Origin of the sequence: Glaciecola petra, from assembly GCF_031846345.1 — a bacterium.
GTDB classification, from domain to species: Bacteria; Pseudomonadota; Gammaproteobacteria; order Enterobacterales; family Alteromonadaceae; genus Glaciecola; species Glaciecola petra.
In genome coordinates this window covers 1,614,803-1,730,145 of record NZ_JAVRHX010000001.1, presented here as the reverse complement: position 1 = coordinate 1,730,145, position 115,343 = coordinate 1,614,803, and the positions used below count along the sequence as shown (strand labels likewise).

The following is a 115,343-nucleotide window of genomic DNA, read 5'->3' as shown; positions in this document are numbered from 1 at the left end:
TGGGATGATGTCTTTAATGGACAAAATGCCAGGTATGGGGGGAATGAGTGCCAAAATTAAAGATCAAGCTAACGACAAGCAGTTTAATCAAATGGAAGCCATCATTAACTCAATGACACCCGGAGAACGCAAACGGCCAGATGTAATAAAAGGATCACGTAAAAGACGCATTGCTGCTGGTTCAGGCACACAGATTCAAGATGTTAATCGATTACTAAAACAATTCACTCAAATGCAAAAAATGATGAAAAAAATGGGTGGCGGTAAAATGAAAAACATGATGCGTGGAATGGGCGGCATGGCTGGAATGGGCGGCATGGGCGGTATGCCAAGCAAAGGTGGTATGCCGGGTGGACTCCCTCCGGGAATGGGTGGGTTTAGGAAAAAATAGCCTGGAGTTTGGCGACTAAAATATTTTTTGCTAAGGGTTTAGCGATGTAATCGTTCATGCCAGCTTTAATACACTTTTCTCTATCGCCCACCATGGCATTTGCGGTAAGTGCAATAATAGGAATATTTTTAAACCTGTCTAAGGCAGGTGAAGTTCTTATTACTTGTGTGGTTTCATAGCCATCCATACGGGGCATTTGGCAATCCATTAATATCATGTCGAATTTATTTGACTCGCTGTTGGTCATGGTTTCAATCGCCTCTAAGCCATCTTCTGCAACGGAGAATTCTAGACCCAATTGTTCGAGCATGTTAGTGACAATGACTTGGTTTATTTCATTGTCTTCGACTACTAATACATGTTTATTTTTAAACACATCATCTGTGCTTTGCCCTTGAACTTGTTGACTTATTGTAAGCGGATTTTTGTGTTCCTTTGCGACCTTAAATGGCAAATGCAGCGTAAAAGTAGAGCCAACTCCTTCCTCACTATATGCAGATATTTTACCACCCATGAGCATTGCCAGATCATTTGAAATAGCTAGTCCTAAACCGGTACCTTCAGAACTTTTTGAAGATCCAGCATCTACTTGTTCAAAAGGGCTAAATAGAATATCCAGTTTATCTGTTTGAATACCTTTGCCAGTATCTACCACTGAGCATATGAAAGTTGCAATGTCATCTTTTTCTAATCTCAATTTAGCTCGTATTGTGATCCCACCTTTTTGAGTAAACTTAAGGGCGTTACTTAGCAGATTATATAGAATTTGTTTGAGCCTAACCTCATCACCAATTACGATCGAGTCGTCTAATCCATCGCTTGCATAATCCAAGAAGAGGCTTTTTTCTTTGGCTTGCAAGGTATAACTATCAATCATATCCAGTAGGGTTTTTTGTAACGCTATGGGGCTATTATGTATTTGAATTTTACCCGCTTCTATTTTTGAGAAATCGAGAATATCGCTGATTATTTTTAATAAGTGTTGACTAGTATTCTTTGCCATATGAATATATTTCAACTGCTTATCATTTTTATTTCCAGCGTTTTCTATATTTTCAGCGAGCATATCAAGTAAGCCTAAAATACCAGATATGGGAGTACGTATTTCATGACTCATATTAGCTAGAAACACACTTTTTTGAGTATCTGCAGATTTTGCTTTATCTGCCATCTTTTTCGCTAAATTGGCATTCTCTTGTGCTTGGTTCTTGGCTTTTTCTAAGGCTTGTTTTGTGCGTTCAGACTCTGATAGATCAAGGTTGACACCTGTTGCTTTAACTGGATTTCCTTGTTCGTCATAAACGGCTGAAGCCATGCCCAACACATGCTTTACTTCACCTGAAGAAGTAACGATACGAAATGTATGGTTGAAAAAATCACGTGATTCAATTGAATCAAAAAAAGCTTTTTCTGCGACTTCTATATCGTCAGGATGAACAGCGCTTCGCCAATCTTCGAAGCTACTATTAAATTGCTCGGGTTGCTTATCAAATATTTCTAAAAGACGCTTATCCCAAACGAGGTTGTCTTGCTCGAAGTCATAATCCCACACACCAATTTTTGCCGCTTCAAGTGACAAAATGATACGACGCTCTAGGGTACGTAAAGAAGCTTCTTCTTCTTTTTGTTGTGTGAGATCCTTAAAGGTACCGAAGTTCCGCACAACGCGGCCATTCTTAGTTTCAGAAAAACCATGCGCTATGACCGTTAAGTTCCTCCCTTTGTTTGTCACAAAAGAAAGTTCAAGTTCATATGGTTTCCCCGTTTCTTCGAGCTCCTTTAGAGCATCGGTTAATATGGGAATAGACTCTGGAGCATAAAATTTTAAACCATCTTCAATGCGGGGTTTAAAGGTATGCTTGTCTGTTTCGTGTATTTGGTGAATTTTGTCAGACCAATACAAAATACCGGTATCCAGATCAATCTCCCAATACCCTGTATCTGTAACTTCTTCAATGGCTAAAATTGCCGACTTAATTCGTTTCTGTTCAGAAACATCCTCACCCATAAGACAAATGCTGTTGTCTTGTTGAGAGCGAATGCATTGCCATTTACACCAAAAATAACTGCCGTCAGTTTTTCTAAAACGATGCGTGTACTCCTTACTACAGGTACTATCCGACGATTCGTCATCAACAAGTAGAATAGATAACACTTCTTCTGTATCGTCTGGGTGAAAATAGTCAATAAAGTTACTATTAATAATTTGTGATTTTTTGAAACCACTTAATGAGCAAGTAAATTTATTACAATGTACAATGTTACCTGTAGCAGAGCAACGCATATACAAGTAAGAAAGTTCTTCAAAAAATTCGCTTGTCAGCAACATATTAATTTCGTCGTGGTCTTCGTTGTCTTAACTATCGGCAAACTTTATAAATTTATAAGCGTTAAATCTCTGCAGAGAATGATTTTTTTAACCGCTAAGTGCAAAGCAATTTTTGGCTTTGATCTATGCCGATAATTAAGCCTTTAGCATTAAAATTCAACGCTAACATTTGCCCTTCAGATAAACCTAAACGCTCTTCTGTATTCTCTGGGACAAGAATATTTAATACTTCTTTTGATATATTTACTAATTCGTCATCACAAGTGATTAACTGCAATATATTATCATTGTTTTGAGTATTTGATAAAACACGAACAATTGTCTGATGATGTATATCCAAGTTTATTTTATTTTTCACATATTCTGCATATGCTCGATTGTAAGATACTCTATTACTTTCATTTATGCCTGCAAGTGCAAGATTTTCTGATTCCATCACATGTAATTGAACTGTTTGATAGTCAATAATGTTGCTTGGGTTATTTGCAAGAGCCGCTTTTCTGTCGAGTATTTGAAAACCAATGACATATACAGCAATGACTAATGCAGAACAAAGTGTTGCTACTTGAACATATGGACCCAAATCCACATGCCACCACGCCTTTTTAGGTACTGTTGCAGCGTCTAGCATGTGTGCTTTAATCTCAACAGGAGACGGATGTTGTCGTTTGCGCTGTTGATATTTTGCACTTAATTGATCGTCGCTTATTTTATCACTCATCATTGGCCTCCAGCGATCGTTTTAAGTTTTTTTTTGCGTACCTTATGCGGGTTTTAACGGTTTCTTGATTGCAAGACGTTATTGTTGCTATTTCATTTAAACTAAAACCATCTTGTTGTAAGCAAAAAGCCTCTCTTTGGTTAAAACTTAAGCTCATTAAAGCGCGGTCAAAATCTTGGCCAAAAAAGTGTTGCTGATTTGTTTGCTCTGAATGTAAAGCGGCATTTTGAGTCTCTGCACTGGCGGCTTCAACCAAGGTTGCGCTATTTGAATCTGACAGGCTTTGCAGTCTATTGGTTTTTCTGAATTCGTCAATAAGGGCATTACGAGCAACTTTAAACAACCAGGACTTCAAGTTACCTGTGGCGTTGCACTTTTCTGGATGTTCAATTAATAATAACCATGTTTTTTGAGCGATGTCTTTGGCATCATCTGCATCACTTAAGGTTAACAAAAAGTGATACAGATCATTGGCATAGGCATTGTAAATAGTACTCATAGCTTGTTTGTTTTTGCTATAAATATATTGCGCCAAGGCTTCTTCTGGATTTATGTTCGAATCAAAAAACGACTGTAAAAAAGCGAGCATTTTGTGCCTAATTGTCCAAGCTAAAGTCTAGTCTAACTTGTAAGCCAGACATTGCAACTGCTCTACCATCAACTATTTTGGGTTGATAGCGCCATCTGCTTAATGCTCTTTTGGCAGCGTTGTTAAATGTTCGTTTAGGTTCGGCATCAATTATTTCTATATCGATAACTTGCCCAGACGGTGACACACCAAATGACAGCGAGACATAGCCTTCTATACCGTTTCTGGCAGCATCACTAGGATACTGTGGGTTTGTTCTGACCATTGGTCTTGGTTGTGTATCAATATTAGCTAAGCTAATGTCCATTCCCTTACTCAAATTTATTGTGGGAGTGCTAACGTAGTTTGTAAAAACAGTCTTGGCTGCAGGCTCATCTTCAATTAACGGGACAACTTTAGGTTGCTCTAAAATTTCAGGCGGTGGCTTCGGCCTGTTCTGCTCAACCGTTATTGTTTCTTCAATATCCAGTATAGAGTCTATAAATACTGGCTCCGGTATCGACTTAGTCATTACAATATCTTGCTTTATCATGGTATGCATGCCTGCAAACAATAAAAATGTTACACCTGCGCCAGCTAAAATAATTAGTGGCAAGCGTAAAACATTGGGTTTAGCATTTTGTTGATTAATATAATTCATGGTTTTCTCCACTCTAGTCAACCTGTACAACAAGTATATTCGTTGCACTCAATAAAAAGACGTACGAGCGAATAAAAAGGGGTGAAATAAAAAATAAAAAACTAGCTTCTAGTAATAAACCTGCCCTAGTGGCTCACCCTTCCAATAAATAATACTTAAATTCTAACTGAGAGCCTTTATTTGCTTGCTTTATCGTCCACAATACGTATAATTCGCGCACTCTTTTTTCCAGTAGCGGGAAGAGGGGTATGTTAACGGTAACGCTACAACGAGTTTGAGGCATATATGGTTACTATTCGTTTACAGCGTGGTGGTGCAAAAAAGCGCCCCTTTTATCAAGTGGTTGTTGCTGACAGCCGTCGTGCACGTAATGGCAAATTTATTGAAAACATTGGCTTTTTCAATCCAACTGCACAAGGTCAAGCTGAAAAGCTTCGTTTAGACCTTGAGCGTGTTGAGTATTGGGTTGGTCAAGGTGCAGGTTTGTCTGATCGCGTATCGCGCTTGGTAAAAGATGCAAAAGCTGCTGCTTAAGCAGTGGTTTTTGTAAGTTGGAGTAAAGATGAGCTTAGCGTCTGACAAGTTGACTATTGGCAAAATCGGGGCACCTTACGGTGTCAAGGGTTGGGTTAAAATCAACAGCTTTACTCAAGCTAAAGATAATATTTTTGAGTATTCACCGTGGCAGCTAAATAGCATTCATGGTGATGCTAAAAACATTAAAGTTGACCAGTGGCGTACTCATAACAATAGCTTGGTTGCTAAATTAGAAGGTATTGAGAGTCGCGACGACGCAGAAGAGATTAAAAACGCAGAAATTAGTATTGATGCGTCTTTATTGCCAGAGTTAGACAACGATTTTTATTGGAAGGATCTAATAGGCATGCAGGTATTAACCGATAAAGGTTATGACATGGGTGTTGTTAAAGAGTTGTTTGAAACAGGCGCTAACGACGTGATGCTAGTTAAAGCAAAAATCAATGACGCGTTTGGTCAAAAAGAAAGATTATTACCGTTTTTACATGACTCTGTTGTGTTGAACGTTGATAAAGATGGAAATACCATCACGGTAGATTGGGACCCGGCTTTTTAATGCCAGTTACCTCTGAGGCAAAACAACGATTTAGTGTCGTGACATTGTTTCCCGAAATGTTTGAGCGTTTTATTACGCAGGGCGTTATCGGTAGGGCGGTTAAAAAAGGCTTAATCGAAGTGGCTTTGTATAATCCTCGTGATTATACCCACGACAAACATCGTACGGTTGATGATAGACCATACGGCGGTGGCCCAGGTATGCTGATGATGATACAACCATTAGCAGACGCTATTGCTGACGCCAAAAAGGCTTCAGCGAAAAATGTACAGGTGGTTTACTTAACACCACAGGGACGCAAACTAGATTTTGAAGGCGTACAAAACTTGAGTCAGTTTACTGATTTGGTTTTGATAGCAGGGCGCTACGAAGGCATTGACGAACGTTTAATCGAGAGCTTAGTAGATCAAGAATGGTCTATAGGCGATTACGTACTAAGTGGTGGAGAGTTGCCGGCAATGGTATTAATGGACGCAGTTTCTCGATTAATACCAGAAGTGTTAGGTCATAATCAATCTGCGGTAGACGATTCGTTTACCAACGGTTTGTTAGAATGTCCGCACTATACAAGGCCTGAAAATTATCTAGGGAAGCGAGTTCCGGCAGTGTTGTTAAGTGGCGATCATGAAAAAATTAGGCAGTGGCGACAAATTGAGTCGGTCAAACGAACTCAACGAAAACGCCCTGATTTATTAAAGAAACTAGCTCTGACTGAGGAGCAACAAGCAATTTTAGCGGATCTTAATAAAGACGAGTAGGCAAAGCTTGTTGTGGCAAATGACAGTTATTTCTAGGAAGTGAGGATACGATGGCTAAAGTCAATCAAGATATCATCAAAAAAATTGAGGAAGCACAACTCAAGACCGATCTCCCCGAGTTCGGCCCTGGTGATACAGTAATAGTGCGTGTTAAAGTAAAAGAAGGTGACAAAGAGCGCTTGCAGGCATACGAAGGTGTATGTATCGCTAAGCGTAACCGCGGTTTACACTCTGCTTTTACAGTTCGTAAGATTTCAAGCGGAGAAGGTGTAGAGCGTGTGTTCCAAACTCATAGCCCTGCTATAGACTCAATTGAAGTGAAGCGCCGCGGTGCGGTACGCAGAGCTAAATTGTATTATCTACGTGAGCGTTCAGGTAAATCTGCACGTATCAAAGAAAAACTTAACTAATTCTAATTTACCGTTACTGTTAACATTAAAAACCCGCTTTTACAGCGGGTTTTTTAATGCCTTAAACTGATAGCCCTCAAGCCCTCAAGCCAGAGGTAGCCCTACCCAATATTAAGGACGCTGTGCGCCATCCATGGCCGCTCAGAAAATGCCATCCATGGCATTTTATGCCTTAATATTGGGTAGGGCTACCTCTGGCTTAAGGGCTACCTCTGGCTTGAGGCTTTTCGTGTGACTTTACGTTTACTTGCTTGCCACTATGTTTTTGCCAGCTGCTTTTGCTCTTTCCAGAGCTTGTGTCGACCACTCCATCATCAAGTCTAAAGAGTCGCCCAAGTCGCGGGAGTACGACACTCCCACGCTAGCGGTTACGCTCACAAAAGAACTGTCCACGGTAATGCTGTGAGCTTGGATTGCCGCTCGGCAATCCTCTGCTGTGTTTTCAGCTTCTTCTTTTTCGATACCTGTCATAATAATAACAAATTGTTGACCTGCCCAACGAACCACCAAATCTTGAGGGCGAACATTTTCAGAAATACATTGTGCAAGCGATTTAATAATTTCATCTCCGGCATGGTGTCCGTGTGTATCATTGACCTTTTTAAGGTGATCTAGGTCGAGCAATAATATGGCTGTTTGCCTATTTTCACGTCGAGAGCGAGTAAAATATAAGCTCGCATACTGTCTATTAGAGAGGTTTGTTAGCGGGTCATAATTAAATTTTCTGCTCATTTTGTTAATATAAAAGCTTACCAAGCTATATACGATTTTATATAAAAAGAACAAACTAAGCATGCCTATGCCAGCATACACGGCAAACAATTGGTTGACTTCTTGCTGTCTAGCACTTAGTGGCGTGAGTAAATATAAAGACCAATTGAGTGATTCAATACTTAATTCTGATACTAACAAGTCCCCATCTTCACCAGCAACCACTATGCTAGGTTCTATCTTGTTTTGTGTTTTAGAAGTGAATTCCTCATACCAACTAAGGTCTGATATATCTTTGATGCCAATAGTGCCATCACTGCGTTCTGAGTTGGTTGGGAGCAAATCAGACCGTGAGGACAATACTATTTCATCTCGGTTATTGACGAAAATAAATTCGTGGCCGTATTGTGACTTATATTGTTCAAACGATTTTATAAAATCATTCAGAGACTTACCTACACCGACAAAGCCTATAAAATTGCCATCTTCATCATACTGTCTAACATCAATATATAGATGCACATCTTCTCGTTTACCTAAAACAGCTTGAATTTCTGACTCGTTTTCTTCTTTAAGTGCAAAATACCAAATGACTTGACCTTCAATCAGGTCAAATACTCGACCATCTGAATTATATTGCTTCCTTGATTTTTCATGAGCGACATAAAACTCTAATTCAAATAATTCGTTATATTCTTTTAATTGAGCAACTAAGGGAGCTTCTTCAGGCTCTTCGACATTAAAGTATTCTTTATATACGCCAATTTTGTCTAGTGTTTTTGCGATGTGCAATGGTTCAACTAATTCACTTTCAATCAAACCAAAGATTGGTGATACTGACTGTTGTTGCTGCTGGCTTTGCGAACCAGCCAAGTCTTTTATTGCAAAATAACCAGCAATACAAATAATAATAAATAGAACTGCAACTAACAGTGTGCTAATCCGTTTATTCACGACAACTTCCTTATTTCACTTGGTTTACGTATTAAGTGCATTAGGGCGAACTTATTCTTATCAATATTGCTAGTGCAATGTTACATTCTCAATCCGAGACATTATCAATTTTACAATTTTTTAGCAATCTACCAGTCCAATAAATATACAATTTAAGCTCTTCAAGTTTAAAACGAGCCATAAACATAGAAAATTATAAAGAAACTATCACAATGCGCTAACTTTGCTAGATTTCGTTAATTCTCTGCTATATCCTTATAAGCCTTTTTAGTCATTAAAAATGAGAACTTAGCAGTGAAAAATAACCTTTTATTGGGCTTTTGCTTATTAACACTATCTCTTAGCGTAAGTCATATAGTTAAAGCCACCGTCGTTGAAGTCCGCACTGTCGTTGGTGATTTTCAAGTTAATCTTTTTGACGATGTCACACCGCAGACCGTAAATAACTTTTTAGACTATGTTAATTCTGGGGCTTATGCTAATAATGTTGTACACAGAAGCGTACCTGGCTTTGTGGTTCAAATGGGCGGTTTTACATATAATAACGCTTTTCCTCTGGACGAAGTGGCAACTGGTGCACCCGTTGTCAATGAACCTGAATTGTCAAACCTTCGTGGTACCATAGCCATGGCTAAACTGAGCGGCAACCCTGACAGTGCGACCTCTCAATTTTTTGTTAACCTTGAAAATAATGCCACAGTATTAGATCCACAAAACGGTGGCTTTTCAGTTTTTGGCCAAGTATTAGGTAATGGTATGGAAGTAGTTGACGCTATCGCCAACTTGTCACGATTTAATTTTGGTGGTGCCTTAGCCGAATTACCTCTGCGCGATTATTCAACTACCGATGCAACTAATAATGTTGTCCCTAATGATGACAACTTTGTCATTATTACGGATATTGTTGTGATAGATGCGACTCGTGTAACGAACTCAGATTTAAATCCTGCTAGCAATACCCTTATCGATAGCAGTTCAGAGCAACCCACAAATCCTGATGGTGGTGATAGTTCAGGCGGTGGTTCTATTAACATTGTATTGTTAATTGGATTAGCCCTGATTATTCGTTTACGATACTTGCGCAAAACTAACTGATAGGCAGAGGAGGCGTACTGCATGCCGGCAGATTGTTTTACGTCTGACTTACAGACTCTATCACAGGCAAAAGCACATATTGAAAAACTGCTTCCTAAAGCGGTAGACGTCGAAATTATTCGTTTTGACCAAGCAATGGGGAGAGTATTAGCTCACAACATTGCCTCACCCATTAATGTGCCCGCCTTCGATAATTCAGCAATGGATGGTTATGCGTTCAGGTATCAAGATATCGATACAACTGAACAATTTAAAGTGATTGGCAAGAGTCTTGCTGGTTCACCTTTCATTGGTCAAGTGAATATCGGCGAATGTGTGCGGATAACAACTGGGGCTGCCATACCTGATGACTGCGATTGTGTTCAAATGCAAGAAAATACCAAAAATGAAAATAATCATTTGGTATTGCTTAAAAAACCTAAGCTTGGGCAGGCTATTCGATTGGCGGGAGAAGACATTGCTAAAAACAAGGTCATACTCCATAAGGGTAGGCTTATTAAAGCATCAGATATTGGCTTGATTGCTTCATTAGGGCTATCTGAAATCAGCGTATATAAGCCTTTAACAGTGGCTATATTCTCTACCGGCGATGAATTGTTAACACCGGGCGAAGCTCATCAAACAGCTGCGGTTTACGACAGTAATAGGCCCGCAATCAAGGCCCTACTTGAAAAAATGCAATATAATGTTATTGATCTTGGTAAAGTAGCTGACAACAAACAATGTATAAGGGATGTTTTGTTAGAAGCCGATAGGCTTGCAGATTGCGTGATCACATCGGGTGGCGTGTCAGTTGGAGAGGCTGATTTTGTAAAAGAAATCGTTAACGATATCGGCCACGTTGATTTTTGGAAAATAGCCATTAAGCCGGGTAAACCGTTGGCGTTTGGACGGTTAGTAAACAGTATTTTTATCGGGCTTCCGGGTAATCCAGTTTCTGCTTTTGTCACCTTTCATAAAATTGCTGCGGATGCTTTACGCAAAATGTCGGGTGCGGTCATTAACCAACCTATACTTATCCCTGCTAAAGCCGCACAGGCGATACGTAAACGCCCTGGACGCACAGACTTTCAAAGGGGATGTTATTACATCGAAGATGGCAATTTGTTGGTTAGGCTCGAAAAAGCCCAGGGTTCGGGGGTGTTTTCTAGTTTTTATTCAAGTAATTGCTTTGTTGTATTAGAACAAGAGCGGGGCGATGTGGCAGTTGGCGAAAACGTGATGATAGAACCCTTTGATGCGTTGTTGCAGTAAGTCGACCCAGTACAATCGACGCTTTAGGCTGAGCGCTCGTTACCAGTATTATTGGGTATTGTTAAGCTTACTTTATTGCTCATTAACATCTACTGTCTTTGCACAAGACAAACAAATAACAGTCGCTGTAGCCAGTAATTTCAGATATGCCTTAGAAGCATTATTGGCAGAACGCCCGAAAGAACAAATATGGCGTGCTGAGGATATTAAAATAGTAACTGGCTCGAGTGGACTTTTATATGCACAAATAATAAAAGGCGCGCCATTTGATGTCTTTATGTCAGCTGACACGCACAGGCCGCGTTTACTCGAGCAGGCAAACTTAACGCTAATGAGGCATACTTATGCATATGGGCAACTTGTGTTGTGGCGTTCAGAACCGCTATTGCCTCAAACTAAAGATATGGCTTTTAGTATCGATGTTTTAGACAGGCTTATTGGTAGTGAAGAAGGAAAAATTGCCATCGCCAAACCGGATCTTGCACCATATGGGTTGGCTGCCTACGAGATATTAACCCAAAGCGAATTATTTTCTACAGCAGAAAAGCGCTTAGTGTTTGGCACAAACGTAACTCAGGCATTTCAATTTGTCGATTCTGGTAATGCTCAATTTGGTATCTTGTCTAAATCATTGTTAGTGCAAGCAAGTAACTTACTAAAGGGCGATAAATACAAAGTGTACTATAGTATTCCACAGGTCTACTATAAACCTATTGAGCAGCAATTGGTGGTACTTGAACGTTCAAAAAATAAAGATGTTGTGCGGTCTTTTGTACAATTTTTGTTAAGTCCAAGTGTTCAAATGAAATTGCAAAAGTACGGATATAAGCATAATAAAAACATCAATAGTATACAGACGGGTAAATAGTTTTGGGTGAATTAAGCAATCATTGGCAAGCCATTTGGCTGACATTGCAATTAGCATTATTTACCGTGTTAATTTTGTTACTCTTGGGTTTGCCACTTGCTTGGTGGTTGTCAAATTACCAGGGGCGTTTCAAATCATTTTTCGAAGCCTTAATTGCTTTGCCTTTAGTACTCCCTCCAACCGTGTTAGGTTTTTATCTATTAACCGCTTTTTCACCAGATACCTTTCTGGGTGGTTTATGGGTGAGTATTGTTGGCAACCAGTTCGTATTTAGTTTTGCAGGCATATTGTTTGGGTCTGTTATATATTCACTGCCGTTTGTAGTGCAACCCTTAGTAGCCGCTTTTTCGCAAACAGCTAAGCAAGTGATTGTTACTGCAAGTACCTTGGGTATAAGGCCAATAAAAAGCTTTTTTTATATTATATTGCCAATGACAAAAAATAGTATTATTGCGGCAGCTACTCTTGGCTTTGCACACACATTAGGCGAATTTGGCTTAGTGCTGATGATTGGTGGAAATATACCTGGGAGTACACAAGTCGTCTCTATCGCTCTGTTTAATCATGTAGAAAGTTTACAATATGACGCTGCTCACCAGTTAGCCTTAATCCTATTGGCTACAAGCGTAATAAGTTTAACCTTATTGTATAGATTTAATCGACATACCAAGAGTGTAGGTGTGGGAGTATGAGCAAATTAACAATAAACTTAAAACATACACTCGCGCGACAAAATCGAGATCCCTTGCATATTGCGTTTAACTATTCACTTGATACACAGAAAGAGATTCTTGGTATATATGGTCCTTCTGGTACAGGCAAAAGTAGCATATTAAAAGCCGTTTCAGGGCAATTGTCAGGGACAAGTGGGACACTAACTTGGCAAAATGAACATTGTATTTATGACAATGCCTATGAAAATCCCTGCGTATATTTAGGTAGTGAAACCGTTTTATTTGAACATTTAGATGTATTCGCCAATTTAGAACTGATTACAACAAAAAGCCTCAGTGCTAAAAACGCCGTATTGTCACTTCAGGACGTGGTGGAATTATGTGATTTACAAGATATTCTCAGCCAAAAAACACAGCATCTTTCGGGAGGTGAAAGACAACGTGTTTGTTTTGCTCGTGCATTATTAAGTGGCAAACCTATTTTGCTACTAGACGAAGCGTTTTCTGCCCTTGACTGGCAAAAACGTGCTGAAATGCTCGATATCGTGAAACACTTGCATGCAAATTATGCCTTAGCATTTATATGTGTGAGTCATTCATTAAAAGAGCTCTCAATATCTTGTACACAAATCGCCTATATAAACGAAGGCACAATAATCAAACAAGGTGATGCCGCTGTTATGCAAGACTATCTGTTAAATACTCTGCATGCCAATGAGAGCTATTTTTCGTCTTTTAAAGCCGTGTTTAGTCATGTAGAAGAAGATGATCATTTGCTTGTTTGGGAACTCCCCGTTGTAGACAGTCCCAATTGGGTAAATACCCATGGTGCATCGCCCGAAAAAAAACAATATGTATATCAAAAAATGAATGAAAAGGCACCACGCAAGCTAACTAAAGAACAAGTGTTTGTGGTTGACGCTCATGTATTGATGCTATCGCAAGGTGTTTTAGAAAGTACGAGTGTCTTGAATTGCTTAAAAGGCTATGTAATACGCATAAAAAAAGAAGAGCAGGCGGTGCTGGTGAACGTCAATGTCAATGGTCAAGTGTTTGCAGCAAGTATTTCCTATAAGTCTTTTAACCTAATGGAAATTAGCTTAGAACAGTGTATTTATGTTTGTTTTAAAGCTTTATAAAATGTGAACATTGATATTTAATTTTGATGTAATATTGCAATATTAAGCAGTTCTCGCATAATCATGTATATCGAAAGTAATTTGTGTAAGTATTTTTGTTCTAGCAAAAAGTCAATATACTGTTCAGCAAGCAATAATAATAACAAAATGGAGTAATCTCTATGCAGCAGGCCAAATCCACTTGGGTAACCCGAGCACTCGATAAAGTCGAAGTTGTGGGGAATAAATTACCTGACCCTGCAATCATATTCTTTTTCTGCTTAGTCGTTGTATGGACTTTGTCAGCAATAATGTCGCAATTCACATGGGATACTATCAATCCGGCAACAGGCGAAGCGATAGTTATTCAAAACTTGTTAACTGGCGATTCACTCGCTGATTTTTTATCAAGAATGGTGAAGATATTTACTGGCTTTGCGCCACTAGGTGTTGTCTTAGTCGCGATGCTAGGCGTGGGAGTTGCAGAACATTCAGGCTTTATTAGTGCCAGCTTAAAGCGCATGTTAGATGTTACGCCAAAAGCCCTGCTCACACCAATGGTAGTATTGGTTGCGATCATCAGTCATACCGCAACCGATGCAGGTTATGTGTTGGTCATCCCTCTTGCAGGCGTGATATTTTATGCCATGGGCCGACATCCTTTAGCAGGCATTGCAGCTGCCTTTGCTGGTGTAAGCGGAGGTTTTTGCGCTAACTTTATTCCATCTGCCATAGACCCATTATTACAAAGCTTTACGCAAACAGCGGCACAAATAGTAGACCCGGCAATACAAATCAATCCTTTGAACAACTGGTTTTTTAATTCAGCGTCTTCACTCTTAATTGTGAGTATCGGCTGGTATTTGACTGACAAAGTAGTTGAGCCTCGATTGCAAAATGTTGAAGTAGACGGCAATCCCGATGACATTCCAAAGTTTGATGAGTTAGACGCCAAACAAACCAAGGCACTGAGGGTGTCAGGTGTTGTAATGCTATTAGGTATCATTGCCTTGATCGCTATATTAGTACCAGAAGATAGTCCAATGCGTGATGCTGCTGGGGAGTTAACCAGCTTCAAAGCACCCGTTATGCAATCAATTGTGCCGATAATATTTCTATTATTTTTACTGCCTGGGGTTGTATACGGCTATATGTCGGGGGTGTATAAAAGCACGAAAGACATGATTAATAGCATGACCAAAGCCATGCAAGGCATGAGTTACTATATAGTACTGGCTTTCTTTTGTGCTTTATTTATTGATGCTTTTGGTAAGTCGCAACTTGGCGCTTTAATGGCTATAGAAGGAGCTGAGTTACTCAAGTCTTTGGGTTTGCCAGCGATGATCACCATTGTTGGTATTATTTTCTTAACGGCCTTTGTGAATTTGTTTATTGGGTCATCTTCGGCAAAATGGGCGCTTTTGGGCCCAATATTTGTGCCCATGTTAATGCAATTAAATATTTCGCCAGATCTTACTCAAATTGCTTATCGTATAGGCGATTCGTCGAGTAATATTATTACCCCATTGATGCCTTATTTTCCTTTAGTGGTGCTCTATTGCCAGCGTTACGTAAAAAATACTGGGATAGGAACATTACTTTCCATCATGCTTCCCTATAGCATCACAATACTAATAGCATGGACTATATTCTTGTTAATTTATTGGACGCTAGGATTCCCATTAGGTGTGAATGCAAGTTATGTATACCCAGCAGGGTAATCATAAAGCGGGCATGGATGCCCTAAAGCGCCCTTAAATAGCTCAGGGGCTTACCTCCAAATGATGCTAATTAGCTTTTTAGCTAGCATATGTCATATTAGTCAGTATTTTGCTTGCTCAATACCTGCAAGTTTGTTACAACGTGTACAGAGCCTGAGCATAAGCAAATAGGCCGCGTAAGAGATCCGCTACATCGACAGAAATCATTTACTTTTAAGTAAAAGATAAGCTTAAAAGTAGAACGCAAAACATAATAAAAATAAGGTTTCTCTATTCACCATTAAATTCGTCAGTCAATTGGCAGATTCGTCTGTGTTTGGCTGTCAAAAATAACATTTGAAGATTAACACAACATGCAAAAAGATAGCGTAAATGACCTCCACGTCACTTCCGAAAAAGTATTAGTTACACCACAACAATTAGCCGAAGAAATGCCGGTGTCTGATAAAGCGCTTGCTTACGTGCAATCAGCTCGCAATATTATTTCTGATATCATTCAACGTAAGGACCACCGCTTACTAGTGGTATGTGGGCCTTGTTCTATACATGATGTTGAAGCCGCAAAAGAATATGCCAAGCGCTTAAAAGAACTACATGAGTTAAATAAAGACACTTTGTATATTGTCATGCGTGTTTATTTTGAAAAGCCACGCACAACAACAGGTTGGAAAGGTCTTATCAACGATCCTCATATTGATGATTCATTTGATATTGAGGCTGGGCTACGCAAAGCACGAGAGCTGCTTAATTATTTGGCAGAACTAGAAATACCGGTCGCTACTGAGGCACTTGATCCAATAAGCCCCCAGTATTTGGCTGAATTCTTTAGTTGGGCTGCTATAGGTGCTCGTACATCTGAATCGCAAACTCATCGAGAAATGGCGAGTGGTTTGTCTATGCCCGTAGGGTTTAAAAATGGCACCGATGGTAGCTTAAATATCGCGATTAATGCTTTGCAGTCAGCTGCCTCTGGTCATCGTTTTATGGGTATTAATAGAGCTGGTCAAGTGAGCATTATTAAAACCGAAGGTAACCCCGATGGTCATATTATTTTACGCGGCGGCAAACAACCTAATTACGATTCAGTTTGTGTAGCCGATTGCGAAGACTCACTAACAAATCATGGTGTAAGCGCATCGCTTGTAGTGGATTGCAGTCATGCTAACAGTGCTAAAGACTATAGACGTCAGCCATTAGTGGCGCAAAACGTTGTCAATCAAATTCTAGAAGGTAATCAGTCAATCATTGGCATTATGCTAGAGAGCCATTTAAACCCCGGCAATCAGAGCTCAAACGGCAAGTCTTTAGAAGAAATGGACTATGGCGTGTCAATTACCGACGGTTGCATTAGTTGGGAAGATACCGACAAACTAATCCATGAAACACGTGATAAATTGATTACTGTTTTGCCGATGCGTTTGCAGAAAAGAAATACTGATTAATCGAGCCAATCAAGATATGCAGAACAAATCACCCGAGCAAGCACTGAACGAATATCGCGAAAAAATTGATGAGCTAGATCAAGAGTTAGTGAAAATATTAGCGGCTCGGCAAAAAATAACGGCAAAAGTTGGCGCAGTAAAACGTGCTAATAGTCAGGCGATTTATGTGCCTGAGCGAGAAGCGAGTATGATTGCTTCTCGCCGAGCGCAAGCCGAAGCCTTAGATTTATCGGGTGATTTGGTTGAAGATGTTCTGCGTAGAATGATGCGAGATTCTTATTATTCGCAACATGCCAATTATTCGAAAATCAATGCCAATATTCATAAAGTTGTGGTGGTTGGTGGAGAAGGTGCACTAGGAAAATTGCTAGTAAATTTATTTGCAAATTCTGATTACCATACCTTGTCGTTAGACAAAGACGCTTGGGCAAAAAGAGCTTCTATTTTAGCGGATGCTGATTTGGTCATAATGGCAGTGCCAATTAACCTTACCAATGACTTAATTAAACAATTGCCAAGTTTACCTGATAATTGTGTATTGGCTGATGTAACCAGTATTAAAAAAGAACCTTTAGAGGCAATGCTTAACGTGCATGCAGGTCCTGTAGTGGGATTACACCCCATGTTTGGACCCGATGCTCCTGGTATGATCAAACAAGTGGTTGTTGTATGCGAAGGGCGATATCCTGATAAATATCAATGGCTTATCGAACAAATGACTGTGTGGGGAGCGCAAATATACCAAACCAATGCCGACAAGCACGATAATGCTATGGCGTTTATTCAAGTAATGCGACATTTCAATACTTTTGTGTATGGGCAACACTTAGCACAAGAAAACCCAGAACTATCAGAATTAATTGCATTTAGTTCGCCAATTTATCGTTTAGAATTTGCTATGGTTGGGCGACTTTTTGCTCAAGCTCCTGCACTGTATGCCGATATTATTTTCAATAATCGAGCGAATGTCGATTTATTGGAGAGATTTCATCTTAGATTTGGTGAAGCCCTTAACCTGCTTAAACATAATGAAAAGTCGAGTTTTATTGAGGCTTTTGAAGATGTTCAAGCTTGGTTTGGTGACTATGCAAAAACCTGTCTAAAAGATAGTAAGCAAATGTTGCTCAAAGCTGATGATGGGCAACTGTTACGAAATAAATAACGTCGCTTGCTAAGCACTTCAATATTCTACTTCGCTTTTAAATTAACTCCTACTTTTAAAGGTGAAGCCATTGTCCCTGCGTTCTCGTTTATTGTCGGCTCTTTTAAGTCTTCCTACCATTGCTATTATATTGATGGGTGCTGCTTTATTTGTATCACTAAATAATTCTTTGAGTTCATCCTTGACCGAAGAAGCACAAAGTAAACTCTCAGGAAAGTTGGTGAATGTAAGCAATTCTCTTTCAAGCTACTTCACCGTAGTAGAAAATCAATTGTTGAACCAAGCAAATAATTCGCGCTGGGTAAAAGCGGCGATTGATTTTGAAAATGCTTTTAACGATTATGCCACGCAGCGAGGCGCAATCAATACAGGTGAATTATCAAGTTTAGAGAGTTACTATAAAAATGATTTTGCTTCACTCTATTCTCAACGAAACGGTGAACCTGTTTCTAATATAAATACACTGATAGAGCCTCTCAACCAAAACAGTAAGGCGCTTCAGTACGATTTTATTGCGGGATCAGACTACGAAATAGGCAGCAAAGATGGTTTATCTAATTTAAACAATGGCTCAGACTATGCAAGATTGCATAATCAGTTTCACCCAGACGCACGCCAATTCTTAAAAGATTTCGGTTATTACGATATATTTCTAGTTGAGCCTGCTAGTGGCTATATTACCTATAGTGTGTTTAAGGAACTAGACTACGCAACCAGCCTGAAGTCTGGACCCTACGCAAACTCTGGTATTGGTATTGCTTTTAAAAAAGCATTGGCAAACAATGCTAAAGGTACAATTAGTTATAGCGAATTATCACCTTATTTACCTTCATACAATGCCATGGCAGGATTTATATCTACTCCAATTTATAATGGCGAACAATTAGTCAGTGTGCTTATCTTTCAAATTCCTCTTGATCGTGTCAACAATATCATGACGCATAATCAAGATTGGGAGAACAACGGATATGGTCAATCAGGTGAAACCTATTTAGTCAATGGCAACAAAAAGTTGGTAACCGAGAGCCGGTTTTATTTGGAGGATGCGAACAGTTTCACAGAAAGTCTTAGAAGCTATCGCCCAGAACAAACGCAAAAAGTTGATATGGCAGGCACAACGGTAGGCTTGCTTGAAGTTAATACCTTGTCGGTGCAAAACGCCTTAAACGGAAACTCAGGTTTTGAAAGTATTGTGGATTACCGCGGCGTAGATGTTTTTTCTGCATACGGTGAATTTGCCCTAGGCGATACCTCTTATGCTTTGTTAGCTGAGATTGATGCACAAGAGGCATTATTATTGGTGTCAGAGACAAAAAGTGCCCTCGTATGGGTATTGATTGGTGTAGGTGCAGTGGTATTAGCTGTGTCGCTTGTAGTGGCATTTGCATTGGTACTCAAATTTACAAGGCCATTAAATCAAGTGGGTGCAATGTGTGAAGATTTATCTACTGGTGATGCTGATCTGACAATTCGATTGGAAAAATGTGGTATTACTGAAATCGACAAACTTGTAATAGCGTTTAACGGTTTTATTGAGCAAGTTCACGATATTTTTGCCAACATACGTGACGATTCTACATCGCTAGCCTCAACCTCTGAAGAACTAATGGCGGTGACACAGTCTACTACCGCGAATGCGACAGAGCAGCGCAGTGAAACTAGCCGAGTCAACGATTCAATTAGCGAACTCGCGACTTCTATCGACAATATTGCAGTTACTGTAAGTGAAAATCAAACCAAAAGCCAAACGGTTAATGAAGGCTTGCAAGAACATTTTGATAACACTAAGTTAGCGACACAAAAACTAACAAACTTAGTCGACCTAATCAAAACTACGGGTACCACTATTAGTGGCTTGCGCGATGAGGTGAACAACGTCACTGTATTCTTAGATGATATAAATAGTATCGCTGATCAAACAAACCTATTGGCCTTAAATGCTGCTATAGAAGCGGCGCGAGCAGGTGATGCAGGACGCGGATTCTCGGTTGTTGCTGATGAAGTAAGAGCATTGGCGAATCGGAGTCAAGAAACGACCGGAAAAATCAGTCAAATTATAGATGTAATGACGGGTGCTTCAGACCGCAGTGCAGAGGTTATGAATAACGCAGTAAGTGCCGCAGACGAGGGCATAGACATGGTTTCTCTAATTACCGAGGCACTTGAGAGTGTGGCCAATGTGTTAGATGAAAATGCCCGCTTAGGCGCAGTGGTTGCTGAGGTGACTCAAAGCCAATCACACACTTCAAAAACCGTCACAGGCAGTATTGAAAATATTCGACGCATGGCTCACGACGCTGAAACAGGCGCAGAGCAATCAAGTCAAGCGGCCACAGAATTGGCTAGAATAGCCGCTCATAGCATGGAAATGATTAATCGTTTTAAAGTCTAGCCATTACAAGCTAAGCCAGGCTCATTCTTTTTGAGCCTCGGTTAGCGCTTGTGACGCGGCGATTCTGGTAGGCGAGATTTCTTCTACAGGGTAACAACCAAGCACTTTAAAATAGCGCGTCATGCCTCTAAGCGTTTCAAATGCCAATTGCATTGGACCGTCTTCAATATTACCCAACATATCTACATAAAACATCTCTTCCCAAGGGTTGCCATTTATTGGCCTAGACTCTAATTTTGTCATGTTGATATTATTATTTTTGAGCACCGTGAGTGCGTCACACAGAGCACCGGGAGATTGCACAGTGGACATAATCACCGTTGTTTTTGCGGGTACTTGTAGCGGTACCTTTATTGATTGACTGGCTACGACTATAAAACGGCTATGATTTTCTTTCTGATTGGCCAAATCAGACTTAATTGCTTTGAGTCCATACAAATGCCCACTTTCTGCAGACCCAATTGCAGCGGCATTAGGTGCAGATAACTCACCCACTTTGACCATAGCATCGGCTGTACTATCACAAGTTTTAACTTCGATATTTCCTAGGCCTGCCAAAAAGTGGCTACATTGAGCAAACACTTGTGGGTGGGTATACACTGTTTTTATATCTTCTAGTCTAACGCCTTCATGCACTAAAAGACTATGTTCAATAGGGTGTGTTAACTCTCCAACAATATTTAAACGAGTATGCTGCAGTTGGTCGAAAACTTCATTAATACTACCAGAGCTTGTGTTTTCGATTGGTAAAACTGCAAAGTCTGCTTCATTTTTTTCTACTTTATCAATGATTTGAGCAAAACTATTACAGCCAATTTCAACTAAATCACCGGGTCTACGGGAAAAGTATTTTTGGGTAGCTAGATAACTGTAAGACCCTTTCTTTCCTAAAAAAGCGACTCGGTTAATTTGTAGGCGTGAGTCAGGGTTCGCCCATTCATGCAATAATGACTGTTGCTGCAGCACAGAATCTTCAATGATCACTTGAAACAACTTTGTTATAAAGTGTGGATCAAGCCCACATTCTTGTCCTTGTTTTATCAAACGCAGGAGTAACTGTTCCTCGCGGGATTTATCACGCACCGATATCTGATGTTTAACTTTTGTTTCTGCCACTTTGGCAGTAAGTGTTTGTCTTTTTGCGATAAGGCTAAGCAATTGACTATCAGTCGCCGTTATTTTCTCGCGCAATTCGTTTAAAACTTCTTTGGACACTAGCGGTTCTCAATAAATTCGTAAATACTTTGTAATATTAGCAATGTAAAAAAGAGCGCCTATAGTGTCAACGACTTATTTGCTTTAAATTATATGGCTATGTGCTAAATAAGCCCAAAAAGTGAGCCAAAAATAGACAGGATGATGTAAATGAGCGGGGGCTATTAATTTAGCAATGATCCTAAAATCTGCTTAACTTCTGCGGCTTCAAAAGGTTTGTCGCAAAGGGCATTCACCCCAGTCTGTTGAATGTTCGACATATGTAAACTATCGGTTGATTCAGATGTCACCATAATGATAGGAATATGGGTCGTTTGTGGATTGAAGCGAATATATTCAGATAGTTCTCTACCGTCCATTTCTGGCATATTATAGTCCGTCACCACCAAATCAAATTCCATGTCTTTTAAAAATGTCAGCGCATGCGCACCATTTTCAGCCTCAGTGATGGTTTCTATCCCCATGTTTTGCAGAACACGCTTTATGTGATTGCGTGCAAGCAAACTGTCATCTACTAATAAAACGCGCAACTGATTCACATCAAACAGCTCTAAATCGAGTTCTTCTTCGTTTAATAACTGTAAACTGGCACTCAGCCCTCTTTGTAAATGAATGGGTTCAAATGGCTTGGGTAATATGGCCGCCACCCCTGATTGTTTAAAATGCTCTAAACGTTGCATGCTGGTTTCACTAGACACCAGCATAAAAGGTATACTAGCGGTGCTTGTATTGTTTTTGAGATAAGTAATAATATCTAAGCCAGTGCCATCAGACAGATACATAGTACTCACAACTAAATCTACGTTGTGTTTGTCGATTGAGGCTTTTGCTTGGGCCACATTTTTTACGATATCAACGCCATTGACATCTTCTTTTGTTAATAAACTACTGATTATTTTCGCTTGCGTATCTGAAGGTTCTACCAACAAAATATGTAAATCAGATATCAATAGTTGCTGCATGTGGTGTTCTCTTTGGTTGCTGTTTTCTACGCTATTACTTTTTGTAATACATATATCGGCCAATTATGCTCAAATAATTAGAATTATCCTCCTGCTAATTTCACTTTTAATCCAAGCTTGTCTAAATAGACTTTTAGTTTGTCACGCACATCACCTTGAATTTCTATCGTAAAACCTTTGACACTGCCACCGCAGCCGCAGTGCTTTTTTAAGTCAGAACATAAGTTTTTCAGGGCTTTAGCATCCATATCAAGGCCTTCAATAGCGCTTACCCCTTTGCCTTTTTTGCCTTTTGTTATGCGTTTTATACGTACTATTCCATCGCCTTTCGGCACTTGTTGTTGGGTATCTGCGCTGTTTTTTATGCGCCCAAAGTCGGTTGAATAAACAAGTTTTGAATTATTCATTGTAGAAGATTCCTAAATAAGGTTGATGATTTTTGTAAGGTATTTGCGATAAACGCAAAACGCTTTGTCTAAGTATAAAAGAGGTTTTAGCGTATTCAATGTTCGGGATCAACACTCCTTTTGGAGTTTACACCGATTTCTTAAAGTTATTCACTTTTATGCAAAACTACTATTCAAGTGAATAGTGCCTGTGCTACTCTTAACCTTAGTGAGACTTATTATCATTTAACCCACATTTAATATCAATTTAGTACAAGTGCGAGCCGGAAACAGCATGTTTTAGTACTTTTGTGTTTTTTAAATTGGAAAGGAGTATCTTATCAAAAGCCTTATTATTGCAACTTTACTGATATTTATTAGTGCACCCGTTCTTGCAACAGAAATTAATTTGTATTCTGGAAGGCAAGAAGCGCTTATCAAACCGCTATTGGATAAATTTACTGAAGAAACTGGTATAACCGTTAATTTGGTGACAGGCAAAGGTGATGCTTTAATTAGTCGCCTTAAAGCCGAAGGGCAATTTAGCCCTGCCGACATGATAGTGATGGCTGACGTTGGGCGCCTAGTGAGAGCTGAACAAATGGGTTTGACCCAAGCTATTTCTGAGCAAACTGTATTATCAAAGCTAGACGCAAAATGGCAGGATAAGCAAGGAAAATGGATAGCCTTAACCAAGCGCGCTAGACCTATCATGGTAAAAAAGGGCACATTTGAAGACAATAGTTTAGTCTCTTTGATGCAATTGACTGACGAAAAATATCGTAATAGTGTGTGTATTCGGTCGTCTAGCAATATATATAATCAATCTATGATGTCTGGTTTAATCGCTTTGTGGGGAGAAGAAAAAGCGCTCGCGTGGGCAAAAGGCTTGGTGGCTAATTTTGCTCGCAGCCCAAAAGGCGGTGACCGCGACCAAATTAAGGCCATGGTAGCTGGCGAATGCAGCATTGCCATTGCCAATACTTATTATCTTGGAGGCATGTTAGCAGCTAAGGATAAAACTACTCGTGAAGTAGCTCAACAAGTTAAGGTCATATGGCACGATCAAACCAATTTGACAGGCAGCGAGCCTGGCATGGGAACCCACGTGAATGTATCAGGTGCTGCTATCACTGCACACGCGAAAAACAAAGCCAATGCTGAAACATTACTAGCATATATGCTGACCGATGAGGCCCAACAATGGTATGCGCAAATTAACCATGAGTATCCAGTAATCGACGGCGTAGCCTTAAGCCCCGAACTCGCGTCATTTGGCGAATTCAAAGGGCAAGACCTTGACCTTAAAACAATAGGAAAAAACAATGCAAATGCGCTAATCCTAATGGATAGGGCGGGCTGGAAATAACGAGTGATACAACGCTTTAGCAAATTACTTGTTAGTACAATATTTATAACGGGACTCTTTGCAGTCCCGTTATTGGTTATTTTTGCGAGTGTATTTTATATTGATTTGCAAGTGTGGGAGCATTTAGTCAGTACAGTTTTGTTTGATTATATAAGCAATAGTCTGATACTCGCATTTTGCGTCGGTATTGGCACTTCGTTAATTGGTTGCTACTTAGCTTGGTTGATGGTGCATTACGACTTTGCCGGAAAATCGATTCTCAGATGGCTAATATTATTACCCTTAGCTATGCCTGCATATATCATTGCTTATACTTATACCGGTGTATTTGATTTTGCCAGCCCGCTGCACGAAAGTTTACGTGTTTGGTTCGGCACACAGGGCAACACACGCATATTACCTGATATCCGCAATTTAGGTGGCGCGATAGCAATGATGATTTTGGTTTTATACCCTTATGTTTATCTGCTTGCCCGCACAGCGTTTAAAGAACAATCGAGTCAATTCTCTTTGGTTGCTCAACTTGCAGGTATGTCTAAATGGCGTTACATAAAAACGGTAGCACTACCTTTAGCACGACCAGCTATTTTAACTGGCGCCGCGCTTGCTATGATGGAAGCCTTGGCTGACTATGGAACTGTCGCTTACTTTGGTGTAAACACATTTACAACAGGTATTTATCGGACTTGGTTTGGTATGGGAAACGCGCTTGCTGCAAGCCAGTTGGCTAGCTTACTTTGTTTATTTGTATTTATATTTTTGTGGCTCGAGAAAAACAGTCGTAAACATCACTCACGTTTTCAGGCTCGTCATAATCGCACAACCGAAGCAAAAAGAAAGTATGGTGCGACAAGCTATGGCTTATTTTTAGTTTGTTTGTTGCCACCTTTATTTGGCTTTGTAGTGCCTTTTATTCAATTGTTATATTGGGTTATAGAATATGCCAATGCAGATGCCTTTGATGAATATTTCCCGCTTTTATTCACGAGTATAAAATTAGCCGGCATTAGTGTAATAGTAATTGTGACTGCGGCCTTAATAATCAGTTATTGCAAACGTCAATTTGCTTCTAAAAGTATTCAGTTTGCAAGCCAATTTGTGGGTTTAGGTTACGCCTTGCCCGGTGTGGTAATTGCGGTTGGGGTAGTGCAAGTAGCGGGGTTTTCTGATAAGCAATTGAATATACTGAGTAATAGCTTATTTGATTACCAACCAGGTTTGCTTATTTCAGGCGGAATCACTATTCTTGTGTTCGCTTACGCCATACGCTATTTAAGTGTTGCTTTGCATAATACTGATACAGGTCTAGAGCGCATTAAGCCTAATTTAGACGAAGTAGCCATTAGTTTAAAAGCGGGTCGTGGTCGAGTGTTAAGAACAGTGCATGCTCCGCTGATTAGCGCTAGTTTAATAAGCGCCTGTATTTTAGTGTTTGTTGACGTATTAAAAGAACTTCCGGCGACATTAATTTTGCGGCCTTTTAATGTTAATACTCTCGCCGTAAAAGCTTACGAATTAGCCTCAGATGAGCGTTTAATCGATGCCGCTTTACCGGCTGTCAGTATTGTGTTTGCAGGTATTATTCCTGTTATTTTACTAACTAAGAGTTTAGAAAAAATATGAGCCAAGCGCTAATTGAACTGAGTGATGTAGACTTAGCCTACGATAACAAATGTGTTCTCGAGGGCGTGAGTTTTTCTCTAGAAAGTGGTGAAGTAGCGTGTATTTTGGGACCTTCAGGTAGCGGTAAAACATCCTTGTTGAGAGCGCTTGCAGGTTTTTTGCAGCTTAAAAAGGGCGAGATTGCCATTAATGGGCAGTGCGTTGCCAGTTTGCATACCATGGTGCCACCGCAAGACCGTTCCTTAGGCTTAGTTTTCCAAGATTTCGCGCTTTTTCCGCATATGACAGTGCAACAAAATGTCGAGTTTGGTTTATTTAAACTGACGGTCAACGAACAAAAACAAAAAGCACAATACTATATGGATATTATGGGCATTGCTGAGCTTGCTGCAAAATATCCGGCAGAACTCTCGGGTGGGCAACAACAACGAGTAGCCATCGCCCGTGCCATTGCACCTGAGCCCGATGTTCTATTAATGGATGAGGCATTTTCGAGTTTAGACCCAACTTTACGCGAGCAAGTCACACATGATGTTCGCGATATTATTAAACGTCTAGGCTTAACTGCTATTTTAGTCACGCATGACCAAAGTGAAGCATTCGCCTTTGCCGATAAAATAGCGATTGTAGCAGAAGGGCGGTTACAGCAATTCTCTAACGCCTATTCGTTGTATCATGAACCACAGACTTATTTTGTGGCAAATTTTGTTGGCGAAGGCGTATTTATTCAGGGTGAGTACAACAAATCTGAGGCATGTGTTGAAACGGCCTTAGGTAAATTATTCACCAAGGTGGTAAAGACTCAACAAACAATGCAAAAGCGCATTGAAACGTCGATGATTAGTAGCCAAAATGGGCGCATGGATAGCGAAGCAAAAAAATCTACTTTTGATGATTTTACAGACAAACAAATAGTCAATGTATTATTGCGTCCCGACGATATTATCCATGACGACGAAAGTCCGCATAAAGCCATTATTGTTGAGCGATTTTTTCGTGGGGCATTTATAAAATATAAACTACAATTACCTTCATCTTTAGAGACCATATGGTGTTTTGCGCCAAGTCATCATAATCATCATATTGGTGAAACTTTTGGTATAAGCGTGCAGTTAGATCATCTTATTTGTTTCTAAACCTTGCATGTTGCGATAAGTTTTTGCGAATAATCTTTTCATCCTTATTTTTTCAAGATGGGGTTTAGTTTATAATGCGCGCCTGAATTGCGGTAACACTTATAAAAAGATTACGCGCAAACAAATTATAAATAAAAGGCAAGCCTAAATGCGCACTAACTATTGTGGAAGAATAGACACTCAATATCTTGAACAAACCGTCACCTTAAATGGCTGGGTAAATAAACGCCGTGACCTTGGCGGAGTCGTATTTATTGATCTCCGAGACCGTGAAGGCATTGTGCAAGTGGTTGTTGATCCTGACACTGAACAAGCATTTGCAGCGGCATCCTCTGTTCGCGCTGAATATTGTATTGAAGTTAGCGGCAAGGTGCGCAAACGCCCTGACACCCAAATAAATAAAGATATGAGCACGGGCGAAATTGAAGTGTTGGCGCAAAACGTCAGCATAATCAATAAAGCCCCTGCATTGCCACTAGACTGGAATCAAGAAAACTCTGAAGAACAGCGTTTAAAGTACCGTTATTTAGATTTACGTCGTCCACTAATGAGTGAGCGACTGGTGTTTCGATCAAAGGTGACAGGTGCGGTAAGACGTTATTTGGAAGATAACGACTTTTTAGATATAGAAACCCCTATATTAACAAAAGCGACACCTGAAGGCGCGCGCGACTATTTGGTGCCAAGCCGCACACACAAAGGCGAATTTTTTGCTTTACCACAGTCTCCACAGCTGTTTAAGCAATTATTGATGATGAGTGGAATGGACAAGTACTATCAAATTGTGAAGTGTTTTCGCGACGAAGATTTACGTGCTGATCGCCAGCCAGAATTCACACAAATTGATATTGAAACCTCGTTTTTAGATGCAGAAGGGGTCATGCAAATTACTGAAGGGCTTGTGCGTGACTTATTTCAAAAATTGCTTAATGTCGATTTAGGCGATTTCCCGCATATGACATATGCTGATGCAATGCGTCGCTTTGGCAGCGATAAACCAGACTTACGTAACCCCTTAGAAATTGTAGATGTAGCCAGCGCGCTAAAAAACATTGAGTTTAAAGTATTCAGCGGCCCTGCTAATGATGAAAATGGGCGTGTGGCCACGCTTTGTGTGCCAGGGGGGGCTAAATTGTCGCGTAAACAATTAGATAATTACGCAGAATTTGTTGGTGTATATGGCGCAAAGGGTTTGGCTTGGATAAAGATCAACGACATCACCAGCGGTATGGACGGATTACAAAGCCCAATTTTGAAGTTCTTAAATGAACAAACGGTTACCGAAATTTTGCAATTAAATAAAGCGAGCGACGGCGATATATTGTTATTTGGTGCTGGCGACTATACAACCGTTACCGAGGCGCTTGGTGCATTGCGTTTGAAAGTAGGGGAAGATTTTGAATTACTTCAAGGAGATTGGAAACCTTTATGGGTTGTCGATTTCCCTATGTTTGAAGAGGCAGATGGCCGCTTATACGCGCTACACCATCCATTTACCGCTCCCATGAACGCTGATATTCAAGCGCTAAAAGACAAGCCAACAAGTGCATTGTCTAATGCCTACGATATGGTATTAAATGGCGTAGAATTAGGAGGTGGGTCGGTAAGGATTCATAATATGGATATGCAAGCCGCCGTGTTTGAGTTGCTTGGTATTGAGAAACAAGAAGCGGAAGAGAAATTTGGTTTCTTACTGGAAGCCCTAAAATATGGAACGCCTCCGCATGCAGGCTTAGCGTTTGGCTTAGATCGTTTAGTGATGTTAATGGTAGGAGCCGATTCTATTCGCGATGTAATGGCGTTTCCTAAAACCACTACAGCCGCATGTCCGCTGACAGGGGCGCCGGGTATGGCAAATCCAGAACAGCTCAAAGAATTATCTATTGCTAGCATTTTGCCTAAAGAGGAAGACTAGTTTATTTCTAGCCAAAACAGCCATACTTTAGTAAATAACTCGGCTTTTAAGCGCCCTGAATCAGTGCTGGTTGTTATATTTAACCAATATAACCAAGTACTGGTTTTACAACGAGACGATGATGCGAATTTTTGGCAGTCAGTGACCGGTTCAATGGAACAAGACGAAGTACCGGTTTCGACAGCCTTGCGTGAGGTAAAAGAAGAAACCGGTATTGACATCAAAGCCGCAAGACATAGCTTGATGGACTGTCGGCAAACCAATCAATACACTATCAGAGAAGACTGGCGCCACCGTTACGCACCTGGCATAACACTTAATTTTGAATATGTGTTTTGTGTTCAGGTAGCCAGTGATAGTAAAATTACACTAACCGAACATTTAAGCTACTTATGGCTCGACAAATCTGCAGCAATCGCTAAAGTATGGTCAAACACGAATAAACAAGCGATAGAAGCTTTTGTCCCAAGTTCATAAACCTCAACTCAGTCCGCAGATAATACTTGGCATTGATCCCGGCTCGCGTATTACCGGCTATGGCGTCATTGCAGTGCGTGGGCGTAATACTGAGTATTTGGGGAGTGGCTGCATAAAAGTGCTGGACGACAGTTTAGCCAAGCGGCTCAAAAATGTATTTGATGGTGTGTCTGAGATTATTCAGCAATTTAAGCCAACATCATTTGCTATTGAGCAGGTATTTATGGCTAAAAATCCCGATTCAGCACTGAAACTTGGACAAGCGCGCGGCGCGGCTATTGTGGCTGCCACACATGTTGATTTACCGGTATTTGAGTATTCGGCTAGACAAATTAAACAGTCGGTTGTGGGTAAAGGAAGTGCTGACAAAACACAAGTACAACATATGGTTACCCATCTTTTAAAGCTTAACAAAATACCACAGGCCGACGCTGCGGATGCCCTGGGTGTTGCCTTATGTCATTTGCATACAGAACAAAGCCTGATAAAAATGGCCGGTAGTGCTACAAAAACAGTGCGTAGACGTCTACAATAGACAGTATGCCAATTGGCAAAACAACAACATAATAAGACATCATTCATGATTGCACGTTTACAAGGCACTATTTTAGAGAAAATGCCCCCCGAAATCCTACTGGATGTAGCCGGCGTAGGGTATGAAATTCAGCTACCCATGACCAGTTTTTATCAACTGCCTGACATTAATGAATCAGTCAGTCTGTTTACTCATCTTATTGTGCGTGAAGACGCGCATTTATTATTTGGATTTACCGAACGCTTAGAGCGCAGTTTATTCCGCATTCTAATAAAAGCTAACGGTGTCGGGCCAAAACTAGCCTGTACTATTTTGTCGGGCATGACCGCAGAGCAATTTGTTGCAGCCGTTATGCACGAAGACATTACCGCATTGGTTAAAATGCCTGGTGTTGGCAAAAAAACAGCCGAGAGACTGGTGGTGGAATTAAAAGATAAACTCAACAATTTAGAGTCAATACCAGCCATGGGTACTTTACCTAGCACTGCATTAAGCAACACAGATAGCAGTGCCTCAATACTAAGCCCTAAAGTGAGCGCTAAAGACGAAGCGATTAGTGCGCTAATTGCACTTGGCTACAAACGTAATCAAGCAGAAACAACCGTCAATAAAATTGCAAGCGAAGACGCAAGTAGCGAGCAACTCATTAGAGACGCGCTTAAATCGATGGTATAACAATGTGTTTATGCTATAGCAAAGACCAAAATTCGGTAAATGTGGACAAGTTATCGCTAAGCAATACAGGAAAAAGTCATGATTGAAGCTGACAGTATTTTACGCCCTCAAGAACAAACGGAAGATGCTGCCGTCGACCGCGCGATTCGGCCAAAGCTGCTAGCTGATTATGCTGGGCAACAAGCCGTTTGTGAGCAAATGGAAATTTTTATCGAAGCTGCCCGCGGCAGAGAAGACGCACTTGATCACTTGCTTATATTTGGCCCGCCAGGTTTAGGTAAAACCACTTTAGCCAACATAGTAGCCAATGAAATGCAGGTGAATATTAAAACAACCTCGGGCCCGGTACTCGAAAAAGCCGGTGATTTAGCCGCGCTGCTAACCAACTTAGAAGAAAACGATGTGCTATTTATAGATGAAATACATCGCCTTAGTCCAGTGGTTGAAGAAGTGTTATATCCCGCTATGGAAGATTACCAGCTCGATATTATGATAGGCGAAGGGCCTGCAGCACGCTCTATAAAATTAGAATTGCCGCCATTTACTCTCATAGGCGCAACTACCCGCGCAGGCTCACTAACGTCACCGTTGCGCGACCGATTTGGTATTACGCAACGCCTAGAGTTTTATAAAGTGGCTGATTTAACCAATATTGTTTTACGTAGTGCTAAGCATTTAAATATGTCAATGGAACCAGATGGCGCGCTGGAAATTGCAAAACGCTCGCGTGGCACACCGCGTATTGCTAATCGTTTACTCAGACGAGTAAGAGATTATGCGCAAGTTAAAGCAAACGGTGATGTCAATGCAGAGATTGCGGCGTCTGCCTTAGATATGCTCGACGTCGACAAACTTGGTTTCGATTTGATGGACCGAAAATTACTGCTGTCAATTATCGAAAAGTTCAATGGTGGGCCGGTGGGATTAGAAAATGTCGCAGCAGCCATTGGTGAAGAAAAAGAAACTATCGAAGATGTAATTGAACCCTTTTTGATTCAGCAAGGATATTTACAAAGAACGCCGAGAGGTAGGGTGGCTACCGATAGTGCTTATTTACATTTAGGGTTCGACATAAAAAAGCCCACCGTATAGGTGGGCAAAATATCATCGGAAGGGAGTCCATGAAAACAAGAATAGCTTTCGCTACATATTGTATGAGTGGTATTTTAGGTATTTTTGGCAGAGTAGCAAATGAATATAATTCTGATTTACCCCTAATTTTTCTAATGCTAAAAAGTGTTTTATAAATTAAGCGGTAAAAGCAGCATATATCGATATTTTAGGATGGCTATGAAATGAATGCTTTCGTATAAAATCAGGACTAATTGAGAGTTAATGCATGAATAAATTTGATATAGACTGTCGCGTGTACTATGAAGATACTGACGCCGGTGGCATTGTTTATCATGCAAACTATTTGAAGTATATGGAGCGTTGCCGTACCGAATGGGTTAGGGCTTTAGGCATAAAACAACAATATTTGTTGGAACAATCGTTGGGTTTTGTCGTCATAGACATGTCGATTGCCTTTAAAAAGAGCGCTAAATTAGATGACATTGTTAACGTAAGTTGCGAATTACTTAAAACTAAACGCGCTAGCTTATTGTTTTCACAAGAAATAACACATAATAATCAAACACTTGTTGTAGCTGAAGTAAAGGTGGCTTGCGTGAATACAGAGTTGTCTAAGCCGGTGCCATTACCAAGTGAATTAGTAGACCGCCTAAAAGAGGGAAATCCGCAGTGACGTCTGAAATGTCTGTTTTACACTTGTTTTTAGAAGCAAGTTTTGTGGTGCAATTTATCATGCTGTTGTTATTAACAGCGTCTATTGTGAGTTGGACCTTTATTTTCCAACGCACATCGGCCTTGCGCAAGGCCACTAAAGAAGCCGCAAGCTTTGAAGAAGCATTTTGGTCAGGGGCTGATCTTAATGAACTTTACACTGATCTTGCACAAAAAGACGATCTAAGTGGATGTTCCCTTATCTTTTGTTCAGGCTTTAAAGAGTATGTGCGGCTTCGTAAAGCCTCTTCTACCGTTCCCGAATCAATTACCGACGGCACCTACCGAGCGATGCGAATAGCAATGTCGCGTGAAGTTGACGACCTAGAGCAACGTTTACCCTTTTTAGCAACGGTGGGTTCTATATCACCGTACATTGGTTTATTGGGCACCGTTTGGGGCATTATGACCGCATTTATTGCTTTAGGTCAGGTCAAACAAGCTACCTTGCAAATGGTTGCGCCGGGCATTGCTGAAGCGCTAATAGCCACGGCAATTGGTTTGTTTGCTGCTATTCCTGCGGTTATTGCGTACAACCGCTTTAGCACTAAAGTGGAGAAGTTAGAAAATACTTACGGCAACTTTATGGAAGAGTTTTCAGCCATTCTACATCGCCAAAGCATTGCTAACCGCGGATAAAAGAGGCTAATCATGTTTATTCGTAAACGACGTAAACCTGTTTCAGAAATCAATGTTGTGCCATACATAGACGTTATGTTGGTGTTATTGGTTATTTTTATGGCCACCGCATCGGTCGTTGCGCAAGGGGTAAAAGTTGACCTGCCCAAAGCTGAGGCGCAAACCATAGAAACTGAAGAAGACGAAATGATGATAGTGTCGGTCGACGCTGAAGGCTTATACTATTTAAATGTGGCTGACAGTCCGCAGGCGGCAATGGCAGCGCAAAATATAGCAGACTTAGTAAAAGCCCGTTTAGAAGTTGCGCCAGCCACACCGGTTGTAGTGAACGGTGACGGCAAAGTGGATTACGAAAAAGTTGTCGACTTAATGGTGTTATTGCAAAGAGCTGGTGTACCGTCTGTAGGTTTGATGACTGACCCGGATGAATAGCAGGAAAGAAGGCAGCGGTAAAAAATCTATAATGCGGCCGGCTATTATTAAGTCGGTGTCTTTGCACGGCTTGATTTTAATTTCGCTATTGGTCAGCTTTAGTTTTTCTGACAAACCTCTAGTATTTGCAGCAAATACACCAGCGGCCCAAGAACAACCGCTGGACATAGTGCAGGCAACCTTTGTTGACAGTAATGTGATTGAGCAAAAAAAGCGCGAAAAAGCGCAAGCCGAAGCCGCAGCGCAAAGACGTGCGCAAGAAAAACGTAGACAAGAACAAGAGGCTAGAAAAAAAAGAGACGAAGAGCGTAAGCGACGCGAACAAGTGGAGCGTAAAAAACGCGAAGATGCCGCAAGAGCCGAACAAGAGCGCGTTAATGCACTAGAACGCGAACGCCAAAGGCAAGCAGAATTAGAACGCCAAAAGAGAGAAAAAGAAGAACTACAAAAACGCCAGCGCGAGTTAGACCAGGCATTAGCAGATCAGCTCAAAGCGGAGCAAGCGGCCATGGCCTCGGCCCAGCAGCAACAAGTGTTAACTGAGGTGCAAAAATATCAATCATTGATTACGCAAACCATTAGCAGAAGAATTAATTTTGATGGCTTCTCTAAAGATGCTGCGTGCAATTTAAGAGTGAGGCTAGCGCCTGATGGCCTGGTGCTACAAGTTACTATATTAGAAGGTAATCAGGCACTTTGCCGCGAGACTGAGTCAACCATTTTACGATTAAGTAGTTTACCCATGTCGCCTGATCCCGCAGTGTACAAACAAATGAATCCAATAACCTTTATAATGAGGCCCACCTCTCAATGATATCTAAAATAATAGGAGCGACTTTAATGAGAGCTATTGTTAAAAACCTGTCTTTCATGCTTGCCAATAAAAAACAGAGTGCTCATAAAATGTTACTCAGTGGTAGTTTGGTGTTTTTGTCATGTTTAAGTATCTCTTTTAACAGCCATGCCCAAGGTATCGACATTATTATTACTGAAGGTATGAATAACGCACGGCCGATTGCGGTTGTGCCGTTTAAATGGACCGGTAGCACCGTATTGCCCGAAGATATTTCTGACGTTATTACCAGTAACTTGCAGCGCAGTGGCAAATTTAGCCCGGTAGGTCTGTCGAGCATGCCACAATTTCCAACTAGTGACCAAGACGTTGATTATGCTGCATGGGCTGATAAGGGCATTGATACTGTTTTAGTGGGCAGCATAGAGCCAATTGGCCCTGATAATTATAAAGTGAATTATGCCTTAATCGATGTGCTACGCGCCCAAATAACAGGTGGCGAATCCCGAACGGTGGTTAATGGCGAACTTGTACTTAATTATGATCATATAGTTGTTTCGCGCGAAAAAGAAATTACGGGCGATCAGTTTAGACAATATGCGCATATGATTTCTGACACGGTATACGAAAGCTTAACCGGTGAGAGAGGCGCATTTTTAACGCGTATTGCTTACGTTGTGGTTAAAGACCGCCAAACAGTTGCTAAGCCCTTCCAGCTTTACATAGCCGATTATGATGGTGCAAACGAAACCCGTTTATTGTCGTCACCAGAGCCATTAATGTCGCCTGCATGGTCGCCCGATGGCAATAAATTAGCCTACGTTAGCTTTGAAGAAAAACGTTCACAAATTATTATTCAAGACATATACACACGTGAACGAACCCGCATAACCGACTTTCCTGGTATAAACGGCGCGCCCACCTTTTCGCCAGACGGTACACAATTGGCAATGGTCTTGTCGAAAGATGGTAATCCAGAAATTTATGTGATGGATTTAAATAGCCGCGAATTACGACGCGTGACAAGACACAGGGCTATAGATACGGAGCCAACGTGGGCCCCAGACGGTAAAAGTATTATTTTTACTAGCGAACGGGGTGGAAAACCGCAGATATATCAAGTAAATTTAAACACTAGACGTGCCAAAAGGCTCACATTTGATGGGGATATGAACCTTGGAGCGTCAATAACACCCGATAATTCGCATTTAGTGGTCGTAAATAGAACAAAAGGCGATTATCATATAGCCAGACAACATCGGGAATCTGGTAATATGTTGGTGCTAACTCGAACTTTATTAGACGAGTCGCCAAGTATTGCACCCAATGGAAGTATGATTATTTACAGCACCCTTCATGAAGGTAATCAGGTTTTATCACTGGTTTCCCTAGATGGGCGCTTTAAAGCGCTTTTACCTGCCAAAGAAGGACAGATAAAATCGCCGAGCTGGTCACCGTTTTTATTATAAATAAATGTATTACAATTAAGGATTAAAAATGCTTACTAATAACAAATTAAGAACCATCATCATTGCGCTAGCGGCAACCACTCTAATGGCTTGTGAGTCTGGCCCTTCAGAAGCTGAGCTCGAAGCGGAAAGAAACCGTGTAGCGGCAGCAGAAGCAGCAGAGGCTGAAGAAGCACGTTTAGCGCGTGAAGCAGCTGAAGCAAAAGCTGTAGAAGTTGCTGAAGCAAAACGCTTAGCCGATTTACGTGACAGAGCAGCGGCTGAATTAGATGCGCTTAAGCAGAAGAACACTATTTACTTCGACTTTGACAAATCTACTATCAAGTCTGATTTTATGTCGGTACTTAGAGAACACGCTCGTTACTTGGCGGCTAACCCTGGTCAAAGCATTGTAATTGAAGGTCACTGTGACAGCAGCGGTACACCTGAGTACAACATTGCTTTGGGCGAGCGCAGAGCAAAAGCTATAGAAACATTCTTTACCAATGCCGGAGTTAGCGGTTCACAGGTTTCTGTTGTTTCTTATGGTGAAGAGAAATTAGCGGTACAAGGTACGTCTGATTTTGCCATGCAGCAAAACCGTCGTGGTGTAGTGGTTTATCAGTAATAGATGAAAAAACAACTACTCCTTTTAATTGGTGGATTGTTTTATTCAGGTGCTTGCCTTGCGCAAGCGCCTGTTGTTGATTTAAGCAACTCGCAATCTACGCCACCGCCGCCGTCACAAGACTTGTCGCGCCCAAGCGTTGCTGCACAGAGTATTAGCAACGGTGCCCTTGCCGACCGTTTAGCGATTATAGAGCGTATTGTTGAGTCACGAACCGATGCGCAATTGCGTATGCAAAGCCAATTAGATGAATTACAAAACGATATTGATACTATTAAAGGGTCAATAGAGTTACATAACCATCAACTTGAAAAGTTACTAGAGCGTCAACGCGAGTTGTATTTAGAGCTAGATAAGCGTTTTGCAACTATGCAGCAAAGCACTGACGGTTTGCAAAAAGATATCACCAGTATTAACCCAAGCCAGTCGGTGCCGGTTGCCAATACGGGTAATGAACAAGCAGAATATCAAGCGGCGGTTAATTTGATATTAAAAGATAAAGATTATGTAAACGCAGTACCTGCATTTGAAGATTTTTTATCTAAATATCCAAATTCTGAACTAAGCGCAAATGCACACTATTGGTTGGGGCAATTGCTTTATAACCAACAAGAGTATGACGCTGCAAAAGTGGAGTTTGAGGCAGTAGTAAATAAATTTACCGATTCGCCCAAACGTGGGGATTCCTTATTAAAATTAGGCATTATCGAAAAGTCGGGCGGCAATTTAAGTGCTGCTGTTAGCTTATTCGAACAAGTCATTAATGAATACCCAAACAGCACACCAGCAAGACTTGCACAACAACAACTGGCTAATTAATAGCCAGTTTTGTTTTTTCTCTAGCCTCATGCGCTAGTATCGCCATTTTTACAGTAAATAAATCTTAAAAATTGCATTTATTGGTTGCACCTTGTCGCGAATTAAGTATTATATGCGCCCGTCGTGAGGATACGTTTCTAACAAGACATTTTGCTCAAGACAATTGTGATGTGAGGGTCGTTAGCTCAGCTGGTAGAGCAGTTGACTTTTAATCAATTGGTCGCTGGTTCGAATCCAGCACGACCCACCACTATCGCAAGTTCTCATGCAAGCACCAAAATCTTTGAGGGTCGTTAGCTCAGCTGGTAGAGCAGTTGACTTTTAATCAATTGGTCGCTGGTTCGAATCCAGCACGACCCACCACTTAGATTTTTATAAAGTGTATCTGATCAGCATTTGTCTATAATAATGCTATACTATTCAGACCTTTATTCATGCGACCTCTTATTCATTGTTTGTGACTTTATGAACTTAGTGAAAATGCCCTTGAACAACACAGCCTTAGATACCACTGTAACTGACCATTCAACATCTCCAGATCTCATACTTGCTGAGCGTGTTGCCCCTTACGACTTTCCGTTTCCGAAAAAACCAGCCAAATTGTCTTCACAAGATGAAAAAAGCTTAGTAAACGATATTAAAGCCTTATTGCTGAGTAATAATGCAGTCTTGGTGGCGCATTATTATACTGACCCTGTTATTCAAGCACTGGCTGAAGAAACTGGCGGCTGCGTATCAGATTCACTCGAAATGGCACGCTTTGGACGCGATAATAAGGCACAACATCTAGTGGTAGCCGGTGTTAAATTTATGGGTGAAACAGCAAAAATTTTGAGCCCCGAAAAAACCGTGGTAATGCCAACTTTAGAGGCAACGTGTTCACTTGATTTAGGTTGCCCAGCAAAAGAGTTCAGTGAATTTTGTGATCAACACCCTGATCGCACTGTGGTGGTTTATGCGAATACATCTGCAGCGGTTAAAGCGCGTGCCGATTGGGTTGTGACCTCAAGTATCGCCCTGGAAATTATTGAGCATCTCGACAGCCAAGGCAAAAAGATTATTTGGGGTCCTGATCGCCATTTAGGCGCTTACATACAAAAGCAGACTGGCGCCGATATGCTAATGTGGAATGGGGAATGTATTGTACACGATGAGTTTTCGGCCAAAGCTTTGCAAAAAGCTAAACACTTACACCCCAATGCAGCTGTATTGGTGCACCCAGAGTCACCCGCGAGTGTAGTGAGCATGGCCGATGCAGTGGGTTCGACTTCGCAGTTAATAAAATCGTGCAGCGAAATGTCCAACGAAGAGTTTATAGTGGCAACCGACAAAGGTATTTTTTATAAGATGCAACAGTTGGCACCAAACAAGACCTTGATTGCTGCCCCAACGGCAGGAGAGGGTGCTACATGTAAAAGCTGCGCTAACTGCCCATGGATGGCAATGAACGGCTTACAAGCGCTTAAAGAAGCGCTTATTCAACCTCAAGGTAAAGAGATATTTGTAGAATCTGCCTTGGCTGAACGGGCGATGATGCCGCTAAATAGAATGCTAAATTTTGCCGCAGAGCTTAAGGTGCAGTTAAAAGGCAATGCATAGGAAATAAATAAGGCGCAAACTTTACTTGCAACCACTCACGTGTTTGCTAACATACGCGCCGCTGTCAGTTAGTACATTCAAGCCAACTGACAGTGCAGAAAGAATTACGGAGAGGTGGCTGAGTGGCTGAAGGCGCACGCCTGGAAAGTGTGTTTAGGGTTAAACCTAACGAGGGTTCGAATCCCTCTCTCTCCGCCAAATTATCTCTTTAAATTAATAATTTGAGTTGTTTTATTTAGTCTCTGGGATCGTTTGGAGTCGATATAGAACACACTGCACTATCTTCTCGTTACTTTAAAATACAAATTATTGGTTTTTCAAAACTGTCAATATGAGTCTAACTCTGTCGGCTCACTCAGATAAGAATGAAGATATATAATTACGCTCGATTATGATTGGTTAATCAGCTTGATGTCATTTTAGAAGAATTGAGCGATGCGCTTTGGGCTTAAACTACGCAGTAGTTCAGATGGGCTTATACATTAGCCGGCCTTAAGAAAGTCGCTTTATCAGAATGTTGAGTTTACACCTGAGTTAAATTCTAAATATAAAGCTTATGTATAGAAAGCCCAAAAAAGTATACATATAGGGTTAGTCATGTATATAAAATTTAAATTTATATACATGTTAATAAGTTGTGTCGATATATATTCATTTTATCGACATAAGTTCTTTACGTGTCGATTACATCGACATATACTAACTTTGTGTCGATAAAGTAGGATAAAATAAACATGACTTGGCAGGCTGATGTCCCGTTCAACCAACTTCCACCCTTGCCACCTGCACAAGAGATAGCTGACTCAGTTGCTGTGCTTAAAGCGTGTATTCCTGCCCGTGCCGCTTTGGCTGAACTTAAGCAGGCCGGAGCATTATTACCCAATCAAGGCCTACTTATTAACCTTTTACCTATTTTAGAGGCAAAAGACAGCTCTGAAATTGAAAACATTCTTACCACGTCAGATAAGTTGTTTCGGCATGCTCAGGAGGATAGTCAGGCCGATCCAGCTACCAAAGAGGCCTTGCGTTACCGAACTGCCTTAAATGAAGGCTTTACCCGACTAACAAATCGGCCTTTATGCACAAGCACAGCAATAGAGATTTGTAGTACCTTAAAAGGCACTCAAATGGATGTACGCAAAGTGCCAGGTACTGTTATTGCAAACCCAAGCCGAGGTGAAATTATTTACACACCACCAGTGGGTGAAAAGCAAATCCGTGATTTACTCAGCAACTGGGAGCAATTTCTGCATGCTGACGATGGTTTGGATCCGCTCATTAAAATGGCAATCAGTCATTATCAGTTTGAAGCCATACACCCTTTTCATGACGGCAATGGTCGCACTGGTCGCATATTAAATATTCTCTATTTGATAGAACAAGACCTGTTAACCCTGCCAATTTTGTATTTAAGTCGATACATTGTGCAGAATAAAGCGCAATATTACGCATTGCTTAACGGCGTTACTAAAGATGGCGACTGGCAAACGTGGATCATCTACATGTTAAAGGGCGTAGGCGAAATGGCGAAATGGACTACAGCGAAAATAGCAGCAATTAATGCGCTGATCGAACATACGAGTGAATTTATGAAGGCAAAATTACCTAAAATCTACAGTTTTGAGTTGGTGCAAGTTATTTTTGAACAACCTTATTGCCGCATCGCTAACCTAGTTGATAAAGATATTGCTAAACGCCAAACCGCATCTGTATATTTAAAACAACTGGTCGACATTGGTGTACTGCGAGAGCTAAATAAGGGTAAAGAAAAGCTTTTTGTACACCCAAAACTCATGCAATTAATGACCCTAGACAATAACAAACTTGAATTTTACGCCTGAATTTACCAGCGTAGCTAAACATTAAAAATGTGAACCGAAAAATCCTGAATTGCAATCAAATTAACACCAAAATAAATTGCCATTTACATTTGATATTACATATGCGATATTTCACATATGTAATAAATCGAATGTGAAATATGAACCCTTGTACATTTTTTAAATGCTTGGCCGACGACACTAGGTTAAAAACACTCCTATTGATTGCGAAAACAGGTGAAGCCTGCGTTTGCGACTTGATGGAAGCGCTTGAACTAGACCAGCCCAAGACTTCACGCCACCTTGCCCAACTTCGTAAATGTGGCATTTTGTTGGATGAAAGGCGCGGTAAATGGGTGTTTTACAAACTTCATCCTGAGCTACCACAGTGGGCGCAAGGTGTCATTTTTGAAGCGGCTGCAAACAATACTTTATATTTTAACGATGCATTAAATAAGCTAATGGCATCACAATCTTCAACAATCAACTGCTGTTAATTAAGAACATGACTATGAAAATATTATATATATGTACGCACAATAGATGCAGAAGTATCTTGTCGGAAGCCATCACCAATCAATTAGCTAACGGTTTGATTGTCGCCAAAAGTGCAGGCAGTCAGCCCGCTGGCGAGGTGCATCCCTTATCGTTAAAATACCTAGCAGAATCAGCGTATTCGACTGAGGGCTTAATAAGCCAGTCTTGGGACGATTTTGAAAGTTTTGAGCCTGATATTGTGGTGACAGTTTGTGATTCGGCCGCAGGCGAAGCCTGTCCCTTATATTTTGGCAAAAGCCTAAAAGTGCATTGGGGCTTAAGCGACCCATCAAAGATAGAAGGTGACGAATCGCAAATTAAACAAGCATTTTTACACTGTATTGACCAAATAGTAGAGCGCGTAAAACAACTAGAAATTATTGCTAAACAAAATTTAGATAAACCTGGTCTAAAACTAGCGCTTGCTGAAGCAGGAGCACACTAATGGGATTGTTTGAAAGATATTTATCAGTTTGGGTAGGTTTAGCGATAATTGTTGGTATTATCGCCGGCTCAATTATGCCCGATGCGTTTACTGTTATTTCAACGCTTGAATTTGCACATGTTAATATTGTTGTGGCCGTTCTCATTTGGTTAATGATTTATCCAATGATGGTGCAAATTGATTTTTCATCTATAAAAGATGTAGGCAAAAAACCGAAAGGTTTGGTGCTTACCTTAGTCATCAATTGGTTGATAAAACCGTTCACAATGGCTTTTCTTGGCTGGTTGTTTTTTAAAGTGCTATTTGCAGATTGGGTTGACCCACAAACTGCGACTGAATACATCGCGGGGATGATATTACTAGGTGTTGCACCTTGTACCGCAATGGTTTTTGTTTGGAGCCAAATGACAAAAGGTGACGCAAATTACACCTTGGTGCAAGTGTCGATTAATGACATCATCATGATTTTTGCCTTTGCACCCATTGCTGGTTTACTGCTTGGTGTTACTGATATTACTGTGCCTTGGGATACCTTATTGTTGTCAGTTGTATTGTATGTACTCGTACCTTTAGTTGCTGGTGCTCTCACGCGTAAAAAACTAGATCAGGGCGCAGACCATTCAAAAATAGATACATTCCTTGCTAAGATGAAGCCATGGTCAATATTGGGTTTGTTGGCGACTGTCACCTTATTATTTGGATTCCAGGCAGACACTATTCTATCTAAGCCAGAGGCAATAGTACTAATTGCTATTCCCTTACTTATTCAAACGTATGGTATTTTTGCCATTGCTTATTATATGGCTAAGCGGATAAAACTTCCTCATAACGTTGCGGCCCCAGCTTGTATGATTGGCACATCAAATTTCTTTGAGCTTGCTGTGGCAGTGGCAATTTCTTTGTTTGGTCTTCATTCTGGTGCGGCATTAGCAACCGTAGTCGGCGTATTAGTCGAGGTGCCGGTGATGTTATCATTGGTATGGTTTGCTAATCGCACAAGGCATTGGTTTGTGAATGAATAAAAGTGATTAACCAGCGTGTTTTCCATGTATTCGCGCCTTACTTTTATCCTTATTTGTCGCCTTATTTGTCGCTTAAACAAGCAGGTTGATAAGGCGCGTTGATTTTCAATATTTACTCAAGTCACAATATTGGACTATACTAGGGTTTATGAATATATTTTCTTCCATCCGCTACGTCGCACTCATTGCCATGCTGTTAATCAGTCAGGTTGGCAGTGCGTATGTGTTTGCGCCAGCCATGCAAGACTGTGGCATGGATATGGCTATGCTTGATGATGTAGCAAATGTAGAGCACACAATGCCAATGATAGAAGAAGCTAACGATGGCAACAGCAAAGGTGGAATGGACTGCTGTGACCCGGCTATGATGAGCAGTTCGCTTACGTCATGTTGTGATGCACAGTGTCAATGTGCTTCTTTTGCTTCGTCTGTTTATTTATCGAGTGAAAAGCCACTTAGTAGACCCAGTCATCAAGCTGAAAACCCTGTAATACAAAGAGTGACAGCAATACACACACCTTTTTTACAACAACCTAAGCGCCCTCCAATACGCAATTACTCATAAGGTCTTGATAAAAGCGAAAGCTTTGAAACCGGCCAGTTATATTTTCGTAAGCGGGTAGCTTCGTTTGGGTTGGGTAAATATTATTTCTTGTCTTTTACCGCAAACACCAGCATTAACGCTTACTTGTATGTATATATTTTTATGAGATACAAAAATGCGTCTACATTGTCACACTTTTTTGCACAGAAATATGCTTCTGCAATTTCCTTTTATGCTATTTATTATCGGTGTTTCCTTTAAAGCGCTAGGATTGCCATCACACAATCAAAATCAAGAAGCGGTCAGTTCGATAGCTAACGAATTGAGTCTAGAAAGTGCTATCGCACAGGCACAAAATAATGATGACTGGCTCAAAAAGAGCCGTTTGATAGAATCCCGTTTTGAACGTTTGAGTGAAGGCGCATCGGCAATGCCTGATCCCACTATTAGTGTAGGTTTACTTAACTTGCCTACCAATGGTTTTGCCTTTGATCAAGAGCCCATGACACAGCTAAAGTTGAGTGCTTCGCAAATGTTTCCGCGCGGCGATACGCTGGCACTCAAAGAGCAACGCTATCGTATGTCGGCAACTGAACAACCTTATCTTCGCGAAAATCGACGTCAACACATTGCCCTTCAAGCCACCACTTTGTGGCTACAAGCCTTCGAAGCCTCGACAAATTACAGGTTGGTGAATGACGCCAAGCCTTTATTTAATAAACTAGGCGACATTGTTGCTGCCAGTTATGCATCGTCAGTAGGTAAAGCCAACCAGCAAGATATTATTCGTGCTGAGCTTGAACTGGTCAAATTAAATGACAGGCTCATCGCCCTTGAATCACAAAAACAAGTTGCTGTGGCAAAGCTATCTCAGTTTTTATATACGTCCGATGCTAATGCTACTTTTGGGCAATCGTGGCTGTCTAACAAGCACAATATTCAATTACCCGAGCATATGCCCTCAATCACGCCTCATCAAAATAAGGCGCTACACAAGGTAATAGCGACTTCGCCGCATGAGTATTATCGATTAGTACATCAGCATCCTTTGATGTTGGCAAGCGAACAACGCGTTCGTACCACCGCTGTTGATATTGATATTGCAAAGCAAGACTACAAAGCGCAGTACGGCATTAATGCTAGTTATGCCATGCGCGATGACACGCCAGAAGGACAAAGCAGAGCAGATTTTTTCTCGATTGGCGTAAGTGTTAGTGTGCCTTTGTTTTCATCATCAGCTCAAGATGCGCATGTGAGTGCCGCCAAGTTGCATACTGAGGCCATTCGTACCGAAAAGCGATTGCTTATGAAAGAACTCATGGCGAGCCTGCAAAGTGCTTATGTTGAATATATTGGCTTGCGTGAACGTGCCCAAGTATATCAACACCAAATATTGCCCCAAATACAACAACAAGCTCAAGCGGCTCTTAATGCTTATACCAATGACTCCGGTGATTTTGCAGAAGTAGTAAGAGCTAAAATTGATGAACTCGATACCCAAATTACCATGCTAAACATCCGTGTAAAACAGCGCGTTGCGCTATCCAAAATGGATTATTTTTTAGCAAGTACAGCACATACAGAGGTGGCAGAATATGAATAAGGCAAGCATTAGCAAGCACGCGTTGGCAGTGGGTATTGGCATATTGTTGGGGAGTGTTGGCTTATATTTAATTGCGCCATTAGGTGTGCTTTCTGGGCTTAACTCTGGGCATAACTCTGGGCTTAACGATACTCAACAAAGCATGCACAGCAGCGAAAAAGACAACGAACCACTGTATTGGGTTGCGCCTATGGATCCCAATTTTAAACGAGACAAACCAGGTAAGTCACCTATGGGTATGGATCTAGTGCCTGTCTTTGCAAATGAGCTTGGCGATGATTCGCCGGGCACAGTTAAGATAGATCCGGTCACCATTAATAACCTAGGGATAAAAACTACCAGCGTACAGATGACAACACCCAAACTAAGCGTGAGAGCCATTGGTAAAGTGGCGTTTGCTGAAGACGCCATTGTGCATGTTCACCCAAGAGTAGAAGGATGGATTGAAACATTAGCCGTGCGTTCTAAGGGGGAGTACGTGGCGAAAGGCGAAGCCTTGTACTCGCTATATTCACCTGGCTTGGTCAACGCTCAAGAAGAGTTTTTAATTGCGATAGAGCAGAACAATAAAGCGCTAATTAATGCAGCTAGATTAAGGCTACAGGCACTTAATGCACCATCAAGTTTGATTAAAAGAATTGAGTTAGATCGTAAAATTGAGCGAACCATTACATTCAATGCACCACAAAATGGTTATGTAAACGAACTCAATATCCAAAGCGGTTTTTATGTAAAACCTAGCACGACTATGTTGTCTATCGCCAATATGGATAAGGTATGGATATTAGCAGATGTGTTTGCAAACGACCTATCTAAAATCGCCCTTGGTCAGTCAGCCACAGTGACGAGTGATTATTTTCCTACAAAAGAAATAACGACAGAGCTTGCATACATTTATCCGACATTAGATGCAACAACACACACTGCGAAAGTGCGTTTTATAGTGGATAACAGTGATCTAGCTCTTAAGCCGGATATGTTTACATCGGTTGATATACAAACATATTCACAAAGCACACAGAACAATCCAAAAGTGCTGGCGATACCTGGACAAACTATTATCCGTACAGGAGAAAACAACCGAGTTGTCTTGGCCTTAGGAGATGGCAAATTCAAGTCAATTAACGTGACCTTGGGCCGTGTTTTTGATGAGCTAATAGAGATAAGCAGTGGATTGCAAGAAGGTGATGTCATAGTCAGCTCAGCCCAATTTTTAATAGATTCTGAAAGCAGTATTACGTCAGATTTTATGCGCATGCGTCCTGCAGAATCCCCTAATAGCAACGACAATGCAATGGGCATGGAAGAGGATGCAGATATAAGTGCTTGGACAAGCGCGACAGTAAACGAGGTGATGATAGATGAGCGTATGGTTAATATTACCCATGGCCCATTAGACGCGTTTAACATGATGGGAATGACCATGAACTTTATGCTTGCTGACGATATTGATATGACTCAGTTTGCTACAGGCATAGCGGTGCATGTTGAAGTAACTAAACACTCATCTGGCATGTACATGCTCAAAACGGTGCACTTTATGGACAAGCATACTGATGAAGAAATGCCAGCCGACTCGGGCAACAACATGCACCATGAAACCTCAAATGAAGCCAATGATCCTAATCATAATGGAGGGCACTGATAATGATATCGGCGATTATTCATTGGTCTATTCGCAATCGGTTTTTTGTTTTACTGGCAACATTTATGCTAGTAGGCGGTGGCATATATTCTGTTAAGAATACACCTGTTGATGCGATACCAGATTTATCTGACGTGCAAGTCATTATAAAAACATCCTATCCAGGGCAAGCGCCACAGGTAGTTGAAGACCAAGTGACTTATTCCTTGACCACCGCTATGTTGTCAGTTCCGGGTGCAAAAACGGTGAGGGGATTTTCGTTTTTTGGGGATTCATATGTGTACATCATTTTTGAGGATAATACCGACCTTTATTGGGCACGTAGCCGTGTATTGGAATACTTATCTCAGGTAGCGCCGCGTCTGCCATCATCTGCAAAGCCACAGCTTGGGCCAGATGCAACAGGCGTGGGTTGGATTTATCAGTATGCATTAGTCGATAGAACTGGGCAACATGACTTAAGCGAACTTACCAGTCTGCAAAACTGGTTCCTAAAGTACGAGTTGCAATCAGTTCCGGGTGTATCTGAAGTCGCAACTGTCGGCGGTATGGTGAAGCAATACCAAGTTGTGGTTGATCCCATCAAACTGCAAGCTTTTAATATTCCATTAGCGCATGTGCAAATGGCTATACAACGCGGAAACCAAGAGTCGGGGGCGTCGGTAATTGAACTAGCAGAAACCGAGTATATGGTTCGCACGACCGGGTATATTTCGAATAAACAAGATATCGAGGACATACCCATTGGGCTCGTTAGCAGCGCTAATAATAACGGTACACCTATTTTAATTAAGGATATAGCGCGTGTGCAAATAGGCCCACAAATTCGTCGCGGCCTTGCTGAACTTAACGGTGAAGGAGAGGTGGTTGGCGGTATTGTTGTGATGCGTTTTGGTGAAAATGCACAAGCAACTATCGAAAAAGTTAAAGCTAAATTAGAAGCGCTTAAAAGTAGTTTGCCAGACGGCGTAAAAGTAATAAACGTTTACGATAGATCAGGCTTAATTGAACGCTCTATAGAGAATCTAAGCACAAAACTCCTTGTCGAATTTGCCGTGGTGGTGCTTATTTGTATCGTGTTTTTATTTCATATTCGCTCATCATTAGTTGTTATTGTGAGTTTACCCATTGGCATATTGGCAGCCTTTATTGTAATGCATATACAGGGTATTAATGCCAATATTATGTCTTTGGGCGGCATTGCAATTGCGATTGGCGCAATGATTGATGGGGCGATAGTGCTGGTTGAAAACATGCACAAACATATAGAAAGAACACCATTATCATCACAAAATCGTTGGCAAATTGTGGCTCAATCTGCAAGTGAAGTAGGGCCTTCATTATTCTTCTCTTTATTGATTATAACCATTAGTTTTGTGCCGGTATTTACCCTAGAAGCACAAGAAGGCCGAATGTTTTCGCCACTAGCGTACACCAAAACATATGCGATGGCGGCAGCTGCAATACTTGCGATTACACTTGTGCCCGTGCTGATGGGTTACTTTGTTCGTGGCAGCATAATGCCTGAGCGCAAAAACCCAATAAACAGCGCATTAATCAGTGTATACGAGCCCGTTTTGAAGCAAGTACTTCGCTTTCCAAAGCTGACTATTGGTGTAACCATTATTATGTTGTGTATTGGCTTTTGGCCGGCTTCAAAAATAGGCAGTGAATTTATTCCGCCCTTAGATGAAGGTGATTTAATGTACATGCCAACTACCTATGCAGGGGTCTCAATTGGTGAAGCAAGGGATATTTTACAGCAAACAGACAAGCTAATTAAAACAATCCCAGAGGTAGCTAATGTGTTTGGTAAAGTTGGCAGAGCAAATACTGCAACCGATCCAGCGCCACTTACTATGATAGAAACAACCATACAACTCAAACCTAAAGCGCAATGGCGAGAGGGCATAGATACCTCCGCACTTATTGAAGAGTTAGAAACGTTAATTAACTTTCCGGGTTTAACCAATGCTTGGGTAATGCCAATAAAAACGCGTATTGATATGTTAGCGACAGGTATCAAAACCCCAGTGGGTATAAAGATTGGCGGGCCAGATCTAGCGCTTATACAGCAAATAGGACAACAGTTAGAAACTGTATTGTCGGAACTTGAAGGCACTGCTTCGGTATATGCTGAACGTGCTGCGGGTGGCAAATACATTACTATTGATATTAATCGTAAACAAGCGGCTAGATACGGTCTAAATATAGCTGATATACAGTCTTTTATTGGCAGTGCGGTAGGCGGCATCAATCTTACAAATAGCGTAGAAGGCTTAGAACGCTATCCCGTGCAAGTGCGCTTTCCTCAGTCATATAGAGATTCCCCCACACAACTTCAAGCATTACCATTTGTTACGCCAAGTGGTGCGCATATTAAATTAGGTGATGTGGCGAATCTTGTTATAGAAGAAGGACCCGCAAGTATTAAAAGTGAAAACGCCAGACCAAACGGCTGGGTTTATATTGATATTGAGAACATTGATGTGGGGGAGTATGTTGATAGTGCAAAAGCAATTATCGAGCAGCGTGTAGATTTGCCCGTAGGATACTCGATTACCTTTAGTGGTCAGTACGAATATATGGAGCGGGCGAAGGCAAAGTTGGCTTATGTTGTGCCCCTTACACTCGCTATCATTGTGATCCTTTTGTATGCGAGCTTTCGAAGTTTTCCCCAAGTTCTCATGATAATAGGCACGCTGCCTTTTGCCCTGATTGGGGGAATATGGCTGCTTTACATATCTGGCTTTAACTATTCTGTTGCTGTGGGAGTTGGCTTTATTGCCCTTGCGGGTGTGGCAGTCGAAATAGGTATTATCATGCTCACTTACCTAGACAATAAGTATGCTGATTTAGGCACACAATATACTCAAGAGGATTTAAAGCAAGCTATTATGGAAGGCTCTAAAATGCGCATAAGACCTGTCATGATGACCTCTACATCTATTATATTTGGTTTATTGCCAGTGATGTATGGTAGTGGAACAGGGTCAGAAATCATGAGCAGAATTGCTGCACCTATGGTAGGTGGAATGCTAAGCGCCGTGGTATTAACGCTTATTGTATTACCTGCTATGTATTACTTATGGCGCTCTAATTAGTCGATAAACCTGTGGGTTTAAATGGGCCTAATTTACCTACAGCTAATATTATTGCTCACCGTGCGTATTGCTCAAATAATAGAAACGTACTTGGTCGTAGTCTGAGCCAACGCCATTTGCATCGCCGCTATCACCAGTATTGTTTTGTGAATATGCACCGGCTTTGAAGTAATTCCACACCGATGTTTGGTCATAGCCGCTATTTTCTGCTTCCATATCAATAAACTGATGGGCGATGATTGGCCCATTTAAGTCACCGCGCCGAATGAATACATCTATGCGAGCGCCTTGTTGTTCAATTTCATAAGAAAATATTTCTTCTAGAGCAATGCCTTGGTCAATATTAGCGGTAAATATAGGTTGATTATCGGTATTGGAATGCGTTGGGCCTAGCACCATTTTCCAAATATCTTCGCCACCGTTAAGTTCGTGGGCGAAGTATATGTAGCCACGCTCATTATTTGGAAACTTTTTATAGTACAAACGAATGGGTTCGTCACTACCAGCATGTATTTGCCCAACAATTAAGCGACCCGTGTGCGATTGACTGCCGTCCAATGTGACCTTATCTATGCGCAATGTGGCTTTAAGTGAACCTCCTCTGCCACCAACAGGTCTACCCGGATTAGGTTGATACCCTAAGATCCAATTATTTTGATTAACTCCCTGAGTACTGATGCTAGTGTTGCCTCGGCGCAACATTTCGCGTAATTCACTGCGTGTAAAACTAGTGTTTGCAGACGTTTTTGCACCAAATATGGTTGATCGAAAAACCATCGCACCGTCAGATGCGGTGTAGAAGTGGTCATCGTCTTCAAAGCCCTGGTCTAAATCTCGTTCACTGGCGCGAAGCGAAAAACCATCGCTAGGATCAGTTCGAGGAGTATCTAAGGCCCAAGTAAGTAAATCAAAATTTTCGCCGGGCGCAACATTCGGATCTAATTGATACTGAGCAAGATCGACAGTTTGTGTTTGCAATGGCACCACATCTACATCGAGTGGACAAGCAAACACAGCTAATTCTTTCAAGGCAGTTTCACCCAACATATTGGCAGCGTCGTTAGCACCAAAGCTGACAAAACGGACAAATCGTGTAATGGTATTGCTTACTTCAAAGCGCTCTAACGCATCAGTAGTACCGCTGCTGCTTTGATTTGTTAAAATTCGTGTATAATCGATGCCATCTTCAGAAACAAATAAATCGAAGGTCGAAATTTGCGCGTCGCCCATGTACCAAGCTGTACCGATTTCCTTCAGTAAATGTCGATAGCCTAAATCGATAGTAAGTTCAGCGCCATTTTCACTGCTCTGCCAACGACTTTCATTTGTAAGGTCGTTATCTATAGCCTTACTAGCTTCAAAGCCGCTGGTAGCGACGGAGTCAGATTCAACACTAATGCGTTCAATGAAATCTAACCCGTTGCAATTAGTCACCGAATTATTTGGCGGAAATATAGGGTCTGCAATACCGGTTGGTGGTATTACCGGTGGTGTGACTGGCGCAACGGGAAGCACTGCATCATCTCGCACAGAACCGCCACCACATGAGAAAAGCGTCGACAGACATATTGTCACTATTGCTACTTTACTAACTAATTTTATTTTTACCACGTGCATGCCTTTTTGGTATTACCAATTATAAATTTGGTTATACCTTAAAATTTGTTTGGTTATCAACTGGAAAGTAAATGGTAATGACAACTTTGTCAACATGCACAACAAAATATGCCGAGAGTCTCGTCATATTTTGTTTATAGTTTGTATGTCAACCTTAGTTAGCTAGGCTTATTTTCTAGTAAGTGTTTAATATCTTTGAGGGTATCTAAGATCTCTACAAGGGTATCTGTAGGCTTTTCATCTGTTGATGCAGGTGCAGTGATGGTTAAACTGTCTTTTTGCGCGAGTATTGATTCTCTAAATTCTATGGCGTCCACTATGCCCAGCTTAGATACAAGTGCACCTGCACCTGACTGACCGGCCGTTTCGAAGTCAAGCCTATACAGTCCAAACATGCGCATTACCGGACCTTGAGTTAGGCCCACATCGGTTATTTTTTCTAAAGGTATAGATTTTTCGACTTTAAAGAGTATGCCCTTTTTTACCACTAATTTTCTGTCAAATAGCTCGGCAGACATAGCGTCTAAAATGCTTTGCGACACTAACAAGATAATAATGATTGTGATGGGAATAAAGGGAATAAGAAATAAAGTAACAATTGATAGCAATAACCAAACTACTAACCAATATTGTTTTACTTTAGGATCAAACTCTGCAGATTTTAACGGTGTCTCTTGCATCATAGACTCATCCATCTTAAAAAACGTTACTGATGAGGTTAGCAAGGCAAAACCTTTAATACAATAGCGCTTTATTTAGTTTTTAACCTTCGCAGCGAGCTGAAATAGCTTGAGCGGTCATAACATCTTGCATGTAAGTGGCTTGATTGATATTTTTCATTAAACTCATTGTTTGTGTATCACTGATGCCATCTGCAATTACCGGTAAGGCCGCTGCTCCACCTTCTTCACCAATTTCTTTCAAAAAATTGTCAACAAAACAGTCACAATATGTTTTTGTTTGCCCTGCTTTTGTACAACCCTCGCTAAGTAAGGTTTCAGTGGCACTCATTGCCTTTGTGTTCATTAGTGCTTGTGCCTGTTTAATAGCATCACTATTTTTGATTGAATCGACGGCTTCCTTACCTTGATTCTGTTGTGATGAGTCACGTTTGATGTTGTCAACCTCAGCTTGCAAGGCTGCCACTTCGTCACCAAATTTATTGCTAACATTTCCTCGCGCAATATTAATATCTATTGATTCTAGGCCAACAGGCGCGCCCGCGCGTTGTTCAGCGTCTCTCACAAAGCGTTGAATGAGTGTACCTGTGGATAATTCTTCAGGGGCTAACAAAGCTGCGCAATAATTACTTACATTACGAACAGAGTTTTGATAATTTTCAAATTTTTTCGATGCTTTATCAGCGTTCAGTTTAGCCTCTTGCTCAGCCAAACCAAGTTTATTTTGCAATATAGTCGCATTTACACCTCGATAATACACATAATGCAAAGCGGCGAGTTCGTCGCTGTTTAAGACCTTTGATGTTTCATTTAATATGCAACGCTCTAGTCGTTGCGTACCAGTACTATTTACTCTGTAGTCATATACTTGTTTGAAAATAGGCTCTGTAGGTAAAGGAGGGATGTCGACCTTTGGTTGTTTATCAATAACGCAGCCGTTTACTTCTTCATAAAAAGGGTCGTAACGCTCATACTCACTAAACGCGTTATATATTTCAATTTGAGCAACTTGACTGTTTCGCCCAGCCAGGTAGCGTTCAAATGCTTCGTCCTTTTTGTTCGGCATGCCAATACTATTTTTATATGTTTCTATCAAGAAATCTGCATATTGTTGATTTGGGCTTAAATGAGAATAAGTAGCGTGCGCTTTTGCGACACAAGTACAGTCAACATTTGGCCTCGCCAGCGAACTACACATATTGAAATATAAAGATTTCTGTTGTTCATACTTCTGGGCTTGATTTGCAGAGCTAGTCGAAATTACACATAGACTTACCATGATTATCTTGAGAAGGTTGAGAGAGAAATTTTGCATTGTATTGCCATAAAAATAACCAATTTGTTATAGGCTAGCACATTATTTATCGTCCAACAAAACACTGATTGTAAGTAGTTGTATAAGGTAAATTGGAGCTCAATACTTTGTTTATGTTGCATGCAGTTTAGCCCTAGTGATAATGTTGCGTAACAAAAAAGGAGGAGTTAAGTGCAAAAGTTGTATAAACCCGTTTTGTTAGTATTGCTAGCGTTCAGTATGTTGAGTGCTTGTACCTCAAAAGAACAAGCTTTTTCAAATATGAGAGAAGTGTTTACTACTGAAATTGATGAAGCGGGTTCGAAACGTTTTACTTATTTATTAATATCGCGAACAAAAGGCTTGAATACACTTGGCTTAATAAGAAGCAAGGAACAGTTTCAAACAAGACAAAGCAAACGCGGCGGTGGTTATGAGCGAGGTGGTGCTAACAATGAAAAATTTAAAGAAGATTTTATTGAAAGACTAGATGAATATTTGTTAGCAAATGGATTCTGTCGAACAGGCTATATTGAGCTTGATTTTACTGCGGTGAGCACTGAAATTCAGTTAGTGGGCGAATGCAATGAAAGCGCTACGTCACAAGACATTGAAAAATGGCAGGCGACGCAGACAAACTTCTAAGCTTTATACGGCATGCACTTTTGATGGGTCCAAGTCGTCTTCAATCGCTTTGTCTAAAATAGCAAAAGCTTCTATGCGCGAGCGCATTTTAGTATTTCTAAATGCAGTCATGTCTAATTGAGCGAACATTTTGCCTGCCATTGCTGCTGCCATTGGCATTTGTTCTTGAGGTACAATCCGGTCTATAAACCCAGCATCCACAGCACCTTGAGGATCAAATATTTCGGCATTAATCACACAACGATTAAAGTAGTTTTTGGCCAAGCGATATCGCGCAAGTTCAATCCCAAAATTATGCATAGTCATACCAATTAGGGTTTCATTTAAGCCTACTTTAAAATCGCCCTGAGCAATCATTCGATAATCGCAGGCAAGCAATAAAAATGCTCCCATTGCAATACTGTGCCCGGTAGCTAGTGCAATAACAGGTTTTGGAAAGGCTAAAATTCTGCGCGCTAATTTTGAGCCTTTAGATGTAAGAAGTAAGGCCTCAGCCTGGCCTTTTTGCATTTCTTTTAAGTTGAAACCGCCTGAAAAAACGCCATCTCTTCCGGTCAATATAACAATGGCATCATCAGCTTCAGCCATATCAAAAGCGGCGTTTAAGTTTGCAATGGTGTCGCTTGATAATGCGTTAGCTTTACCGTCGTCCATTGTAATAGTCGCGACATTGTTATCTAGCGAGTAGCTCACAGTGTTTGTCATGCCTTGTCCTGCTGTAAAAAGTGATTTAAACAAAAATTACCTTGATAGAATAGACCTTAAACAAGCCCCATGCAAATTAGTATGCCGTTACTTATTGAGCCCATATTGCAAGGTTTCTGCGTAGTTTGTTTTGATGCATGTTTCAAAGTAAGTCTATGCTTGTAAAGCGCGCTTGTATTGTGTAACTTCATTGCAGAGCAGGCTCTCAGTAGAGATAGCTCACAGTTGAGCTAAAAGGAACTAGACATGCCAGAAAGTTATTTTACGTCCTTAGAAAAAAAGGAAAAAGCAGCTAAGTTGTTGGATTTAGAGTTGCCTTCCTACCGTCAAGCATACAGTGACCGAACCGCGTGGGTAATGTCGGTCTTGTCTGAATTGGTTTATATTAAATTTAATCCCCTGTTTGGAGCGGTCAATTCAGCCGACGGCAATGCTGGCGATCAACAAGAATATATTAAGACTTATTTTGTCGACCGTATAGCGCGTATGATTGATGCAGACAGAGCACAGTTATTGACTCAATTGATTGAGCAAGTCGCCTACGACCATGAAGGGAATAGCCAGCTTTTAGGAGCGCAATTGGCTGAATTTGACTTCAAAACTATTGCGACTTTTGATCGTGGTGGCACGCAGGCGATTTTAGTTGAAAACGGAAGTTATATGGTTCTGGTTTTCAGAGGAACTGAAACTGATAGCCTTGCAGATATAAAAGCAGATGCAAAAGCAAGTATTAGAAAATGTGAAACACGGGGTATGATCCATTCTGGTTTTTATGATGCTTATAACGAGATAAGAAACGAGCTAGAAACTCAATTACTTAGTGAACAGTGCGTAGATAAACCCTTGTATATTACAGGGCATAGTTTAGGTGGGGCCTTAGCCACCGTAGCTACTAAGTTAATTCATCACAAAGGTGGCTTAGCCGCCTGCTATACATATGGCTCGCCACGAGTGGGAAATGATGAGTGGATAAATAACATTAAAACGCCAATTCATCGATTAGTGAATGCTGCCGACTGCGTAACTATGCTGCCACCAGGTGATACTACCGTTTCGTTATTAGCTTTAATAATAAAATGTCTTCCCTCGATTGGGCAAAAAACGGCTTTGTATCTGCAAGAGAAGTTTGGTGGTTATATGCACGCTGGCAATATGCGTTACTTAACAAATTGCAAGCCTGGAGATTTTGATGACGTAAAGGTACTTTATACAGTAAGTTTTTGGTTCCGTATTAAAGCGCTCTTTTATAAGTCCTTACCATTTACCAAATTGTTGGCTGACCATTCTATTTCAATTTATAGTACTAAATTGATGATTATCGCCTTTAAACGAAACAAGAAAAAAATGGATGCCGTTGGGGGTGGAAGCACCAATAACATGACTAATAATACTGCCAGTGTTAAGCCAGCTACGAAGAAGACGGCGGCGAAACCTAAGCCTGCTGCAAAAGCAGCATCTAAAAAAACGACTCCAACAAAAGCAGCTTCACCGAAAGCGCCTAAGGGAACTCCGATTAAAAAACCAGTGGCAAAAACAACACCTAAAAGCGTTACCAAAAAACCGGATGTTTAATAGCGGTATTAACCGCCAAATACGCCATTCATGACCGGTTTAGGTGTTCTATCAACAAAGAAGAAGCCCCAGTGTTTTTCAGGCTCAGCTGCATCAGCTGAACCTTTCCATGGCTCGTCGAAGGCTTCAAACATGAACGTCATGATGTTTTCTTGCTTACTCCACTGAGCTAGTTGTTTGCAATACTCACTTTGTAACTGCACAGAAGCGTTCCAAGGCTCAATGCCACGGCCGTTGGAAGTGGTTGTCCAACCCGCTTCTGTGATAACAATTGGCATATTAGGGTGGACTTCTTCAACCGACTGATAATTAAGCTGAGTATAATCAAGCGCCGAATCAATAGTATGATATTCCCACACCGGGTATGTGTGAATTGAAATAAAATCAACCACTTCAACAAGAGGTTTCAGTTTGTCGCGCCAAGGCACATAGTTTTCACAAAATGTTACCGGCTGAGCAATGTTTTGTTTAACGTGTTTCGCATAATGGACCAAGCGGTCAACAGACACCATGTGGTCATTCCATTCTACACTGGCTTCGTTACCAATAGAGGCAGCAAAAACGATGTCTTCATAGGTATTACATAAGGTCACTAAACGCTGAATTTCGCGTTCGTTAGCTTGCGTATTTTGCTGCAAAACATGGTCGGGATAATCGGCACCCCACGGACAGTTAGGGTTGCTCATTTCAGCACCTAAATCGACCCCAAGCATGACCTTAAAATCTAAATTATTTTCAACGATTACTTTTAGTACCGTTAACGCATGTTGACTGCAATCGTACAAACGTAAGTATGACCAATGAGGCGCCAAAAGAAGCAAGTCTTCATGTATTTCATTGTAGCTTGGAAAATCGCCGGTTTGTGGACTTTGACCTTCTCGATATCCAGAATAACATATAGCGTCACCCGGTGGCATGAGCAGTTGATTACCTTTGATAATGCTTTCTCTCGCATACTTAGACATATTTTGGTATCCCGTCTTTATCCCACAATCCCCAATATGCACCTACGTCGCCTTCTTCTTCAATTTTCCATGCTTCGTCAAATGAAGAAAAGTAAACAATATCGATATTTTCTTCTTGCGCCCACTTATAAGTATTAAGAAAATAACGCACTGCATTATCATATGACGGTACAGCACCGCCTTCCGGTGTGCCTACATTTGGCCAACCTGTTTCGCTAATAACAACAGGTTTTCCGTTAGCCGCTTTAGTAGCTATGCGATACATTTCTTTCATATACAAAAGTGCGTGCTCAGCGGGGCAACTTTCCCAAAATGGGTAACAATTGGCTAGAATTACATCACAAGCCTCAGTCACTTTGGGATGGTCAACAAATTTGAAATAGGCGTCAACATAGCCGACCATTACGCCCGGTGCTGCCGCTTTTGCACGCTCTATATAATCGACCAGTTCGTCTTCTGTCATTTCACCGCGCAGCATCACTTCATTGCCTACAGCTAATATATCAACAACGCCTGCTTGTGCTAATTTAATACCCGCTTGCAGTTCTTTTTCGTTATTTTCGTTATTGTCTTCAAGCCATACTCCAACCATGGTTTTTAAGCCCAGTTCTTTAGCAATCGCTGGTGTATGCTCATTTCCTTCAGTACAAGAAAAGCTTCTAATCCAATTGACCGAAGACTGAATTGGCGATAGGCGTTCCCTAATTTGTTCTGGGCTAATTATAGTCCCAGGTCCTTGCCCTTCAACATAGGGGCTAAACGAAATACCATGGATTTTGTTAGACAAAGTTTCGCGTACCAATGCTTTTAGGTCTTCAATTGAACGACCATTAGTGTCAACACCACTTAAAGACAGCGTTTTTTTATAGAGTGAGGATAAACCTGACATGTAATACTCCAATTAATCTTTTTTATGCCAAAACAATGTGGCTGCATCAATATTGACATTCACTTGAGTGACTTGTCCTGTTCGCTTGAATAAATGAGTAGCATATTCTGCGTCTAAGGTCATAGTTTGAGTACTCACAATAGATTTGTCTTTGCATTTAATTTCAATACCAACTGCACCGGCATGACTTAAGCGATAAACAAATGGCACTTGGCACCATGTAAAGGCTAATTCATCTTGTGCAACTGGTATCGACTGCCAATTGTTATGCACATCTAAATAACGAAAATCTATGGGTTCGCCCAAAAATTCTTGCTTGCGCAATAAAAATGGCTTTATTGTCGCGCTACCATTTTTGACTTGAATACCCAATTCGATGAACCGAGAAATCAACTCTTCTTTTACTTGGCCCGTCATGCCAGGTTGTTGTGCCCCTGCGTGCTTTGGTGTGTGTGAATAAGGGTCTGTTGGAAATGCACCATATTCCTTTGGTGTTTTATTAAAGCCAATTCCTTCTCTCACACGATAGTATTGCTGGCAAATTGTGTCTAAATTACTCTTAGATTCATTGTTATTATGGGCTGCTTGGGCATTTTCACCTAATGCTAACAGCAATTTTGACACCATGTGCCAATAAACACTGCCTAAGCCTTCAAAACCAAACATACCACCCGAACGTCCAGTAAAAGCGAGGTGGTTAAATGTTTTCTCGTATAGGTCAAAAATAGCCTCACTATCTTTTTGCAGCTGTGGGTATTGTTTGCTTAAGAGCTTAATTTTTGTCGCGACTTCGCCCTTATTTTTCAAATCGGCATGGAAGCGAATATTGTCGTTAGCATCTTTAGCAATAAGTGCATTTTCTCCTGCTTTCAGCATGCTGTTTAAGCTTTCAATTTGCATAGTGCTCGCTGCATCAACTACGTTCTTTTGCATGAACGTAGTTTGTGCTTTATCCGGGTATAGCATGAATGTTTTTTGATCGTCACGATATACATTACTTGCGAATAAGGCATCTACAACGTCTACACATTCTGCCGTTGATAACGCTCCCGAAGATAAAGCAGCTACCTGACCTTCTAACATTGGGCTCAAGTGACTAATTTGTGCCTGGTTATCAGATAAATTTAGTAAGTTATAAGCGTGATACAAACCGTCTTCACGCTTGTTGGTGCTAATGGTATGTTCTATCGCCAATAATGAATGAGCCAGTAGGGCGCGGATACTGTCAACAGAGACCGTTTTAACGCCGCTAAACCCCTCTTGTTTATAAACTTGCACCCTATATCGACTAGATGCTTCTCCTAAGAATGCAAGGGAGGAAAAACGTGCTTCGGCGCTTAGAACTTTACCTGCTAGTTGTGGCACAAGCACATCCAAAGCATCTAAAGTATCGTTTAACCAATTGGCTACTTCATGAGATATCTCAATATCATTTTCTAATTGTGCAAGGAGGTCTTGAACAAAAACAACGTAGCGACGCATATAATTGAGCGTTACCATCGACAGCCCTTGACCAACCAGGGCGTTATTTGCATCGTTCCATTCAGGGCGCTGAGTATTTAACCAGATGCCACCATCTATGACCAAATTTCCCAATTTGCTCAATAGAGGGACAAGTAATTTTTCGAGCAAATTAACTTGATAGACTTGGCCATTTTTGTCTAATACCAATTTGCCGTCTGCACCCATTTGTGCTGTGAGAGTTTCAATTTTTTCTGCCAAGGCTTCGTCGTATTGTACGGTACTTTTAGCATCAACAATTAAGTCTTCAAACGGCTTTATTTTATAAGGTACATTTGCATAGCAATATGTTTTGGCTTGCAATAGTTGAACTAGTTTTTGTGGATGAAACTGTTTAGAGACTTCCAATAGTTTCAGCAAATATATAATTTGATGGTCACCCCAATACCCTATATAACTCCAAGGGTCGTCAGGTTCTTCTACCTCCCAATCGATACCTTCTTTGGTTATTCGGTATGGATTGTAGCCATCCATCGTAGAAGCGTTAACAAATTTGGCAATCATCCCTTCTATATACTCAGGATAACTATAAGCTAATGATTCCCAGTTCTGGAATATATCACGCCAGTTACCCTGATAAGTTAATAAAGGCTCTTGTTTTTCATTTTTAAGTTTTATTACAAACTGATTCCATGGACGGCTTGGGTCACCATGTCGACGTCCAAAATAAATAGGTAAGTATTCGCTACACAAACGAGTTAGCTGTGGCTCATTTAATCTATTGAGTGCTTCCATTAATTGACTTACTGACACCGAATCAGGCAGGTCGCTCAAAAAGCCTAAGTTTTGTTCATATACTTTATTGTTAAAGTGTTTGATTGTAGCCATTAGATCAGATTGGCTGATTAGATATTGATCACTAAATATACCGCCACGCAAAACGTTAAATAAGGTATTGGCATAGTGATGAACCCCTACATTTTCTTCTGCAACCAGCTGGAAACCGTCAGCGCTGGCTAAAATTCTCGCTAGCTCGTCATCACCTTGAGCAATAGACGCGTTTACGTCGTTTAATAATGCCGTTTTTTCGCTCAAAGAACCTTTAAGCGTAGCAACTTGATTTTGGTCTTGTTCAATATTAGCAACTATAAGCCAATCTTTTTTCTCACCGGGATTTAAAGTGAGTGCTTGGGAAACAAAATATGCACCTCTAATGCCACGCGTATACTCTTCTGTTATTACGCTTTGACCATTTTTAAAACTGTTTATCTGTCTTTTAGACAATAGGGTAATGGGGGCCTCTAAGCCTAAACTGAAAACAGTGTTGGCCTTAAGTGATTCGCAAGGTTCGGCTCTGTCGGTAATAGCTGAATATAGGGTATATAGACCAAGCCTGTCTTTTTGGTCTAATTCGTTCCACTTATAAGCATCCACTAAATTACTTGATATTGTTTGAGTAAACTTGGGTGTGCCGGCAGGTAAAATATTTTGTATACCATCTACAAATTCTAAACTTGTTTTTGTACCACCCATGTTGCTAAGTTCGGAACTGCGAACAAATCCAAATTTGTCACTACTTTGCCAAGAATATCGGAAGCTTAATTTTAGGTCATGATTGATTTCTTCAAAAATGAGTTTATTGCCTAGAGTATTCTTATATAAATTGCGTTCAAGCGAATATAATTGCGTTTGTTCTAAATTAAACGGTTCCCAGTTGTGAATTTGTGAATCTTGATGCACGCGAATTATCGTTTTACTGCCTGTATTAGCTGCATTGTCGTAAATTTTGTCTACGCAATCGTATGGAAATAGGGCAGTCTCGGGTGAAACGCGTCCGGCAGTAAGGGCGCCATTAGACGAAATAAACATCCAATGGTCGCTGTTTGAAATTAGGCTGATGAAAAAAGGATCTATCTTGTCTACACATTTGATTGCATAGTATCTTTCGTTGTTAATGGTGACAAATCCACCACTAACATCCACGAAATTTTGTGTCTGTGTGTTCATGTAACGCTTCCCATAAAATGTGTAGCTATTGCTTAAATGCACTGTCCTATAGATAATCGCTATAGTGTGGCATAGTTAAGACATAGCTAAAAACCAATCAGACGATTTATTATTGTTTTTATTAATCGACCCCTCACTTTAAAACACATAATGTCCCGCGCAATCGAAAGTCGGTTAAGTGGACTTATTGTGCGACCAAGGAGACATAAAAAAGAAAGGGCTGAGACTTACTGCAGGGCCTTAGCAATAGCGTAATTTGGCAGGATTTTTGTGGTGCCTCCCAGCTTAACTAATTCACCCGGCATACCAAAAACAACAGCGGTTTCGTTAGATTCAGCAATGACTGTCGCGCCTTGCTCGTGTGCTTTATTCATCGCTTGTGCGCCATCGTTACCCATACCCGTCAGTTGTACACAACATAGCTCACTTGCATTGATATTCGCGCTTGCCGTTTCGACCAAGCGAGTGACGCTAGGGTGCCAAATATACTCAGGTGTAATTGGGACAGATTCGGCATAAAGGCGACCACCGGTTTTACTAATTACAATATCGGCATCACCTTTTGCAATGTATATATGATGAGCTAAGAGCGCCTGTTTTGTATCTACTTCAACCACGTTTAACGCACACATGGTGTTTAGTCTCTCTGCAAATACTTTTGTAAATCTAGCGGGCATATGTTGAGCAATCACTATAGGTGTTGAAAACTCTTTATTAAGTTTTGGCAATATGGCCTGCAAACAATTTGGTCCCCCGGTTGAGACACCAATGACTATTAGTTTCTTGGCTGTGGATTGCCTTTTTCTGGAAGATGGCGCTCGTTCAGTGAGCGTTTGAGTCTGCGCCCTTGGGGTAGGTTTGCCAAAAAAACTTGAGCTATTTAATTGCCTGGGTGCATTAATACTTTTGTTATTTGTTGAAGCAGGCGACCTTAACTTTTGCATGCTAACTTTACTTGCTTGTCTAACTTTCTCCAGCAGAATAGGTGCCGATTCGCCCATATTTTGGGTCCAGGTGCCGCTGGGTTTTTGAATAAAGTCAACTGCGCCTAATGCAAGCGCTTTGAAGGTTGCTTCGGCTCCGTCTTCAGTTAAAGAAGAGACCATTACCACAGGAAGTGGTTGTGTTTTCATTATTGTTTTTAAACATTCAATACCGTCCATTATGGGCATGTTAATGTCTAGTGTTACTACATCGGGTTTAAATGTACTTAGCTGGGTGAGACAATCCTGTCCATTGCGAGCCATCTCGGTTACAAAACCGGCTTCCTCAAACAAACTTTTAAGATGCCGACGCATTAACGCAGAATCATCAACGATCAACACCTTCATTTGTTTTATTTCCTCAGAGAATTATCATGTTTTTTCTATTAGTATTTATCGTCAAAATTGACGCATACTTTACTTAAACCCCGTGCTTATTTTCTGAATCTTTACGGTTTGCTGCTGCTAATAGCGCGGGTAAAATGAGTAAATCAATGACTAACGCAGCAACAATGATTATGCTGGTTAGCGTACCCATATCAGAATTTATTGCAAAATCCGAGAAAGCAAGCACAGCAAAACCACTTGCCAGCACAAGCGTTGTTATTAGCAATGCGTTACCCACATTATTAAAAGCAAAAAGAATCGCTTCGTTATTCGGTAAACCATCATCCATTGCTTTTTTATACTTGCTTAAAAAATGCACGGTGTCGTCAACAATAATGCCCATCGTCATGGTCATTACCACCGATAGCGCCATGCTAATTTCTGCTGAAATAAGCGCCCAGCAGGCAAATCCAATTAAACCTGGCATTAAATTGGGCACTAAACTGATAAAACCCAGTTTGGTGCTTTTTAATGCAAACAATAGCAATAATGAGATTAAAATAAGTGCTACCACAGCGCCTTGCATCATCCCTTGCATATTCGCTTTGCCAATGTGCGCAAATATTAATGGCAAACTAGCGGCATCCATTTGATAATTAGGACCATGTTTTAGCATCCATTGTTTTGCTCTATCCTCAAATTGGGTAAAGTCTTTACTGCCTAAATTTTTAAGCGTGACCATAACTCTTACAGCCGATTTTTTAATATTTATTTGATTGTTCACGTCTAGGCCAAATGGCAAGGACATTTCGTAAAAAAGTAAGTATTGAGCCGCTAAGTCTTTTTGGTCTGGTATGACAGCAAAGCTTGGGTCATCGTTATTCATATTTCTATTGAGTCTGCGGGTAACATTTGCATAACTATAGACATGATCAACTTCTTCTTGCTGCATCAACCACTCAGTAAAACTGTCTATCGTGTTAAGAAAAACGGGGTCGTTTATTTGGTTGTCTATACCCGTATAAATAGCAAAGTCTATTGTACTGAGACCACTTAGCTTTTCTTGTTGAAAGTCTGCAGATTGTCTAAATTCATTGCCTTTGTTGAAATAGTCGATAGCAATGTCGTTTAGTTCATTTTTACTGGCTAAATAAACACTGCTGAGCATTAATACTGTCGAGAATATCAATATTCCTCGGCTATTTTTAATAGTAAAATCAGCCATTTTTTGCCAATTTTGCTGGTTTTGGGCCGCTGTTTGCTTTGCGAACGTAATTGGCAAAAGAAATAGGATACATGGCAACATGATCAATGAAAACAAACAGGCCATCATTACACCAATTGCTACCAAGTTGCCAAGATCAGCCAGTATAGGCACTTTAGCAAAGTTCATGGTTAAAAAACCAACCGCTGTCGTCACACTAGTCAATATTATTGGTTTAGTATTGATATTTAGGCTTTTAATGATAGCGCTTTTTTTATCATGTCCTTGCAACATATAAAAACGCATACTAGAAATCACATGTATGCTGTCGGCAATGGCTAAAGTCATTATAATGACAGGCACATTCACGGTGGCGATATTAATAAACATGCCAAGCCAGCCACCAATTCCCATTGTAGAAGCAATGCTTAACAAAACAATGATGAGTGTTGCGACAGTCGCCCATGCGCTTCGCAGTAACACAGCGATCATAATACTAATAAGCACAAACATTATTGGGAAGAGTGTAGTAGCATCTTTTATGGCCGCCAAAAACATTGCGTCGGTCATAATAACGATGCCACTTAAGTCAAAGCGATGCTCGGGATATGCCTCTTGATATGGTGCAATCATGTCTCTGACAAACGAACTGACTTGGGTAATTTCTTTCGTTTGATCGCCGTCGGGTAGCAATATATTGATGTTTATCATAGCGACTTGACCGTTAGGCGAAATCACTTTGTTGATTAAGTCAGGCTCACTCAAGCCAACTTGTTTTATCTTTGCAACGCGTTCGGGGTTGAGCCAATCTAATTCAAGCAGCAAGTCTTCGACAATAAGGTCGCCTTGGTCATCATAAGAATGCTGAAAGTTGGTAATTGAGTCGACTCGTGTAGATAAAGGAATTTGCCACGAAGCATCGGAGAGTTCTTTAATGAGGGTAAGGCTTTTGTTGTTAAATAGGTCGCCTTCTGAGACCGAGATAATAATCGATACGCTTTCGTTTTTAGTGAAAACGGCCTGCATTTTCTCATAGGCAACACGCTGCGGATTATCTGGCTCAAAAAATACTCGATAGTCGCCTCTAAAATACAAGTTAGCTGCGCCCAGCGCAGTCAATATGGTGAGCAGTAAACAGCCTACAATAAAGGTTTTAGGTCGCTGTATAATGTGACTAATCCACTCAGTATTCACTTATCACCTTTTAAAAATTGGAAAAATTGATCTAACGCATATGTAGGTTAAAAGCTAACGTTCACACTACGTACATACATTGTCAGTTAATCGGCGAAAAATGCAAAGTATTTACTTAAGTTTATGCCCGCTTTTAAAATCTCGTCAAGCGAACTAAAAACATTCAAGCATCATTGGAGGTAAGCCCCTCAGCTATTTAAGGACGCTTTACGGCATCCATGCCCGCTTTCAAAAGGCGTCCTGCCTTTTGAAACCTTAAATAGCTGAGGGGCTTACCTCTTATCATTTTTCTTGGATGTTTTTAGTTCGCTTGACGAGATTTTGAAAGCGAATTACTCGTTGAACTCTGCTGAGGCACTAACAGGTAATGATGTAACGTTAGTCTTGCGACCAAACATCTTTTTAAATACCCCTGCTATGTCTTGTCCTATCATATACAAGCTTGGTACTAATAGCAGTGTTACCAAGGTGGCATAAAGTACGGCAAACCCTAAAGCAACGGCCATCGGGATGACTATTTTAGCCTGTAGGCTAGTTTCGAACATAATGGGCAATACACCCACAAAAGTGGTGATGGAAGTTAGCGTTATGGCCCTAAAGCGTGCGCAGCCTGCTTCTATTACTGCATCGCGCACAGAGTAACCTTCAAGTCTGCGTTGATTCACATAGTCGGTCATGACAAGCGAGTCGTTGATAACCACCCCTGCAGCCGCGACTAAGCCAAACATCGACATAATGCTAATGTCCATACCAAAAATGAAATGGCCCCATATTGCTCCAGTTAAACTAAAAGGAATAACCGACATAATAATGAGGGGTTGAAAGTAACTCTTTAAGGGTATGGCAAGTAAAATAAAGATAATGATCAATGCAATGGCAAAAAAGCGATATTGTTCTGCAGACTGCGCTTGGCTTTCTTCAATTGCGCCACCCAACTCGGTTTTCACGTTAGGGAAACGGGTTTTCATTTGCGGTAACAGTTCTTCGCGTATTTCATCGATTAATTCGTTTGGTTCCACTTGCTCTTCGTCTATAGAACCCCAAACATATACGCTGCGGTAGCCGCCTTCACGCCTGATATAACTAATGCCAGGTGCTTCAATAAGGTCAACTACATCACCCAGCATCACTTCTTGCCCAGTTGGTGTGGTAATGACGGCATACTTTAAGCTAGCAAAGCGTTCACGAGTAAGCTGCGGATAGCGCACCATCACGCGGACTTCTTCGCCGTTACGCAATACGCGCTGAGCTTCACCGCCAAAGAAGCTAGCGCCGACTTGATTAGCGATAGTCGACAAATCTAATCCTAAATCGTAGGCGACAGGTTTTAATGTCATTTGCACTTCTTTGCTTTCAGGGTCAATGGTGGATGACACATCAAACACGCCTTTTTGCGTTTGTAGTAGTTCTATCAAGTAACGCCCAGCATTATTGAGTGTGTCTAAATCGTCACCAAATATCATGTAGCCAAATTCGCCGTTACCACCGCTACCGAATATCTCATCACGTACCTCTACCGACTTCATGCCGGCGATGTCGGGAATCCGTTCTCGCCATCGTCGCGCTAGGGCAAAGGTGTCCATAGGGCGTAAATCTTCGTCAACCAGTGGAACTAATACTTCTGCCCGACTGCCACCTTGGTTCCAAGCGAGTATGTCACGCACCATTCCTTGACCACCAAATTCTTGTTTAATCTCGGCATCAACATCTAGGACAATTTGCTCCATAACCCTTAACGCGTCTATTCGTGCTTGATCAGATGCGGTTTCGCTCATTTCAATATTTATGCTAGGGAAGTCGTGCGGGACCTTAGGCGAAGGTACCTGACGAACATAGTTACCATTTACCAAGCCTACGCTAATAATCAGCATGCCGATGAAAAAGGCTAAGGTAAACCAGCGATACTTGGTGCATAACTCTACAAAAGCTTTATAAGGGCCATTTACAAAGCCAAAAAATTTAGTGTTGAATTTATGTCGCCAACTGGTTTCTTTGAGCGGTTTAAATGTGGAGTTAGCGATATGCGAAGGCAGTATTAGTTTCGATTCAATGAGTGAAAAAGCCAAGCACAAAATAACCACACCTGACACCGCAATAAATTGACCACTCTCAGGCCCTGTACTAAATAAGCTAGGGGCAAACACTGCCATGGTCGTTAATACACCAAAAGTTGCAGGAGTTGCGACTTTTTTTGCACCAATAATAACGTTTTTTACACTCGCGCCTTTGCTTTCAATTTCGGTGTAAGCAGATTCCCCTATAACAATGGCGTCGTCTACCACTATGCCTAATACCATAATAAAGGCAAATAGCGACATAATGTTTATGGTTAAGCCAAATACAGGCATCATCATCATGGCGCCTAAAAAACATACAGGCAAGCCTATCATTACCCAAAACGCGAGTTTAAAACGCAGGAAGATAAACAGCATAATGAATACTAAAAATGCGCCCTGTATTAGGTTGTTGATCATCATGTCGAGCCGACCATTTAAGTAGTAGGTCATATCAACCAGTACTTTTAGTTCAAGTCCGTCGGGCAGGGTTGGATTTTGCTCATCAATAAATCGATGCACAGATTCTGCAATAGGGATAATATTTTGTGTCTTAGTGCCGCGTACTTGTATGCTAATAGCATTGCGGCCGTTGTATTTGAAATAGCGCCTACCTTCAGTAAAACCATCTTTGATGGTCGCTACATCGCGCAAAAACACCCGCGCACCATTGTCGCCAATTTTTACGGGGATCATGGAAAACTCTTCGCCATTGTAAAATTGATTTTCTATGCGAACCGCAATTGTACCGGCTTCGGTTCTAATTTGCCCCGCAGAAAAGTTGGCTGAATAACGGCGTATAGATTGCGTAATATTATCTATAGTTAAGTTATACTTGCGCAGCATTTCGGGTAAAATTTCAATGGCGATTTCATCATCAGGGCTAAACGCTTCGGCAAGTTGCACATTGTCCAGAGCTAAGAGCCCGTCTTCTATTTGGTTAGCAATAGGCTTAAGCTCGGTTAAGGGTAAATCCCCAACGAGCGCCATATTAATCACTTCTTGTCGAAATTCTTGTTGAACTACTGTAATAGGTTCCATAGAAGCAGGGAAGGTAGCGATGCCATCGATACGCGTTTTTACTTTGTCTAATACGTCAGGCAAGTGGGCATCAAGATCTATTTCCATAGTGACACTGCCGCCACCGCGCCAAGATCTTCCAATACTTTTTTTGACTTCCGATAAATCCTTTATCGCTTCTTCAATTTTTATGGTAATGCTCTCTTCAATTTCTTGAGGGGAGGCACCGCGATAATTTAAATTAGCAACAATATAATTACGCTCAACCGATGGGAACATTTGCTTTTGGATGGCAAAATAGCTGAACAAGCCCACAATAATAATAAAAATCATGAGTAAGTTGGAGGCAACAGGGTTTCGCGCAAAATAAGCAATAATGCCTTTTTGGTCGTCTATTGGAGTTTGTTCATCGGTAACTGAAGACATGCTAAATTCTCCTAAAGACTGATGTTTGCGGTGGTAAGAGAGTTACTAACCTGATCGCTTGCTTGATCCAGTATTTTTACATCCATCCCATTTTGTGGATATTCAGGTAGACTTTTCGCAATACGATCGCGTTCTGTTACGCCCGTGCTGATAAAGAAGTATTCACCTTCTTCCCTCACCACATGAACCGTATGAGACTCAAGTTTGTCTTGGTCATTAACAATCCAAATTTTGCGATTGTTGACTAAAATCTGAGGTACTTTAAATACGCTTTCTAACTCACGCCCTGAAAAACTAACCTGAACATATGAACCAAATTTTAACTTAGGTGCATTGCTTTCTAATCCATAAGGGTCGTTAATTCTTATCACTAGGTGTTGCATTCGTGTACTTTGATCGACCAGGCCTAAATTTCGATGAATACTGCCTTCTCGTTGAACAGAACTCGCATCTTGGGTACTGATTTGGGCGGAAATCCCAATAGGGTTTGCAGGTAAAAATGGGCTATCAAAACCTGCAATAGGCACCATCACTTCAGCCGTTTCTATGTTGTTTATTTGTGCAACTCGCATACCTGCATTCACAAATTGGCCTGAGCCTATATCGCGCGATACGACTAAGGCGTCGTAGGGTGCACGCACAAGTGTTTTGTCTAAATTACGTTTAGCGATACGCAGGCTAGCTTGCGCTGATTTAAGCTGAGCTTTAGCACTAATAACCTGAGGCTTGCGCAAATATAGGTCGCTGACTCTATTTTTTGGTAAGTTTTTAGCCTCTTGTTGCGCAACTTTTTGTCTTGCTAATTCTTCAGTAAGCGTGGCTTGTGCGAGTGATATTTGCGCTTCAGCTTGCAGTACCGCGGCTTCGTAGGTGTCGGGTTCGATTGAGAATAAAATCTCACCACGCTTAACTACTCCTCCCGCAACAAAGTTTTCGTTCCAATTTAATACTTCGCCACTCACTTGCGCTGCGAGGGTAGTGCTCTCTAATGGTTCAACTTCTCCAAAGCCCACTATTTTGACTTGATGATTGATAGCAACCAATGACTCTACGTCAATCACTGGACGATTATCTTCTTGTTTCTGTTCTTCTTCGTCGGCTGCACTCGCGACGATCCCCATGCTTATGCCAATTGCGACAAGCAAGATAGTGATAAAACCAATGATAGTGAGAATAATAGATTTCATTGCAGTTTCCCTTAGAATATTCATGTGTCATTTTACGTGCAATATGTGTCTGCTTTATGTGCCAAATGTAACTAAATGTAATCCAGTTAGGCAATTGACAAATTGTTATGCCAACATCATTCGCTAGTACCCGTAACTACTCCTTAAGCAAAAAAAAACAAAAAAAAGCAGTAAAAGTCGTAAAGGACTTATACCGCTTTTCGTTTTTATTTTATCGTTAGTAGATTCGGCTAAAAATGTATCGGCACAAAATCAATACTCAGCACATTTATACCTAAAAATTGCCTTTTCAGATCCTAATAATTTGCGTTACCAGGCGTACGTGGGAAAGGTATAACATCGCGCACATTTGCCACACCAGTTACATAAGCGACTATTCGCTCAAACCCTAAGCCAAATCCTGCATGGGGAACCGTGCCATATCTGCGCAAGTCTCTATACCAAGCATAATCTTGTGCATCTAAATTCATTTCTTTAAGACGGGCATCAAAAACATCAAGTCTTTCTTCACGCTGAGAACCACCAATAATTTCACCAATGCCCGGTGCGAGCACATCCATTGCGGCAACCGTTTTATTATCATCATTCAAACGCATATAAAATGCTTTAATATCTTTGGGATAATTTTGCATGATAATCGGCGCACCTACGTGCTCTTCTGCTAGATATCTCTCGTGTTCAGACGATAAATCAATGCCCCATTCCACAGGGAATTCAAATTTCTTACCACTTTTAATTAAAATATCGATTGCATCGGTATAGTCCATTCTGACAAAATCGTTGTCGACCACGGCTTGCATGCGCTTTACCACGTCTTTGTTGACGCGTTGCTCAAAAAACGCCATGTCGTCGGCGCGTTCTGCTAATACGGCTTTAAATATGTATTTCAGTAAGTCCTCTGAAAGCTGTGCAATAGTTGCCAAATCAGCAAATGCGACTTCAGGTTCAATCATCCAAAATTCGGCCAAATGACGGCTAGTGTTGGAGTTTTCCGCTCTAAATGTTGGGCCAAATGTGTAAACTTTTGACATAGCGGTACAGTAAGTTTCAACATTAAGTTGACCAGATACGGTTAAAAATGTTTCTTTACCAAAAAAATCTTGGCTATAATCCACATCGCCTTTATCGTCGCGCGGAATATTATTCATATCTAAGGTTGATACCCGAAACATCTCACCAGCACCTTCCGTGTCGGAAGCGGTCAAAATTGGTGTGCTTATCCAGCAATACCCTTGTTCATGAAAAAAACGATGAACCGCTTGAGATAGGCAGTTTCTAACGCGTGTAACCGCACCAATAATATTAGTACGTGGACGCAAATGTGCATGCTCTCGCAAGTATTCGATACTGTGACGTTTAGCAGCCATTGGATAACTGTCTGGATTTTCGACCCATCCCAAAATTTCGATACTGTTTGCTTCAATTTCAAGCGATTGACCCTTACCTTCTGACTGTTTGAGCATACCACTTGCTTTGACAGAACAGCCGGTGGTTAATCGTAATATGTCATTATAATTATCTAGGGTATTTAGCGCGACGACCTGAATGGGGTCAAAGCAACTGCCATCGTGAACGGCAATAAATGATAAACCGGCTTTAGAATCACGTTTTGTACGCACCCATCCTTGTATTTGAATGGTTGTGCCTGCTTGGTGCTTTCCAGCCAATACCTCGGCGACTGGGGCTGTTGTCATGGTTAACTCCACAGAATTGTCAGAAAATTTATTGTTGTTTGATTTTAATAGTATACTTTACTCAAACTATGATGACACTACTGTATTGACTAATATGACAAATAAAAAGCTGCCTTCTTCTAAAGTGGACGATATTGAGTTCACGTTGCCTAAGAATGTGGTCGATCGTCGCAAAAAATCGCGCAGTCATGACAAGCTTTACCAAATCATGGCGGGTATCAATGTGCTTGCTTGGATAGTGTTGATGCTCGCCTTGATTGTATTTCATTATGCTCGACCTGAATTTATTACTGGTGTGCAAAACTTTTGGGGTATTGAAGGGCGAGACTTTTGGGCAGAAGAACATTTAGGTGACTTACTGACACTTTTACAAATATGTTTGTTTTTAACCATTGTGACTATTGTGTTACGCGCCAAAAGGAATCGTCGCAAGATGGACCGATTTGGTGTTAACATATTGATTTTATTAATTATATCAATAACGAGTTTGGTCACTATTTATTTAACTATATAGCCTTCGTTTTTTATTTCGAGTAGTGTCTCGAGTAGTAATAAAGGCTTCACATTAGATGGCTTTCGTTTGCATTCTGTATACGTAGTGTTAAAAATGCTACAAGAATAAAAGCTATTTAATTCAATCACATAGAGCCTTTTAATTATCTATTGAGCATTTCTCCACCATCACCTTGTCGGTTTTTTGCGACTAAATTATCTCACAAAACCATCTTTATAAAATCTAACTTATTGATATTTATTGTTATTTTATATATGGCACAGTACTTGTAATGTCGTGGATGTAAGTATTTTTTGTGCAGCATATTTACTACGCTAACAAACGACAAAAGGACAAGTTATGACAAAGACTAATAAAATTATCTTAATTGGATTATGTGTTATCGCACTTCAAGCAATCGGTATTGCGGCTATTGCTCAAGAGAGCTTAATGAAAACGCTAGATACAGACCACGATGGACTAATATCGCTTAAAGAAGCAGCGGGACATGCAAAATTGCTAGAGCAGTTTTCTATTATCGACGTTAACGAAGATGGTTACATTAGCATGGACGAACTAAATGCTAGTGAAATTTCAAAAGGATAAGCATTATTGAAAAGTTTAGAAGGGACTGCTTTTACACCCATTGTGGCTTTATGCCAACAAAAGCAGTCTTTTCTTTTCATTAACAACTTGAACAGCAATGCTTTATTTGCAATGCTTGGCAATTATTTCACTTATTTTGGTCAAGTTGTGCAAGTACGATCACTCCGACAATTAATACTAGGCAGCTTCTTTGTTGCGCTAGTGCCTCTTATTGCCCTTTTGTGGCAAAGCCAACGCGACTTTGACTCTATGAGTCAGTTAACTGCAGAGAATACACAATTTTTTGTTTTTGTAACCTCTGAGCTTCGAGAAATAGAAGCCTTAGGAGATGATGTTGAACGTTTGGTTAGACAATATCAGGTGCTACCTAAAAATCAGTTACAACAATTAGCCGACAGCGCTATTGCCGGATATTCGAATAAGATATCTTTTATTTGTGACCAATTTGGCGATATTTCAGAATGTAATACGATTAATTTAAACTTGTCCCAACTTTCTGAATATCCGAGTTTTAATGATAACTTGTTGTTAGACGCACAACTTGCCGATTTGCGCCAATCACAGCAGCAACTCAGGCGCCAAGTACAGCAATTAATTAACCAAAGAATTTTGTATCAGCAAACTTATTTGGAAGAGATACAAAGTCGCCAAGGTTGGTCAACCGCATTTTTGGTGGTGCTTTCGTTGAGCTTAACCATTATTGCCGCGCAATTGATAATTAAACCAGTCCGCAAACTTAAATCAATAATAAAGAGTATTGCTAATAACGATTCCTCGATGCCAACACAAACTCAAGACGGCCCAAGAGAACTAATTGCGGTAGAACGTGATTTGTATTGGTTAAATGATCGATTACAACAACTAGAAAAGGTTCGCACAGCATTGTTGCGACATGCATCTCACGAGCTGAAAACACCAATGGCAAGCATTAAAGAAGGTTGTGAAATACTAGAACAAGGCTTGGTAGGTGAGTTGACAGACCCACAAAAAGAAGTGGTTGATTTATTAACTGTTTCAACTGAACGACTCAATTTATTAATTGTCAAACTGTTAGATTACAATGCGCTCTTACAACAAGCTGAACCTACCTTCGAGAATATAGCGTTACTCGATTTAATAAACGATTGCAGCCACCACTACAAACTCCTGCTTGCGCAAAACGACCAGTCTATTGTTATTGACGTAGATACTCAGCTAGAGGTTGTGAGCGACCCAGAATTGTTGAGACGCGCGATGGATAATTTGGTTTCAAATGCTATTGCGCATGGAACATTAGGCAGCCCAATCCATGTTAGAGCGAAAGATGTTGGTAGTAACACTATTATCGACGTAATGAACAGTGGTGAAGAAATTGCTCTTGCCGCACGCGGCGAAATATTTGAGCCGTTTAAACGTGGACAAAAAAGCCGTAACGACAAAGTTATTGGGGCTGGCTTGGGCTTATCAATTGTGAGTGATTGTGCAAGGTTATTGGGTGGTGATGTAACGATAATAGATGATAACAAAGCTGATGTGTGTTTTAGGATCAGAATTCCGATAAGGGAAAATAATGCTTAATCCATGTATGAGAATAATGGCTAGCATAGCGTTAGCCGGTTTATTAAGCGGGTGTGAGTTAGTGCCCAAATTCGTTAAAGATGCGCAACAAGACCAAGCATCAAATGGCATTCAGTTGTGTATGTCTGAAGACAATAAGGTCGAATTTAGTGAGTTTTGTAAATTAGAAAACTGGCTGATTTTTACCTTAGAAACAGAACAGCAAGAATGGTCACAAAGGAAATCAAAAATAGCAGTGTTAGGTGATAATCCAAGAGACTTATTAATAAAAATATTATTGAGTCAGTATCAGGATACGCCATATCAAAATCGTTTAAGAGCTCAAAATTGGGTGCTTAAGCTGCTTCCCAAAGTCGACCCTGACATGCGTGAGCTACTAAAAAGTATAGTTTACAATAACAGTCAACAATTACTGGAGTATGAATCTGCTATTACCCTTATTAGTCGCGTTAATGTGCGCCAAGAAAAAACAATACAAGACTTGCAAATTCAGCTTCAAGAACGTGAAGACAGATTACAAAAACAACAAGATCAAGTGGAGCAATTATTAAAGATTGAATCAGATTTGATTGAACAAAACCGAGGAAGTACCAGGTGAAAGGAGAAATCATGGACCAGCCAAAACCTAAAATTTTGTTAATAGATGATGACGAAACGCTTTTGCGTTTAATGTCAATCCGCTTAGAAGGTGAAGGCTTTGATGTGACAAGTGTGAACAACGCAACACATGCGTTAAGGTTAACTTATAACAATGCTTACGATGTTGTTTTAAGCGATTTAAGAATGCCAGGCATGGACGGCTTAGCGTTGTTTGATGAGATTTTGCAAAAACATAGTGATTTACCGGTTATTTTAATGACTGCTCATGGCAGCGTAAAAGATGCGGTTGCTGCAACGCAGCGAGGAGTTTATAGTTTTCTTACAAAACCAGTTGATCACAAAGAATTACGAAAAACCTTATTGCGCGCTATATCTAGCTCTAGCCGCCAAAGCATAGGTGAGTGGTGCGAAGACATAGTAACTCGTTCACCTGAAATGATCAGGCTATTAAAACAAGCGGAGCAAATTGCGACAAAAAATGTCAGTGTTTTGATATCAGGTGCCAGTGGCACTGGAAAAGAGTTGTTAGCAAAAGCGATTCATAATGCAAGTGATCGCAAAGACAAACCATTTGTAGCGATAAACTGCGGTGCTTTACCAGAAAACTTACTCGAGTCTGAGCTTTTTGGGCACGTTAAAGGTTCATATACTGGCGCCCACCAGAGCACTCAAGGCTTATTCAGAGAGGCTGATGGAGGGACTTTGTTTTTGGATGAAATTGGTGATATGCCGGTGTCATTACAGGTAAAGTTATTGCGGGCATTACAAGAAAGAAGTGTGCGACCAGTGGGGTCGAGTCAGTCTGTTGAAATTGACGTAAGGATTATTTCTGCAACCCATAAAAATTTGAACGAAGCTATGCAAATAAACGAGTTTAGGGAAGACTTATTTTATCGTTTAAATGTGGTGAACTTGGAAATTCCACCGCTTAAAGATCGCTTTGAGGATATTCCAATTTTGGCAGAACATTTGTTGCGTCAAAGTGCTAAAAAGCATGACATTAATGTACTTAAATTTGCTGATGATGCGATTAATTTGATGAGCACCTCTGAATGGCCCGGCAATGTGCGTCAATTAGTAAATGTGGTGGAACGTTGCGTGGCATTGACCAGTTCACAAATTATCCCCGCGAGTTTAGTTGAACAAGCCTTGTCACAAGAAAATCAATATTGGCCGACGTTAACAGAAGCACGCGACACATTTGAATATGAATACCTGTGTCGTTTGCTGCAATTAACAGAAGGTAATGTTACACGCGCTTCAGACTTAGCAGGTCGGAACCGCACCGATATGCATAAGTTAATGAAAAAGCACGGTTTAGTTGCTGCTGATTTCAGGTCGACAAATTAAGGCATTATGAAGGAGAAAAAGTAGCTTCAATACCTGCTTTAATTGCTTGTGTTAATACCGTGATGTCTTGCTTACTTGCGGTAAACGGTGGCATTACATAAATCAATTTGCCGAAGGGGCGTATCCAAGCCCCGTTTTCTATAAATACTCGTTGTATTTTGGCTACATCTACCGCTTGTTTCATTTCCACTACGCCAATCGCTCCAAGCGTTCGTATATCAGCAACGGCCGGATGTTTTTGTAAACTGGCTAGCTCTTGGGTAAGTTGTTGATAGATATCGTTGACTTCTTGCTGCCAATTGCGTGAAAGCAACAAATCAATACTGGCATTGGCCACGGCACAGGCTAATGGATTACCCATAAAAGTTGGACCATGCATAAACACACCGGGACTTCCTTCGCACACTCCTTGGGCAACTGTATCGCTGCAAAGTGTGGCTGCCAATGACATGTAACCTCCCGTAATTGCCTTACCTAAGCACATAATATCGGGGCTAACTTGAACATGGTCGCAAGCAAATAATTTACCTGTGCGTCCAAAGCCGGTTGCAATTTCGTCACATATTAAAAGTACATCATATTGGTCGCACAATTGACGACAGGTCTTTACATATTCTGGATGATACAACCTCATCCCGCCGGCTCCTTGCACAACAGGCTCGAGTATTAATGCGGCGATGCTGTGATGATTGGCCTCGAGAAGCTCTTGCAAAGGGGCAACATCATCTGGATTCCACTTTTGACCATATCGTGTTTGTGGCGCAGGGGCAAAAAAGTGTTCAATTAAGCTATTTTTAAATAAAGAATGCATCCCATTAATAGGGTCGCACACCGACATCGCGGCAAATGTGTCTCCATGATAGCCATTGCGTGGCGCTAACAAGCGGTTTTTTTCAGTGCGTCCTTGGCACGCCCAATATTGCAATGCCATTTTGATCGCTACCTCGACAGCTACCGAGCCAGAATCTGCTAAAAACACTCTATTTAAACCGCTTGGTGTAAGTGCAATTAATTTTTTACATAAAACAATGGCGGGCTCATGGGTAAGACCACCAAACATAATATGAGAAAAATTATCGAGCTGGGCTTTGGCCGCTTCATTGAGTTTAGGGTGATTATAGCCATGGATTGCAGCCCACCAAGAAGACATACCGTCGACGACAACACTTCCGTCTGCCAGTGTAATTTTAGTGCCTTCTGCATGTACCACTTCGTAGCACGGCAAAGGATTTATTGATGAGGTGTAAGGATGCCAAATGTGGCGTTTATCAAATTCAATATTGTTCAATTATTGACCTGTTGTAAAGTTTTCAAGTTGTTTTACATTGACAAATGTGGGAGGGCTCATAGACTAGTGTTTATTAACGCGAGAGTAAACCCTTTTAAAGAGCATAAATGAATGTCAAATGTCATGCCTGAAATACAATCCCCGTCGTCATCAATAACAACAGCAGATGCTCAAAACTCGAAGTTAGACGATTTTCGGCATGACTGGAGTATACAAGAAATAAACGATCTTTTTGCATTGCCCTTCAATGACCTCGTGTTTAAAGCACAAAGTATTCATCGGCAGCACTTTGACCCTAATCACGTTCAGGTGAGTACACTTTTGTCTATCAAAACGGGAGCATGCCCTGAAGATTGTAAATATTGTCCACAAAGTGCTCGCTACGATACAGGATTAGAAAAAGAGCGTTTACTCGAAATAGAAAAAGTGATTGAACGTGCCAAAGAGGCAAAAGCCGCAGGCTCTACTCGCTTTTGTATGGGCGCTGCATGGAGAAACCCCAAGGCCAAAGACATGCCTTATGTCACCGAAATGGTCAAAGAAGTTAAAAAATTGGGCTTAGAAACTTGTATGACCCTTGGCATGTTAGACCAGCATCAGGCACAAAGCTTAAAAGAAGCAGGCTTAGATTATTATAATCATAATCTTGACACTTCACCTGAATTTTATGGAGACATCATTACAACGCGTACTTACCAAGACCGTTTAACAACCCTTGAAAATGTGCGTTCTGCGGGCATGAATGTTTGTTCTGGTGGTATTGTGGGTATGGGGGAAAGTGCTGATGATAGATCTGGCTTATTGCGTCAACTAGCAAATTTGCCACAGCACCCTGAAAGTGTGCCAATCAATATGCTAGTAAAAGTTAAAGGGACGCCGTTAGATAATGTTGATGATCTTGAGCCATTTGAGTTCATTCGGACGATAGCAGTAGCGCGAATTATCATGCCTAAGTCATATGTGCGATTATCTGCTGGTCGAGAAGACATGAATGAACAAATGCAATCGTTATGCTTTTTAGCCGGCGCTAACTCAATATTTTATGGTTGCAAACTACTGACTACCTCAAATCCAGACACGCATGAAGATGTACAATTATTTAGAAAACTAGGCATTAATGCTCAAAAAACTCGGAGCCATTCCGACGAAGCATTTGAAGCTGTATTGTCAGAACAAATTGACGCAAATGCAGACAATCAAACAGGAAATAGCGCAGCGGGCAATAAAAAACCCTTATATATAGATGCAACTGAGAGCTCTATGTCAAAACAGGTAATATAAAGCCCTAATGAGTTTTGAACATTTAGCCAGAGACATTGACAAAAGGAAAGCCGAGCATCTGCTTCGTGTACGCACCCCGGTCACTATTAATCAAGGTGCATTAATACAAATTAACGACACCTTTTACTTAAATTTTGCGAGTAACGATTATTTGGGTTTAAGCCAAGATATTAGTGTGTTGCAATCCTATACCGAAGGCTTGTCTGAATTTGGTGCGTCTAGTTCTGCTTCATCGGTGTTAAGTGGCTATAGTATTGAGCACGAAAAACTTGAGTCAGTACTTTGTAGCGCACTAAACAAGCCTGCGGCAATGCTTTTTACCAGTGGATTTGCGGCAAACCATGCACTTTGCCAAGCGCTTTCGCCAGACAACTCACCGGCCTATATTGTGTGTGATAAGTATATGCATGCGTCTTTTATTCAAGGAGCAATAGACGCTTCTGCTATGTTAAAACGTTTTAAACACAACAATATGGCGCATGCTCAAATGCATCTTGAGAATGTGCCTCCCGCTATGCACAACAATAGTTTACTTGCTACTGAGGGCGTTTTTAGTATGGATGGGGATTACGGTGATATTGCGGCGCTTTCTAAACTAGCATCACAAACTGCCCATTCTGCTGATCATCTTAATAATCCGCTAAATAGTAAGTCGTTAGCAATAAAGCCGTGGCTTATGGTTGACGATGCCCATGCCTTTGGTGTTTTAGGAACGAATGGTTATGGGAGTTTGGATTTACCTATTGCTAGGCAAAGCGAAGCCAAAAATACGCCTGCCAACATCGATATACTGATGGGTACTTTTGGTAAAGCTGTTGGAACCAGCGGTGCATTTATAGCAGGCTCAAAAAGCTTGATCGACTACATGGTCAATAATGCAAAGCACTATGTATACAGTACTGCAATTAGTGCCGCTACAGCAAAAGCAACACGTCAATCACTAGCGCTGATTAAAGCAGGCCAGCAACGAGAGCGCCTGCATCAAAATATCAGTTTGTTCAAACGCCTTTGTGATGAACGAGGTATAGAATTAATGGCTTCTGATAGTGCGATTCAATGTCTTGTTGTGGGCTGTCCAGTAGCCGCATTAGAAATGAGTCAAAGGCTAGCCGACTTAGGGCTATGGGTACCTGCTATTCGCACGCCAACGGTGCCCAAAAACACCGATAGGCTGCGTATAACGCTATCTGCGTTGCATCAAAGCAAGGATGTTAGCGCTTTAGTTGATGCGCTTAGTATATGCATTCCCGAATGTATACACACATGAAGGGGCGACTAGTATGAAGGCAATAGCACAACGCTTCGATCGAGCAGCCCATCAATATGATCAATATTCAGGTTTACAAAAACAAGTCGCCAAGAGGGCATTAACTCTATTTAAGATGAATGCTAAATCAAACGCATTTGATGTTTGCATTGATTTGGGTTGTGGCACAGCCGATGCGACAAATGAACTTTCTCATTATGCAAGGGTGACTTTTGGCATCGATATATCATCTAAAATGTTGTTGCAAGCCAAAAGCAAACACCTAAAAGTCCAGAGCGCTAATAGCACCTTACAAAACCCAATGCTAGGATCAGAAAAATTACCCTCACAAATGTTACCCGAGGAACCACTGCATTTTATTAACGCAGACGCTGAGAATCTACCGTTTAAGTGCGCGACCATCGACGCGTTTTATTCTTCTATGGCATTACAATGGTGCAATGAACCTAAGCAAATAATGCAAGAAATCAAAAGGCTTATGAAACCAAATGGTATCGCCGTATTAGCGATCTTAATTGATGGTTCATTTTCATTTTTAAATCAAGCGTGGCGGGGCATTAATAGGCCTTCTAGACTTAACCAGTTTCATAGCCGAAGTACATGGCTGCACGCCGCTCAACTAGCTGGCTTAGCAACTCAAGACACTACCGATATTTTTAATACTGAACATCGCAATATTATTGATATGCTTGGCTCAATTAAACGAGTTGGTGCCAATCATAAGAATAGCGCGAAAAATAACCTTCCATTAGGCAGAAAAGAGCTCGCAAGTTTAGAGCAGAAAATGCGTATAGGCTCAGAATCAAAAAAGCAAGATCCGATACTTTTGGACTATAAATTAATGTTTGTATGTTTATCTCATATACGCAAAAACACTTCGCCAAGTCCTATCTCTACACAATCACAATTACTAGAAGTTTAACAATGAAAACATTTTTTATGACCGGTACCGATACAGACGCAGGTAAAACTGTTGCCAGTTCATTAATCTTGAAAGAATTGAATAATTTGTATCATTCAACCTTAGCATTAAAACCTATTTCCGCAGGGTGTGAAATGACCTCAGCAGGATTGCGAAATGAAGATGCGCTAACTCTGCAAGAGGCTGCTAATATAGAAATTGACTACGAGCTTGTTAATCCTATTGCTTTTGAGCCCCCAATAGCACCACATATTGCCGCGTCTAATCTCGGCAGAAGCATTGAGTTAAGCGATTTACAAGACTCCTTAGAAGAAGCCAAAAAGCATCAGGCAAGTTGTATTCTGATCGAAGGAGCGGGTGGTTGGCGATTGCCATTAAATAACAATGGCTTGTTTCTTTCAGACTTTGTTATTCAAAATCAAATACCAGTTGTTTTGGTTGTTGGCATGAAGTTAGGGTGCTTAAATCACGCTATTTTGACTCATCAAGCAATCTTACGTGACGGGCTTACTTGTGTCGGTTGGGTGGCTAATCAGCTCTCAGACGACATGCTTGAATACGATCAAAACAAGCAAAGCCTTATTCAAATACTCTCTTCACCGTTGTTAGCAGAAATTCCTTTTCAGCCTAAAGATATCAATCAAATAAATCTCACAGAGGCTTTTTTAAAGGTATTCACTTAAATCATCACTGCTGCTTATGGCCTGTTTACTATCACCATGAAATACATATCCTTCTTTACTACCAAGCATTGACAATTTGTTTCCTTTAACACGCAGTGCAGTGCCTTCTGGAATAGCCAAAACAGGCGTAATTGGGTTTAGCGTACAAAATTCAGCAATGCGTTGATCACGTGTTTCCCCATGATGCCCTTTGGGTGTGTAGTTTGTATAGTGAGGGTTTAGCTGCGCATTTATCAGTTTTAGTGAGTCAAAAGACGCAGGTTCAATGATTGGCATATCGTTAGTGGTGCAAATGCTCAAACCGCAAATGTTACTGCCTGCACTCCATCCAATATAGGGTGTATTGTGTTGTATTTTTTTCTGAATTAAGTCAATCAAGTCATTTTTGTATAGCTCGTGTAATAGACGAAAGGTATTGCCTCCACCAATCAAAATAGCGTTTGCTCGGCCAAGCGCTTGATTAGGATTCTTTTCGGTATGAATCCCTCTAATATTGGTATTTGAAAGGGCTTGTTGGACTTTTTCTGTGTAGGCGTCCCAACTGACAGTAACGCCTGCATGGGGAATAAAAAGTAAGTCTTTTTGTCCTTCTAATATGTCTGAGATCCAGCCTTGGGCATACCCTAAATAAGGGTGGTCTGCATATTTTGAGCTACTTAGCATGAGTATGTTCATATGAAAGTTCTTAAATCCTGAAATATATCAAGTAAAACTAACAGGCAACTATATATACTGCAACAGAAAAGAGACAGGCAATAGTTTGAGGCAAACTAATGACAGACAAACAATTAATTACGCTTTTGAAGGCGATTATGACAAGATCTGGCCATAAAACACAAAGCATCTAAAGTATAAGAAAAAAAGTCGATGCAAGCCTAGGTGTAAGTTTGATAAATCTCTTGTATAATCCTGCAGAATCAACCTCATAAAGGAATATCAGTGTGAAGCAGTCCCCGTCAGTACTTTTTGTTTGTCTTGGGAATATCTGTCGCTCACCTACTGCAGAAGGTGTATTTAGACAAAAGGCCATAAAAAACGGATTCGACGTTCATGTTGATTCAGCCGGCACGGCTGGATACCATAAAGCGGCTCCGCCAGATAAGCGCTCACAGCAAGTTGCTAGCGTGCGTGGATATGATTTGTCGACCTTAAAATGTAGACGAGTCACTGAACAAGACTACGAACAGTTTGATTACATTATAGCTATGGATAAAGCTAACGTTTCTGATTTGAAGCGCAAATGCCCTGACGAATTCCAATCTAAAATAAGTCTTTTTATGTCACATAGCCAGTCTGAGTTTGATGAAGTACCTGATCCTTATTACGGTGGCGGCAGAGGCTTTGAATTAGTATTAGATTTAATTGAAGAAGCATCGGATGGTTTACTATTAAAACTTTCTCAACAAGTTGATATGGAATAGTCTTGCCTCTTAGCTTACGCTACTTTTGTGTCTATATCTTTGTAGCGATTGCTTACCTTTTACCAAGTTTCGTGCTGGGTGACATTGACACTGAACTTCATATACTCAAAAGCTTAAAGCTTCCCGTGTTACTCACTGCGCTATTGGTAGGTTTTGCCATTGCTTGTGCATCCGCGGCACTCCAAGTTGTGCTAAATAACCCTTTGGCGGACCCTGGCATTATCGGTGTTTCGAGCGGAGCGAGTTTAATGGCCGCCATATTCTTATTTCTTTTTAGTAGCTTAGGTGTGTTCACCCAAATCGACATTGCGACCAATAGCATGTACTGGATGCCTTTGTTTTGCTTTTTAGGGGCTTGTGTCAGCGGCTTACTTATTTATATCCTGGCTAAAAAAATAGGGCGTTCAACTAGCAGTTTTGTACTTGCGGGTATCGCAATATCCACTTTATTTAGCGCACTAATCGCTTGGTTGTATTTAATCGCCCCGCCACAAGCCTTGCAAAGTCTAACGTTTTGGTTAATGGGCAGCTTAGCGTACACAAACGTCAACAGTTTAGCGGTAGTGGCGCCTATTATAATTGTCGCTAGTTTAGCGTTATTGGGATTGGCAACAAAAATCAATGCGCTTTATTTGGGAACAAGTGAGGCAGTGCTAGCGGGTATCGATGCCAAGGCTTTGCATGGGCGAGTTTTTTTGCTGGTTGCTTTGCTTGTTGGCGTCAGCGTTTCTATTGCTGGTTCAGTGGCATTTTTAGGCCTGCTAGTGCCGCATTCCATAAGACGTTTGCATGGGCATGATAATCAAACCGTATTGTTGTGCTCAGGAATACTAGGTGCAATAGTCCTTACCCTTTGTGCTTTTTTAAATGAATATCTTTTTAGTACGCATGTACCCCTGTCGTTGTTGACCGCTAGTCTAGGTGCTCCTGTCTTTTTATATTTGTTGTTTAGCACCGCTAAGCGCTAATAAAAGTCGTTTACTGCCTCTAACGGCCAAATGGGCTTATTTAACCGAGTAGGCTATTTCTTATGCATATATCAATACAACAATGGCAAGACTCAGGCGAATACATTCCTTGTGGGCCTTTAGCTTTAACCGTTTAGTTTATTCAATTCGCAAAAGCCAAAGTCGCCTTAACGGCAAGTTCCCACTTGTTTAACAAACGTTGCCGTGTCTGCAAACCTAATTCAGGCTTAAAAACACGGTCGATTTGTTTGTGAGCAGCAATGTCGTCTAGCGTGTTGTAAATACCGTTTTGCAGGCCAGCTAGATAAGCTGCACCTAAAGCAGTAGACTCCATTATTTTAGGGCGATGAACGTCTATTTGTAAAATATCGGCTAAGAATTGACACAACCAGTCGTTGGCTACCATGCCGCCATCTACTCGCACTTTGGTAGAGGGCATACCGTCATTCTTCATTGCGGTAAGTAGTTCATGGGTTTGATAACAAACCGCTTCTAATGCGGCCCTTGCAAAGTGAGCAGGCCCTGTGCCGCGAGTCATGCCGAAAAGGCTCGCTCTGGCGTTAGGATTCCAATGTGGAGCCCCCAAACCTGCAAAGCCGGGCACAAGAAAAACCCCATGATCGTAATCGAGAGATTCGGCCAACACTTGACTTTGTTTAGCGTGCTGTAAAACATTGATACCGTCGCGTAACCATTGGATATTGGCTCCCGCAGTAAATATAGCACCTTCAAGTGCATAGGTCGTTTTACCACTGAGTCTATATCCAACTGTAGTTAGCAGTTGATGTGTAGACATTACTGGACTTTCACCGGTATTTAACAATGCGAAACAACCTGTTCCATAGGTACTTTTTAAATCGCCGGGTTCAAAGCATGATTGTCCAATTAATGCCGCTTGTTGGTCACCTGCGACACCACTTATAGGGATATTAGTACCGAGAACTTTAGCACTAGATGTACCAAAATCCGCAGCGCAGTCGAGTACTTCTGGTAATACGCTTTTGGGTATATCAAACAAATTGAGTAAATCGTCATCCCATTGCTGAGTATGTATATTAAACAGGTTTGTACGACACGCATTAGTAGCGTCTGTCACATGGCGTTGACCTTCTGTTAGGCGCCAAATTAAAAAGCTGTCTACGGTGCCAAAGGCCAATTTCCCTTTGTTGGCCAAGTTACGCGCACCTTCAACTTCATCTAATATCCATTTAATTTTACTGGCAGAAAAGTAGGGGTCTAATAACAGACCTGTTTTGGCCCGAACTTCGGTTTGATGTTGTGCAATACTTTCACAATATTGCGCGGTGCGTCGGTCTTGCCAAACAATTGCGGGATAAATCGCTTTACCCGTTTCTTTATTCCATACCAAGGTGGTTTCGCGTTGATTAGTAATACCGATGCAACTTATTGTGACACCTTTGCTTTCGGCATTTTCTATGGCCTCTTTACAACTGTCTAGGGTGGTTGACCAAATTTCCTCGGGATCATGTTCTACCCAGCCATTAGCTGGATAATGTTGTGCAAATTCTTGTTGTGCACTAGCAAATTGATGGCCATCAGGACCAAATACTATTGCTCTGCTCGAGGTCGTTCCTTGGTCTATCGATAAAATACCTTGTTTACTCATTTTTTATTCTCTTTTCGATATGGCTTGTTATTTCTTTGTTACTCCGTAAATCTATCGCAACATATTGCAGGTGAGAGCGCAAATAAATTCACATAATTAGTTTGCTTTACCATTCATTGCTAATTAATATACTATTTATCTTATAAATGACAAGAAGAGAATAGGCGCCATGCTATTGCGTGAGACAAATATAAATTTGTTAGATGAAAAAGAATTTGATGTCTTAATTTTAGGTGCCGGTATAAACGGTGCCGTTTCGGCAGCCGCGCTAGCCAGGAAAGGGCTTAAAGTTGCGCTAATCGACAAAGGTGACTTTGCAGGGCAAACTTCTTCCAATTCATCAAATTTAGCTTGGGGCGGCATTAAATATCTAGAAAATCATGAGTACTTTTTAGTCAATAAATTGTGTAAAAGCCGCAATCATTTAATGCGTAGTTATCCTTCTACGGTCAAGGAAATACGCTTTTTAACGACTTTACAAAAGGGTTTTCGTTTCCCTGCATGGTTTGTTTTTGCTGGCACTTTGGTATATTGGTTAATGGGGCGGTTCTTTACTCAGCGTCCTAAGTTTTTGTCTTCTAAAAAAATAAAACAAACAGAGCCGGTCATTGATATTAGTAATGCCCAAGGTGGTTTTGAATATTCTGATGCCTTTCTGCATGACAACGACGCTCGATTTGTATTTAATTTTATTCGTTCATCAATGGATAATGGCGCTATTGTGACAAACTATGTTGAGGCTATTGATAGCCAGCGCGAAAAAGATGTTTGGCTAACAAGCGCTAAAGACGGTATTTCAGGAAAGGATATACGCATTAAGTCTAAAGCGATCATAAATGCTTGCGGGCCCAAAGTAGATAAATATAATCAGGAAAATGGCCAGCAAACTGAACACCAGCATCTTTTTTCAAAAGGGGTGCATTTAATCGTAAACAAGTTAACAAAAGTAGACAAAGTGCTCGCTTTTTTTGCCTCCGATGGCCGTTTGTTTTTTGTGATCCCAATGGGACAAAAAACCTGTATTGGGACAACTGATGATAAAGTCGAAAACCCAGATACCAGTGTCACAGAAGATGATAGAAAGTTTATTCTAGATAATGTGAATGCACTTTTAGACCTAAGCCCAATGTTAACCAAAGACGATATCATTTCGGAACGCTGTGGGGTGCGTCCCCTTGCAGTAAAAGGCAAAGGTGGTGATGCTGATTGGGTAGCTTTATCACGAAAGCATGCGATTGACGTCAATAAAAAGGACCAATACTTGAGTATTTTTGGTGGCAAATTGACCGACTGCATCAACGTAGGTGAAGAGATAAGCCAAATTATTAAATCCTTAGGCATCGACATACCCTACGAAGACGCCATTTGGTATGGCGAATCCGACGCTAAAATCAAAGCGGAGTTTGAGTATAGGGCAAAATTAATTGATTTAGATGCCATGACTCCCGCGTACTCTTCTGAAAAACTGACTACGCGTTTATGGCGCAGATACGATATACATGCATTACAAATATTGGATGAAATACAACGCGATCCCACTCAAGCGCAACAATTAATGGAAAATGCTGAATATTTAAGAGCAGAGCTTGATTATGCTGCCCGTCGTGAGATGATTACAAAACTGGAAGATTTTTTACGTCGCCGTTCTAAAATTGAAATGGTTTTACGAAAATCTGAGATAGTCAAAACAAAAGGCATTGTAGAAGCCTGTGAAATACTGTTTGGAAATAAGGCTCAAGAAAAACTTGAAGAATATATTGAGGCTGTCAACGCGAGCACTAACTAAATGCTAGTTGCTAGTAACGTGAGTGTAAAAGGGCGTGTTAGCGAACTAAATGTTATTATTCGAAAAGGGGCCCAATTACATCTATTAGGGCCAAATGGAGCGGGCAAATCTTCAGTACTGGCTTTGTTTTCTGGTTTGATAAACGCTGACAAAGGAAAGATGTATTGGCGAGACAACGACCTTTTTAATTTATCGCTTGAAGCACTTTCTCGGCAAAGATGCTTATTGCAACAACAGCAAAATATTGAGTTTTCTATCCCTTTAAAACAACTACTTAGTTTTTATACTCAGCGCGTCGATTTACCTCACGAATTAGAACAATGCTTTGAACTTTCAAGTATGTTGAACAACAATTTACCAAGCTTATCGGGTGGTCAACAACAACGTTTCCATCTAGCCAGAGTGCTAAGCCAAATATGGCCTGCAATAGAGCGTGGTGAAGCTTTGGTTTTATTAGACGAACCATGCCAACAGCTAGATGTTAATTATCAGGCGCAACTTATGCGTTTGTTAACCCAAATATGTGAGCAGGGAAATGTAGTAGTTATGAGTTCTCACGATATGAATTTATCCGCAAAATACGCAAGTCATATTATGTTTCTAAAAGACCAAAAAATGTTCGGTGTTGCCCCTACAGAAACGCAAATGACGACTTCAAATCTTAAGCATGTTTTTGACCATTCATTTGTTGAAGCAAAAGACAACTCCCTCAGCCATAAATATTTTGTCGCTTGCGACTAAAAAGCTGTCAACAGACCCACATGTAATGTGGTATCATTTTCGATTGATTATGATTGATTAACATCGCGCAAAACCAAATAAACAAGGAATTATTGTGAGTCAGTGGAGTATAGATAGTTGGCGGAATAAGCCAATTTTGCAACAACCAAGTTATCAGGACCAAACCTTATTAAACGATGTCGAGAAAAAACTCTCTACCTATCCTCCTTTAGTGTTCGCTGAAGAAACTCGTCAGCTACATAAACAATTAGGAGAAGTCGCACAGGGTAAGGGCTTTTTGTTGCAAGGTGGTGACTGCGCTGAGTCATTTGATGAATTTAATGCGCCAAAAATAAGAGATACCTTCAAAGTAATTCTGCAAATGGCAATCGTATTGACCTTTGCAGGCCGTTGTCCAGTCACTAAGGTGGCTCGTATGGCTGGACAATATGCAAAACCGCGTTCAGCTGACACAGAAACAATCAACGGTATTACATTACCTTGTTATCGCGGTGATATTGTGAATAGTCTGGAATTTACTGAGCAAGCGCGTTTGCCTGATCCGAATCGACTATTAGATGCCTACCATAGAAGCGCGTCTACACTAAATCTATTGCGTGCTTTTGCACAAGGCGGTTTAGCTGATTTACATCAAGTTAATCGTTGGAATATGGCATTTTTAGAGAACAATCCTTTAAAAGAACGCTACCAAGATATTGCCAAGCGGATAGAAGATACCTTAGCGTTTATGGACGTGATTGGCTTAAATAGTGAGAATACTTCTGCTTTGCAAGAAACGAATTTGTTCACTTCGCACGAGGCATTGTTGCTAAATTACGAGCAGGCGCTTACTCGTATAGATACCCTCACAGGAAAACCTTATAACTGTTCTGCACACATGGTGTGGATAGGCGAGCGGACACGGCAACTCGACCATGCCCATATAGAATTTTTCCGCGGTATACACAATCCTGTTGGTGTGAAAATTGGGCCCACTATGCAGGGCGATGAACTAATGCGTATTATAGATGCATTAAACCCAGACGACATTCCAGGGCGCTTAACTTTTATTACTAGAATGGGCGCCGATAAGTTGGGCGATCATTTGCCGCCTTTATTGCGCAGAGTTAAGGAAGAAGGACGAACTGTTGTATGGAGTTCTGACCCAATGCATGGGAATACGATCAAAGCCAGCAGCGGCTATAAAACCAGAAACTTTGACGCAATATTGACAGAAATTAAAACCTTCTTCGATGCACACAAAGCTGAAGGGACGCATGCGGGTGGTATACATTTAGAAATGACAGGTCAGCATGTTACAGAGTGCACAGGGGGAGCTTACAAGATTAGCGATGAAGACTTAGCACAAGCTTATCAGACGCAATGTGACCCGCGCTTAAATGCGGACCAAGTGCTAGAAATGGCGTTTTTGGTAGCCGACCATTTAAAACGCTAAAGCAATTAACTGTTGTATCAAACTGATTAAGCGCGAGCTTAAGCCTTTAATCAGTTTTTAACAAAGGCTTGAGCATTTTTTCTAAGCCATTGAGTTTGATTTCGTACATGAGGGCTAGCTGTTTTCCAAGTTTCCCATGCGGAAAGCCTTTTTTATGAAACCAAACTAAGTAAGGTTCGGGAAGCAAAAGCAATTTGCATCCGGCGTATTTTCCAAATGGCATTTGTGTATTGACGGTATCGACCAAGTATTGCTGATCGTCGCTCATCACAGTAAGGTCAGATGGTACTTGCGTTGGCCTTTGACTTTCTTGCGCCATAAAATTTGTTTCCAACGATTTTATAATTGTAGTCAATTATTGTTTATAGAACAGGGCCGTAATAGTTTAACCTGAACGTTAGTTGACAAACAACGCAGGTTGCGTAAACAGTAACTGAGCCGAGTAAGGTGCCATGATGTTAGTAAATAGCCTTGGTCAACAATTTGGGCTATTAAGCGGTGGTTGTCTCGAGGGCAATTTATTACCCTTTATCCGCCAAGCTTGGCAGAAAAATAAAAGTATTTTAAAAACATTCGATTTTGATGATTCATGCGCAAGCCAACGCCAGTAAAATAGTATGCAGTGAAAATGCAGAAGGCGTGGGGGCAAACAGAAATTAATAGTAGTGGTTCAATAATTTCGCCAGAATACGCCATGTTAAGTGCTTTTAATAGCAAATAAAATTTTGTTTATATTTCTAGTTTATCGGATGAACTTTTTTTATACTTATGTACTATATTTATGTGTTCATGCAATGCAAAGTTAGTCTACCGATAAGGTCTCATCAATGTATAAAAGATTTCTAGCAGTCCCATTCGCTTTATTGTTAATGTCACTTTCCTATACTTTAATGGCTAGCGAAACAAGTTCGGTGGACTATGCTAAATTCGCTGAATACACTGCAAACTCTGATTTAGAGATGGATTTCAGCATAGTTGACCAATTATTACACGCCGGTGTGATTAATATGGGTCCTTCGACTAGAGCTTATGCTAAACGGGCTAAACCTCCCACGGGCACACGTTTGAGACAAACAGTAGATGGTGCAACTGAAAATGAAGCTAATCGTTTTTTCTATGAAAGCCTCAAAGATGACCAAGAAAAAATCCTGAATTTAAGGAAAGAGCTAGAAGACATCCCCAACCTTACACCTCTCAATCAATATAGTAGAGAGGCCTTATTGGCCTACTGGTTAAATCTGTACAACGTTACCCTAATTAATGAATTAGCTGTGGTTTATCCACTGAATAATTTAAAGCCAATTTTAACGGGTGAGGAATCAATTCTTGATAAAAAAATTCTCACAATAGAAAACGCTCAACTCAGCCTCAATGATATTCATTATCGTGTACTGCCAGCACTTTATCCCGAAAATAACTTATATATATATGGTTTACATCAGGGCATCAAAGGCAGTCCGAACATTCGTACAAGAGCGTTTACCGCGCGCAAAGTTAATCAAGCACTTAAAGAAAACGCCCAAGAATTTATAAATTCAAATAGGGGTACTCAGTTTAATGGTGGGAAAGGAGTGCTTAGGGTTTCTAGCTTTTATGAAAGAAATGTGCAGTTTTTTCCCGATTTTAATGAGGACCTAAAACCACACCTCTTGCAGTTTGCTAACAAATCTATCCAAGAACTTATTCAGAATGCTCGCAGGTTAAAGGCAGATATCAACAATTGGCGCATTAATGACCTTTATGGGAGCACTCGAAGAAGAGATATAGGCCTTGTTGTAAACTCGGGCTCAGGTAGTCGATTTGTTAGTGGTAACGCACTCTCGCAAGCGCAACAAAGTCAACTTATGTCACTCATGAGAGTGAGAGCAAGGAACTTTGGAGGAGGCTCTGTGACGGTAACTGACCTAGATGATGAGGAAGAGCCTGAACCTACAATAATACTTAACGAGACTGACAACAACTGAAGGTTTTAGGTATTAGTTGGAATGTTTTTGCTCTGAGTCGCCCATAAATCAGCATAAACCCCATGCTTATCAAGTAGTTGTTTGTGGTTTCCTTGCTCAACAATTTGGCCATCTTTTAATACAAAAATACAATCAGCGTCAATAATCGTTGAGAGTCTGTGGGCAACCACAAAGCTTGTGTGTCCCTCAGAGATATTACTCAATGCTTTTAAGATAAGGCGTTCAGATTGTGAATCAAGTGACGAAGTGGCTTCATCAAATACCATTATAGGCGGACGTTTAAGAATTGTGCGGGCAATGGCTACACGTTGTTTTTCGCCGCCGCTAAGTTTTAAACCTCGTTCGCCAACTTGCGTGTTTTCTTTGTCTGGTAACTTGCTTATAAAATCGCGTAAGTGAGCGAGCTCTATTGCTTCGTCAATCTCCTGCTGGCTAGCATTTGGTTGGCCATACTTTATATTTTCATTCAAGGTGTCATTAAACAGCACGGTGTCTTGAGGGACAATCCCAATATGCTTACGTAAAGACTCTTGAGTGACCGTTTTTATATCTTGTCCATCAATTAAGATCTGTCCTTTGGTGATATCATAAAACCTAAACAAAAGTTTTACCAAGGTCGATTTGCCAGTACCACTTTCTCCTACAAACGCAACCTTAGAGCCTGGCTTAATAGTAAAAGAAATATCTTTTATGATGTCGCGTTTGTCATGGTATTTAAAACTAACGTTTTTGAAGGTGATTTCACCTTGAGAGACATTTAGATCTTTCGCATCAGCTTTGTTTTCAATTTTGGGTGTTTTTTCGAGTAATTCAAAAAGGTTTTCGATATTAGTAAGTGATCCCCGAATTTCTCGGTAAACAAAGCCCAAAAAATTAAGCGGCATAAAAATTTGCATCGTAAATGCGTTGACCAGTACAAAGTCACCGATGGTCATAGCACCATTTGCTACTTCAATAGCCGCCAAAGCAAGCATAGAGGTCATTGCAATCGCAATAATAAGCGCTTGGCCGCCGTTCAGGGCAAACAAAGACAACCTATTTTTGCGTCGGGCGTTTTCCCAATTTGCTAGGCCCACATCGTAGCGAGAAGCTTCATATTCTTCATTGTTAAAGTATTTTACGGTTTCAAAGTTTAATAAGCTGTCTATGGCCCGAGTGTTCGAAAGATTATCGGCTTGATTTAGCTCCTTTACATACTTGGTACGCCAATCTGTTGCCTTAATTGAAAACGTTACATAGATGATAACTGACGACAAAATTACAGTCGCAAATGTGAAACCGTAGTTGTATAAAAGCACGGCGATAACCATGGCAATTTCAAGCAGAGTAGGACCTATATTAAACACCATAAAGCGCATCAAGAAACTAATGCCACTAGTGCCTCGTTCAATATCTCTTGATAACCCTCCCGTTTGTCTTGATAAATGGAAATCTAAATCAAGACGATGAAGGTGGTTGAATACTTTTAAACCAATCCGTCGCATTGCTCGCTCTGTTACCCGACCAAATAGCATATCGCGTATTTCGCCAAAAAGGACGTTTGCTAAGCGTAAAGCGCCATAAGCAATAATGAGACTAATAATGATAGCTAACAGGGTTTCTGCCGCACTTTCCAAATTGAGATTGTCAACAATATGCTTGAGTACAAAAGGTAGTGTGACACTAGCTAGTTTTGCGCCAACAAGGCAACCAAGAGCAAGCCAAACTCGGGTCTTAAACTCTGTTAAAAATGGCCATAATTTGCTTAAAACACGCCAGTTAAATGCGCTATTTTCATTAATTGGAAAGCGAGAACTTCGCATGTTTATTAATCTTCAATTGGAACGGTAATGACATCAATACCGTTTATTTGGAAGGCGCTAATTATACTGGAATTTGCTTGAAAATCTGTAATCAATTTTTTTACATCCATTATCGGGCAGGCATTAACAATAATGCGCCTTCAAATCGATGTTTATTCAAAATTATAAAATTCAACTGTTGCCAACGTTTTTCCAACATATAATGTATCTAACCTAGGATAATTTATGCATAATCCTATTACGCTTTGGCCGGAAAAGATATAGTTTGAAATGATTTGGCAAACAAAGGATGTAAGCTATACAAAGCAATGATCATAATGATTGGCAATAAAGAGAGGAGATAAAAAGAATGTACGCAAAGGTATTGATAACAATTGCGATTGTGTTTGGCTTATTATCGTGTTCGAGCAACAACCGTATTTATCTGCTAGATGCAAATCTCAGTCAATTTGAAAATATATATGACTATGGGACGGCAACATACGAAAATGGTGAGCTAGTATTATCTTCTACTGAGAACTGGTTTTTCACTACCAAACGTGAATATAGTGATTTTGTTTTTGAAGCAGAGGTTCTGTTACCAGATGTTCAGGAATATAGTAATTCTGGCATCATTTTCCGAGCACAAACACAACAACAAGACAATGGCATGGTGGCGGTTGGATACCAAGCAGAAGTTGACCCCAGCGCGCGAAAATGGAGCGGTGGATTTTATGATCAAGGTCGCAGACAGTGGTTGCACCCCTTGCACGATACGCGCTCTCATCCGGATGAAAAATTTGTTGAAAACTACATACCTGAATGGAGTGAGGAATTAGCAAATGCCTATCGTCACTTAGAATGGAACAAGTACCGAATTGAATGCAAAGGTGATGAAATAAAAATATTTGTAAATGGCATTTTAACCACTCATGTTATTGACAACACCGATAGCCAAGGTTTAGTGGGCTTACAACATCACGGCAGTAAAAAGCTCATTGAAACCGGAGAAACAGATAACATTATTAAGTTTCGCAACGTTTATATTACTGAACTAGACTAACGAAGCTTGCTTAAAATGATTGGTAGGATTGAATAAAATAATGATAAAAAATGAGGCGAAAAAAACAATAAATATTGGCGTGGTGGGTTTAGGTAATATCGCTCAACAACATATTTCTAATATATTGGAACGCAAAGTGGCCGGTGCATGTGTTAGCGCTGTTTGTTCTCGCGACCAAAATGCATTGAGTTTGCACTATAAACAAACACACAATATTAATCACTACACTCATTATCAAGACTTAGTAAATGCCAAGGAGGTTGATGCCGTCATTATTGCTACGCCCACTATGTCGCATTTTGAGATTGCAAAATATGCGTTAGAGCAAAATGTGCATGTCATGTTAGAAAAACCAATAGGATTATCTTCCTATGAAGGGGAGGTGTTGCTGTCTTGTCAGTCTTCAAAAACAGTTTTCGCTTTAATGCTTAATCAACGAACTGACCCTGTTTTCGCTAAAATGAAAGATATAGTCGACAGTGGCCTGTTAGGTAATATTCAGAGAACGCACTGGACCATGACTAATTGGTTTCGCCCTGAAATTTACTACCAAGTGAGCGACTGGCGAGCCACGTGGAAAGGTGAAGGAGGCGGGTTGCTCGTTAATCAGGCCATTCACAATCTCGATGTTTTTCAATGGATTTGTGGGTTGCCAAACAAAATCAAGGCGTTTTGCGAATTTGGCAAATATCATAATATTGAAGTCGAAGACGAAGTCACTGCATTTTTGCGTTATCCCAATGGTGCTACTGGACTATTTATAGGCTCTACTGGCGAAGCGCCTGGTATCAATCGTTTTGATATTATAGGTGATAAAGCTTCTTTGATGTTTAACTCAGGCCGCTTAAGTCTTTGCACTAACAGTGTTAGCACGGCAGAATTTAGTCAACAAACCGATGATATGTTTGGCATGCCAGACACTGACAAGGAAAATATTGAAATTGAGGAGGCGGTTAATCAACATGCCGTCATTATGAGTAATTTTGTGGCAGCGATAGACAAAAACGAAGAATTGATTGCACCTGCTGCTGATGGCCTTGCTTCACTCGATATTGCCAATGCGATGTTGCTGTCAACTTGGCAAAATACCGAAGTAAGTTTACCGCTTGACCGCAGTGAATATCAGCAAAACCTTGATCTGAAAATAGCTAGCTCATCGTTAAGAACAAAGTCATTGCGTAAGGCAAATGTTGACATGTCGGCTTCTTATCGTTGAAGTATAAGGATTTATAATGAAAGAGCAGTTAGAAACAGAGCCCTCTTCTATGGCAACGAGAGGAGTTAAGGCACAAAACTCCGAGGCACAGGTGCTTGAAGCGTTAAATAATCAAGCTTGGTTTGTGCGTATGCCAAAGTATTTTGCATTAAGTGGCCCTGGTTGGTTGCAAGGGGCAATGACACTTGGCGGTGGCAGTGCGGTTACTTCATTAACCATTGGGGCATTATTTGGCTATGAGTTTTTATGGGTGCAGCCAATAGCCATGCTGATTGGTTGCGTTATGCTATTCGCGCTTTCTTATCAAACCCTACATACTCAGGCGTCTCCGTTTGAGTCTATGAAAAAACACGTTAATAAACCGATTGCCTATAGCTGGGCAATTGCGGCTTTTGCGTCTAGCATCATTTGGGGCTTTGCTCACTACCCCCTAAGTGCGGCTATGTTGGAAGAAATCATTGTGGTATCAACAGGCTTTTCTGTTAACGAGGAAAATAACAATTTACGCAATATTTATTTATTGATTTTAGCAATTACTGTTTGGGCCTTGTGTGCATTTACCGCATGGAATTATGGTAAAAGAGCTGGAAGTGATGAATCAGACTCCAATGCAGAAGGGACTCATTTGGGCAAAACTAATACCATTGTCATATTTGAAATGGGTATTAAATTATTAAGTGGAATGGTTATTTTAGCTTTTTCTTGGGTAGTGATAAGTGCCAGTTTAAATGGGAAAATTGACTGGGGAGCAGTTCTGGCTGGTTATATACCTAGCTCTCTACCCAACGACAGCCAAGGAGTGACCGTATTAATGGCAGCTTTGGGTAGCGCCGTAGGCATAAATATGACCTTTATTTATGGGTTCACACTTTTACATAAAAAATGGACACCTTCCCATGTAGCGCTCTCACGTTATGATATTGGCTTGGGATTGGTCGTGCCCTATATATTGGTGACCAGTTTAATATCTATTGCAGCAGCCGGTGCATTTTTTGATGGCGGTGTCGATATTCAAGGAAAGCTTAGCCCGACTCAAGCGGGCAAAATGTTTATGTCAGCAGGCTTAGATGAAGTCACAAGCAGACTTATTTTTGCTTTTGGTATTTTAGGCATGGCAGTGGGCTCTTTGGTCATGCATATGCTGTGCTGTGGCTCGGCAGCTGCAGCAATGTTTAAGTGGAAAGAGGGCAATCTAAAATATAAGCTAGCACTGTTAGCACCCACTCCGGCAATTTTGGGTGTGTTTGTATGGTCAACCATGGGCGCTTATGTTGTTTTGCCAACTTCTGCAATATGCGGTTTTTTGTTACCTGTCGCTTATATTGGTTGGGCTGTATTGCACAATAAACCTGATTATTTAGGCGAAGCGATGCCTAGGGGAATCAAACGATACTTATTCAATATAGCCATGATGGCATGCATAATCACGGTATTGGCCAGTGTTTCGTATTCTGTATGGATCAATTTTTCTTAAGGGCATTTGAGTGCAAAAAACAGATATAAAAGACGGTGCTAACTATGCGCCCGTTGGCAAAGTAAATAAGGTTGTTAAAGCAGGGGAGTTTCATTTTTCAGTCGCATTTTTAGATCATGGTCATATTAATGGTCAAACAAATGGCCTGTTGCAAGCGGGTGCGACCTTAAAATATGTATACGATCCTGATCAAAAAAGACTTAAAGATTTTTGTGAAAAATATCCAAAAGCGCTTGTGGCACAAAGTTTTGAACAAATATTGTCAGATACAGACACTAAGCTTGTTGTGTCAGCCGCTATTCCAAATTTGCGAGCAGGTATCGGTAAACAAGTTATGTTGGCTGGGAAAGACTATTTTACCGACAAATCTCCTTTTACCACCTTAGCGCAGTTGTCAGAGGTGAAAAAAGTCGCTCAACAGACACGACAATTTTATTCAGTATATTATGCTGAACGCTTGCATAATGAGGCTGCTTGGAGAGCCGGTGAGTTGATCGAAGCAGGTGCCATTGGTCGTGTTATTCAAGTACTCAATCTTGCACCACATCGATTATCTAAAGAAACTCGCCCTGAGTGGTTCTTCGACAAGCACCAATATGGAGGGATATTGACCGACATAGGTTCACATCAGGTCGAACAGTTCTTAACATATGCAAATGTGAGCGACGCCAATATTAACTTTGCTCGAGTCGCAAACCTTGATAATGCTGATAAACCTGGCTTAGAGGATTTTGGTGAAATTTCAATGACAGCGAGCAATGGTGCTTCGTTTTATACGCGTGTTGATTGGTTTACGCCTAAAGGACAAGCAACGTGGGGAGACGGGCGAACATTCATTGTAGGCACCAAAGGGAATATTGAGTGCCGAAAATATCACGACGTAGCGCGCCAAGCCCCATCTTCAAAGTTGTTTTTGACCGACGAAAACGGCGAGCACGAGCTTGATTGTACAGGTCAATCAAGCTTTCCCTTTTTTGGGCAACTCATACTTGATTGTATTAACAGAACACAAAACTCAATGTCGCAAGAACACGTATTCAAAGCGGCGGAGTTAAGTATGTTGGCGCAACAACAAGCAGAAGATAATTTGGTTTAAAAATTATCTAAATAAGCGACCCATTGTTCATTGCTCGTAATCTCGTTTGCATGCTCCCAAGCAAATCCAGCCTTATAGGACAATTTTCCATTCGCATCTGTTGTAGTAAATATCCAAATGTGACTTTCGTCTTTTATGTCGCTTGTAATATGCTGAATGTCATCAATTAAACTAGGCTCCATAATGGCGCCTGTACCAACGCCATAATCATGTATGACTTCCCATGTCGAAATACGACCTGTTTCTTTATTTGAATATACTTGGGCTTTTTCGTCATGACTTGTCACACCAATCGCGATAGGTAAAATTGCGGGTTCACCGTCAAGAGTAAATACAGAATCAACTGAAAATAATTGTGAGCCTAATGGTAATGTTATCGTTTTCAATTCTTTAACGATGCCTAGCGGTGTGTACCATTCATATTCCAAAGTAAATGAAACCTTATTGCCACCACTTTCGTGTATTGTATAGCGTTTGAAACTGTGGGCTGCGTATGGTTTGTTATCTACCCAAATAGCGGTGGCACCAACGCCTCTGCTAATGCCTGTATGATACGGGTCGTAGCCTTCGCCATGATCAGTGTGATACGAAATACCACTTAGATGATTCTTGTACCATTTGTCAATGATGGAATATTCCACCCTTTTAAACCATGCATCGACGCCACTAGAGTGCCCTTTAAGCGGAGCTGCAGGGCCATAGACTCTAAAAGCAACTTTATCATTCTCCCAAGCGAAATCGTCATTGCGCTCAGGCACAAAGCGTCCATATGCGACCGCTTCTTTTACCTTTGCTTTGTCAAAGTCAGTATCTATAGGCGTATTGTCTTTTGAGCATGCGGTCAAAATGATCATAGATATTAGCAATATCATTGTTGCTTTGATTTGGAACGGGGCGTTTTTATTCATTGAGATTCCTATCTTTTATCAATATGCGATAGCTTAGTTGTGTATTTAGCTTGATGCTAATTAAATATTTAGCCTTAACATGAAAGTATACTCATATTCTAATGCTTAGTGTAATATCTTAAAGCGCATATACGATATAAGCACAACAATAAAAAACGAAGGTGTTGATGAATAAATTAGTAAATAGCCAATAGTGATACCTATACAATATGGAAAATAATTTTGGGTCATTAGTTGCTCAAGGCTTTGGTCTTTTGGCGTTTGTTTTTGGTTTAGTGACTTTTCTCCAAAAAAACGACGACAAACTAAAGCTTTATATGCTTTGTCTTTTCGCCAGCCAAGTGATTCACTTTTATCTCATGGGAGCGGCCACCGCAAGCGCCGCCAATTTGCTTAACTTAATTCGTACATTCATCTCACTGAAATACAATAAAGTTTGGCTAGGCGTTATTTTTATTGTTATTAACATTGCTTGGGGGGCATATTTGTATCAATCCCCACTAAGTATTTTACCTATTTTGGGTTCTTGCTTTGGTACTTTTAGTATTTTCTTTTTGCAGGGCATTCGCATGCGTTTGGCGTTTATATTTGGTGCCATTTGCTGGTTAACACACAACGCCATGATCTTATCCATTGGTGGTATATTGCTAGAAACTATTGTTATTTTAGGTAATCTAGTCACTATAATGAGATTAAGAAAGTAAACTAGGATGACAGTGTTCTCTAAACCTTGCTTTCAATGCATTACTCAATCAATAGCGTCTAAAAACAAAGCCTAAACATAAAGGAAAAATAATGTCAGCAAATACTACATTCAAAGCTTTAGTTGTAGAGGAAACTAGCGAAAAAACTTTTACGAAAACAATAGTGGAACGAAATATCAAGGATTTACCAAATAATGAATTAGTAATAGACGTTAAATATTCCTCTTTAAACTACAAAGACGCTATGTCCGCTAATGGTAATAAACGTATTACTCAGCAATATCCGCATACTCCTGGGATAGATGCAGCAGGTGTTGTAGTGAGTGATGAGTCAGGAAGCTTTGAACCAGGGCAAGAGGTTCTGGTATTTGGATATGATTTAGGTATGAACACTGCCGGTGGCCTTGGGCAAAAGATATCTATACCAGCTGATTGGGCGGTAGCTTGTCCTTCTACACTTAGTTTGCGCGAAAGTATGATTTACGGCACAGGTGGTGTAACAGCAGCATTATGTATCCAAAAATTAGAAAAAATGGGCATGCAACCAAGCCAAGGTAAAGTAGCTGTCACCGGCGCAACCGGCGGAGTAGGGAGTATCAGCGTTGCTTTACTAAAACAACTTGGCTATGAGGTTGTTGCGTTTTCGGGAAAGCCTGAAAAAAGTGACTATCTTATAAAACTCGGAGCGAGTGAAGTGTTGCATCGTGACGAAATAAACAAAGTGCAAGACAAACCTGCGGGTCGTGAACTATGGGCGAACGCGATTGATACCTTGGGTGGCGATTACTTGGCCAACTTACTAAAGCAAGTAAAGTCAGGTGGCGCTGTAGCGAGCTGTGGATTAGCATCATCTCCGATGCTATCAATGACGGTTTTACCGTTTATAACACGAGGTATATCACTACTGGGTGTGGATTCTGTATATATTCCCTTAGCAGATAAACAAGCTGTTTGGTCGCGAGTGGCTAGCGATATGAAATTAGCTAATTTGTCGAGTTATTGTGAAGAAATCAGTTTAGACCAAACGCCAGAATACTTAGACCGTTTTTTTAAAGGGCAAGTAGTTGGACGTTATTTGGTTAAAATAAGCTGATTATAATTTGTAAAAGCGCGTTTTATTCGATCTCGCCTTGAACCGAAATCTAGCTTATTGCCAAGCAATCGAGGCTAAAAACGCCTCGATTGTGCGCTATTTACTATACGCTTACGACTACTTTACCAATCGCCTTGCCGCTGCTTAAACGTTCATGCGCTTTTCCAATATCTTCCAGCGTAAATGCGGTTTCATCAAGAAGAGGTTTTAGCTTACCTTGCTCGCAAATTGTTGCTAATGTATGTAAAATTTTAGCATGCTCTTGGCGTTTATAGTTGTGCAACATGGGAATAAGCATAAATACCACATGAAGTGACAAGCCTTTAAAATGAGCAGTTGTGAGGTCAATTTCTAGCATTGAAACGGTGGTGGCAATTTGTCCATTCAATGCTGCTGCTTCAAAAGAGTTAGTCATATTCGCCCCTCCAACAGAGTCAAATATGACATCGAAGCCATTTCCATTGGTGTGTTTTTGGACGTAACTTTCAACGCTTTCGTTGCGATAATTGATAGGGGTTGCGCCTAAGCTTTCAATCAAAGTAAATTGCTCGTCACTTCCACAGCTTGAATATACATCAGCGCCAAAGTGTTTTGCTAATTGCACTGCCACATGACCTACACCGCCTGTACCACCATGCACCAAAACACTCTGTTCTGCTTTTACTCCAGCTCTCACTAAGCCTTCGTAGGCTGTGATGCCAACAAGCGGCAGTGCGGCTGATTCTCTCATCGACAAATTAGTAGGTTTTAAGGAAATTAAATTTGTATCAGCAACAATATATTCAGCAAGTGTACCGGGTAGATCGGCCAAACCACCAGCACACCCATAAACCTCATCACCAATGTTAAACCTATTTACGCCTTCGCCTAAGGCTTCAACGGTGCCAGCAAAGTCCATGCCTAATATTGCTGGCGCTGCTGGTGATAATGGTAGTTCTGCACCCATTTGACGAATCATTGTGTCAACAGTATTTACACTAGACGCAGCAATTTTGACGAGTACATGACCCGGTTTGATTTCTGGTTTCAGAACCTCTGCTTTTTCAAAAGCGTCAGTGCCACCAAATTCTTTTACGATCATGGCTTTCATTGATTTTTCCTTATTAAATATTTAATGGGTTTATGTTTTGAGTTAATGAGAAGGTTGTTTTAGCTGCTTAATGATTGCTTCAATGGTATTTACAAGCTCTTCATTTTTACTGTTGTCTAGAGCGTCCGTGTGCGGCTGTGCCCATGTACCAATGTCATTGTCAAAATACCGACCTTTTACATGAGCAAACTCATCATTTAAGGCAGCATTAACTAATATATCAGCACCTATAGTGAGGTCTTTGCCATCAGAGCCGTAAGCCTCTTTCACCATTTTGCTGCCCAGAAAAGAAGCGGGATTGACAGCAATTAAAGAGGGTCCAGTTTCACCAAGTAATGCTGCTAATTGAAATGTCCACATGGTAATCGCTAATTTACTCTGCGCGTAGGCGTTGTTATCCGACATGACTTTCTTTCCCTGTAATGCTGCCAAGTCAACGCTTGATTGCGCCGCTGAAGAAAGATTAATCACTCTACTTGTATTGTCGAATAAGCTTAAAAGGCCTTTGGTTAAGGCGTAAGGCGCTATTGTGTTTACTATAAAACGTACATCTAGATTCGCGTCGTTTATTGTTGCGCTAGTTTTGAAAACTCCAGCATTGTTAATAAGCACATCTATACTTTGATAGTCTGATGTAATAGACCTTATCAACTGCTCTACTTCTGTCATCTTAGAAAAATCAGCTCGGTATGTTCGTATCTGGGCAGATTTATTCAGACGCATAAGTAACGCTTTTGTATCCTCAAGCTTTTGTGGATTGCGTCCATGCAGTAGGATTGTGTGCCCACGTAAAACAAGCTTTTTTGCCGTTTCAAACCCTATGCCGTCTGTACCACCGGTTAATAAAATTGTTTTGCTCATGGCCCATATCCTGATCAATTGATTGACTGTTTGCTTATACTAATACTTTCCAATTAATGTATAAATGACGTATAAATGAAATAAGAATTCTGTTTTTAAGGATAATCAATGGATATCAAAGCAATTCAGCTTTTTGTATTGGCGGCAAAATCATTAAATATTAGTGCGGCAGGCCGTCAACTTGGATTAGTACCTTCAGTTGCTAGTGCGCGGCTTTCAAAGTTAGAAATTGAATTAGGTGCAGACTTATTCCATCGTTCAACTCGTAAAGTCACTTTATCTGTAGAAGGGACAGAGTTTTTGCCTTTTGCAAACGAAATTTTGGCGCAACACGACAATGCGCTTGCCGCATTAGGACGCGGTACAACAAAAATAAGTGGTAACTTGCGATTCGCCGCTTCGAGTACCTTTGCGCAACTTTACATAGCGCCAATCTTACCGGAGTTTTTGGAACGTTATCCTCAGGTTAATTTAGAAATGCGACTATCGGATACACAGGTTAGCTTAATAGAAGGTGGCTATGATTTAGCGCTACGAAATTTTGCTGTGCCAGATAGCAGTTTAATAGGCAGAAGGCTGGCTAGTGATACCAGAATTTTATGTGCTTCCCCTAGTTATATTGAAAAATATGGAATGCCTAAAACGCCAGATGATTTAATGTCACATCAATTATTGGTTTTTATGCATACTAAGCCCAGAAAGTTGCGTGCTAAAACGAATAAGAATCTACATTCATTTCCGCCGCCACATGCTAAATCGAGAGTTATTTGCGATGATGGGGCTAGTAGTCGAATTGCCGCAAAAGCCGGTGTTGGAATATGTATGAGTTCAACTTGGAACATTCACACAGATTTGCTCGACGGCTCACTGGTGCGGGTACTGCCAGATTATCACATAGAAGATGAATCAGCCGTTTGGCTAATTTATCCAAAATCTAATGTTTTAACACCTAAAGTGAGGGTGTTTATCGATTATTTAATTGAGAAAATTAGCGAGTTGCCACAATTGAACTGAAAATACTAAATAAACCTTGTCATATATAGTTTAAGATAATGTTTGCCGCGTAAATAGTGCAGGTGTCTATGGTCTGTATTTTTAATTTGAGGTAAGAGTATGCACAAATTTATTGGTTTCATAATTATTGTAATGCTGGCAATTAGTGCGAGGCATTCACTTGCAGAAGAAAAACGAGTTGTGGTAGTGGGAGCAGGTATTGTGGGCGCTTCGATTACTTATCATCTAGCGTTAGCTGGAAAAGAGGTAACGATAATAGATATGGAAGGGCCCGCGAGTCATTCCTCAAGAGGTACTTTTGCATGGATAAACGCGTCATGGGCAAAACAACCACAGCATTATCATGCGCTCAATCAGAAAAGCACACGTTATTGGCATGAAATATCAAATAAGTTAAGTATTCCTGTTAAGTTTAAGGGCTCTCTTGAATGGTTTGATGCTGCAGAGCGTCAGCAAAAATTAGTGGCACAAATAGCTGAACAGCAACGTTGGGGTGAGCCCGCAGAAATACTTGACTTAAGCGAAGCAGAACAAAGAGAACCTAATGTGCAATTTGGTGATACCAAGTTTGTAGCAAGTTCACCCAGAGACGGGGCAGTCGATCCTGTGTTGGCAACCAAAAAGTTGCTGACAGCGGCAAAACAATTAGGCGCAACCGTAAAATACCCATGTAAACTGTTGAGTGTTCAAACAAGTGCAGAACAGTCCTTCGCTAAAACAAGCTGTGGTGATTTACCCTACCATACATTGGTGCTTGCTGTAGGAGCAGCTTCTGACGTTATCGCGTCTATCGCAAAAGTATCAATACCTCAACGCACCACGCCGGGTATAATTGTAGTTAGTAAGCCAATGAAACCCCTTTTAAACGGTATTTTGGTAGCGCCGGGAGTACACATTCATCAGCGCTTAGATGGCACAATTGTGTTAGGAGAACAGGAAGGAGCGCCTAAAACTCAAGCGCATCAAGTGCGTTTAGTTGATCGCCCAAATAGTTATCCAAACGAAATATTAGCAAAGCAACATGCGCAGCGTATTATTGATATTGCCACTCAATACATTCCAGCAATGTCAAACGCCGAAATAAAGGACGTATTTATTGGTTGGCGACCATTGCCGCTGGATGGTCATCCGGTGTTAGGTTACTCAAAGAATGCACCTAATGTATATATTGCTGTGACGCATAGTGGCGTGACTTTAGCCCCATTAATTGGCAAGCTTGCGGCGCAAGAGATTATGCAAAATAAACCCAATAGCATGCTGGAATTTTATCGCCCTGACAGGGTGTTTGAACAAGTAAAGCGTTATTGAGGATTACACGAGATTGATAATTTAGGGAAAATCGCTTGGGCCCTTTCTGCGCCTTTACCCGATTCGCTATATTTTGTAGTCAATGTAGTGTCGGTTTAGAAAGATTGTAGGATTTCCGAACTTGAAAAAAGCGTGTTAAGTGTAAAAAGGTAGGGAGTGGTGGACGCTACTGGGCTTGAACCAGTGACCCTCGCCTTGTAAGGGCGATGCTCTCCCAACTGAGCTAAGCGTCCATCTGTTTGAAACTGTCGAAGAAAAAGTGGTGGACGCTACTGGGCTTGAACCAGTGACCCTCGCCTTGTAAGGGCGATGCTCTCCCAACTGAGCTAAGCGTCCGTTATCATTTTCAACTTCTCACTGTATGTGTGAAGTGGACGCGTATTATAGAGTTGCGGTAAAAAGTGTCAACCAGATTTTGGCAAAAAAGGCGTAAATTTTACAAATTTGCTTGAATAATAAGCTAATCATTAACTCTTGCTTATACTAGTCAAATTAAAAGTCTACAAATTCTTGTATGAAAAGGTAATTTATTTGAACAATCAGCTTTAGCTAATTTACACAACACGTTAGAATACGCGCGTTTTTCACTTTCAGGATTATTTATGTCAGTTGTTACCCGATTTGCTCCAAGCCCTACCGGCTACCTTCATGTGGGTGGTGCCCGAACCGCACTTTATTCTTGGTTGTTCGCAAAAAGCCAAGGCGGGGAATTTGTGCTTAGAATCGAAGATACTGATATTGAACGCTCTACAGACGATGCCAAGCAAGCTATTTTAGACGGTATGCAATGGTTAGGGCTAGACCACGATAAAGCTCCGTTTTATCAAACAGAGCGATTTGATCGTTACAATCATTTTATTGATGTACTGCTTGAAAAAGGCCTCGCTTATAAGTGCTTCATGAGCATGGATGAACTAAATAAAATAAGAGAAGAGCAAGAAGCTAAGGGAGAAAAACCTCGCTATCCTGGCACTTGGCGCGATCGTAGCGATCATCCTGAAGGACAAGCCTATGTAATTAGGTTTAAAAACCCGCTGGACGGAAATGTCGTGTTCAATGACAAAGTTCGAGGTGAAATTAGTATTGCTAATTCGGAACTTGACGATTTAATTATTCGACGTACCGATGGCGCACCCACGTATAACTTTTGTGTTGTTATCGATGATTGGGAAATGGGAATAACGCATGTTGTGCGCGGTGAAGATCATATCAATAATACGCCTCGACAAATAAATATTCTAAATGCTTTAGAGGCACCTGTGCCGACTTATGCCCATGTATCGATGATATTGGGCGACGATGGTAAGAAGTTATCCAAGCGCCATGGTGCTGTGAGTGTTATGCAATATCGCGACGACGGTTATTTACCCCAAGCAGTCATAAATTATTTAGTTAGACTAGGGTGGTCACACGGCGACCAAGAAGTATTTTCAGTTGATGAAATGATAACGCTATTTTCTCTAGAAAATATTAGTAAGTCAGCCAGTGCTTTTAATACAGACAAGCTTATTTGGCTGAATCAGCATTACATAAAAACACTTGCTAGCTCAGAAGTTGCTAAACATGCAATTTGGCACTTTGAACAAGAAGGTATTAGTATTGAAAATGGGCCGGCTCTAGAAGACGTGATTAAAGTGCAAGCTGACCGTGTAGACACCCTAAAGCAGTTAGCTGAAATAAGTCGTTATTTTTACGAGGAATACGAAGAGTTTGACGCCAACGCGGCCAAAAAACATTTACGCCCGGTGGCGAGAACAGCATTAGAGACTGTACAAGCAAAATTATCTGATCTAGAAAGTTGGACGCCAGAAAACATACAACAAGCGATTAACAATACCGCAACAGAATTAGAAGTGGGAATGGGAAAGGTGGGGATGCCCTTGAGAGTTGCAGTTACTGGGGCAGGGAATTCACCCTCTTTGGATGTGACGCTTCATCTATTGTCTAAAAAGCAAGTTGTGCAAAGAATAAACAAGGCTTTAGAATTCATTAAAAATAGAGAGAATTCTTAAAAAAACCGTTGACATAAAGCCGCTCGATGCCTAGAATGCGCCCCGCTGTCAAGGAAGTCTGCTGACTTTATGGTTTGGCTCCGTGACTAGCTAGATGCGATATGGAAACCCAAGTGTTGTTGTAAAGTAGCAAAGGGGCCATAGCTCAGCTGGGAGAGCGCTTGCATGGCATGCAAGAGGTCGGCGGTTCGATCCCGCCTGGCTCCACCATAGCATTGACAAGGACTTATAGTCCCCTTCGTCTAGAGGCCTAGGACACCGCCCTTTCACGGCGGTAACAGGGGTTCGAATCCCCTAGGGGACGCCATTTTCGTTAGCGTACGTTGCGATGAAAATGCGTTTTGCTAAACTTGATTTTACTAGGCTCAAAATCAAGTAGATTAAATGTCGTTACTCGACAAAACGAAAGTTTTGTCCCCTTCGTCTAGAGGCCTAGGACACCGCCCTTTCACGGCGGTAACAGGGGTTCGAATCCCCTAGGGGACGCCATTTCAAGAAACCAGCCATTTGGCTGGTTTTTTTGTGTCTAAGACTTAAGTTTAGTATTCATATGCGAAATTTTACTATACGAAAGTATAGTTTCATTGTTTATTTTGCTTGAGTTTGTTCGTCCCAAGCAATAAGCTATTGGATTAAGATTAATCGGTTTGATCTTATATTTTTTGTGTATTGGAGTTATCAGTTGTTTCATATGTATAAGCGTGTTTTAGCTACTCTTTTTGTTTTGTCTATATCGATGGCACAGGCAGACGAAATTCAAGACTTCATAGATGAATCGTATACACCTACTTTTGATTGTCCTGTACCCGAAAAGCTTTCAGAAATAGAAGCTATTTTATTGCGCGACGACCTTAGTATCCAACAGCGTTTTGCATTGCATTCACAAAAAACCCACGCTCTAATTTGTGCAGGTAAATTCTTAGACGCTCAAGAAATGCTAAAAGTATTAATGGCAAGCGATGATGTAGATAGAGAATCACATTATTATGCATCAGCGATTTATCAATACGGTTTTATATATGATGTACAAGGCGTAGATGACAAATGCACTTATTATGGATTGGCAGAAGACTTATCATCCGAAAGTTATATTGATGTAAAAACAAGCGCAACACTCGCTTTATTGACTGAATGTAGTCATGGTAAATCGGAAGTAGATGAGCTGTTGATTAAGATATTTGACCTTTTAGAAAAGGTGACGGTCTCGGGTGACCAAGCGGCTATGGCTCATGCACATAACCGTGTAGGGTTATATTATAGTAAAATAGGATTACATTCTTTAGCGCAAGCACAATATTTGTTAGCGGTAGAGAAAGCAGAATCAATTTATACAGATGAAAATAAATTAGCTATTTTGGTTAGTGCTTTTTCTGCAGCTATGAGTAGTCATAATATTGAAGACGCAGAGCAAATTTTAGAAAGATTTATCGCGCTTAATCAAAATGTAAATACTGTTCAAACAAACTTTCTTCAATATTTGTCAGAAGCCAAGTTTTTTGCCATTCAAAATAATTCAGAGAAACTTGAAGCAACGTTAGTAAACTGGCGAGCTATAAAAGATCAAACCCAAAGTGTTGTCTATGCTGGTTTTTTAAGATGGTTTGAAGCAGAACTCTGTTTATTGAACCAAGACAAAGCTTGCCTGCAAGATTTTATTCAAATAGAAGAGAACGAATCTGAGCAATACATTAATCAGGTCAGAAATCATGCCGATTATCTTCATTTCTCGACTAGGTTGCATTTGTTTATGGGAAATACCGAACTTGCGTCGAGAGATCTTGAGGCGACTATCGAGTTGTTTAAACGAAGACAACTTCAACTACAAGAGTTTAATCGGGTATTAAATGTATCGTCATTACAAAACGAAATAAAGCTATTGGAAAACCAATTAAGTCAACATGAAGGTGAGCACGTAAGCATATGGTTGCTAGTTGGCCTTGTTTTGGTAGTTATCGCTTTTGGGGTGCTGTATTTATTTTCTCGTAAACAGTCCGCTTCAAAAGGAATAGACGCTATAACGGGGTTGATGACTGGCGCTAGCCTTATTTCTAGTTTGAATAGACTGTCGGCTCCTAGTAACGGCAAAACCAACGCATTAGCTATTTTCGATATTGCTAACTTTACTCAAGTCAATTTAAAGATAGGCATAGATAAGCGCGATTATATTTTAAAACAAATCACAAAAACGATGATAAATGTGACCCGTGATTCGGATATTGTAGGAATTATTGGGTCTAGTCAGTTTGTACTATGCCTGACAGATATTGAAGAAGACTCTGCAGAATCCTTTTTCGAACGGGTTAAAGAAGCGTTAGGCAAAACTTTTAAGAATGAAAGTAGTAACAAAACAATTAGCGTAGACTCAAGTATGAGTGTTTATTACGAAACAGAATCATTTACTGATGTTGACGAAATTCTAGAGAATTTAATGTTATCCCTCAGTCTAAACTCTGATTAGCCCGAGAAGTAAATCCATGCAGATAGTACTTGCTCCCATGCAAGGCGTTGTTGACCACTTAATGCGCGACATGCTTTCTACCATAGGCGGCTTTGATTTATGTGTGACAGAATTCGTAAGGGTAGTAAATACTAAACTTCCCGATAAGGTCTTTTACCGATTATGTCCAGAATTAAAAGACGGTGGTTACACGTCTAACAAAACAAAAGTCAAAGTACAGTTACTTGGTCAAGATCCAGAATACTTGGCTATAAATGCGTTAACAGCGATACGTTTAGGCTCCCATGGTGTCGATTTGAACTTTGGGTGCCCAGCAAAAACCGTTAATAAATCAAAAGGCGGGGCAGTACTGCTGCAATACCCAGAGCAGCTCTATCGTATTGTTAAAGCAGTGCGAGAGGCCGTTCCTGCAGAGCATGAAGTCACCGCAAAAATAAGACTCGGCTTTGAGGATACTCATCTTGCTATTGAAAATGCCCAAGCAATTGAAAGTGCTGGTGCATCGTCATTAGTAGTGCATGCTAGAACAAAAAAAGATGGCTATAAGCCCCCAGCTTATTGGGATTGGATTGCAAAAATCCGCCAACATACAACGCTGCCAATTATTGCTAATGGCGAAATTTGGTCGGCACAAGATGCCGAAAACTGCATAGTTCAAAGCGATACTCCGCACATAATGTTGGGGAGAGGTGCTTTGGCATTACCCAATTTGGCGAATACTATTAGATATGGCGAACAAGCTTATAATTGGGAACAGGTAAAGTCTTTGTTGGTAAAATATTCAGGCTATGAAATATATTCTGAAAAAGGACTTTATTACCCTAATCGCATCAAACAGTGGTTTTCGTACTTAAAATTGCAATATCCCGAAGCCAGTGAAATGTTTGTAGAATTAAGAAGAATGCGTGATGCACGCGATATTGTAAATTTACTTAAACACTAATTATGAAGTCTCGTTTTCAAAAGCTCTGTCAGTGTACTATATTTAACCTATTACTATAATATTCCTACTTAAACCTTAAGGAAAGGCCCGTGATAAACCAAACCATTGGAAACAAAAGCAGAGTTGTGCTTTTGATTGCTTTTTTGCCATTGCTTGTGCTCTCTGCATGCAGTAATGACAAGCCAGAACAAAAAGAAGATGTGCAAAAAGTAGATTTGTCACAGTTCAAAAATCCATTCCCAAGTACTTACCAAGTTATTGACTCAGCTCCCGTCGTTATTACTAATGTCACTATTTTAGATGGTTTAGGAAACAAAATTGAAGAGGGAGCCATTTTACTGAGTGACGGGAAAATACAAAGCATAGGGGATAGCGTGAGTGCGCCTAGCGATGCTATTGAGATTGATGGCACTGGAAAGTGGCTAACACCTGGTATTATCGACAATCACTCACATTTAGGCGTGTATCCATCGCCAGATACCGACTCACATTCTGACGGCAATGAAGTCACGGGCCCTGTAACGGCTGAAGTGTGGGCCGAACACTCCATATGGCCGCAAGACCCAGGATTTCAGCGTGCACTTTCGGGAGGGGTTACTAGCTTACAAATATTACCGGGCTCAGCTAATTTGTTTGGTGGTCGCAGCATTGTGGTAAAAAACTTACCTAACAGAACCATGCAGGATATGAAGTTTCCTGATGCGCCTTATGGTATAAAAATGGCGTGTGGTGAAAACCCCAAACGTGTTTATGGCAGAAGAGGTGGGCCAATGACGCGTATGGCTAACGTTGCAGGTTATCGAAAAGCTTGGATAGATGCGCAAGAGTATCAAAAGAAATGGCAGAGCTATTCAGACGATGCTGATGCTGGTAAAGATACAAAAGCCCCAAAACGTGATTTACGCCTTGAGACCCTAGCTGGCGTTTTAGAGGGTGAGATTTTAGTGCATATGCATTGTTATCGAGCCGACGAAATGGTCGTGATGATGGACGTAATGAAGGAGTTTAACTACCAAATTGGTACATTTCATCACGCTGTAGAAGCTTACAAAATTTCTGATAAATTAGCTGGAAATAATGTGTGTTCTGCCATGTGGGCTGATTGGTGGGGCTTTAAAATGGAAGCTTATGACGGCATTCGCGAAAATGTACCCATGGTTCATAATGCAGGTGCATGTGCCATTGTGCATTCAGACAGCGACATTGGCATTCAAAGACTCAATCAAGAAGCGGCAAAAGCTTGGTCAGACGGACAACGAGCGGGCATAGATATTAGCCAAGCAGAAGCATGGCGATGGCTGTCTGCAAACCCCGCTAAAAGTTTGGGTATCTTTGATCAAACAGGTTCTTTAGAGATCGGCAAAAACGCAGATGTCGTGCTGTGGTCAGCGGATCCATTTTCAACTTATTCGCAAGCCGAAAAAGTATTTATTGATGGTGCGATGGTGTTTGATCGCTCGCAACCTGAGAGTTGGCCAGTGAGTGATTTTGAAGTTGGGCAGATAGCATCAGGAGACGCCAAATGAAATTATTAAATAAAAAAGTGACGTTTTTGCTGTGTTCAATAATCACGATATTTAGTGTTGGGCAAGCGCAAGCTGAGAAAATTGCGATTACAGGTGCACAAGTTCATACCATGTCTAAATTAGGCATTTTGGATAATGCAACTGTGTTAATTGAAGATGGTAAAATTGTACAAGTACTAGACACCAACAGCGTGCCTAGCGGTTATGTCGAAATTAATGCCAGTGGCAAAGTAATTACGCCGGGCTTTATTGGCGCTCATACTAGTTTGGGCATGGTCGAAGTTAGCAGTTCAGCAGGGGTGGTGGATTCGCGCGTGGATGCTGAAAGCCTTATGCCTGATTTATCAACTGTAGGCGCTGCTTACGATGCGCAATATGCAATCAATCCAGATTCTACTTTAATCGCTATAACACGCTTAGAAGGCTTTACAAGCGCCGTAACCGGCATTAGTCGCACGGGTCAACTCTTTAATGGAAAAGGGGCGGTGATTAGTTTAGATAATGTTGATTCGTTTGACTTACTCTTCAAAGCTGGTGCCTATGTGCATACCGACGTGGGGCATGGTGGAGCCGATCGCAATGGAGAGTCCAGAGCAGCGCTTTGGGTCGCTTTAAACAAAAGCTTAGATGAAGCAAGCTTTGCTAGCGGTTACGACATGAGTCCAAGTGAAGATTGGGAAGGCATGATTACTCGAGCCGATGCAAAGGTATTGATAAGCGTAGTTAAAGGTGACATACCCCTAGCAATTACTGCCAACAGAGCAAGCGATATTTTACAGGTTATTGCGCTTAAAAAACGGTTTGCTAATGTAAATATTATTTTGTTGGGAGCAAGTGACGCATGGCGTGTTGCCGATCAAATCGCGCAAGCCGGTATTCCGGTTATTTTAGATCCTGAGTACAATCTGCCAGGAGGCTTTGACCAGTTAGCCTCAACCATGAGTAATGCAGGGCGCTTGCATGCAGCTGGCGTTTTAGTTGCGATTGGAATGGACACGCATAATATCCGCTTAGCGCCTCAGCATGCAGGTAATGCTGTGGCAAATGGTTTGCCCCACAGTGCTGCCATTGCTGCGCTTACCATTAATGTGGCAAAAATATTTGGGTTTGACAATCAATTAGGAAGCCTAGAAACGGGCAAACAAGCGGACTTGGTGATTTGGTCAGGCGACCCGCTTGAAGTCACCCAAGCCGCTGAACAAGTCTTTATTGCTGGCAAAGCCATGCCAATGGAGTCAAGACAAACCAAACTGCGTGACCGTTATTTAAATCGTGATACAAGCAAACCGGTTGCTTACAGCAAATAAACGATAAGCAGCCTTAGGCTTGGTGCATAGATGGCGGGTCATCTATGCACCATTCTCGTCATCGCATCATCATAACCGTCATTGCTGCTAAAGCATAATGCTGTTCGATTAAAGGTTTTACCTCAACAGTCATCTCAGCGGAAGCTGAGATCTCCTTGAACATCCTCTATTTATGGGATGCAAAAGGTCGTAATAAGCAGATTCCTGCCTCCGCAGGAAAGACGATTCGCTTAACCGAACAGAATTATGTGAAAGCAGCAACCTCATCAAACACCATCGTCATTGCTGCGAAAGCAGTAATCTCCTAAAACAGCCAATTACTAGTCACTACAATCCACAAAGTGTTCTGATGCTCGAAATCGCATAACTTCGGCTTCTAGCGATTTTCTTGCGCCATGCTCACCAAGTATCCCCATATTCGCAATGTAGTTGCGCAGTAACTTTTCATACTGGAATATTGTTTCCAAAGTGTTATTTTTCACCTGCCATTCATTCGACAAGTATTTGGGTTGCAGCGCATTTTTGCGTTGGACAGCTAGTGCGGCAGAGTCTATGTCGCCTTGTGCCTCATAAACAATTTGTTGATGAGCCAGTCCTATCGCCTTTTCTATTGAGTCGCTAGAATTTTGCTCCATTAGAATACTTATGTCTAAACATCCTTGTGCATATTTTTCTTGGTGCAGATTATCTTTACACCAGTGAGTAGTTTCGCCAAGAGGAAGCGCTTTTGCGAAGTAATAACCCAGCCCACTCATCACATTGCTGTTGTAATTGCCAACACCGGAAGTTTCCAAAGCTTGCGCGTAAGTACTTATAAAAAGTTTAAAGAAAGAGCTTACGTATTTGCTCTGTTTTGCTTGTTCTATTGCTTCAAAGACAAGTTTATCTTGCTCAGTGTTTATAAAATATCTAATCGCTTGTAACCATATTTCAGCATCGTCATTGTGTTGAGAAGTAATCTTTTTAACCAGTTCATTGTTACAGCGCTCATAATTTGAGTGAATTGTGCATGTTCGCAATGTTTCTATGGCTACTAGTGGATTTTCAATTTGTTCTAAATCTAATAAAGCGTTTAGCTTATGCACATGTTCTTTGTCTAATGCTGATTCGTCGTCAGGTATTATGTCGCTAAAAAGAACAAAGGCCAAACGTTCATCTTCGAGCGATGAGTGACGTAAGCTTTGAAGATAAGCGGCACGTTGTTCAAAAAGTTTTGCTTCTGCTTCTGAGTTATAAGTAAAGCATTCACCATAATTGAAGGCTTGCGACGATGCTGTTAATTCTGTTTGTTCACTTGTAAAAGAACCTTTTTCTGTCACATCTTGAACATACATATCACTTTTAGCGGTGTTGAATATAGCTCTTTCGTGGATGATAGGACTGTTATCGGAAACTTCGCTTGTGTAAGTGTGAACAGGGAATCCGAGGTAATACACAATACCCAATAAAGTAATAAAAAATAAAACTGTAGTTGTCATTTTCATGTGTTGATAATCGGAAATCAAATATAGAACTACTCTAATGTTATTTAATATCGGCATATTCATATATTGCTAGATATATAACGAATTACCGAGTTGAAATTAATATTGCTTCTTTCATTTTGCTGCGTCATTATGAACGCAAAGTCCCAACAGAATTTGGGGTTTTATATTCGGCGTTTAAAAGAAGAATATGAACAAACCACCACATATTATAATAACGCTTGGTTACATCACATTACTCATCACCCAAGTGTGCGTGCAAATTTTGTTGGGTCTGATCAAGCTAATTGGTCGTTTAGTTTAGCAAAACCATTTAGTGAGGTATGCCAAGACAACACATTTAGAAATCGATTCATCAATACAATTGGCTTCTTGGGAGCAATAGAACAGCGCTTGCAGAAATTAAATATCGATTTTAAAAAATTTCAGGATGACTTGAAAAACGAAATTATTAAAAATCAGTAAGATCTCCTGAGTGGACGGTAGAGATTATTATCTTTGCTTAATGCTGTTCGATTAAGCGAATCGTCTTTCCTGCGCAGGCAGGAATCTGCTTATTACGACCTTTTGCATCCCATATAGATAGAGAATGTTTAAGGAGATCTCAGCTTCCG

99 protein-coding genes and 8 tRNA genes (1 of these 107 cut by a window edge) are annotated in these 115,343 nt (G+C 40.8%); 76 read left to right on the top strand and 31 right to left on the bottom strand.

Features of this window, described 5'->3' with window-relative positions:
- On the top strand, nucleotides 1-391 hold the final stretch of the coding sequence (ffh, locus tag RM552_RS07645) for a signal recognition particle protein (RefSeq protein WP_311368167.1). It extends 1,034 nt beyond the left edge of the window; only the last 391 of its 1,425 coding nucleotides appear in the window; its start codon lies off the left edge, out of view; it ends in the stop codon at nucleotides 389-391.
- Here the strand turns inward: ffh and RM552_RS07640 are convergent.
- The 4 genes from RM552_RS07640 to RM552_RS07625 all read right to left on the bottom strand — a co-directional run bounded on the left by RM552_RS07640 (nucleotide 378) and on the right by RM552_RS07625 (nucleotide 4,670).
- A complete protein-coding gene (locus RM552_RS07640) occupies nucleotides 378-2,720 on the bottom strand; it encodes a PAS domain-containing sensor histidine kinase (RefSeq protein ID WP_311368166.1) in 2,343 nt (780 codons plus the stop codon). The genes ffh and RM552_RS07640 overlap by 14 nt on opposite strands.
- Nucleotides 2,721-2,814: 94 nt before the next feature.
- A complete protein-coding gene (locus RM552_RS07635) occupies nucleotides 2,815-3,444 on the bottom strand; it encodes a hypothetical protein (protein WP_311368165.1) in 630 nt (209 codons plus the stop codon).
- Nucleotides 3,434-4,030: an RNA polymerase sigma factor gene (locus tag RM552_RS07630; protein ID WP_311368164.1), complete on the bottom strand. Its 597-nt coding sequence runs from the start codon at nucleotides 4,028-4,030 to the stop codon at nucleotides 3,434-3,436. The genes RM552_RS07635 and RM552_RS07630 overlap by 11 nt, the downstream gene beginning before the upstream one ends.
- Before the next feature lie 7 nt (nucleotides 4,031-4,037).
- Complete coding sequence (locus tag RM552_RS07625; protein WP_311368163.1) at nucleotides 4,038-4,670, bottom strand: energy transducer TonB; 633 nt, start codon at nucleotides 4,668-4,670, stop codon at nucleotides 4,038-4,040.
- 285 nt (nucleotides 4,671-4,955) lie between these two features.
- On the opposite strand from RM552_RS07625, the gene rpsP reads away from it, so the two are divergent.
- The 4 genes from rpsP to rplS are packed head-to-tail and all read left to right on the top strand — an operon-like array spanning nucleotide 4,956 to nucleotide 6,931.
- On the top strand, nucleotides 4,956-5,204 hold the full coding sequence (rpsP, locus tag RM552_RS07620) for a 30S ribosomal protein S16 (protein WP_311368162.1): 249 nt from the start codon (nucleotides 4,956-4,958) through the stop codon (nucleotides 5,202-5,204).
- A gap of 28 nt (nucleotides 5,205-5,232) precedes the next feature.
- Complete coding sequence (rimM, locus tag RM552_RS07615; RefSeq protein WP_311368161.1) at nucleotides 5,233-5,763, top strand: ribosome maturation factor RimM; 531 nt, start codon at nucleotides 5,233-5,235, stop codon at nucleotides 5,761-5,763.
- Nucleotides 5,763-6,521 (top strand): tRNA (guanosine(37)-N1)-methyltransferase TrmD, encoded by a 759-nt coding sequence (gene trmD / locus RM552_RS07610; RefSeq protein ID WP_311368160.1) that lies wholly within the window; start codon nucleotides 5,763-5,765, stop codon nucleotides 6,519-6,521. The genes rimM and trmD overlap by 1 nt, the downstream gene beginning before the upstream one ends.
- Before the next feature lie 50 nt (nucleotides 6,522-6,571).
- The gene (gene rplS, locus RM552_RS07605) at nucleotides 6,572-6,931 is read left to right on the top strand and encodes a 50S ribosomal protein L19 (protein ID WP_311368159.1); all 360 of its coding nucleotides are present in this window, start codon (nucleotides 6,572-6,574) and stop codon (nucleotides 6,929-6,931) included.
- 243 nt (nucleotides 6,932-7,174) lie between these two features.
- Here rplS and RM552_RS07600 read toward each other — a convergent pair whose 3' ends face one another.
- The gene (locus RM552_RS07600) at nucleotides 7,175-8,596 is read right to left on the bottom strand and encodes a sensor domain-containing diguanylate cyclase (protein WP_311368158.1); all 1,422 of its coding nucleotides are present in this window, start codon (nucleotides 8,594-8,596) and stop codon (nucleotides 7,175-7,177) included.
- A gap of 294 nt (nucleotides 8,597-8,890) precedes the next feature.
- On the opposite strand from RM552_RS07600, the gene RM552_RS07595 reads away from it, so the two are divergent.
- The 9 genes from RM552_RS07595 (at nucleotide 8,891) to RM552_RS07555 (ending at nucleotide 20,322) form a co-directional block, all read left to right on the top strand.
- Complete coding sequence (locus RM552_RS07595) at nucleotides 8,891-9,691, top strand: peptidylprolyl isomerase (protein ID WP_311368157.1); 801 nt, start codon at nucleotides 8,891-8,893, stop codon at nucleotides 9,689-9,691.
- Nucleotides 9,692-9,712: 21 nt separating this feature from the next.
- On the top strand, nucleotides 9,713-10,945 hold the full coding sequence (gene moeA / locus RM552_RS07590) for a molybdopterin molybdotransferase MoeA (protein ID WP_311368156.1): 1,233 nt from the start codon (nucleotides 9,713-9,715) through the stop codon (nucleotides 10,943-10,945).
- Entirely contained in the window at nucleotides 10,929-11,813 is an 885-nt protein-coding gene (gene modA, locus RM552_RS07585; protein WP_311368155.1) for a molybdate ABC transporter substrate-binding protein, read from the top strand. The genes moeA and modA overlap by 17 nt, the downstream gene beginning before the upstream one ends.
- A 2-nt stretch (nucleotides 11,814-11,815) precedes the next feature.
- Nucleotides 11,816-12,505, top strand: coding sequence for a molybdate ABC transporter permease subunit (gene modB / locus RM552_RS07580; RefSeq protein ID WP_311368154.1), 690 nt, complete (start codon nucleotides 11,816-11,818; stop codon nucleotides 12,503-12,505).
- Nucleotides 12,502-13,626: an ATP-binding cassette domain-containing protein gene (locus RM552_RS07575; protein ID WP_311368153.1), complete on the top strand. Its 1,125-nt coding sequence runs from the start codon at nucleotides 12,502-12,504 to the stop codon at nucleotides 13,624-13,626. The genes modB and RM552_RS07575 overlap by 4 nt, the downstream gene beginning before the upstream one ends.
- Nucleotides 13,627-13,787: 161 nt before the next feature.
- A complete protein-coding gene (locus RM552_RS07570; RefSeq protein ID WP_311368152.1) occupies nucleotides 13,788-15,326 on the top strand; it encodes an AbgT family transporter in 1,539 nt (512 codons plus the stop codon).
- Nucleotides 15,327-15,679: 353 nt separating this feature from the next.
- The gene (locus tag RM552_RS07565) at nucleotides 15,680-16,768 is read left to right on the top strand and encodes a 3-deoxy-7-phosphoheptulonate synthase (protein WP_311368151.1); all 1,089 of its coding nucleotides are present in this window, start codon (nucleotides 15,680-15,682) and stop codon (nucleotides 16,766-16,768) included.
- Between the two features lie 16 nt (nucleotides 16,769-16,784).
- Nucleotides 16,785-17,930 (top strand): bifunctional chorismate mutase/prephenate dehydrogenase, encoded by a 1,146-nt coding sequence (gene tyrA, locus RM552_RS07560; protein WP_311368150.1) that lies wholly within the window; start codon nucleotides 16,785-16,787, stop codon nucleotides 17,928-17,930.
- A gap of 70 nt (nucleotides 17,931-18,000) precedes the next feature.
- The gene (locus RM552_RS07555) at nucleotides 18,001-20,322 is read left to right on the top strand and encodes a methyl-accepting chemotaxis protein (protein ID WP_311368149.1); all 2,322 of its coding nucleotides are present in this window, start codon (nucleotides 18,001-18,003) and stop codon (nucleotides 20,320-20,322) included.
- A 21-nt stretch (nucleotides 20,323-20,343) separates the two neighbouring features.
- Here RM552_RS07555 and pheA read toward each other — a convergent pair whose 3' ends face one another.
- From pheA to yciH, 3 genes are all read right to left on the bottom strand, one after another.
- Entirely contained in the window at nucleotides 20,344-21,537 is a 1,194-nt protein-coding gene (gene pheA, locus RM552_RS07550) for a prephenate dehydratase (RefSeq protein WP_311368148.1), read from the bottom strand.
- A 164-nt stretch (nucleotides 21,538-21,701) separates the two neighbouring features.
- Nucleotides 21,702-22,499, bottom strand: a complete 798-nt coding sequence (locus tag RM552_RS07545) for a response regulator (RefSeq protein ID WP_311368147.1) — start codon at nucleotides 22,497-22,499, stop codon at nucleotides 21,702-21,704.
- A gap of 83 nt (nucleotides 22,500-22,582) precedes the next feature.
- On the bottom strand, nucleotides 22,583-22,906 hold the full coding sequence (yciH, locus tag RM552_RS07540) for a stress response translation initiation inhibitor YciH (RefSeq protein WP_311368146.1): 324 nt from the start codon (nucleotides 22,904-22,906) through the stop codon (nucleotides 22,583-22,585).
- Nucleotides 22,907-23,237: 331 nt separating this feature from the next.
- On the opposite strand from yciH, the gene RM552_RS07535 reads away from it, so the two are divergent.
- From RM552_RS07535 to RM552_RS07405, 27 genes are all read left to right on the top strand, one after another.
- Nucleotides 23,238-24,254, top strand: a complete 1,017-nt coding sequence (locus RM552_RS07535; RefSeq protein WP_489753037.1) for an extracellular solute-binding protein — start codon at nucleotides 23,238-23,240, stop codon at nucleotides 24,252-24,254.
- Nucleotides 24,255-24,257: 3 nt separating this feature from the next.
- Nucleotides 24,258-25,877, top strand: coding sequence for an ABC transporter permease (locus RM552_RS07530; RefSeq protein ID WP_311368144.1), 1,620 nt, complete (start codon nucleotides 24,258-24,260; stop codon nucleotides 25,875-25,877).
- Nucleotides 25,874-27,013, top strand: a complete 1,140-nt coding sequence (locus tag RM552_RS07525; RefSeq protein WP_311368143.1) for an ABC transporter ATP-binding protein — start codon at nucleotides 25,874-25,876, stop codon at nucleotides 27,011-27,013. The genes RM552_RS07530 and RM552_RS07525 overlap by 4 nt, the downstream gene beginning before the upstream one ends.
- Before the next feature lie 148 nt (nucleotides 27,014-27,161).
- Entirely contained in the window at nucleotides 27,162-28,928 is a 1,767-nt protein-coding gene (aspS, locus tag RM552_RS07520; RefSeq protein ID WP_311368142.1) for an aspartate--tRNA ligase, read from the top strand.
- Between the two features lie 63 nt (nucleotides 28,929-28,991).
- Nucleotides 28,992-29,405: a dihydroneopterin triphosphate diphosphatase gene (gene nudB, locus RM552_RS07515; RefSeq protein ID WP_311368141.1), complete on the top strand. Its 414-nt coding sequence runs from the start codon at nucleotides 28,992-28,994 to the stop codon at nucleotides 29,403-29,405.
- A gap of 19 nt (nucleotides 29,406-29,424) precedes the next feature.
- The gene (gene ruvC, locus RM552_RS07510; protein WP_311368300.1) at nucleotides 29,425-29,940 is read left to right on the top strand and encodes a crossover junction endodeoxyribonuclease RuvC; all 516 of its coding nucleotides are present in this window, start codon (nucleotides 29,425-29,427) and stop codon (nucleotides 29,938-29,940) included.
- A 45-nt stretch (nucleotides 29,941-29,985) separates the two neighbouring features.
- Nucleotides 29,986-30,615, top strand: coding sequence for a Holliday junction branch migration protein RuvA (gene ruvA / locus RM552_RS07505; RefSeq protein WP_311368140.1), 630 nt, complete (start codon nucleotides 29,986-29,988; stop codon nucleotides 30,613-30,615).
- Nucleotides 30,616-30,693: 78 nt separating this feature from the next.
- Nucleotides 30,694-31,707 (top strand): Holliday junction branch migration DNA helicase RuvB, encoded by a 1,014-nt coding sequence (ruvB, locus tag RM552_RS07500; protein WP_311368139.1) that lies wholly within the window; start codon nucleotides 30,694-30,696, stop codon nucleotides 31,705-31,707.
- Between the two features lie 247 nt (nucleotides 31,708-31,954).
- Nucleotides 31,955-32,362, top strand: coding sequence for a tol-pal system-associated acyl-CoA thioesterase (ybgC, locus tag RM552_RS07495; RefSeq protein WP_311368138.1), 408 nt, complete (start codon nucleotides 31,955-31,957; stop codon nucleotides 32,360-32,362).
- Complete coding sequence (tolQ, locus tag RM552_RS07490) at nucleotides 32,359-33,039, top strand: protein TolQ (protein ID WP_311368137.1); 681 nt, start codon at nucleotides 32,359-32,361, stop codon at nucleotides 33,037-33,039. Before ybgC ends, tolQ begins: the two co-directional genes overlap by 4 nt.
- Before the next feature lie 12 nt (nucleotides 33,040-33,051).
- Nucleotides 33,052-33,471 (top strand): protein TolR, encoded by a 420-nt coding sequence (gene tolR / locus RM552_RS07485; RefSeq protein ID WP_311368136.1) that lies wholly within the window; start codon nucleotides 33,052-33,054, stop codon nucleotides 33,469-33,471.
- Nucleotides 33,464-34,285 (top strand): cell envelope integrity protein TolA, encoded by an 822-nt coding sequence (gene tolA, locus RM552_RS07480; protein WP_311368135.1) that lies wholly within the window; start codon nucleotides 33,464-33,466, stop codon nucleotides 34,283-34,285. Before tolR ends, tolA begins: the two co-directional genes overlap by 8 nt.
- 89 nt (nucleotides 34,286-34,374) lie before the next feature.
- Nucleotides 34,375-35,733 (top strand): Tol-Pal system beta propeller repeat protein TolB, encoded by a 1,359-nt coding sequence (gene tolB / locus RM552_RS07475; protein WP_311368299.1) that lies wholly within the window; start codon nucleotides 34,375-34,377, stop codon nucleotides 35,731-35,733.
- Nucleotides 35,734-35,761: 28 nt separating this feature from the next.
- The gene (locus RM552_RS07470) at nucleotides 35,762-36,340 is read left to right on the top strand and encodes an OmpA family protein (protein ID WP_311368134.1); all 579 of its coding nucleotides are present in this window, start codon (nucleotides 35,762-35,764) and stop codon (nucleotides 36,338-36,340) included.
- A 3-nt stretch (nucleotides 36,341-36,343) separates the two neighbouring features.
- On the top strand, nucleotides 36,344-37,159 hold the full coding sequence (ybgF, locus tag RM552_RS07465) for a tol-pal system protein YbgF (protein WP_311368133.1): 816 nt from the start codon (nucleotides 36,344-36,346) through the stop codon (nucleotides 37,157-37,159).
- Nucleotides 37,160-37,333: 174 nt separating this feature from the next.
- Nucleotides 37,334-37,409: transfer RNA gene (locus RM552_RS07460), tRNA-Lys, on the top strand.
- 37 nt (nucleotides 37,410-37,446) lie between these two features.
- Nucleotides 37,447-37,522 (top strand) — tRNA-Lys (locus RM552_RS07455).
- A 117-nt stretch (nucleotides 37,523-37,639) separates the two neighbouring features.
- On the top strand, nucleotides 37,640-38,758 hold the full coding sequence (nadA, locus tag RM552_RS07450) for a quinolinate synthase NadA (RefSeq protein WP_311368298.1): 1,119 nt from the start codon (nucleotides 37,640-37,642) through the stop codon (nucleotides 38,756-38,758).
- Between the two features lie 108 nt (nucleotides 38,759-38,866).
- Nucleotides 38,867-38,956, top strand: a tRNA-Ser gene (locus RM552_RS07445).
- A gap of 536 nt (nucleotides 38,957-39,492) precedes the next feature.
- Entirely contained in the window at nucleotides 39,493-40,599 is a 1,107-nt protein-coding gene (gene fic / locus RM552_RS07440) for a protein adenylyltransferase Fic (protein ID WP_311368132.1), read from the top strand.
- A 140-nt stretch (nucleotides 40,600-40,739) separates the two neighbouring features.
- Nucleotides 40,740-41,075 (top strand): metalloregulator ArsR/SmtB family transcription factor, encoded by a 336-nt coding sequence (locus RM552_RS07435; RefSeq protein ID WP_311368131.1) that lies wholly within the window; start codon nucleotides 40,740-40,742, stop codon nucleotides 41,073-41,075.
- A gap of 14 nt (nucleotides 41,076-41,089) precedes the next feature.
- Nucleotides 41,090-41,560 carry an arsenate reductase ArsC gene (locus RM552_RS07430; RefSeq protein ID WP_311368130.1) on the top strand — a complete coding sequence of 157 codons (471 nt, stop codon included), beginning with the start codon at nucleotides 41,090-41,092 and terminating at the stop codon, nucleotides 41,558-41,560.
- Nucleotides 41,560-42,582, top strand: a complete 1,023-nt coding sequence (arsB, locus tag RM552_RS07425; RefSeq protein ID WP_311368129.1) for an ACR3 family arsenite efflux transporter — start codon at nucleotides 41,560-41,562, stop codon at nucleotides 42,580-42,582. The genes RM552_RS07430 and arsB overlap by 1 nt, the downstream gene beginning before the upstream one ends.
- A 148-nt stretch (nucleotides 42,583-42,730) precedes the next feature.
- Nucleotides 42,731-43,147: a hypothetical protein gene (locus RM552_RS07420; protein ID WP_311368128.1), complete on the top strand. Its 417-nt coding sequence runs from the start codon at nucleotides 42,731-42,733 to the stop codon at nucleotides 43,145-43,147.
- Nucleotides 43,148-43,358: 211 nt separating this feature from the next.
- A complete protein-coding gene (locus RM552_RS07415; protein ID WP_311368127.1) occupies nucleotides 43,359-44,729 on the top strand; it encodes a TolC family protein in 1,371 nt (456 codons plus the stop codon).
- Entirely contained in the window at nucleotides 44,722-46,374 is a 1,653-nt protein-coding gene (locus RM552_RS07410; RefSeq protein WP_311368126.1) for an efflux RND transporter periplasmic adaptor subunit, read from the top strand. The genes RM552_RS07415 and RM552_RS07410 overlap by 8 nt, the downstream gene beginning before the upstream one ends.
- Before the next feature lie 2 nt (nucleotides 46,375-46,376).
- On the top strand, nucleotides 46,377-49,478 hold the full coding sequence (locus RM552_RS07405) for an efflux RND transporter permease subunit (protein ID WP_311368125.1): 3,102 nt from the start codon (nucleotides 46,377-46,379) through the stop codon (nucleotides 49,476-49,478).
- A gap of 48 nt (nucleotides 49,479-49,526) precedes the next feature.
- Here the strand turns inward: RM552_RS07405 and RM552_RS07400 are convergent, their stop codons facing one another.
- From RM552_RS07400 to RM552_RS07390, 3 genes are all read right to left on the bottom strand, one after another.
- On the bottom strand, nucleotides 49,527-51,089 hold the full coding sequence (locus tag RM552_RS07400; protein ID WP_311368124.1) for a polysaccharide lyase family 7 protein: 1,563 nt from the start codon (nucleotides 51,087-51,089) through the stop codon (nucleotides 49,527-49,529).
- Between the two features lie 164 nt (nucleotides 51,090-51,253).
- Nucleotides 51,254-51,775 (bottom strand): PH domain-containing protein, encoded by a 522-nt coding sequence (locus RM552_RS07395; protein ID WP_311368297.1) that lies wholly within the window; start codon nucleotides 51,773-51,775, stop codon nucleotides 51,254-51,256.
- 82 nt (nucleotides 51,776-51,857) lie between these two features.
- Entirely contained in the window at nucleotides 51,858-53,090 is a 1,233-nt protein-coding gene (locus RM552_RS07390; RefSeq protein ID WP_311368123.1) for a hypothetical protein, read from the bottom strand.
- A 171-nt stretch (nucleotides 53,091-53,261) separates the two neighbouring features.
- Here RM552_RS07390 and RM552_RS07385 point away from each other — a divergent pair, with 171 nt between their 5' ends.
- On the top strand, nucleotides 53,262-53,714 hold the full coding sequence (locus tag RM552_RS07385; protein WP_311368122.1) for a hypothetical protein: 453 nt from the start codon (nucleotides 53,262-53,264) through the stop codon (nucleotides 53,712-53,714).
- A 3-nt stretch (nucleotides 53,715-53,717) separates the two neighbouring features.
- Here RM552_RS07385 and RM552_RS07380 read toward each other — a convergent pair whose 3' ends face one another.
- On the bottom strand, nucleotides 53,718-54,419 hold the full coding sequence (locus RM552_RS07380) for a crotonase/enoyl-CoA hydratase family protein (RefSeq protein ID WP_311368121.1): 702 nt from the start codon (nucleotides 54,417-54,419) through the stop codon (nucleotides 53,718-53,720).
- A 246-nt stretch (nucleotides 54,420-54,665) separates the two neighbouring features.
- Here RM552_RS07380 and RM552_RS07375 point away from each other — a divergent pair, with 246 nt between their 5' ends.
- Nucleotides 54,666-55,991, top strand: coding sequence for a lipase family protein (locus RM552_RS07375; protein WP_311368120.1), 1,326 nt, complete (start codon nucleotides 54,666-54,668; stop codon nucleotides 55,989-55,991).
- 8 nt (nucleotides 55,992-55,999) lie between these two features.
- On the opposite strand, the gene RM552_RS07370 is transcribed toward RM552_RS07375, so the two are convergent.
- From RM552_RS07370 to asnS, 8 genes are all read right to left on the bottom strand, one after another.
- The gene (locus RM552_RS07370) at nucleotides 56,000-56,956 is read right to left on the bottom strand and encodes a glycosyl hydrolase family 17 protein (RefSeq protein WP_311368119.1); all 957 of its coding nucleotides are present in this window, start codon (nucleotides 56,954-56,956) and stop codon (nucleotides 56,000-56,002) included.
- Complete coding sequence (locus RM552_RS07365) at nucleotides 56,949-57,845, bottom strand: glycoside hydrolase family 17 protein (protein ID WP_311368118.1); 897 nt, start codon at nucleotides 57,843-57,845, stop codon at nucleotides 56,949-56,951. The genes RM552_RS07370 and RM552_RS07365 overlap by 8 nt, the downstream gene beginning before the upstream one ends.
- Nucleotides 57,846-57,857: 12 nt before the next feature.
- Nucleotides 57,858-61,313, bottom strand: coding sequence for a hypothetical protein (locus tag RM552_RS07360; protein WP_311368117.1), 3,456 nt, complete (start codon nucleotides 61,311-61,313; stop codon nucleotides 57,858-57,860).
- Nucleotides 61,314-61,540: 227 nt separating this feature from the next.
- On the bottom strand, nucleotides 61,541-62,644 hold the full coding sequence (gene cheB / locus RM552_RS07355) for a chemotaxis-specific protein-glutamate methyltransferase CheB (RefSeq protein WP_311368116.1): 1,104 nt from the start codon (nucleotides 62,642-62,644) through the stop codon (nucleotides 61,541-61,543).
- A gap of 73 nt (nucleotides 62,645-62,717) precedes the next feature.
- Complete coding sequence (locus RM552_RS07350) at nucleotides 62,718-65,021, bottom strand: efflux RND transporter permease subunit (protein ID WP_311368115.1); 2,304 nt, start codon at nucleotides 65,019-65,021, stop codon at nucleotides 62,718-62,720.
- 332 nt (nucleotides 65,022-65,353) lie between these two features.
- Nucleotides 65,354-68,521: an efflux RND transporter permease subunit gene (locus RM552_RS07345; protein WP_311368114.1), complete on the bottom strand. Its 3,168-nt coding sequence runs from the start codon at nucleotides 68,519-68,521 to the stop codon at nucleotides 65,354-65,356.
- A gap of 11 nt (nucleotides 68,522-68,532) precedes the next feature.
- On the bottom strand, nucleotides 68,533-69,708 hold the full coding sequence (locus RM552_RS07340) for an efflux RND transporter periplasmic adaptor subunit (protein ID WP_311368113.1): 1,176 nt from the start codon (nucleotides 69,706-69,708) through the stop codon (nucleotides 68,533-68,535).
- 296 nt (nucleotides 69,709-70,004) lie between these two features.
- Nucleotides 70,005-71,402: an asparagine--tRNA ligase gene (asnS, locus tag RM552_RS07335; protein WP_311368112.1), complete on the bottom strand. Its 1,398-nt coding sequence runs from the start codon at nucleotides 71,400-71,402 to the stop codon at nucleotides 70,005-70,007.
- Between asnS and RM552_RS07330 the strand changes: the two genes are divergently transcribed.
- From RM552_RS07330 to RM552_RS07310, 5 genes are all read left to right on the top strand, one after another.
- Nucleotides 71,401-71,916 carry a hypothetical protein gene (locus tag RM552_RS07330; protein ID WP_311368111.1) on the top strand — a complete coding sequence of 172 codons (516 nt, stop codon included), beginning with the start codon at nucleotides 71,401-71,403 and terminating at the stop codon, nucleotides 71,914-71,916. The genes asnS and RM552_RS07330 overlap by 2 nt on opposite strands.
- Nucleotides 71,917-72,255: 339 nt before the next feature.
- Nucleotides 72,256-72,501, top strand: coding sequence for an EF-hand domain-containing protein (locus tag RM552_RS07325; protein WP_311368110.1), 246 nt, complete (start codon nucleotides 72,256-72,258; stop codon nucleotides 72,499-72,501).
- Nucleotides 72,502-72,507: 6 nt separating this feature from the next.
- Nucleotides 72,508-74,058: a sensor histidine kinase gene (locus RM552_RS07320; protein ID WP_311368109.1), complete on the top strand. Its 1,551-nt coding sequence runs from the start codon at nucleotides 72,508-72,510 to the stop codon at nucleotides 74,056-74,058.
- Nucleotides 74,051-74,656, top strand: a complete 606-nt coding sequence (locus RM552_RS07315; protein ID WP_311368108.1) for a hypothetical protein — start codon at nucleotides 74,051-74,053, stop codon at nucleotides 74,654-74,656. The genes RM552_RS07320 and RM552_RS07315 overlap by 8 nt, the downstream gene beginning before the upstream one ends.
- Before the next feature lie 11 nt (nucleotides 74,657-74,667).
- On the top strand, nucleotides 74,668-76,008 hold the full coding sequence (locus RM552_RS07310) for a sigma 54-interacting transcriptional regulator (protein ID WP_311368107.1): 1,341 nt from the start codon (nucleotides 74,668-74,670) through the stop codon (nucleotides 76,006-76,008).
- Nucleotides 76,009-76,012: 4 nt separating this feature from the next.
- On the opposite strand, the gene bioA is transcribed toward RM552_RS07310, so the two are convergent.
- Nucleotides 76,013-77,296 carry an adenosylmethionine--8-amino-7-oxononanoate transaminase gene (gene bioA / locus RM552_RS07305; RefSeq protein WP_311368106.1) on the bottom strand — a complete coding sequence of 428 codons (1,284 nt, stop codon included), beginning with the start codon at nucleotides 77,294-77,296 and terminating at the stop codon, nucleotides 76,013-76,015.
- A 111-nt stretch (nucleotides 77,297-77,407) separates the two neighbouring features.
- Between bioA and bioB the strand changes: the two genes are divergently transcribed.
- The 4 genes from bioB to bioD are packed head-to-tail and all read left to right on the top strand — an operon-like array spanning nucleotide 77,408 to nucleotide 81,449.
- The gene (bioB, locus tag RM552_RS07300) at nucleotides 77,408-78,577 is read left to right on the top strand and encodes a biotin synthase BioB (protein WP_311368105.1); all 1,170 of its coding nucleotides are present in this window, start codon (nucleotides 77,408-77,410) and stop codon (nucleotides 78,575-78,577) included.
- A 7-nt stretch (nucleotides 78,578-78,584) separates the two neighbouring features.
- Nucleotides 78,585-79,844 (top strand): aminotransferase class I/II-fold pyridoxal phosphate-dependent enzyme, encoded by a 1,260-nt coding sequence (locus RM552_RS07295; protein ID WP_311368104.1) that lies wholly within the window; start codon nucleotides 78,585-78,587, stop codon nucleotides 79,842-79,844.
- A 13-nt stretch (nucleotides 79,845-79,857) separates the two neighbouring features.
- Complete coding sequence (locus RM552_RS07290; protein WP_311368103.1) at nucleotides 79,858-80,766, top strand: methyltransferase domain-containing protein; 909 nt, start codon at nucleotides 79,858-79,860, stop codon at nucleotides 80,764-80,766.
- Between the two features lie 2 nt (nucleotides 80,767-80,768).
- A complete protein-coding gene (gene bioD / locus RM552_RS07285) occupies nucleotides 80,769-81,449 on the top strand; it encodes a dethiobiotin synthase (protein ID WP_311368102.1) in 681 nt (226 codons plus the stop codon).
- On the opposite strand, the gene pepE is transcribed toward bioD, so the two are convergent.
- Nucleotides 81,432-82,124, bottom strand: a complete 693-nt coding sequence (gene pepE, locus RM552_RS07280) for a dipeptidase PepE (RefSeq protein WP_311368101.1) — start codon at nucleotides 82,122-82,124, stop codon at nucleotides 81,432-81,434. The genes bioD and pepE overlap by 18 nt on opposite strands.
- Before the next feature lie 266 nt (nucleotides 82,125-82,390).
- Here pepE and RM552_RS07275 point away from each other — a divergent pair, with 266 nt between their 5' ends.
- On the top strand, nucleotides 82,391-82,870 hold the full coding sequence (locus RM552_RS07275) for a low molecular weight protein-tyrosine-phosphatase (protein ID WP_311368100.1): 480 nt from the start codon (nucleotides 82,391-82,393) through the stop codon (nucleotides 82,868-82,870).
- A 2-nt stretch (nucleotides 82,871-82,872) separates the two neighbouring features.
- Nucleotides 82,873-83,838, top strand: a complete 966-nt coding sequence (locus RM552_RS07270; RefSeq protein ID WP_311368099.1) for a FecCD family ABC transporter permease — start codon at nucleotides 82,873-82,875, stop codon at nucleotides 83,836-83,838.
- A gap of 142 nt (nucleotides 83,839-83,980) precedes the next feature.
- Here the strand turns inward: RM552_RS07270 and glpK are convergent, their stop codons facing one another.
- Nucleotides 83,981-85,465 (bottom strand): glycerol kinase GlpK, encoded by a 1,485-nt coding sequence (glpK, locus tag RM552_RS07265; RefSeq protein WP_311368098.1) that lies wholly within the window; start codon nucleotides 85,463-85,465, stop codon nucleotides 83,981-83,983.
- Between the two features lie 169 nt (nucleotides 85,466-85,634).
- Between glpK and RM552_RS07260 the strand changes: the two genes are divergently transcribed.
- The 3 genes from RM552_RS07260 to RM552_RS07250 all read left to right on the top strand — a co-directional run bounded on the left by RM552_RS07260 (nucleotide 85,635) and on the right by RM552_RS07250 (nucleotide 89,427).
- Nucleotides 85,635-87,251 carry a glycerol-3-phosphate dehydrogenase/oxidase gene (locus RM552_RS07260; RefSeq protein ID WP_311368097.1) on the top strand — a complete coding sequence of 539 codons (1,617 nt, stop codon included), beginning with the start codon at nucleotides 85,635-85,637 and terminating at the stop codon, nucleotides 87,249-87,251.
- Nucleotides 87,252-87,992 carry an ATP-binding cassette domain-containing protein gene (locus RM552_RS07255; RefSeq protein ID WP_311368096.1) on the top strand — a complete coding sequence of 247 codons (741 nt, stop codon included), beginning with the start codon at nucleotides 87,252-87,254 and terminating at the stop codon, nucleotides 87,990-87,992.
- 94 nt (nucleotides 87,993-88,086) lie between these two features.
- Entirely contained in the window at nucleotides 88,087-89,427 is a 1,341-nt protein-coding gene (locus RM552_RS07250; RefSeq protein WP_311368095.1) for a class II 3-deoxy-7-phosphoheptulonate synthase, read from the top strand.
- Between the two features lie 46 nt (nucleotides 89,428-89,473).
- Here the strand turns inward: RM552_RS07250 and RM552_RS07245 are convergent, their stop codons facing one another.
- Nucleotides 89,474-89,695, bottom strand: a complete 222-nt coding sequence (locus tag RM552_RS07245; protein WP_311368296.1) for a DUF3820 family protein — start codon at nucleotides 89,693-89,695, stop codon at nucleotides 89,474-89,476.
- 187 nt (nucleotides 89,696-89,882) lie between these two features.
- Between RM552_RS07245 and RM552_RS07240 the strand changes: the two genes are divergently transcribed.
- Nucleotides 89,883-90,038 (top strand): XdhC family protein, encoded by a 156-nt coding sequence (locus tag RM552_RS07240; protein WP_311368094.1) that lies wholly within the window; start codon nucleotides 89,883-89,885, stop codon nucleotides 90,036-90,038.
- A gap of 216 nt (nucleotides 90,039-90,254) precedes the next feature.
- Nucleotides 90,255-91,391, top strand: coding sequence for a DUF547 domain-containing protein (locus RM552_RS07235; RefSeq protein WP_311368093.1), 1,137 nt, complete (start codon nucleotides 90,255-90,257; stop codon nucleotides 91,389-91,391).
- Nucleotides 91,392-91,396: 5 nt separating this feature from the next.
- Here RM552_RS07235 and RM552_RS07230 read toward each other — a convergent pair whose 3' ends face one another.
- The gene (locus RM552_RS07230) at nucleotides 91,397-93,193 is read right to left on the bottom strand and encodes an ABCB family ABC transporter ATP-binding protein/permease (RefSeq protein ID WP_311368092.1); all 1,797 of its coding nucleotides are present in this window, start codon (nucleotides 93,191-93,193) and stop codon (nucleotides 91,397-91,399) included.
- Between the two features lie 349 nt (nucleotides 93,194-93,542).
- On the opposite strand from RM552_RS07230, the gene RM552_RS07225 reads away from it, so the two are divergent.
- The 4 genes from RM552_RS07225 to RM552_RS07210 are packed head-to-tail and all read left to right on the top strand — an operon-like array spanning nucleotide 93,543 to nucleotide 98,021.
- Nucleotides 93,543-94,235, top strand: coding sequence for a 3-keto-disaccharide hydrolase (locus RM552_RS07225; RefSeq protein WP_311368091.1), 693 nt, complete (start codon nucleotides 93,543-93,545; stop codon nucleotides 94,233-94,235).
- Between the two features lie 40 nt (nucleotides 94,236-94,275).
- Entirely contained in the window at nucleotides 94,276-95,451 is a 1,176-nt protein-coding gene (locus RM552_RS07220; RefSeq protein WP_311368090.1) for a Gfo/Idh/MocA family protein, read from the top strand.
- Nucleotides 95,452-95,467: 16 nt separating this feature from the next.
- A complete protein-coding gene (locus RM552_RS07215) occupies nucleotides 95,468-96,925 on the top strand; it encodes a divalent metal cation transporter (protein ID WP_311368089.1) in 1,458 nt (485 codons plus the stop codon).
- 10 nt (nucleotides 96,926-96,935) lie between these two features.
- On the top strand, nucleotides 96,936-98,021 hold the full coding sequence (locus tag RM552_RS07210; RefSeq protein ID WP_311368088.1) for a Gfo/Idh/MocA family protein: 1,086 nt from the start codon (nucleotides 96,936-96,938) through the stop codon (nucleotides 98,019-98,021).
- On the opposite strand, the gene RM552_RS07205 is transcribed toward RM552_RS07210, so the two are convergent.
- Nucleotides 98,018-98,929 (bottom strand): DUF4861 family protein, encoded by a 912-nt coding sequence (locus RM552_RS07205; protein WP_311368087.1) that lies wholly within the window; start codon nucleotides 98,927-98,929, stop codon nucleotides 98,018-98,020. The genes RM552_RS07210 and RM552_RS07205 overlap by 4 nt on opposite strands.
- Nucleotides 98,930-99,138: 209 nt before the next feature.
- Here RM552_RS07205 and RM552_RS07200 point away from each other — a divergent pair, with 209 nt between their 5' ends.
- Both RM552_RS07200 and RM552_RS07195 read left to right on the top strand, forming a co-directional pair.
- Complete coding sequence (locus RM552_RS07200; RefSeq protein ID WP_311368086.1) at nucleotides 99,139-99,633, top strand: YgjV family protein; 495 nt, start codon at nucleotides 99,139-99,141, stop codon at nucleotides 99,631-99,633.
- Between the two features lie 91 nt (nucleotides 99,634-99,724).
- Entirely contained in the window at nucleotides 99,725-100,726 is a 1,002-nt protein-coding gene (locus tag RM552_RS07195; RefSeq protein ID WP_311368085.1) for an oxidoreductase, read from the top strand.
- Nucleotides 100,727-100,829: 103 nt separating this feature from the next.
- On the opposite strand, the gene RM552_RS07190 is transcribed toward RM552_RS07195, so the two are convergent.
- Both RM552_RS07190 and RM552_RS07185 read right to left on the bottom strand, forming a co-directional pair.
- Nucleotides 100,830-101,816, bottom strand: coding sequence for a zinc-dependent alcohol dehydrogenase family protein (locus RM552_RS07190; protein WP_311368084.1), 987 nt, complete (start codon nucleotides 101,814-101,816; stop codon nucleotides 100,830-100,832).
- 42 nt (nucleotides 101,817-101,858) lie between these two features.
- The gene (locus tag RM552_RS07185; RefSeq protein WP_311368083.1) at nucleotides 101,859-102,677 is read right to left on the bottom strand and encodes an SDR family NAD(P)-dependent oxidoreductase; all 819 of its coding nucleotides are present in this window, start codon (nucleotides 102,675-102,677) and stop codon (nucleotides 101,859-101,861) included.
- Nucleotides 102,678-102,785: 108 nt separating this feature from the next.
- Between RM552_RS07185 and RM552_RS07180 the strand changes: the two genes are divergently transcribed.
- Complete coding sequence (locus tag RM552_RS07180; RefSeq protein WP_311368082.1) at nucleotides 102,786-103,691, top strand: LysR family transcriptional regulator; 906 nt, start codon at nucleotides 102,786-102,788, stop codon at nucleotides 103,689-103,691.
- A 99-nt stretch (nucleotides 103,692-103,790) separates the two neighbouring features.
- Nucleotides 103,791-104,999, top strand: coding sequence for an NAD(P)/FAD-dependent oxidoreductase (locus RM552_RS07175; RefSeq protein ID WP_311368081.1), 1,209 nt, complete (start codon nucleotides 103,791-103,793; stop codon nucleotides 104,997-104,999).
- 157 nt (nucleotides 105,000-105,156) lie between these two features.
- Here RM552_RS07175 and RM552_RS07170 read toward each other — a convergent pair.
- A tRNA-Val gene (locus RM552_RS07170) sits at nucleotides 105,157-105,232 on the bottom strand.
- 27 nt (nucleotides 105,233-105,259) lie between these two features.
- Nucleotides 105,260-105,335 (bottom strand) — tRNA-Val (locus RM552_RS07165).
- Nucleotides 105,336-105,601: 266 nt separating this feature from the next.
- Between RM552_RS07165 and gltX the strand changes: the two genes are divergently transcribed.
- The 8 genes from gltX (at nucleotide 105,602) to RM552_RS07125 (ending at nucleotide 113,245) form a co-directional block, all read left to right on the top strand.
- Nucleotides 105,602-107,011 carry a glutamate--tRNA ligase gene (gene gltX / locus RM552_RS07160; protein WP_311368080.1) on the top strand — a complete coding sequence of 470 codons (1,410 nt, stop codon included), beginning with the start codon at nucleotides 105,602-105,604 and terminating at the stop codon, nucleotides 107,009-107,011.
- 134 nt (nucleotides 107,012-107,145) lie between these two features.
- Nucleotides 107,146-107,221 (top strand) — tRNA-Ala (locus RM552_RS07155).
- A 21-nt stretch (nucleotides 107,222-107,242) separates the two neighbouring features.
- Nucleotides 107,243-107,318, top strand: a tRNA-Glu gene (locus RM552_RS07150).
- A 106-nt stretch (nucleotides 107,319-107,424) separates the two neighbouring features.
- Nucleotides 107,425-107,500 (top strand) — tRNA-Glu (locus tag RM552_RS07145).
- 202 nt (nucleotides 107,501-107,702) lie between these two features.
- Nucleotides 107,703-109,469: a diguanylate cyclase domain-containing protein gene (locus tag RM552_RS07140; RefSeq protein WP_311368079.1), complete on the top strand. Its 1,767-nt coding sequence runs from the start codon at nucleotides 107,703-107,705 to the stop codon at nucleotides 109,467-109,469.
- A gap of 16 nt (nucleotides 109,470-109,485) precedes the next feature.
- A complete protein-coding gene (locus tag RM552_RS07135; RefSeq protein ID WP_311368078.1) occupies nucleotides 109,486-110,412 on the top strand; it encodes a tRNA-dihydrouridine synthase in 927 nt (308 codons plus the stop codon).
- Nucleotides 110,413-110,516: 104 nt separating this feature from the next.
- Complete coding sequence (locus RM552_RS07130) at nucleotides 110,517-111,938, top strand: amidohydrolase (protein ID WP_432277201.1); 1,422 nt, start codon at nucleotides 110,517-110,519, stop codon at nucleotides 111,936-111,938.
- Nucleotides 111,935-113,245 (top strand): amidohydrolase family protein, encoded by a 1,311-nt coding sequence (locus RM552_RS07125; protein WP_311368077.1) that lies wholly within the window; start codon nucleotides 111,935-111,937, stop codon nucleotides 113,243-113,245. The genes RM552_RS07130 and RM552_RS07125 overlap by 4 nt, the downstream gene beginning before the upstream one ends.
- A gap of 320 nt (nucleotides 113,246-113,565) precedes the next feature.
- Here the strand turns inward: RM552_RS07125 and RM552_RS07120 are convergent, their stop codons facing one another.
- Complete coding sequence (locus RM552_RS07120; RefSeq protein ID WP_311368076.1) at nucleotides 113,566-114,723, bottom strand: hypothetical protein; 1,158 nt, start codon at nucleotides 114,721-114,723, stop codon at nucleotides 113,566-113,568.
- 138 nt (nucleotides 114,724-114,861) lie between these two features.
- Between RM552_RS07120 and RM552_RS07115 the strand changes: the two genes are divergently transcribed.
- Nucleotides 114,862-115,194: a hypothetical protein gene (locus tag RM552_RS07115; RefSeq protein WP_311368075.1), complete on the top strand. Its 333-nt coding sequence runs from the start codon at nucleotides 114,862-114,864 to the stop codon at nucleotides 115,192-115,194.
- The last annotated feature ends 149 nt before the right edge of the window (nucleotides 115,195-115,343 follow it).

Excerpts from the sequence above, each read along its gene's own strand:
- RM552_RS07640 (WP_311368166.1), bottom strand. The coding sequence starts at position 2,720 with ATGTTGCTGACAAGCGAATTTTTTGAAGAACTTTCTTACTTGTATATG.
- RM552_RS07635 (WP_311368165.1), bottom strand. The coding sequence starts at position 3,444 with ATGATGAGTGATAAAATAAGCGACGATCAATTAAGTGCAAAATATCAA.
- RM552_RS07630 (WP_311368164.1), bottom strand. The coding sequence starts at position 4,030 with ATGCTCGCTTTTTTACAGTCGTTTTTTGATTCGAACATAAATCCAGAA.
- RM552_RS07625 (WP_311368163.1), bottom strand. The coding sequence starts at position 4,670 with ATGAATTATATTAATCAACAAAATGCTAAACCCAATGTTTTACGCTTG.
- rpsP (WP_311368162.1), top strand. The coding sequence starts at position 4,956 with ATGGTTACTATTCGTTTACAGCGTGGTGGTGCAAAAAAGCGCCCCTTT.
- rimM (WP_311368161.1), top strand. The coding sequence starts at position 5,233 with ATGAGCTTAGCGTCTGACAAGTTGACTATTGGCAAAATCGGGGCACCT.
- trmD (WP_311368160.1), top strand. The coding sequence starts at position 5,763 with ATGCCAGTTACCTCTGAGGCAAAACAACGATTTAGTGTCGTGACATTG.
- rplS (WP_311368159.1), top strand. The coding sequence starts at position 6,572 with ATGGCTAAAGTCAATCAAGATATCATCAAAAAAATTGAGGAAGCACAA.
- moeA (WP_311368156.1), top strand. The coding sequence starts at position 9,713 with ATGCCGGCAGATTGTTTTACGTCTGACTTACAGACTCTATCACAGGCA.
- modA (WP_311368155.1), top strand. The coding sequence starts at position 10,929 with ATGCGTTGTTGCAGTAAGTCGACCCAGTACAATCGACGCTTTAGGCTG.
- RM552_RS07575 (WP_311368153.1), top strand. The coding sequence starts at position 12,502 with ATGAGCAAATTAACAATAAACTTAAAACATACACTCGCGCGACAAAAT.
- RM552_RS07570 (WP_311368152.1), top strand. The coding sequence starts at position 13,788 with ATGCAGCAGGCCAAATCCACTTGGGTAACCCGAGCACTCGATAAAGTC.
- RM552_RS07565 (WP_311368151.1), top strand. The coding sequence starts at position 15,680 with ATGCAAAAAGATAGCGTAAATGACCTCCACGTCACTTCCGAAAAAGTA.
- tyrA (WP_311368150.1), top strand. The coding sequence starts at position 16,785 with ATGCAGAACAAATCACCCGAGCAAGCACTGAACGAATATCGCGAAAAA.
- RM552_RS07545 (WP_311368147.1), bottom strand. The coding sequence starts at position 22,499 with ATGCAGCAACTATTGATATCTGATTTACATATTTTGTTGGTAGAACCT.
- yciH (WP_311368146.1), bottom strand. The coding sequence starts at position 22,906 with ATGAATAATTCAAAACTTGTTTATTCAACCGACTTTGGGCGCATAAAA.
- RM552_RS07525 (WP_311368143.1), top strand. The coding sequence starts at position 25,874 with ATGAGCCAAGCGCTAATTGAACTGAGTGATGTAGACTTAGCCTACGAT.
- aspS (WP_311368142.1), top strand. The coding sequence starts at position 27,162 with ATGCGCACTAACTATTGTGGAAGAATAGACACTCAATATCTTGAACAA.
- ruvA (WP_311368140.1), top strand. The coding sequence starts at position 29,986 with ATGATTGCACGTTTACAAGGCACTATTTTAGAGAAAATGCCCCCCGAA.
- ruvB (WP_311368139.1), top strand. The coding sequence starts at position 30,694 with ATGATTGAAGCTGACAGTATTTTACGCCCTCAAGAACAAACGGAAGAT.
- ybgC (WP_311368138.1), top strand. The coding sequence starts at position 31,955 with ATGAATAAATTTGATATAGACTGTCGCGTGTACTATGAAGATACTGAC.
- tolR (WP_311368136.1), top strand. The coding sequence starts at position 33,052 with ATGTTTATTCGTAAACGACGTAAACCTGTTTCAGAAATCAATGTTGTG.
- tolA (WP_311368135.1), top strand. The coding sequence starts at position 33,464 with ATGAATAGCAGGAAAGAAGGCAGCGGTAAAAAATCTATAATGCGGCCG.
- tolB (WP_311368299.1), top strand. The coding sequence starts at position 34,375 with ATGTTACTCAGTGGTAGTTTGGTGTTTTTGTCATGTTTAAGTATCTCT.
- RM552_RS07470 (WP_311368134.1), top strand. The coding sequence starts at position 35,762 with ATGCTTACTAATAACAAATTAAGAACCATCATCATTGCGCTAGCGGCA.
- ybgF (WP_311368133.1), top strand. The coding sequence starts at position 36,344 with ATGAAAAAACAACTACTCCTTTTAATTGGTGGATTGTTTTATTCAGGT.
- nadA (WP_311368298.1), top strand. The coding sequence starts at position 37,640 with ATGCCCTTGAACAACACAGCCTTAGATACCACTGTAACTGACCATTCA.
- fic (WP_311368132.1), top strand. The coding sequence starts at position 39,493 with ATGACTTGGCAGGCTGATGTCCCGTTCAACCAACTTCCACCCTTGCCA.
- RM552_RS07435 (WP_311368131.1), top strand. The coding sequence starts at position 40,740 with ATGAACCCTTGTACATTTTTTAAATGCTTGGCCGACGACACTAGGTTA.
- RM552_RS07430 (WP_311368130.1), top strand. The coding sequence starts at position 41,090 with ATGAAAATATTATATATATGTACGCACAATAGATGCAGAAGTATCTTG.
- arsB (WP_311368129.1), top strand. The coding sequence starts at position 41,560 with ATGGGATTGTTTGAAAGATATTTATCAGTTTGGGTAGGTTTAGCGATA.
- RM552_RS07420 (WP_311368128.1), top strand. The coding sequence starts at position 42,731 with ATGAATATATTTTCTTCCATCCGCTACGTCGCACTCATTGCCATGCTG.
- RM552_RS07415 (WP_311368127.1), top strand. The coding sequence starts at position 43,359 with ATGCTATTTATTATCGGTGTTTCCTTTAAAGCGCTAGGATTGCCATCA.
- RM552_RS07410 (WP_311368126.1), top strand. The coding sequence starts at position 44,722 with ATGAATAAGGCAAGCATTAGCAAGCACGCGTTGGCAGTGGGTATTGGC.
- RM552_RS07405 (WP_311368125.1), top strand. The coding sequence starts at position 46,377 with ATGATATCGGCGATTATTCATTGGTCTATTCGCAATCGGTTTTTTGTT.
- RM552_RS07395 (WP_311368297.1), bottom strand. The coding sequence starts at position 51,775 with ATGCAAGAGACACCGTTAAAATCTGCAGAGTTTGATCCTAAAGTAAAA.
- RM552_RS07390 (WP_311368123.1), bottom strand. The coding sequence starts at position 53,090 with ATGCAAAATTTCTCTCTCAACCTTCTCAAGATAATCATGGTAAGTCTA.
- RM552_RS07380 (WP_311368121.1), bottom strand. The coding sequence starts at position 54,419 with ATGACAAACACTGTGAGCTACTCGCTAGATAACAATGTCGCGACTATT.
- RM552_RS07375 (WP_311368120.1), top strand. The coding sequence starts at position 54,666 with ATGCCAGAAAGTTATTTTACGTCCTTAGAAAAAAAGGAAAAAGCAGCT.
- RM552_RS07370 (WP_311368119.1), bottom strand. The coding sequence starts at position 56,956 with ATGTCTAAGTATGCGAGAGAAAGCATTATCAAAGGTAATCAACTGCTC.
- RM552_RS07365 (WP_311368118.1), bottom strand. The coding sequence starts at position 57,845 with ATGTCAGGTTTATCCTCACTCTATAAAAAAACGCTGTCTTTAAGTGGT.
- RM552_RS07360 (WP_311368117.1), bottom strand. The coding sequence starts at position 61,313 with ATGAACACACAGACACAAAATTTCGTGGATGTTAGTGGTGGATTTGTC.
- cheB (WP_311368116.1), bottom strand. The coding sequence starts at position 62,644 with ATGAAGGTGTTGATCGTTGATGATTCTGCGTTAATGCGTCGGCATCTT.
- RM552_RS07345 (WP_311368114.1), bottom strand. The coding sequence starts at position 68,521 with ATGTCTTCAGTTACCGATGAACAAACTCCAATAGACGACCAAAAAGGC.
- RM552_RS07340 (WP_311368113.1), bottom strand. The coding sequence starts at position 69,708 with ATGAAATCTATTATTCTCACTATCATTGGTTTTATCACTATCTTGCTT.
- RM552_RS07330 (WP_311368111.1), top strand. The coding sequence starts at position 71,401 with ATGGTTAACTCCACAGAATTGTCAGAAAATTTATTGTTGTTTGATTTT.
- asnS (WP_311368112.1), bottom strand. The coding sequence starts at position 71,402 with ATGACAACAGCCCCAGTCGCCGAGGTATTGGCTGGAAAGCACCAAGCA.
- RM552_RS07325 (WP_311368110.1), top strand. The coding sequence starts at position 72,256 with ATGACAAAGACTAATAAAATTATCTTAATTGGATTATGTGTTATCGCA.
- RM552_RS07315 (WP_311368108.1), top strand. The coding sequence starts at position 74,051 with ATGCTTAATCCATGTATGAGAATAATGGCTAGCATAGCGTTAGCCGGT.
- RM552_RS07310 (WP_311368107.1), top strand. The coding sequence starts at position 74,668 with ATGGACCAGCCAAAACCTAAAATTTTGTTAATAGATGATGACGAAACG.
- bioB (WP_311368105.1), top strand. The coding sequence starts at position 77,408 with ATGTCAAATGTCATGCCTGAAATACAATCCCCGTCGTCATCAATAACA.
- RM552_RS07295 (WP_311368104.1), top strand. The coding sequence starts at position 78,585 with ATGAGTTTTGAACATTTAGCCAGAGACATTGACAAAAGGAAAGCCGAG.
- RM552_RS07290 (WP_311368103.1), top strand. The coding sequence starts at position 79,858 with ATGAAGGCAATAGCACAACGCTTCGATCGAGCAGCCCATCAATATGAT.
- bioD (WP_311368102.1), top strand. The coding sequence starts at position 80,769 with ATGAAAACATTTTTTATGACCGGTACCGATACAGACGCAGGTAAAACT.
- pepE (WP_311368101.1), bottom strand. The coding sequence starts at position 82,124 with ATGAACATACTCATGCTAAGTAGCTCAAAATATGCAGACCACCCTTAT.
- glpK (WP_311368098.1), bottom strand. The coding sequence starts at position 85,465 with ATGAGTAAACAAGGTATTTTATCGATAGACCAAGGAACGACCTCGAGC.
- RM552_RS07260 (WP_311368097.1), top strand. The coding sequence starts at position 85,635 with ATGCTATTGCGTGAGACAAATATAAATTTGTTAGATGAAAAAGAATTT.
- RM552_RS07255 (WP_311368096.1), top strand. The coding sequence starts at position 87,252 with ATGCTAGTTGCTAGTAACGTGAGTGTAAAAGGGCGTGTTAGCGAACTA.
- RM552_RS07245 (WP_311368296.1), bottom strand. The coding sequence starts at position 89,695 with ATGAGCGACGATCAGCAATACTTGGTCGATACCGTCAATACACAAATG.
- RM552_RS07240 (WP_311368094.1), top strand. The coding sequence starts at position 89,883 with ATGTTAGTAAATAGCCTTGGTCAACAATTTGGGCTATTAAGCGGTGGT.
- RM552_RS07235 (WP_311368093.1), top strand. The coding sequence starts at position 90,255 with ATGTATAAAAGATTTCTAGCAGTCCCATTCGCTTTATTGTTAATGTCA.
- RM552_RS07230 (WP_311368092.1), bottom strand. The coding sequence starts at position 93,193 with ATGCGAAGTTCTCGCTTTCCAATTAATGAAAATAGCGCATTTAACTGG.
- RM552_RS07225 (WP_311368091.1), top strand. The coding sequence starts at position 93,543 with ATGTACGCAAAGGTATTGATAACAATTGCGATTGTGTTTGGCTTATTA.
- RM552_RS07220 (WP_311368090.1), top strand. The coding sequence starts at position 94,276 with ATGATAAAAAATGAGGCGAAAAAAACAATAAATATTGGCGTGGTGGGT.
- RM552_RS07215 (WP_311368089.1), top strand. The coding sequence starts at position 95,468 with ATGAAAGAGCAGTTAGAAACAGAGCCCTCTTCTATGGCAACGAGAGGA.
- RM552_RS07205 (WP_311368087.1), bottom strand. The coding sequence starts at position 98,929 with ATGAATAAAAACGCCCCGTTCCAAATCAAAGCAACAATGATATTGCTA.
- RM552_RS07200 (WP_311368086.1), top strand. The coding sequence starts at position 99,139 with ATGGAAAATAATTTTGGGTCATTAGTTGCTCAAGGCTTTGGTCTTTTG.
- RM552_RS07195 (WP_311368085.1), top strand. The coding sequence starts at position 99,725 with ATGTCAGCAAATACTACATTCAAAGCTTTAGTTGTAGAGGAAACTAGC.
- RM552_RS07190 (WP_311368084.1), bottom strand. The coding sequence starts at position 101,816 with ATGAAAGCCATGATCGTAAAAGAATTTGGTGGCACTGACGCTTTTGAA.
- RM552_RS07185 (WP_311368083.1), bottom strand. The coding sequence starts at position 102,677 with ATGAGCAAAACAATTTTATTAACCGGTGGTACAGACGGCATAGGGTTT.
- RM552_RS07180 (WP_311368082.1), top strand. The coding sequence starts at position 102,786 with ATGGATATCAAAGCAATTCAGCTTTTTGTATTGGCGGCAAAATCATTA.
- RM552_RS07175 (WP_311368081.1), top strand. The coding sequence starts at position 103,791 with ATGCACAAATTTATTGGTTTCATAATTATTGTAATGCTGGCAATTAGT.
- gltX (WP_311368080.1), top strand. The coding sequence starts at position 105,602 with ATGTCAGTTGTTACCCGATTTGCTCCAAGCCCTACCGGCTACCTTCAT.
- RM552_RS07140 (WP_311368079.1), top strand. The coding sequence starts at position 107,703 with ATGTATAAGCGTGTTTTAGCTACTCTTTTTGTTTTGTCTATATCGATG.
- RM552_RS07135 (WP_311368078.1), top strand. The coding sequence starts at position 109,486 with ATGCAGATAGTACTTGCTCCCATGCAAGGCGTTGTTGACCACTTAATG.
- RM552_RS07125 (WP_311368077.1), top strand. The coding sequence starts at position 111,935 with ATGAAATTATTAAATAAAAAAGTGACGTTTTTGCTGTGTTCAATAATC.
- RM552_RS07120 (WP_311368076.1), bottom strand. The coding sequence starts at position 114,723 with ATGACAACTACAGTTTTATTTTTTATTACTTTATTGGGTATTGTGTAT.
- RM552_RS07115 (WP_311368075.1), top strand. The coding sequence starts at position 114,862 with ATGAACGCAAAGTCCCAACAGAATTTGGGGTTTTATATTCGGCGTTTA.